This is a genomic window from Leifsonia sp. 22587, assembly GCF_052044215.1.
GTDB classification, from domain to species: Bacteria; Actinomycetota; Actinomycetes; order Actinomycetales; family Microbacteriaceae; genus Leifsonia; species Leifsonia shinshuensis_C.
The window spans coordinates 421,662-533,816 of sequence record NZ_JBQENB010000004.1; the positions used below are offsets into that span (position 1 = coordinate 421,662).

Genomic DNA, 112,155 nt, shown 5'->3' on the forward strand with positions numbered 1-112,155 from the left:
TACCGTGCAGTTTTCGTGTACTCGACGGGGAAGTAGTGCGGCGCTCCGGCGCGGCGGCGGCGTGAACGTCCGGTAAATTCGCCTGCGTGTACTTGAAGAGTCTGACGCTCAAAGGCTTCAAGTCGTTCGCGCAGCCGACGACTTTCGCCTTCGAGCCGGGCGTCACCTGCGTCGTCGGGCCCAACGGGTCCGGCAAGTCGAACGTGGTCGACGCGCTCGCCTGGGTGATGGGCGAGCAGGGCGCCAAGACGCTTCGCGGCGGCAAGATGGAGGACGTCATCTTCGCCGGCACGGCCACCCGGGGTCCGCTCGGGCGTGCCGAGGTGCAGCTCACCATCGACAACTCCGACGGCGCCCTGCCGATCGAGTACTCCGAGGTGACGATCTCGCGCACCCTGTTCCGCAACGGCGGCAGCGAGTATGCGATCAACGGGCAGTCCTGCCGGCTGCTCGACGTGCAGGAGCTGCTCAGCGACTCGGGCCTCGGCCGCGAGATGCACGTCATCGTCGGCCAAGGCCAGCTGGACGCGGTGCTGCACGCCAGCCCGGAGGACCGCCGCGGCTTCATCGAGGAGGCCGCCGGCATCCTGAAACACCGCCGCCGTAAGGAGAAGACGCTCCGCAAGCTGGAGGCCATGCAGGCCAACCTGACCCGGTTGAGCGACCTGGCCGGCGAGGTGCGCCGGCAGCTGAAGCCGCTCGGGCACCAGGCCGAGATCGCACGCGAGGCGCAGTCCATCGCCGCGGTGGTCCGGGATGCGCGGGCGCGGCTCCTCGCCGACGAGGTGGTCACCCTGCGCCGCACCCTCGACGACCACAGCCGCACGGAGTCGGAGCGGCACAGCGAGCAGATCGTGCTGCAGGAGCAGCTGGAGCAGAAGCAGCTGCGCCGCACCCGGCTGGAGCAGGCGCAGGTCGGCGACGCGGTCGACACCGCCCGGAGCACCGCCTTCGCCCTCGAGTCCGTGCAGGAGCGGCTCCGCAGCCTGTTCACCCTCGCCAACCAGCGGGTCGCCCTGCTCGGCAGCCAGGGGGATGCGCCGGACTCCGGCCCCAGCGTCACCCCGCAGAACGTGCAGGACGCCCGCGACGAGGTGGAGCGGCTGCGCGGGGTGGTCGCGGAGGCGGAGGCCGCCTGGACCGCGGCGCAGGCGGCGACCCGCGACGCGCGCGCCCGCCTCGATGCGGTCGACGAGGAGATCGCGGCGCAGAGCGCCCTCGTGTCCCGCCACGACCTGGAGATCTCGAAGCTCAACGGCCAGGCGGAGGCCGCCGTCCAGCGGCTCGCCGCCGTCCGCGGCGAGGTGCTGCGGCAGCAGAACGCACTGGATGCCGCGACCGAGCGCCGCGAGCGCGCCCGGGCGGAGTTCGCCGCCCGTGAAGCGGAGGCGGCGACGGCCGACGTGGGCGAGGGCGACCTCGACGAAGCGTACGAACTGGCCCAGGCGACCGTCTTCGAGGCGGAGGGCGAGATCGAGCGGCTCCGCGAGGAGCTTCACACGCTGGAGCGCGAACGCGACGCCCTCGCTGCCCGCACGAGCGCCCTCTCGCTCGCCCTCGACCAGAAGGACGGCTCCGCCGCGCTGGTCTCCGCCCGGCTGCCGGGAGTCCGCGGGCTCGTCGCCGAACACGTCCGCGTGCATCCCGGCTTCGAGGCGGCCATCGCAGCGGCCCTCGGCACCTTGGCCGACGCCGTGCTCGCCGACGACCGCGGAGCCGCCCGGTCCGCGGTCGCGCACGCGGCCGCCGACGACCTGGGACGCGTCGAGGTGGTCGTCGCGGACGCCCCCGCCGCCTCCGTCGACCTGTCGGGGATCAGCGGCGTCGTCCCCGCGACCAGCGTGGTGGACGCGCCCGAGGGCGTGCGCGGCATCCTGGCCTTCACCGCCGTGGCGGACGACCTCGAGGCGGCCCAGAACGCCTTCGAGTCGTTCCGCACCCGGTCGCTCGGCGGACCCGTGACCATCATCACGAAGAGCGGGGATGTGCTCACCGAGCATGTCCTCCGCGGCGGCTCCGGCGCGAAGCAGAGCCGCATCGAGCTGATCGCAGACCGGGATGCCGCCCAGGAGCGCCTGACCGAGGTCACCTCGCTCAGCGACCGCGCGAAGTTCGCCCTCGCCGAGCAGCGCGGAGTGCTGCAGGTCGCCAAGGAGCAGTCGCAGGCGGCTCTCGCGACTCTGCGGGAGTTCGACGCGAAGCTTGCGGCCCGCACCGAGCAGTTGAACCGGCTGAAGGTGCAGCTGGAGGCGTCGCAGGCCGAGTTCGACCGGCTCAGCCGGGCGCTGGAGCAGGCCGGCGAGCGGGTGGCGGAGGCGGAGCAGGCGGCAGACAAGGCGAAGGCCGAGCTGGAGGCGGCGCGCTCCCGTCCGCGCCCCATCCTCGACGTCAGCGCCCGGGACGCGCTCGCGACCGAGCTCGACGCCGCCCGCGAGGCGGAGGTGGAGGCGCGCCTGTCGGTCGAGACGGCCAAGGAGCGCGTGCGTGCCGAGCAGGCGCGCGGCGAGGCGCTGGCGCGTCGCCTGGAGGCGGAACGGGCCGCCGCCGAGGAGGCGGCACGGCGGGCCGTGATCCGCCGCCGGCAGCTGGACGCCGCGGAGAGCGTCATCTCCGCCCTCCCGGCCGTCCTGGCGTCGGTCGACCGCTCTGTGGCGCAGGCGCGCCTCGAACTCGCGCAGGCCGAGGCCGAGCGCGCCAGCCAGAACGAGGAGCTCGCGACGCTGCGCCGCGACGAGAACGCCGTGCGGCAGCGCCTGCAGGCGATCACCGAGTCGGTGCACGGCCTGGAGCTGCAGATCTACGAGAAGAAGCTGCTCCTCTCGAGCCTGCTCGAACGCGCGGGGAGCGAACTGGGGCTCGTGGAGGATGTGCTGGTCGCCGAGTACGGCCCGGCTGTCCCCGTGCCGGTCGACGTCGCGCCCGTCGCTGCCGTCGAGGAGGACGCCGACGAGGCCGGCGACACCGACGCCGACGCCGAGCCCGAGACCGTCCCGTTCTCTCGCGAGCAGCAGCAGAAGCGTCTCGCGGCCGCCGAGCGGAAGCTCGCCCAGCTCGGCCGCGTGAACCCGCTCGCGCTGGAGGAGTTCGCCGCGCTGGAGCAGCGGCACAAGTTCCTCACCGAGCAGCTGACCGACCTCACGAACACCCGCAAAGACCTGCTCACGATCATCGAGGACATCGACGAGCGGATGCAGACCATCTTCGAGTCCGCGTTCGCCGACACGGAGGCGGCCTTCACCCGCGTGTTCCCGATCCTGTTCCCGGGCGGCCAGGGCAGCATCAGCCTGACCAACCCGGACGACCTGCTGACGACCGGCATCGAGGTCTCGGTGAAGCCCGCGGGCAAGAAGATCGAGCGCCTGTCGCTGCTGTCCGGCGGCGAGCGGTCGCTCGCGGCGGTCGCGCTGCTCATCGCGATCTTCAAGGCCCGGCCGAGCCCGTTCTACATCATGGACGAGGTGGAGGCGGCCCTCGACGATGCGAACCTGGGCCGGCTGCTCACCATCTTCGAGGACCTGCGCGAGAGCAGCCAGCTCATCGTGATCACGCACCAGAAGCGCACGATGGAGATTGCCGACGCCCTGTACGGCGTGTCGATGCGCCAGGACGGCGTGTCGGCCGTGGTCGGCCAGCGTGTCGCCCAGGAGCGCGAGCAGGAGCAGGAGCGGGCCAGCTAGCCCAGCGGCCGGCCCGGCCGAGAGTACGAGCGCAGGCTCAGAATTCGGCCGCAGCCTCCACCGCGCCCAGCTTCTCGTCCAGCCCGGCCAGTTTCTCGGCTGCACGCCGTTCGCAGTCCTCCGCCAGCGCCTCGACGCCGCCCCTGACGGGCGCCGGCAGGCCGTCCACGTCCACGTGCTCGCGCAGGTGACGGCCCAGCAGCACCAGGTCGCGGTGGTCGCCCAGCGCATCCTGCAGCTCCTCCGCCGCCTCGGCGAGCCGGACGGCGTCGCCGCCCAGGTCGTCCGCCACCGCCTCCGCCGCGTACCGGAGCCGCCGGGCCGCCTTGCGCGCGGAGTGCCGCTCCTCGAGGCGCTCGCCCTCGACGCGCAGCACCCGGCGCGCGGCCTTGCGGAGACCCTTCCGCGCGACGCGGTGCGGATGCGCCGAGCCGTCCTCGCTCAGCGGGGGAGCGGCGGCGAACGACTGCAGGTCGGCGAGCAGCTCGCGGTGACCCCGGCTCCGGACATGCCGGAGCAGGTCGTCGAGCGCCCGCCCGTACTGGGCGCGGGCCCGGGCCGCCATCGCCTCCACCGCGTCGGCGACGGCCGGATCCGTCTGCTCGCTCAGGAGTCCTTCGAGGTCGCGGGCCCGCACATCCAGGTCGCGCACATCGCCCAGCCGGTGCCCCAGCCGCTTGAGCCGGGCGCGCATCCGGCGCTGCTCCTCCTCGTCGAACGCCTTCCGGAACACCGCGAGGATGCTGCGCAGCCGCCGGACGCGCGTGCGGGCCTGGTGCACCGCATCCTCGCCGCCGGTCTCGATCGCCACCAGCTGCTCCGCCAGCTCCGCCGAGACCTCCACGAGCGCGTACATGAGCACACCGTACATCCGCGCGGCTAGGCTGATCGTCATGGCTGACCGCACCCCCTGGTCTCTGTCGGGCGCCCTCCGCGGGCTGTTCGCGAAGAAGACCATCGACGACGACACCTGGGACGACCTCGAGACGGCGCTGATCACCGCCGACTTCGGTCCGGATGTCACCGAGGCCGTGGTCGACGACCTCCGCGCCAAGGTCGAGCGGTACCACACCACCGACCCGGCCGACCTGCAGCGGATGCTGCGGGAGACGCTCGAGGAGCGCCTGTCGAAGCTGGACACCACGCTCAAGCTGAGCGACCGTCCGGCCATCGTGCTGGTGGTCGGGGTGAACGGCGTCGGCAAGACGACGACCATCGGCAAGTTCGCCAAGTTCCTGCGCACCTACGACCGCTCCGTCGTGGTCGGCGCGGCCGACACGTTCCGCGCCGCCGCCGTCGAGCAGCTGGCGACGTGGGCGGAGCGCGCGGGCGCCGAGATCGTCCGGCCGCAGCAGCAGGGCCAGGACCCGGCGTCCGTGGCCTTCCAGACGGTCGAGAAGGCCAAGCGCGACGGCACCGAGATCGTCATCATCGACACGGCGGGACGGCTCCAGACCAAGGGCGGCCTGATGGACGAGCTCTCCAAGATCAAGCGCGTGGTCGAGAAGCAGTCCCCGATCGCCGAGGTGCTGCTCGTCCTCGACGCGACCACCGGCCAGAACGGACTCGCCCAGGCGGAGGCTTTCCTCGAGCACGCGGGCGTCACCGGCCTGGTGCTCACCAAGCTCGACGGCTCGGCCAAGGGCGGCTTCGTGCTCGCCGTTCAGGAGCGCACCGGGATCCCGATCAAGCTGGTCGGCCAGGGCGAGGGCATCAACGACCTCACCGGCTTCACCCCGCACGTCTTCGCGCAGCAGCTGGTCGGATAGGGGCGGCGACATGGCGATCGAGCACGACTTCTTCGGCATCATCGACGAGACCGCGAGCGGCGGCCTCGCCTGGGACGACACGGTGGAGCTGGGCGACCAGGCGGTCGAGGTCGAGCTGCTGGCCGACGACGAGAGCGCCGTGCCGGAGTTCGCGGTGGATGCTGCGGCCGCGCTCATCCAGGCCCTCGAGGGCTTCGACGCCCGCGCCCGGGACGCGCTGGTCGCCGAGCTCAGTTCGCGGCAGTCGGCGACGACCAGCTACATCGACGAGCACGTCGACAAGCTGGGGGAGAGCCTCCTCGACCTGCTGGTCTACAACTCGGGCGACATCGCCATCGATGTGCTGCGCTCGCTCCAGCTGTTGAGCGTCGTGATCCAGGTGGACCACTCCGACGAGGACGAGGTGTTCGCGACGTTCGACTACTCGATCGCCCCGGACGAGTCGGATGCGCTGCTCACCGTGTCGTTCGACGTGCGCGGCGACGTGGTCTCGGTCGAGACCCAGCCGTAACGCGGCGAGGCCGCATCCCGGCCCGGTAGAATGACAGGATCATGGCTACTTTCGGCTCGCTCTCCGACCGTCTTGCGGACACCTTCAAGAACCTGCGCACCAAGGGCAAGCTGTCGCCGGCCGACGTCGACGGCACCGTGCGCGAGATCCGCCGCGCACTGCTCGAGGCGGACGTCGCCCTGCCGGTGGTCAAGGACTTCACGGCGAAGGTGCGCGAGCGCGCCCTCAGCGACGAGGTCAACAAGGCCCTCAACCCGGCCCAGCAGGTCGTGCAGATCGTCAACGAGGAGCTCGTCGCCATCCTGGGCGGCCAGCAGCGCCGTCTGCAGTTCGCGAAGCGCCCGCCGACGGTGATCATGCTCGCGGGCCTCCAGGGTGCCGGTAAGACGACGCTCGCCGGAAAGCTGGGCAAGTGGCTGGTCAAGGACGGCCACACGCCGCTCCTGGTCGCCGCCGACCTCCAGCGCCCGAACGCCGTGACGCAGCTGCAGATCGTGGGCGAGCAGGCCGGTGTTCCGGTGTTCGCGCCGGAGCCCGGCAACGGGGTCGGCAACCCGGTCAAGGTGGCGAAGGACGCGCTGAAGTTCGCCGAGACCAAGCAGTACGACACGGTCGTCATCGACACCGCCGGCCGTCTGGGCGTCGACGCCGAGCTGATGAAGCAGGCGGCCGACATCCGCAAGGCGACCGACCCCGACGAGGTGCTGTTCGTCATCGACGCGATGATCGGTCAGGACGCCGTGGCGACCGCCAAGGCGTTCCAGGACGGCGTCGACTTCACCGGTGTCGTGCTCTCCAAGCTCGACGGCGACGCTCGCGGTGGTGCGGCCCTCTCGGTCGCCTCGGTGACCGGCCGCCCGATCATCTTCGCGTCGACCGGTGAGAACCTCGACGACTTCGAGCCGTTCCACCCGGACCGCATGGCGTCGCGCATCCTCGACCTCGGCGACATCCTGACCCTCATCGAGCAGGCCCAGGAGGCCTTCGACGAGGAGGAGGCGCGCAAGGTCGCCGAGAAGTTCGCGACCGACTCGTTCACGCTCGACGACTTCCTCAAGCAGATGCAGCAACTGCGCAACATGGGCTCCATCAAGAAGATGATGGGGATGCTGCCCGGCGCCGGCCAGATGAAGCAGCAGCTGGACAATTTCGACGAGCGGGAGATCGTCCGCACCGAGGCGATCATCCAGTCGATGACCAAGGCCGAGCGCACCAACCCCAAGCTGCTCAACGGTTCGCGCCGGCTGCGCATCGCGAAGGGCTCCGGCAGCACGGTCACCGAGGTGAACCAGCTGGTCACCCGGTTCGAGCAGGCGGCCAAGATGATGAAGACGGTCGCGAAGGGCGGCGTGCCGAACGTGCCCGGCATGGGCCCGATTCCCGGCGCGTCCTACGCCGGCCGCAAGCAGCAGAAGAACAAGAAGAAGAGCGGTTCGCGCTCGGGCAACCCGGCGAAGCGCGCGGCGGAGAACGCCGCCCTCGCGGCCGGCGTCAAGCCCGGCGCCGGAGCTCAGGCGGGCGGCAGCGGCTTCGGCCTCGGCGGGGGAGCGGCAGCTCCCCAGGGCGGACCCTCCGAGGAGGAGATGGCCGCGCTGCAGAAGTTCCTCGGCCGCTGACTCCCGGCGCCCGGGCCGCCTCGCGCGCGCCCGCCGGGGTGGTGCTCGTCGCCGTCAGAGGGCGAGGTTGAGCGGACGCAGCTTCGACTCGATCGTCTGCGCCACGATCTTCTGACCCGCCGCGTTGGGGTGGATGCCGTCCGCCTGGAGCAGCTGCGGGTGCCCGACGAGCGGGAAGCCGATGTCGAGCCAGGTGCCGTCGACGTCGCGCACGGCGTCGCCCACGATCTCGTCGACGTGCGTCATGGTGGCCGGCGGCTGGTCCGATCCCCAGACGCCCGTGATGCCGATGATGGTGGCGTGCGGGAAACGCCCTCGCAGCTCGCGCAGCATCCGGTCGGCGTTGGCCGTCACGGCTGCGGGATCCTGCTCGCGGTCGTTGCGGGTGGCGGCGAGGAGGATGACCTGCGGCTGCAGGCGCAGCGCCGCGTCGACCTGCTGCCGGTACGTGGTCCCGTTCCAGCCGGGCTTCACGAACCCGGAGCCCGAGACGGCGAGGTCGGTGAGCTTCCAGCCGTGCGCGGCGGACACGAGGGCGGGCCACGCCTGATCGGGCGCGACGCCCTTGCCGAAGGCGATCGAGTCGCCGATCGCGACCGCGTCGACGGTTCCCGTCGTCCCCTGGCGAGCGCCCGTCCCGGCCGCTGCGACGGCGGTGGGCCGAGTGCCCTGCGCCGGCTGCACCTGGCCCGCCACCGGCCGCACCGAGGGGAGTGCCGAGCATCCCGCGAGGGCCAGCAGCGCTGCGGTCACCGCAGCGGGCGCGACGAGGGCGAGGCGGGTGCGGAGGCGGCGTCGGGTATGGATGCGCACGGGTGCGAGGCTAGACGGTGGAAGCTGCGAACCAGCTGTGACTCGCTTCACGGCGTGTCGGCACGGTGGTAACTCTCTGCGGGATCGAGCGCCTCAGCGGCGATCACCGCGGGAAGGTCTGCGCGGCGATGCTGTTCGCGATCGTCGTGGCGAGCATGCGCTGACCGGCGACGGTGGGATGCACGTGGTCCGCGAGGACCAGCTCGTCGCGGCCGCTGAACGGCTGGCCCAGCGAGACCCAGGACCCGCCGACGTCGAGCACGGCGTCGCGGATGGTCGCCGAGATGACCGCCACCTGTGCGGGCGCGGGTTCCGAGCCCCACAGTGCGCTGACGCCGATGATCCGGGCGTCCGGAAGAGCGGTGCGCAGCCGGCGCAGGGCCGCCGTGGCATCCGCCTTGAGGGTGCTCGTGGGCGCGAAGAGGTCGTTCCGCGTCGCGCCCACCAGGACGACGTCGGGGTGGACGCGGATGGCGGCGCTGACCTGGTCGTCGAACGTGTGCGTGTTGAGCCCGGGCACGGTGAACCCCGCTGCGCTCTCGCCGAAGTCGCTCAGCGTCCAGCCGAACCGCTGCGCCACCAGCAGCGGCCACGCATCCTCGGCGGGGACGCCGTTGCCGATCGCGATCGAGTCGCCGATCGCCGCGGCGATCACCGGGCGCGGCGTGGACGTCGGGCTGGGTACGGGGACGGGCTCCGCCGTCGGCGCGGCCTGGGTCGCGGCCATGCAGCCGACGAGCGACACGCCCAGGAGGGCGGCGGCCAGGAGCGCGGCGACAGAGGCCAGGGGTGAGCGTCGGGTCGTCACGTGATCAACGATAGGAGAAGCTGCCTGGGCGGAAGCTCACGCCCCGAGCCTGGTCTCGACGACGGCCGCGATCGCCTGCTGCCCGGGAAGGGTCGGGTGCTCGCCGTCGTCCTGCACCAGCCCCGCACCGTCGCGGTACGGCTGGCCGAGATCGAGCCAGGTGCCGCCGACGCCCTCCACCGCCTTCTGGAGAGCGTCGTCGAAGGGGGCGAGCTCGTCGTCGCCGGCCTCGCCGGAGAGGGCGTTGAACCCGACGATGTGGGCATCCGGGAGAGACGAGTGGAGGCGCGCGACCTGCTTCTCCATCGCGGCCGCGACCTCGGAGACATCGGTTCCGAGGTCGTTGTCGGAGGCGCCGATCAGCACCAGTTCGGCGTCGGAGGCGATGGCCGTGTCGACCTGGGCGGAGAAGTCCGCACCGTTCGACCCCTGCGCCACGAATCCCGCTCCGGGCACGCTGAGGTTGTCGAGCCGCCAGCCCCGGTCCGCCGCGACGAGGGCGGGCCAGGCCTCCTCCGGCTCGAGCCCGAGACCGGACTCGATCGAGTCGCCGATCACCGCGACCCGCGTGGCCGACGCGGTGGTCGTGCGTCCGGTGACCAGGCCCGCACCGCTGTTCGCACTCGCGCAGCCGGAGAGCGCGCTGAGCGCCACCAGAGCGGCGGTCAGGGCCGTCGCGGCGGTCGCGAGGGGGCGTCGGGCGAGCATGCACAAACCGTACGCGCGCATCCTATGGATGGGCTCTGGCCGCCATGAGCGGGAGCCGTACGGTCAGCGGCCGAGCCCGCTGCGCAGCTCGTGCGTGAGCGAGCTCACCACGGCCTGCAGGCTGCCGCCGTTCGCCTCCGCGACGGCCAGCTGACGCTGGTAGCTGCCGCCGGTGTCGAGGATCGCGAGCACGGTCGCCAGCTCGTCCGTGCATGCCAGCCGCTCGGCCTCCGGCTGGAGTTCGTCGACCAGCTCGCGCAGGGAGTCGGACACGAGCCGCTCGCTGCCGTCCGGCGCCACGATGATCTCCGCATCCAGCCCGTACCGTGCCGCGCGCCACTTGTTCTCGCGCACGAACCACGGCTGCAGCGTCACCGGTTCGACGCCCTGCTCCAGCTGGCCGGACATCCGGTCGGTGAGGCAGTGGATCAGCGCCGAGACGGCGCCCACCTCGTCCGCCGTCGACAGTCCGTCGCAGGCGCGCATCTCCACGGTTCCCCACTTGGGCGAGGGACGGATGTCCCAGCGCACCTCCGAGTGGTCCTCCACCACCCCCGTGGTCACGAGGTCCTGCACGTACTCCTCGTAGTTCGCCCACGTGCCGAACTGCCAGGGCAGCCCCGCGGTCGGGAGCTGCTGGAACATCAGCGCACGGTTGGAGGCGTACCCGGTCCGTGCTCCCGCCCAGAACGGGCTGGAGGCGCTGAGGGCCTGCAGGTGCGGGTAATAGGTGAGCAGCCCGTTCACGATCGGCAGCGCCTTGTCGACCGAGTCGATGCCGACGTGGACGTGCACGCCCCAGATCATCATCTGCCGGCCCCACCACTGAGTACGGTCCAGCAGCCGGTCGTAGCGCTCGTTCGGCGTCACCTTCTGGTCGAACCACTGCGCGAAGGGATGCGTCCCCGCGCACATCAGCTCGACGCCGAGCGGGTCGGTCACCCCCCGGACCAGCCCGATCAGCTCCTGCAGGTCGGCGATCGCCGCGGGCACGGTGTTGTGGACGCGGCTGACCAGCTCGACGGTGTTCAGCAGCAGCTCGTGCGTGATCTGCGGATGCTCGCGGCCGTCCGGCGTCCCCAGCTCCCGGAGCACCTCGTCGGCGAGCTGGACCAGATCGCCGGTGGACGCATCCACGAGCGCGAGCTCCCACTCGATGCCGACAGTGGAGCGCTCGGACTCCGAGAATTCGATCTGCATGCGGTCGTCCCGTCCGTCCGATTGTTCAAAGCAGCGCAGTATCTGACAGAATAGCTAGTTGAGTTCGACGTGCCCGACCCTCTATCCGGCGCGTGGGACGAACATTAGACCTCCTGCCGAGTGTGCCCCCACGCCCACGGCAGTCAGTTCGACACAACTCATCCACTCACACAGGAGAATCGTGGCCGTCAAAATCCGTCTGAAGCGCCTGGGCAAGATCCGCGCTCCGTACTACCGCATCGTCGTCGCCGACTCGCGCACCAAGCGCGATGGTCGTGTGATCGAGGAGATCGGTCTGTACCACCCGACCGAGGAGCCGTCGCGCATCGAGGTCGACTCCGACCGCGCTCAGTACTGGCTCGGCGTCGGCGCCCAGCCGACCGAGCAGGTCCTCGCCCTGCTGAAGCTGACCGGCGACTGGGGTCGCTACAAGGGTGACAAGAACGCCGTGAGCACCGTCAAGGTCGCCGAGGGCAAGGCCGAGTTCGTCGCCGACGACAAGAAGAAGCCGGTCCTCAAGCCCAAGGCCGACAAGGCCGCCGACGTCACCGCCGAGGCGGAGGCCGTCGTCGAGGCCGAGGTCGAGCGCGAGGAGGCCGCCGAGGCCAACGTCGTCGCCGAGGCCGAGGCGATCGCCGACGACGCGTCCGACGAGAAGGCCTGACGTCTTGCTCGCACCCGCGCTCACGCACCTGGTCAAGGGGATCGTCGATCACCCTGACGACGTCCACGTCGTGGCCAAGAGCTCCCCGCGTGGCGAGGTCCTCGAGATTCGCGTGAATCCCGAGGACCTCGGCCGGGTGATCGGCCGCTCCGGCCGCACGGCGAAAGCCCTCCGCACGCTCGTGGCCGCGCTGGCCGATGGCCGGCGCGTCCGTGTCGACGTCGTCGACGACTGAGGTGGCCGACCACAAACTGCCCCGCAAGGAGGTCGCCCCCCGGCCCGGTCAGACCGAGCTGCGGGTCGGGCGCCTGACCAAGGCGCACGGCCTCAAGGGCGCGCTCAAGCTGGAACTGTTCACGGACGAGCCGGAGAAGCGGTTCGTCCCGGGCGCGGTGTTCACCCTGCAGGTGCCCACCGCCTCCAAGTGGCACGGCAAGACTCTGGAGCTCCGCGAGCTCCGCTGGTACAACGGCCACCCGGTCGGATTCTTCGAGGGGGTCGACGACCGCACCGAGGCCGAGACCCTCGTCAAGGCGATCCTGTGGGTCAGCCAGGACGTGAAGGAGCTGCCCGAGGAGGAGGACGCCTGGTACGACCACCAGCTGGTCGGGCTCGAGGCGGTCCGCGACGGCGTCACGGTGGGACGCGTCGCCCGCGTCGATCACCTGCCGGCGCAGGATCTGCTGGCCGTGGCCACCGCCGATGGCGAGGTCCTGGTGCCGTTCGTCAAGGCGATCGTGCCGGAGGTCGACCTCGCTGCGGGGACCGTCACGCTGACGCCTCCGGCGGGCCTGTTCGAGGATCTGCCGGACGACGAGCCGGAGCCGGACGCCGAGTCGGAGCCGGAGGCCGATGCGGAATCGGAGTCCGACGCCGAGACGACCGAGACGTCCTCCGACGAGGACTGACCGCGTCACCCGCATGCTGAAGAAGGGCGACCCGACCGGGTCGCCCTTCTTCGCGTCTGCTCGCTCGTCAGGACACGATCGCCAGCCCGCGGCCTCGCAGGCTGCGCGCCTGCGCATCCAGGGCGGTGACCAGGCCGTCGTGCGTCGCGACGATGTGGCGATGGATGAGTTCCGCGGCGTCGTCCGGACGGCGCGCGGCGAGCGCCCGCACGATCTCCCGGTGCTCCTGCCACGCTTCCTCGCTCCGGGCGACGAGCCAGCGGGCACGCGCCAGCCGGGTCATGGCCGCATCCACCGCATCCGCGAAGAAGTGGTTGCCCGACAGGGCGGCGAGCCGCACGTGGAAGTCGGTGCCGGCCCGGACCGCCTCGTCGGCGGGGAGGGCGGTGTCGTAGGCGTCCAGTTCGTCCGCGAGCGCGGCGATCTCGTCATCCGTCGCGCGGGAGCTGCTGAGCCGGACCGCACCCGTCTCCAGCGCATCCCGCAGTTCGCTGAGCCGGGCGATCTCCCGGAGGTCGATGGGGGAGACCTCCCAAGCCCGGCCGTCGCGCACGACGAGGCCTTCGGACTCCAGCCGCATGAGCGCAGCACGGAGCGGAGTCCGGGACGCGCTGAGCTCCGTCTCCAGGCCGCGCTCGGTCAGGCGTGAGCCGGGGATGCGGTCGAGGTCGAGGATCTGCGCGCGCAGCGTGGCGTACACCTGCGGTTGCTCGGGCATGGATCCTCCTCTTGGTATACCAAGTCGGTATACCGCTAGGGTATACCCATGGATCGCCGAATCGCCCGCCGTCCTCACCCGTGGTGGATGCTGAGCTTCGGGGTGCTCGCGCAGGCCAGCTCGACGGTGTTCGTCTCCACCCCGGCGTTCCTCATCCCGCTGCTGCACACGGAGCGCGGACTCAGCCTCGCCCAGGCCGGACTGCTCGCCTCTGCCCCGACCCTCGGCCTCGTGCTGACACTGATCGCGTGGGGCGCGCTGAGCGACCGGATCGGGGAGCGCTGGGTGATCGCGTCCGGCCTCGCCGTCACCGCGGTGGCCGCCGTCGCGGCGATGTTCGTCGACTCCTACCTGGCGCTCGGCGCGCTGTTCCTGGTGGGCGGCATGGCGTCGGCCAGCCCCAACGCAGCGAGCGGCCGGGTGGTGATCGGCTGGTTCCCGAAGGAGCGCCGCGGTCTGGCGATGGGCATCCGTCAGATGTGCCAGCCGCTCGGCGTCGCGATCGCGGCCGTGAGCGTCCCACTGCTGGCCGCGAACGGGGGAGTGGCTGCGGCGCTCGTCGTGCCCGCCGTGCTGTGCGGCGTGTCCGCCATCGTGTGCGCCGTCGGGATCGTCGATCCTCCGCGTCCGCCGCGCAGTGCGGCAGGCGGCGCCGACGCGCATCCCCAGGCCGTCTGGCGGCCGTACCGCGAGACGTCGCTGCTGTGGCGCATCCACGGCGTCTCGATGCTCCTGGTGGTGCCGCAGTTCACGGTGTCGACGTTCGGGCTGGTGTGGCTCGTCGCCGAGCTCCACTTCACGTCGCTCGCCGCCGGGATCGTCATCGGCGTCAGCCAGTTCGCCGGCGCCATCGGGCGGATCGGGATCGGCGTGCTCAGCGACCGCGTCGGCAGCCACCTGCGTCCGCTCCGCTGGGTGTCGCTCTGCGCGGTGGGCGTGATGCTGCTGATGGCGGCCGCGTCGGCCCTCGGCTCGGCCGCCGCCGCGGTCATCCTGGTCGTGGCCGCGATCGTCACGGTGGCCGACAACGGGCTCGCCTACACGTCCGTCGCCGAGATCGCCGGCCCGTTCTGGTCGGGACGCGCGCTCGGCGCCCAGAACACCGGGCAGTTCCTCGCCGCCTCGGTGGTCGGCCCGGCCGTGGGCGCGCTGATCGGCTGGGTCGGCTTCCCGGTCGCCTTCGCCGTCGTCGCCCTCTGCCCGGCCGTCGCGACGCCGCTCGTGCCCCGCGACCGGGAGCTCGCCGTCGTCCCCGCGTGAGGTCCACCTCCTAGAATTCAGGGATGCGCATCGACATCGTCACGATCTTCCCGACCTTCTTCGATGTGCTCGACATCTCGCTGCTCGGCAAGGCCCGGCAGTCCGGGCTCATCGAGCTGGGCGTGCACGACCTGCGCGACTTCACTCACGACCGGCACCGGACGGTCGACGACACGCCGTACGGTGGCGGGGCCGGCATGGTCATGAAGCCGGAGCCCTGGGGAGAAGCGCTGGACGCCATCCTCGACAGCGCCGACGATCCGGTCGTCGTGTTCCCCTCGCCCGCGGGTGAGGTGTTCACGCAGCGCACGGCCCGCGAGCTCGCGCAAGAACAGCACCTCGTGTTCGGCTGCGGCCGCTACGAGGGCATCGACCAGCGCGTCTTCGACCACGCGGCCAGCCGGGCGCGCGTGCGCCTCATCAGCATCGGCGACTACGTGCTGAACGGCGGCGAGGTCGCGACGATGGCGATGATCGAGGCGATCGGCCGGCTGATCCCCGGCGTGGTGGGCAATCCCGAGAGTCTGGTGCAGGAATCGCACGAGGACGGTCTGCTCGAGTACCCGAGCTACACCAAGCCGGCGGTGTGGCGGGGGCTGGAGGTGCCTCCCGTGCTGCTCTCGGGCAACCACGGCGCCGTGGACGCGTGGCGGCACGAGCAGCAGCTCGAGCGGACGCGCGCCGTCCGTCCCGACCTGCTGTCCTGATCGCGTCCGCTAGGGGGCGGTGAGGACGAGCGGGCCGTCCTCGGTGATGGCCACCGTGTGCTCGGAGTGCGCGCCGCGCGAGCCGTCCGCGCTCCGCAGCGTCCAGCCGTCGCGGTCGGTGTAGATCTCGTCCGTCGTCTCGAGGAACCACGGCTCGATCGCGATGACGAGTCCCGGGCGCAGGGGGTACCCGCGTCCGGCACGCCCGTCGTTCGAGATGTGCGGGTCGCCGTGCATCGTCCGCCCGACGCCGTGGCCGCCGAACTGCGTGTTGATCGAGTACCCCTCGGCGTGCGCGACCGCGGCGATGGCGGCCGAGATGTCGCCGATCCTGCCGCCCGGCTGAGCCGCCTGGATGCCCGCCGCCAGCGCCCTGCGGGTCGTGTCGATGAGGCGCAGGTCCTCGTCGCGCGGCGTGCCGACCACGAGGCTCACCGCGGAGTCGGCGACCCAGCCGTCCACCGCGGCGGCGAAGTCGAGGGTCAGCAGATCGCCGTCCTGCAGACGGTAGTCGTGGGGGAGACCGTGGAGGACGGCGTCGTTCACCGAGGTGCAGATCACTTTGCCGAACGGGCTGGCGCCGAACGACGGGTGGTAGTCGATGTAGCAGGACTCGGCGCCCCGGCGGCGGATGAGGTCGTGGGCGAGCGCGTCGAGCTCCAGCAGGTTGACGCCGACACGTGCGGCCGCCGCCGTCGCGGCCAGCACCTCCGCGACGAACGCGCCGGCCGGGCGCATCTGCTCGATCTCGGCGGGCGTCCTCAGCTCGATCACGGGATCTCCTTCCACGTCGTACCGCTCCAGTCTCGCAGGTGAGCGTGGGGTAAACCCGCAGCCGCGGCACAGGCACGCGCGAGTACGCTGATGCCGTGATCATCCGCAAGGCGTTCTACTGGTGGCTCTTCCCCTCCGCCGTGGTGCTTCCCGTGTGGGTGCTGATCGGCTGGGCCGCCTTCCACGAGGGGAGCGGCTGGTCGTTCCTCGGCCTGCTGGTGCTCTGCCCCATCCTCTTCATCGCGATGCTCGTCGTCGGCGGCATCGTCATGGCGCGTCGCAGCGTGCGCGAGCGGCGGGCGGTGTCCTGGTGGGATGCGGGGCTCTTCGCCCTCTGGCACCTCTCGATCATCGGCTTCGGCTTCTTCCCGCCCGGCGCCACCGGATGGCTCGCCGTGGTCGGCGTGCTGCTCTTCCTCGCGATCTTCTGGCTCACCGTCTGGGAGCTGCTCACCGAGACGCGTGCCCGCGTGCAGCAGACGTTCGCCGCGTACGAGCGGATCGCGCAGCCGCGGCCGACCGAGAACACGCCGCGCGACGTGGTCGACGACGGGGAGTACATCGTCATCGAGGAGCGCCGCGACCGGGAGTGAACCGGCTGCGGAACAGCCCGCTTTGGTAAAGCGGGCCGCCGCATGGCAGAATTGATCCTTGTGCCGCGGCCACGCTCTGCCACGGGGGAGCCAGCACTTCTCGCGACACCCACTTATCGAACCCAGACGGCCGACGCTCCGGATCGGAGCCGGCCCCGAGTCCGTTCCCGACCTGTGGCGGGTACAGAGAGCGAACAGCCATGCACATCCTCGACCAGGTCGACGCCGCGTCCCTCAAGCAGGACATCCCCGACTTCCGCGCCGGCGACACCGTCAAGGTGCACGTGAACATCATCGAGGGCAGCCGCTCTCGTATCCAGGTCTTCCAGGGCGTCGTGATCGGCCGCTCCGGCGAGGGCGTCCGCGAGACCTTCACGGTCCGCAAGGTCAGCTTCCAGGTCGGCGTCGAGCGCACGTTCCCGGTCCACTCGCCGGTCATCGACAAGATCGAGGTCGTCACCCGCGGTGACGTCCGTCGCGCCAAGCTCTACTACCTGCGCGAGCTGCGCGGCAAGAAGGCGAAGATCAAGGAGAAGCGCGAGAACTGAGCGTCTCCGCGCCCTACGGCTTCACGAGCTCCCGGTCCGTTCCTCGGACCGGGAGCTCTGTCGTTTCGTGGACGTCGCGGCGCGTGCGAGCGCTTATCCTGGGACGGTCGGAGAGTTCGGCGCGGAGGAGTGAAGAGCGGATGATGACCCCGGTGTCGCCGTCGCTGCGGTTCGAGAAGGCGCTCTACCGCCAGGGGGTCACCTCGATCGTCGCGGTGGACGAGGTCGGTCGCGGTGCGCTCGCCGGCCCGGTCGCGGTCGGGATGGTCGTGATCGACACCGCGGTGAAGCGCATCCCTCCGGGGCTGCGCGACTCGAAGCTGCTGCCGGAGCCGGTCCGTGAATCGCTCGACCCGCTGTGCCGCAAGTGGGCGATGCACCACGCCGTCGGTCTCGCCACCGCCGCAGAGGTCGACTCGCTGGGTATCATGCGCTGCCTGGGGCTCGCGGGTGCCCGTGCGCTCGCGCAGCTCGAGGAGCAGGGCGCGCTCGTCCACGAGAGCACCCTCATCCTGGACGGCAACTACGACTACCTGAATCCGGCGCTGATGCGGCCGGCGAAAGTCGTGACGCGCATCAAGGCCGACCGCGACTGCGCCTCGGTCGCGGCGGCGTCGGTCATCGCGAAGGTGCACCGCGACCGGATGATGATCGCGCACGACCTCGAGTACCCCGGCTACGGCTGGGCGAGCAATAAGGGCTACTCGTCTCCCGAGCACTTCGCGGCGATCGCGGAGCTCGGCCCGAGCGCCCTGCACCGGCTGACCTGGCTCAAGCAGCCGGCCCTCCTCGACCTCGCCGAGTAGGCCGACCGGCCGCGCGCATGTCCGGGTTCGGCCGCCCCGGAGCGCTCGCGTCCCATCCGGCATAGACTTGACGGACGATGGATGAAGACGAGTTCGACGACTACGACCGCGAGGTCGAGTTGGCTTTGTATCGCGAGTACCGGGACGTCGTCTCGCAGTTCAAGTACGTGATCGAGACGGAGCGCCGTTTCTACCTCGCGAATGAGGTGGAGTTCGTGCGCCGGGACACCGAGCACGACTTCTACTTCGAGCTGACGATGAACGACGTCTGGGTGTGGGACGTGTACCGCGCCGACCGGTTCGTGAAGTCGGTGCGCGTCCTGACGTTCAAGGACGTCAACATCGAGGAGCTCTCCTCCAAGGAGTTCGAGCTGCCCAAGGAGCTCGCCCTCGACGAGTAGTCGTCGTCGCGGCCGATTCGCTCACAGCGACGGTCCGCCGCCTCTTCTCCACAGATTCGCCGCCCGCCGTCCCTCCGCCGCGCCGCCCCACGAGGCTGGATGCGGAGGTACACATGGCACAGAAAGACGAATTGGGCAGGCGCGGCGAGCAGGTGGCCGCCGACTGGCTGCAGGAGCGCGGCTACATGCTGGTGGACCGCAACTGGCGATGTCCGTCTGGTGAACTCGACCTGATCCTGCGCGACGGATCGACGATGGTCTTCGCCGAGGTGAAGACGCGTTCGTCCCTGGAGTTCGGGCATCCCTTCGAGGCGATCACCGCCCGCAAGGCGGCCCGGCTCCGGCGGCTCGCCGCGGCCTGGTGCCGCGAGCGCGAACCCGGGTCCACCGGTGTGCGGATCGACGCGGTCGCGGTCACCGACGCGTGGAGCGAGCGCCCCGTGGTCGAGCACCTGACCGGGATCGCCTGATGGCTCTCGCACGCACCTTCGCGATCGCACTCGACGGCGTCCGGGGCCACGTCGTCGAGGTGGAGGCCGACATCTCGGCCGGCCTGCCGTCGTTCGTGCTGATCGGGCTGCCGGACACCGCGCTCGGCGAATCGCGCAAACGCGTGGGCGCCGCGGCCGTCAACGCCGGCTGCCCGCTGTCGCAGAAGAAGCTCACCGTGAACCTGTCGCCCGCGGCGCTGCCGAAGCAGGGCTCCGGCTTCGACCTGGCGATCGCCATCGCGGCCCTCGCCGCGGCGGGAGCGGTGCCCCGCCAGGCGGCCGCAAGCGCCGTGCACCTCGGAGAACTCGGGCTCGACGGCCGTGTGCGCCCGGTGCCCGGCATCCTGCCGGCCGTGCTGGCCGCGCGGGACGCCGGCTTCGCGACGGTGCTGGTGCCCGCGGGCAACCTCGATGAGGCGCGCCTGGTCGACGGCCTGGAGGTGGTGGGCGTCACGAGCCTGAGGGCGGCGGCGATCCGGCACGGAGCGGGCCTCGAGCCGGTGGACGAGGAGCCGGTGGCCGCGAAGGCGGCCGCCGTGTCGGAGGCGCCCGAACCCGACATGGCCGAGGTGGCCGGCAACGACGAGGCGGTTGAGGCGCTGGTCGCGGCCGCGGCCGGCGGCCATCACCTGTCGATGGTGGGGCCACCGGGCGCCGGCAAGACCATGCTCGCGCAACGTCTGCCCTCGCTGCTGCCCGACCTCTCGGACGATGCTGCGCTGGAGGCCACCTGCATCCGGTCCCTGGCCGGACCGGGTGCGGCGGGCCGCCTCGTCCGGCGTCCGCCGTTCGAAGCGCCCCACCATACGGCGTCGGCGGTGGCGCTGGTCGGTGGAGGGAGCGGCCGGATCACGCCCGGCGCGATCGTGCGGGCCACCCACGGGGTGCTGTTCCTCGACGAGGCGGCCGAATTCCCGCCCTCGGTGCTCGACGCGCTGCGTCAGCCGCTCGAGAACGGCAGGATCACCATCCACAGGGCGAGCGGAGCGGCGTCCTTCCCGGCGCGGTTCCAGCTGGTCCTCGCCTCGAACCCGTGCCCGTGCGGGCACTACGGATCGTCGGATGCCGAGTGCACGTGTTCGCCGATGGCCCGCCGGCGCTACCTGGCACGGCTCTCCGGTCCGCTGCTCGATCGCGTCGACATCCGGCTCACCGTCCGCACCATGGGGCTGGCAGTCCTCCGGTCGGCGTCCGATGAGGGAGCGACCCGGCGGACGAGTGCGCAGCTGCGACGGCGCGTCGAAGCCGCGCGGGCGCGCGCCGCGGAGCGTCTGCGCGGGACGGAGTGGGCGCGGAACGCCGAGGTGGCAGGCAGCTGGCTGCGTGGGAATCACCGCCTCGGCGCGTCCGCCATCGCGCCGCTCGACCGCGCGCTGGAACGGGGAGCGATCACGATGCGCGGATACGACCGGACCCTGCGGCTGGCGTGGACACTGGCCGACCTGGACGCAGCATCGTCGCCCGACGTCGACCACGTGGGACGGGCGCTCTTCCTGCGGCGGGGGATCGGCGCATGACCGGCGGATGCGAGGAGTGCGCGGTGGCGGAGCACGTGCGGGAGCTCGCGGTGGAGAAGCCGGTGACGCCGCCCGAGACTGACGCGCCGGCGGGGGCGGATGCCTCGACGCGAGAGGTGCGCCGCAGCCCCCGGTCCGGGATCCCCGGGATCGGCACGTCGGAGCTCGCGCGGTTGATGGGGTCCGTGCGAGGCGGACCCGACCACGAGGACGAGGCGCTCGGTTCCGACGCACTCGTCGAACGGTTCGCCCGTGCGGCGCTGAGCACCGCGATCGAGCCGGGCGACCTCGACGCGGGCCGGGCGATCGACGCCGTCGGAGCGCTCGGGCTGCTTCGGGCGATCGTCGACGGGGAGGGTGCGCGGACGCTGCTCGACCGGATGCACGGGTCGGGCGCCTCGGTCGGGCCGCGGGGCGAGCAGCTCCGGGTTGTTCCGTTCACAGACATCGACCGCCGGCTACAGGACCGCAGCCACGCGACCGGTGCGAGCGGGCTCGAGGCACGCGGAGAGAGGCGGATGGCGGAGTCGCTGGAACGGTGGCGTCCGCGGTTGTCGCTCGACGAAGCCCGGCGGGCCCTGGAGCGCGCCCAGAAGATCGGCGCTCGACTCGTGACGCCGGACTCGCCGCTCTGGCCGGACGGCTTCGACGCCCTCGACGACGGACCGCCCGTCGCCGTGTGGGTGAGAGGAGACCCGTGGCGACTGCGGACGCTCGATCGGTCGATCGCACTGGTCGGCGCGCGGGCCTCCACGCAGTACGGCGAGCACGTCGCGATGGAGAGCGCCGCCGGACTCGTCGACCGCGGGTTCGCCGTCGTCTCCGGCGGCGCCTACGGGATCGACGCCGCGGCGCACCGGGCGGCGCTGCTCAGTGGAGGGGTCACGGTCGCCTTCCTCGCCGGGGGAGCCGACCGGCTCTATCCGGCCGGCAACAGCGAGCTGCTGCGCCGGATCGCGGCCGACGGACTGCTGATCGCGGAGCTGCCGCCCGGCTCCGCCCCCACCCGCTGGCGGTTCCTGATGCGCAACCGGCTCATCGCCGCCGCAGCTGGCGCGACCGTGGTCGTCGAGGCGGGACACCGTTCGGGGTCGCTGAACACGGCCGGGCACGCGGCTCAGATGGGACGTCCGCTCGGAGCGGTGCCCGGCAGCATCCTCTCGCCCGCGTCGGCGGGATGCCACCGGCTGATCCGCGAGTACGCGGCGACCTGCGTGACCACGGTGGAGGAGATGGCCGAGCTCGCGGATCCTCTGGGCACGGGACCCCGTGACGACCCGGAGGGTGGGGCGCCAGCGGGAGAGGGCGCGGCTGAGGGGCCGGAGGGGGCGATCGTCGCGCACCTCTCCCGGACGCGCCGCGCCTCGGCCGACGAGATCGCGGCCCGGGCGGCCCTCCCGTTCACCACGGTCGCCGCTGTCCTCGGGCGGCTGGACCTCGCAGGGAGGGCGCGGGAGAGCGGAGGCGGCTGGGTCCTGGTGGGGGAGAGGAGCGGGTGAGGTGGCCCCGCGCGTCGTTACGCAGGGCGTCGCTGCCCAGCGCGTCGCTACCTCGTGCGGCGCGCGGGAGGGCGAAGCTTGAACGGTGCACCTCTCCGACGCGATCGCCGCCTACGAGCGCCACCTGCGGGTGGAGCGCGGCTACTCGCCGCAGACGGTCCGCGCCTACCGCGCCGACCTGACGGCGCTCGCCGCGTTCGCGGAGACGCGTGAGGTCTCGTCGCCCGACGGTCTCACGCTCGACCTCTATCGCGACTGGCTCTGGGAGGGGTCGCAGCGCGGGCTCGCCAAGGCGACGCTCGCCCGGCGGTCGGCCTCGGCGCGGGGCTTCAGCGCCTGGTGGGCACGGACCGGCGGCGACACCGGCACGGCCCAGGGCGCAGAAGGAGCGGACGCCGCGGCGCGGTTGCGGGCGCCGAAGGCCGACAAGACGCTTCCCCGGGTGATCACGCGCGAGCAGATGGACGGCATCCTCGAGCAGCTGGCGGCACGCGCGGACGACGGGGAGCCCGGCGCCCTGCGGGACGTCGCGGTGATCGAAGTGCTGTACGCGGCGGGGATCCGCGTTTCCGAGCTCACCGGACTCGACATCGACGACGTCGACCTCGAACGGCTGACGCTCCGTGTGGTCGGGAAGGGTTCCAAGGAGCGGGTGGTCCCGTTCGGGGTGCCGGCCCTGCGGGCCGTGCGGGCGTGGCTCGACGGCGGCCGGCCGCGCTTCGCGGTGCCGGGGTCGGGGCCGGCCCTGTTCCTCGGCAGCCGCGGGTCGCGGCTCGGCAGCCGTGCCGTGTACGAGCTCGTCGCCGGACTGCTGGCGGATGTGCCCGGCCGGGGCCCGTCCGGCCCGCACGCGCTCCGGCACACGGCGGCGACGCACCTGCTGGATGGGGGAGCCGACCTCCGTGCGGTCCAGGAGCTGCTCGGCCATGCCAGCCTCGGCACCACCCAGATCTACACGCACGTCTCCACCGAGCGCCTCAAGGAGGCCTACCGGATCGCGCACCCGCGCGCCTGACCGCCACACGCGGGCTCGATCGCCTACCGGTGAGCCTGATCGCCCACTCGCGCGCCTCATCGCCGACGGTGCGCCTGGACGCCCACCGCTGCGCGATCGCCCGCGGTTCAGGGGCCGCCGAGCGGGAGCAGCACGGCGGGCGGCACCCGGGCGAAGAACAGCAGCGGGGACACGTACTCCCCGTCCACGCGGACGCCGACGTGCAGGCACGCCTCGGCGCAGTGACCACCCGCCGCCACCGTGCCGACGATCGCACCGCGGGCGACCGAGGTGCCCGGAACCAGCTCGGAGGCGACAGGCTCGTAGCTGGACAGCACGCCGCCGTGGTCCAGGGTCAGTACGGGCCGGTCCACCACCACACCGGAGAACCGGACCACCGCGTCGGCGGGAGCCGACACCACGACACCGGAGGACGCCTCCAGGTCGATGCCCCGGTGGCCGGCCGCGTACCGCGTGGCAGGCGCGGCGTACGGGCCGCTCACCGCGTGCGGGTCGACCGGCCACGACCAGGAGCCGGCGGCTCGGACCGCGGAGCGTCCCGCGTGCACGAGGTCGCCCGCGTACGACGCGCTTGCGCCTGGTGCGCCCGCGTCCGACGCGGCCGCCGCCAGACCGAGGCTCCCGAGCAGGAGCGGCACCACCACGAAGACCAGGGCGCCCATCCACCGCCGACCCCTACCCGGCAGGCGACGGAGCCGATCGACCACCGCATCCCTCCGCTGCTCACCCTTCGACATCGTCCCTCCGCACCCGCGACGCACCCGCGACGCATCCGCGCCGGGCACCTCCCGGCTCACCGACTCTCCCGCTCGGCGGGTCGCCCGAGGGACGCGGGAACCGGATCTGTGGAGAACCCGCACATCCGTGCAGGTGTGGGCGCACGCGGGGCCGACGGTTCTGCGGGAGCGATTCGGGGCGTACCGTGAGTTCCGCCCTCGCGCCCTCCTCGGACGGCGCGGACAGCGAGGCGACGACAACCGAAAAGGGATGACATGTCTGAACAACGAAGGAACACAGGCACCACGAGCGACGAGAACGTGCCGCAGCCCACCGCGAAGATGCGGCGCAGGGTCACCGGCCTGGCGATCGCGGCCGCCGTCGGCGGGTTCCTCTTCGGCTTCGACTCCTCGGTGATCAACGGCGCCGTCGACTCGATCCAGCACAACTTCGCGCTCAACGCCTTCATCACCGGCTTCATCGTCGCCATCGCGCTGCTCGGTTGCGCGGTCGGTGCGTTCATCGCCGGCCGGCTCGCCGACCGCTGGGGTCGCCTCAAGGTCATGCTGCTCGGCGCGGTCCTCTTCCTGGTCAGCTCGATCGGGGCCGGCCTCGCCTTCTCCGCCTGGGACCTGGCCCTCTGGCGCGTGGTCGGCGGTCTCGGCATCGGCATCGCGTCCGTCGTGGCCCCGGCCTACATCGCCGAGATCTCGCCGCGACAGTCGCGCGGCCGCCTGGCGTCGCTCCAGCAGCTCGCCATCACCATCGGTATCTTCGTCGCGCTGCTCTCCGACGCGCTGCTCGCGGGAATCGCAGGTTCCGCGTCCAAGGAGCTGTGGCTCGGCCTCGAGGCGTGGCGGTGGATGTTCCTGGTGGGCGTCATCCCGTCGGTGGTCTACGGCATCCTCGCCCTGACGCTCCCCGAGTCGCCGCGCTACCTGCTGGCGAACGGCCGCCGCGACGATGCACGCGCGGTGTTCGCGACCCTCGTGCCGGAGGGCGACCTCGACCGTCAGATCGGCGACATCGAGAACGCGATCAAGGAGGACCGCGAAGGCGCGAAGGCGACGCTCGCGGGGAACCGGTTCGGCCTCAAACCGATCGTCTGGATCGGCATCATCCTGTCGGTGTTCCAGCAGTTCGTCGGCATCAACGTGATCTTCTACTACTCGACCACTCTGTGGCAGGCGGTCGGATTCACCGAGAAGAACTCGCTGCTCATCACGGTCATCACCTCGGTGACGAACGTCGTCGTGACCATCGTCGCGATCCTCCTCGTCGACCGGGTGGGCCGCCGCCCGATCCTGCTCACGGGATCCGTCGGCATGGCGCTGTCGCTCGGCGTGATGGCGCTGGCGTTCACCTTCGCGGTCAAGCACGACGGCGCCGTCAGCCTCCCGAACCCGTGGGGACCGATCGCTCTCATCGCGGCGAACATCTTCGTAGTGTGCTTCGGCGCCTCGTGGGGACCACTCGTCTGGGTGCTCCTCGGCGAGATCTTCCCGAGCCGGATCCGCGGGAAGGCCCTGGGCGTCGCAGCCGCGGCGCAGTGGATCGCGAACTTCCTGGTGACCATCTCGTTCCCGCCGATGGCCGACTTCTCGCTGCCGTTCACGTACGGCATGTACGCCCTCTTCGCCGCGCTCTCGTTCTTCTTCGTGTTCTTCAAGATCCCGGAGACGAACGGCATGGCGCTCGAGCAGGCCGAGACCCTCTTCAAGAACTCCGGAGGCCGTGGACGCGGCGTCCAGGTGCGCTCCAGCGGAGACTCCGCCTAGTCCCGGTTGCTGCTAGACTCTTCGGAGCACTCCGCTCGTCGGGGTGACTACGCGTGCCCGCAATCCTGAGCAGGAACCAACCCTGCACGGGGACGCCCTCGCTGAGGGCGGCACGCGCATCCATTGGTCTCCCATCTCCCTCAACGGCAGCGCCGCGCGAGCGGGACGGGTGCGGATGCGCGCGGGGCACCAGGAGTGGCGGCCGCCCGGCCGTCGCAGACAACCGCAACCAAAAGGAGAACGGCAATGGCCGTCGTCACCATGCGCCAGCTGCTCGACAGCGGCGTCCACTTCGGACACCAGACCCGCCGCTGGAACCCGAAGATGAAGCGCTTCATCCTCACCGAGCGCTCGGGCAGCTACATCATCGACCTGCAGCAGTCCCTCGCGTACATCGACAAGACGTACGACTTCGTGCGCGAGACCGTCGCCCACGGCGGCACCATCCTCTTCGTCGGCACCAAGAAGCAGGCCCAGCAGGCGATCGCCGAGCAGGCGACCCGCGTCGGCCAGCCCTACGTGAACCAGCGCTGGCTGGGTGGTCTGCTGACCAACTTCCAGACCGTGTCCAAGCGCCTCGCGCGCATGAAGGAGCTCGAGGAGCTCGACTTCGAGGGCACCACCAGCGGCTTCACCAAGAAGGAGCTGCTGATCAAGAAGCGCGAGCTGGACAAGCTCCACAAGTCGCTGGGCGGCATCCGCAACCTGTCGAAGACCCCGAGCGCGCTCTGGGTCGTCGACACCAAGAAGGAGCACCTCGCGATCGACGAGGCCAAGAAGCTGGGCATCCCGGTCATCGGCATCCTCGACACGAACTGCGACCCGGACGAGGTCCAGTACCCGATCCCGGGCAACGACGACGCGATCCGCTCCGTCACGCTGCTGACCCGCATCGTGGCCGACGCGGCCGCCGAGGGCCTCATCCAGCGTCACCAGAAGCCCGAGGAGGGCGCCGAGCCGGCCGAGCCGCTCGCCGAGTGGGAGCAGGAGCTGCTGCAGACCTCGTCCGACGAGGTGCAGTCCAGCGCCGAGACCACCAAGGCCGCTGACGCCGACCTGGCCGAGGCCAAGGCCGATTCGGCCGAGGTCGTCGCCGAGGGCGAGGCCGACGCGGAGGCCGCCGAGGCCGCCGCTGCGCCCGAGTCCGAGTAATCCTCCCCACCAGAAGTCTTCGAGAAGAAGAAGGTTCCAGTCAGAACATGGCAAACATCAGCATCGCCGACATCAAGGCTCTCCGTGAGCAGCTCGGCACCGGCATGGTCGACACCAAGAAGGCGCTCGAGGAGGCCGATGGCGACATCGAGAAGGCCACCGAGATCCTGCGCCTGAAGGGCGCGAAGGGCAACGCCAAGCGCGCCGACCGCTCCACCAGCGAGGGCCTCGTCGCCGCCAAGGACAACGGCAACGGCACCGCCACGATGATCGAGCTCGCCTGCGAGACCGACTTCGTCGCGAAGGGCGACAAGTTCATCGCCCTCGCCGACAAGGTGCTCGACGCAGCGGCCGCGGCCGGTGCGACCACCGTCGAGGAGGCCCTCGCGGCCCCCGCCGGCAGCCAGACCGTCGCCGAGCTCATCGGTGACGAGGCCGCCATCCTCGGCGAGAAGGTCGAGCTCCGCCGCATCGCCGTCGTGAACGGCGAGCACTTCGCGATCTACCTGCACAAGACCTCCAAGGACCTGCCCCCGCAGGTCGGTGTCGTGCTCGGCTACGCCGGCGACGACGCGGAGACCGCCCGCAGCATCGCGCAGCACATCTCGTTCGCGAACCCGACCTACCTCTCCCGTGAGGACGTCCCGGCCGACGAGGTCGAGAACGAGCGTCGCATCGTCGAGGAGATCTCGCGCAACGAGGGCAAGCCCGAGGCCGCGCTCCCGAAGATCATCGAGGGTCGCCTCGGCGCCTACTTCAAGCAGGTCGCCCTGCTCGAGCAGGAGTACGCCCGCGACAACAAGCTGACCATCAGCCAGGTGCTGAAGGACTCGGGTCTCACCGTGTCCGGCTTCGCCCGGTTCAAGGTCGGCGCGTAGCAGACCATGAAGGAGTCCGGATCGTGACAACGATCCGGACTCCTTTTCTGTGCGCGGCACCCACTAGCTTTAACCAGAACCACAGACGGAAGGACGTTGATCACGCATGTCGGCAGCCACTCAGAGACATCCTTCACAGCGGCGCAGAGTCCTTCTGAAGCTCTCCGGCGAGGCCTTCGGCGGAGGCCAGCTGGGGGTCAACCCGGACATCGTCAGCAGCATCGCGCGTGAGATCGCGCAGGCCGCGCAGGACGTCGAGATCGCCATCGTCGTCGGCGGCGGCAACTTCTTCCGCGGAGCCGAGCTGTCGCAGCGCGGCATGGACCGCGGCCGCGCGGACTACATGGGGATGCTCGGGACGGTGATGAACTCGCTGGCCCTCCAGGACTTCCTGGAGCAGGCGGGCGCCGAGACGCGCGTCCAGTCGGCGATCTCCATGACCCAGGTGGCCGAGCCGTACATCCCGCGGCGGGCCGAACGGCACCTCGAGAAGGGCCGGGTCGTCATCTTCGGCGCCGGCGCCGGACTGCCGTACTTCTCCACCGACACGGTGGCCGCCCAGCGGGCGCTCGAGATCAGCGCGGACGTCGTGCTGGTCGCCAAGAACGGTGTCGACGGGATGTACGACGACGACCCGCGCACGAACCCGGACGCGAGGAAGATCGACCAGATCAGCCACCAGGAGGCTCTGCAGCAGAACCTCAAGGCGGTCGACTCGACGGCGCTGAGCCTCTGCATGGACAACGGGATGCCGATGCGCATCTTCGGGATCGAGCCCGCCGGCAACGTGACCGCCGCCCTCCTCGGCGCGGAGATCGGGACACTGCTCGGCTGACGCCGGGTGGCCGCGCAATAGACTAGACACCGACCCACCTACGTATAAGGAGACACCGTGATCGCGGATGTGATTTCCGATGCCCGCCAGCGCATGAGCAAGACCGTGGATGCTGCGAGGGACGACTTCGGCACGGTGAGCGCGGGCCGCGCCAACCCGGCTCTGTTCCAGAAGGTGCTGGTCGACTACTACGGGTCGCCGACCCCGCTGGCCCAGCTGGCCGGCCTCCAGAACCCCGAGGCCCGCGTCCTGCTGGTCACGCCGTACGACAAGTCGGCGCTCAAGGACATCGAGAAGGCCATCGTCAACATGCCGAACCTCTCGGCCAACGTGGGCAACGACGGCGAGATCGTGCGCGTCACCCTCCCGGAGCTCACCGAGGACCGCCGCAAGGAGTTCGTGAAGATCGTCCGCAGCAAGGGCGAGGACGCCAAGGTCGCGCTCCGCAACATCCGCCGCAAGGCCAAGGACGACCTCGACGCGCTGAAGGGCGAGGTCGGGGACGACGAGGTGGCGCGCGGCGAGAAGGAGCTCGAGACGCTGACCCGCACCCACGTGGAGGCCGTCGACGAGGCTCTGAAGCGCAAGGAAGCCGAGCTGCTCGAGGTCTAGCCGATGAGCGACGACAGCAGTCCCGGCGCGCCGGACCCGGTACCGCGCGGAAAGGCGCGATCCCGGGAGGAGTTCCGGGCGCAGGTGCAGGCCACCCGCGCCGACTTCGAGCGTCAGGTGCAGGCGCGCAAGGCTCAGCTCGACGCGACCCAGGAGCGGATCGCGGAGCGCACGGGCCGCAACCTGATCCTGGCGATCGTCATCGGCCTGGGGGTCGGCGCGCTCGTCCTGGTCAGCCTGATCTTCATCAAGGAGCTCTTCCTGGTGTTCGGCGTGGCCATGGCCGGCTTCGCCACCTTCGAACTCGTTCAGGCGTTCCGCGTCTCCGGGCGGCGCGTGCCCCGCATCCCGTCGATCCTGGCGGCCGCCGGGATCGTCCCCGTCTCGTTCTTCCTGCACTCGGGCGGCCAGCTGGTCTCGCTGTCCGCGGGGATCGTCCTGGTCGTCGTGTGGCGGCTGATCGAGGAGGCGGTGGTCCCCGCCGCCCGGCGCGGGTCGGCCGCACTGGGGCGCGACCTGCTGTGGTCGGTGTTCGTGCAGCTGTACATCACGCTGCTCGCCAGCTTCGTCATCCTGCTGCTGGCGGAGCCCGGCGGCGAGTGGTGGGTGCTCGCGTTCCTGATCCTGGTCGTGTCGGTCGACACGGGCGCCTACGTGAGCGGACTCTCCTGGGGCAAGCACCCCATGGCGCCCACGATCAGTCCGAAGAAGACCTGGGAGGGCTTCGCCGGCGCGGCTGCGGCTGCGATCATCGCGGGCATCCTGCTCTCGGTGTTCATGCTCGGGGAGCCGTGGTGGTTCGGCGTGGTGTTCGGCGTCGTCCTGCTCCTGACGGCCACCGCCGGAGACCTCGCCGAGTCGCTGATCAAGCGGGACCTCGGCATCAAGGACATGAGCTCGTGGCTGCCGGGGCACGGGGGATTCCTCGACCGGCTGGACTCCATCCTCCCGTCGGCAGCGGCCACCTACGTCCTGTTCCTCATCTTCCGATGACAGAATGGGGGAGTGAGCACCTTCCCCCGCAGCCCCAAGTCGAAGCCGGGCTACGACGTCGAACAGGTGGACGAGTTCCTCGCGACGGCGCGCCGTGCCTACGACGGAGACGCGTCGGCGCCGGACCTGACCGCGGCCGACATCCGGCACACCGCGTTCGCGATGACGAAGGGCGGCTACTCCACGACCCATGTGGATGCGGCGCTCGAGCGGCTCGAGGACGCGTTCTCGGCCCGTGAGCGCGAGGCCGCGCGAGCGCGCCAGGGCGACGCCGCCTGGTTCGAGGAGGCGCGGACGACCGCGCAGGTCATCCTGAACCGGCTCGACCGGCCGCTCGGGCAGCGTTTCGACCGGGTGAGCCTGCTCACGCTCGGCTACAACCGCAACGACGTCGACCGGTTCGCCAACCGCTTGGTGCGCTACTTCCAGGACGGACGGCCGATGAGCGTCGAGGAGGTGCGCACCGTGACGTTCCGCGAGCAGCGGGGCGGATACCGCGAGGTGCAGGTCGATCTGCTGCTCGACAGCGTGACCGACGTGATGCTGGCGGTTCGCTGAGTGCGGGGGCGGAATCTTGGGTTTTCCGACGATCTCCGTTATCGTTCTGTGATCGTGGGTAGACGAGAAGCAGCAGCAGCAGAGATCGTGCCGCTGACTCCGGCCAACCCGGTCGGCGTCGCATTCAAGCGGTCCCGCCGTCCGCACATCCGGTCGCGAGCAGCGGTGTGGGGTTTCGCGTTCACCGCGGCCGTCGGTTTCGCGCTCGTGAACGTGGTGGATCCCTTCTCCGGCGCGACGACGACGCCGGCCTACGCGGAGTCGCTCCAGCAGATCCCCACGACGGAGCGCTACGACGGTGCACCCGCCCAGAACCTGACGGCGCCGGACTCGGCGGCCCTCACCATCACCCGCGACGCGGTGACGGTGAAGGAGAAGCCGAAGCCCACTCCGACGCCGACCCCGACGCCCACGGCGTCCAAGAAGTCGTCCAGCAGCGGCGGAGGCGGCGCGCCGTCGGCGCCCATCCCGTCGCCGGGCACCGCGCAGGCGATCGCCTACCAGATGGTGCACGACCGCGGCTGGGGCGACGATCAGTACGGCTGCCTGGTCCAGCTGTGGAACCACGAGTCCGGTTGGCGCGTCAACGCCTCCAACCCGAGCGGCGCGTACGGCATCCCACAGGCGCTCCCGGGCAGCAAGATGGGCCCCGGCTGGCAGACCGACGCTTCGGTGCAGATCTCGTGGGGCCTCGGCTACGTGTCCGGGCGCTACGGCACGCCGTGCGGCGCCTGGGGCGTCTGGCAGTCCCAGGGCTGGTACTGACCGCTCTCCGGGCGGACCCGCCTAGACTTGACGCATGCCGCGCTCGAACCGTCCCCGTAGCCGCTCCGGCGGCCGGCCGGCGGAGGAGCCGGACAGCCTGGAGCGTCTGCTCTCCGGCTGGCGACGGACCGAGACGCGCCGCGGCGTGACGTGGAACGTGCAGCCGGTGTCGGCCGCGCAGGCGCAGAAGACGTACGTCTGCCCGGGCTGCGGCCGTGACATCCCGCCGGGGACGTCGCATCTGGTCGCCTGGCGCGCAGACGGCGTGCTCGGCGACGCCGCCGACCTGGCCGCACGGCGGCACTGGCACGAGTCCTGCTGGAGGATCGCATGACGAGCGAGGGTACGACCATCGAGATCCGGGGCGGCGTGGAGCTCCCCGCCCGCCGCGAGGACGTCGAGTTCCGGACGCAGGACGGCCTCACCCTGGTGGGCGAGCTTGCCACTCCGCTCGACCGTGAGCCGGTCGCGACCCTGGTGACGCTGCACCCGCTGCCCACGGCGGGCGGCTTCATGGATTCGCACATCCTGCGCAAGGCGGCTGCCCGCCTTCCTGCCCTCGCCGGGATCGCCGTCCTGCGCTTCAATACGCGGGGCACCGCGTCGCCGCGCGGACGGAGCGAGGGGTCGTTCGGCGACGGCGTGGGGGAGCGCTACGACCTGGAGGCCGCGATGGCCTTCGTCGGCGACCGCGGCCTGCCGCATCCCTGGCTCGTCGGCTGGTCGTTCGGCACGGAGCTGGCCCTGATGTACGGCCGCGCCTGCCCGGTCGACGGCGTCATCCTGCTCTCCCCGCCGCTCCACCGCGCCAAGCCGGAGCACCTGGAGGCGTGGGCGGGAGACGAGCGACCGCTGGTGGCGCTCATCCCGGAGCATGACGACTTCCTCCGTCCGGCCGCCGCCGCGGAGAAGTTCGCCCCGCTGCCGCAGATCGAACTGGTGACCGTCGAGGGCGGCAAGCACCTCTGGGTGGGGGAGAACCAGACCCGTCGCGTGCTCACGGAGATCGTGGAGCGCGTGAACCCGTCGGCCCTCCCGCTGCCGACGGAGTGGCCCTCGGGCGCTTAGCGAGCCGCTGAGGGCGTCTCAGAGTTCGTTCTGGCGCGGGATGACGACCTGCTTGACGATGAGCAGGATGGCCGCGGCGAACGGGATGGCGACCAGCGCGCCCAGGATGCCGAGCAGCGTGCCGCCCGCGAGGGCCGCCACGACCACGAGCGCGCCCGGCACGGACACGGCGCGGTTCATGATGCGCGGGCTGAGCACGTACGCCTCCACCTGCATGTAGATCAGGTAGTAGATGGCGGCGGCGATGGCGGTCGGCGGTCCGGAGAGGAAGCAGACCGCGACGATGATCACCGAGCCGGTGATCGTGCCGACGAGCGGGATCAGCGAGAAGAAGAAGGCGATGGATGCGAGCAGGATCGGGAACTTCGCCCCGATCACCGTCAGGAAGATCGCGCTGAGCACGCCGTTCACGAGGGCGAGGGAGACCTGGCCCATGACGTACTTGCCGACGGAGTCGGTGATCTGGTCGCCCAGGTCGGCGAACCGGGCCCGGCGCGAGGCCGGGACGAGCTGGTAGGCGGAGCGCTTGATGCTGGGCAGAGATGCGGTGAAGTAGATCGTCAGGATGACGACGATGATCACGCCGAACGCACCCTGGATGATGCCGACGCCGGTCTGCAGGACCTTGGACGTGATGTCGGGGAGGTTCTTCTGCAGCCACTCGGTGACGGCGTCGATGTTCTGCTGGTTGATGATCGACGGGAACTGGTGCTGCAGACTGAGGAACCACTTCTCGGCGGCGCCGCTGTTGACCCAGGAGATCGTGTTCTGCACGAGCTGGGAGGCCTGGTCGACCGCGATCGGGACGATCGCCCAGATGAGGCCGATGAACGCGCCGATGATGACGACGAGCGCGACCACCAGGGCCAGCCAGCGCGGGAACCGCCGCCGCTCGAGGAACGAGATGAGCGGCTCGATGCCGAGAGCGAGGAAGAGCGCGGCGCCGATGTAGGTGATGATCGTCGCCAGGCTTGTGACGGCGCTGAGGATGAGGATCCCGAGTCCGACGCCCAGGGTGCCGATGAGACCGAGGCGGAACGGATTCTGGATCTTCACGTGTTCCCCCTGGGATCAGTCGCGGTCGGCGGTCACCTTCTCGGCCTGCTGGAGGACGCCTCGGAGGTTCTCGAAGTACCCGGCCACGGCCTCGCGCTCAATCCTAATCTGCGCCAGTCGCTCCTCCGCGTCCGCCACGAGGCGTTCCGTGCGCTCCTCGGTCTCGGCGAGCAGGGCGGCCGCGCGCTCCTCGGCGTCGCGGATGACGGCGGAGGCCGTCTCCTCGGCCTCCTTGCGCGCCTCGGTGACGGTCCGGCGGGCCTCCGTCTCGAAGGCCTCCGCCTCGGAGCGCGCCTGCGCGGTGCGCTTCACGGCGTCGGCGAGCTGGACGTTCGCCTCGTCCAGGTACTTCTGGGTCTGCGCCACCGCCTCCTGGTGCCGGGCGAGGTACTCCTTCTCCGCCTCGTCGCGGCGCGCGCGCAGCTCGACGTCGAGGTCGATGCGCGCCTGCTCCACCTCGCGGGTCCGGTTCTCGACCTCTTCGAGCGTGGCGTTGCGCAGTGCGGTGAGCTCCGCCTCCAGCGCCGCCCGGGAGGACGCCGCCTCCTGCTCGAATGCGGCCAGCTTCTCGGCCAGTTCGGCGTCCAGGGCCGTGCGCGCCTCGGCGACCTCGCGGGCGAGCTCCGCCCGCGCCTCCGCGGTCTCCTTCTCCAGCGCGGCGCGCGTCTGCTGCGCCTCGTCGGCCAGGGCGACGCGCGTCCGCTCGGCCTCCCGCTCCAGCTCGAGGCGCTGCTGCTCGCGCTGGTCGGTGAGCTCGTTGGCGGTCGACTCCCGCTGGTCCGCGAGCTCGGCCGTGGTGCTCCGGACGTCTTCGGCGAGCCGGCTGCGGGTCTGCTCCTTCTCCGCGGTCAGGGCGCTCGTGGTCTGCTCGACCTCCGCGGCGAGGGCCTTCTTGGTCTGCTCCACCTCCGCCGCCAGGGCCGACTTCGTGGTGGTGACCTCGGTCTCGAGGGCCGACTTCGTCTGCTCGACCTCGGCGGCCAGCTCGGTCGTGGTCTGCTCGACCTCGGCGGCGAGCTCGGCGCGCGTCCGCTCGACCTCGTCGGCCAGGGCGGCCTTCGTGGTGGCGACCTCGGTCTCCAGCTCCTTCTTGGTCTGCTCGACCTCGGCGGCGAGGGCGGCCTTCGTCGTGGTGACCTCGGTCTCGAGGGCCGACTTCGTCTGCTCGACCTCGGCGGCCAGCGCGGAGGTCGTCGTCTCGACCTCGGCGGCCAGCCGCGCACGCTCGGACGCGAGCTCGGCCTGCAGGGCGCTGCGCTCGCGGCTGAGCTCGTCGGCGAGCGCGGTCCGCGCGGCGTCGACCTCGGCGGCCAGCTCGGCGCGGAGCTCCGCCGCCTCGGCGTCGAGCTCACGGCGGCGGCGGTCGGCCTCGGCGGCCAGGCGTGCCCGGGTCTGCTCGACCTCGGCCGCGAGCTCGCTGGCGGTCTGCTCGCGGTCCGCCGCGAGGCGGGCGGCCGTCTCGGCGCGGTCGGCCTCGAGCGCGGCGCGGGTCTCGGTCGTCTCCTTCTCGAGGGTCGTCCGCGTCTGCAGCCGGTCGTCCTCCAGCTGCTTCGTCGTGCGCTCCACTTCCTCGGCGAGGGCGGACTTCGTGGTCGTGACCTCGTTCTCGAGCGCTGCGCGGGTCGAGGCGACCTCGTTCTCGAGCGCCGAGCGGGTGGTGGTGACCTGGGTCTCGAGCTCCGAACGGGTGCGCGTCACCTCCTCGTTCAGCGCGGAGCGGGTGCGGGTGACCTCGTCGGCCAGCTCGGCCTTGGTGCGCTCGACCTCGTCGGCGAGCGCGCTGCGGGTGGAGGTGACGTCGGCGTCCAGCGCCGAGCGGGCCTGCTCCACCTCCGCCGCCAGGGCGGCCTTGGTCTGCTCGACCTCCGCGGCGAGGGCCTTCGTCGTCTGCTCGACCTCGGTGGCGAGGGCGAGCCGGCGGGTCTTCTCCTCGTGCTCCAGGTCGGCGCGCGTCTGCGCGACGGATGCGGCCAGCTCGGCGCGCTGCTCCTCGACCTCGCCGGCCAGGTCCGCGCGCGCCTGAGCGGCCTCGGCGGCGAGCGCGTTCCGGGTCTCGGCCTCTTCGACGGCCAGGCGATCGGCCGTCTCGGCGACACGGCGGTCGAGCTCCAGGCGGGTCTGGGCCGCTTCGCGCTCGAAGGCGGCGCGGTCCTCGGCGAGAGCGGTCTCGAGCTCCGAGCGGCGTGCCGCGATGGTGCGGTCGAGTTCGGCGGCCTCGGCGCGGGCGCGCTCCGCCTCGCGGGACGCGACGGCCTTGAGCTCCGCGGCCTCCCGGTCGGCCTCGGCGCGCACGGCGGCGGCCTCGCGCTTGCTGGTGGCGCGCAGCTCGGCGGCCTCGGTCGCCACGGCGCCCCGGATCGCCGCGGCCTCGCGCATGGCGTCGTTGAGCAGCGTCTCCTTGTCGGCGCGGGTCTTGGTGAGAAGCTCGCCCGACTCGATCTGCGCATCCTCGAGCAGCGTGGTCGCACGGGCCTGGGCGTCGGCGAGGATGCGCTCGGCCTGCGCGGCCGCCGCCTTCTTCATCTTGTCGATCTCGGCGGCGACGCCGGCGCGCAGCTTCTCGGCGTCGATGTCGGCCTGGGCGATCAGCCGGGTCGACTGCTCCTCGGCGACCCGCAGCGTGTTCTCGAGCTTGGTGCCGAGTCCGGAGTACGTCGGGCTGCCGACCTCTTCGATCTCGGCGTTGAGGTCGTCGATGCGCGCCTGGAGCCGCTTGATCTCCTTCGCGGAGTCCGCCGCCTGGGTGTTCGACTTGATCAGCTCGCGCCGCAGCTCCTGGAGGGCCTTGTCGACCTCGTCCTTGTCGTAGCCTCGGAAGACCTGGGTGAAGGTGGAATCGTCGGTCGCCACTGTGATTGCTCCTGGGGATTTCGGGTGGACCCGCTGCGCGCGCGCCGGGTCGATCCTACAATTCAGCGGTCTGCGCCCGCACGGGGGGATGCGCGAGCGTCCAGACAAGGGTTAGCTGCCTTTCAGGCACGTCCGGTATCGTCAGGTCACTGTGCCTGCCCCCCGAATCGGCACATGAGGAGCTCTGCTTGCGTTTCGTACTCGCCATCGTCGCGTTCGTCGTCGCCGCGGTCATGATCGTAGCCGGCATCGCGCAGCGGACCGTCTTCGCCCCGCCGAGCCGCATCCAGGCCGCCGCCACCGTATCCGGCGACCCCCGTTACGTGGTGATCGACGGGTCGGTGCTGAACGCGCATCCCGGACAGCAGACGCTCACCGTGACCGGTGCCCCCGACGCCGCGAAGCAGGTCGTCGCTTACGGCCGTACAGCGGACGTCAAGGCCTGGCTCAGCGGCCAGAAGTACGTCGCGGTCGGCTATCAGAAGGCCACGGGGAAGCTCTCCACGAAGGCCGTGACGGCGAAGCCGGCGACCTCCGCCACCGACGGTTCGGATTCCGGCAGCGGTTCGACCGCCACGCCGGCCCCGACCCCGTCGCCTACCGCATCGGCGGCCGCCGGCTCCGGCTCCTCGGAGACCACGTCCTCGGCCGCCGGCCCCAACCCGGCCGGGAGCGATCTCTGGCTCGAGGAGTTCGACGGCGACGCCGCCCAGGTCACGCGGATGAACATCCCGGACGACGTGAGCGTCATCGTCGCGTCCGACGGCCAGAAGTCGGCGCCGTCCCGTGTCAGTGTCACCTGGCCGGTCGACTCGAGCACGCCGTGGGCGTTCCCGCTGATCATCGGCGGTCTCATCCTGCTGGTGATCGGGATCGCCCTCTATCTCTGGGGCCTGTATACCCACCGCCGCTCGCGCGGCCCCCGCCGGAAGAGCGGACCGAAGATGCCCAAGCTGCCCAAGGCTCCGAAGTACAAGCCCACCGCCATGGTCGAGGCCACGCCCCGCGGACGCCGCTCCACCCGCCGCGCGCGCGTGATGCTCCCCGTCGCCCTGGCCGGCGCCCTGGCCCTCACCGGCTGCACGGCCGGGACGGACGCCGCGACGACGCCGTCGAAGACCGCGACGCCGCTCGCGACGGAGGCGCCGAACGCGAAGGACCAGCTCCCGCCCGCCGTGACCGTGCCGCAGCTCGAGCGCATCGTGAAGCGCATCTCCGAGTCGGCGGCCCAGGCGGACGCGAAGGCCAGCGCGGATCTCGCCAAGGTCCGGTTCATGGGGCCGGCCCTCCAGCTCCGCGAGGCCAACTACGCCATCCGCGCACACAAGTCGGACGAGCCGGCGCTCCCGGCCATCCCGGCGAGCCCCATCGTGCTCTCGCTGCCGCAGGCGACGGACACCTGGCCGCGCACCGTCGCGGCGGTGATCCAGAGCCCGAAGGATGCGAAGGGCAACGCGCAGGCTCCGATCGCCCTCACCATGGTGCAGGAGACGCCGCGCGACAACTACCAGGTCGAGTACGCGGTCTCCCTGGAGCCGAAGGCGAAGGTGCCGAACCTCGCGCCCGCCAGCATCGGTTCCGCCGTCGTCCCGCCGGACTCGAAGCTGCTCGCGCTCCCTCCGGAGAAGGTTTCCGCCGCGTACGGCGACATCCTGATGAACGGCGACAAGAGCCAGTACGCCTCGCTCTTCAACGCCGAGGGCGACACGCTGCGCACCCAGGTGGGCGCGGACTGGAAGGCGAAGCAGAAGGCCGCCGTGCCGGCGACCGCTTCGCTGACGTTCACCACCGCTCCGGGGAGCGGCTCGGACGTCGCGATGGCGACCAACGACTCGGGCGCGATCGTCTGGACGGACCTCCAGGAGTCGCAGGTGCTCAAGGTCGTGGAGGCCGGCGCCGAGGTCAGCGCGGGCAACACGTCCGCGGCGCTGAGCGGCGTCGCGTCGTCGAAGACGGGCATCGAGTCGACCTTCGGGTACCAGCTCGCGTTCTACGTCCCGCCGGTGGGCTCCAAGGAGAAGATCACGCTCCTCGGGTTCGCCCAGGGCATGATCGCCGCCAAGCAGATCCCGTAGCCGCCGGACGCTTCGCGAGTATCCTTGATTCTCGTGCCGCAGCCCGCACGTCAGGAGGATCAATGAGCAACGTCCCGCCCCCGCCCACCAACCTGCGCGGGGCCGTCGACCTGAGTTCCCTCGTCAACCGGCCCGCGCCGTCGGCCGACGGCGGCGCGTCCGGCCAGCCGGCCGTGGGAGGCGAGCTGACGCTGCCGAGCCTCTACTTCGAGGGCACGGACGCGAACTTCAACGACTTCATCGACCTGTCGATGCGCGTCCCCGTCGTGGTCGATCTGGTCACCGCGCGCGCCGAGCAGTCGGCGCAGTTCTCCGCCGTGATCGACCGCGTCGTCGGCGGCTTCGGCGGCCGGCTCGTGGTCGTCCGCATCGACGTGGACGCGAACCCGCAGCTCACCCAGGCGTTCCAGGCGCAGGCGGTGCCGACCGTGGCCGCCCTCATCGCCGGCCGTCCGGTGCAGCTGTTCTCGGGCGTCGTCCCGGAGGAGCAGCTGCGCGACGTGTTCGAGCAGCTGCTGCAGCTGGCCGCGCAGAACGGCGTCACCGACACGGTGGCCGTGGAGGGCGGCGCGCACGCCGCCGAGCAGCCGGACGGAGCCGCAGAGGCCGCACCGGAGCCCCCGCTGCCGCCGCTGCACGCGGAGGCCTACGACGCGATCGAGCGCGGCGACTACGAGGGTGCGATCCGCGCCTACCGGACCGCTCTGGCGCAGGATCCCCGCGACACGATGGCGGCCGCAGGTCTCGCGCAGGTCAGCCTGCTCGCGCGCCTGGCCGGCCACACGGCCGACGAGCTCCGGAGCGCCGCCGCGGAGGCGCCGCGCGACGCGGACGCCCAGCTCGGCGTCGCCGACCTCGACATCTCCGGCGGGCACGTCGACGACGCGTTCGACCGCCTGCTCACCGTGTTCCCGTCGCTCGACGCCGCGGGCAAGGAGGCGGTGCGGACGCGGCTGCTCGAGTATTTCGAGATCGTGGGTGTGGACGACCCCCGCGTGGGCAAGGCGCGGGCTAGGCTGGCCTCGCTGCTGTACTGAGCCCGCTCTCCGGGCGGCGGTCGGCGGCTCCCCCCACTCGACTCTCGCTCAGGAGTGATCGCGCATGTCCCGTGTGCTCGTCGTCGGAGGCACCGGCCTGGCCGGGCGCGCCGTCACCGCTGAAGCGATCGACCGCGGGCACGAGGTCGTCGTGGCCGCCCGCCGCGTGCCCGACGACGACGCCGACGAGTACGTCGCCGGCGCCGCCTACGTCACGGCCGACCTGGTCACCGGCGACGGGCTGGAGGAGGCGGTCGACGGTGTCGACGTCGTCGTCGACACCAGCAACGCGGTCGGCAAGCAGGCCGCGCACGTCTTCGCGACGGGTGCGCAGAACCTCGTCCACACCGCCGCGCGCTTCGGCGTGCACCGGGCGGTGCTGCTCTCCGTCGTGGGCGTCGACCACTCCTCGTACGGCTACTACCGGGCGAAGGCGGCCCAGGAGCGGGCGTACCTGGACTCGGCGCTCGACACGCGGATCGTCCGCGCCACCCAGTTCCACGACTTCGTCACCGCCATCTTCGACCGCGGACGCCCGATGGGCGCCCTGCTCGCGCCGACCGGCACCCGCTTCCAGCCGATCGCGGTGACCGACGTCGCCCGGGTGCTGGTCGACGCCGCCGAGGGCACGGGGGAGCCCGACAGCGTCATCCACGTCGGCGGTCCGCAGGTCGAGACGGCCCGCTCGCTCGCCGAGCAGTGGAAGCAGGCCAGCGGGACCCGCCGCTACATCCTCCCCGTCCGGCTGGGCGGCGCGCTCGGGTCCACCTGGCGGGCGGGCCGCAACCTGGTTCCCGAGCACGCCGTCGACGGCCTCGGCTACGCGGCCTGGATCGACTCGCGCGGCTGAGGGCCGTCGACGGCGGAGCGGTCAGCGCCGGGGCTTGAGCCAGAGCGCCCCGAGCGGCGGCAGCGTCAGCACCGCCGATGCCGGGCGGCCCATCCACGGCTCGTCCACCGCGGTGACCGCACCGAGGTTGCCGACGCCGGAACCGCCGTACGCCTCGGCGTCCGTGTTGAGCAGCTCCTCCCACTCGCCCGCGAACGGCAGCCCCATCCGGTAGCCGCTGTGCGGGTTGCCGGAGAAGTTGAACAGCATCGCGATCGGCTCGCCGTCGCGGTCCTTGCGCAGGAACGCGAGCACGTTGCCCTGGGCGTCCGAGCCGTCCAGCCACTCGAAGCCGGCGGGGTCGTTGTCGAGGGCCCACAGCTGCGGGTTGTCGCGGTACACGGCGTTGAGCTGGGAGACCAGGTTCCAGAGGCCCTGGTGGGCCGGCTGGTCGAGGATCCACCAGTCGAGCCCGCGCTCCTCGCTCCACTCCGACGGCTGGCCGAACTCCTGCCCCATGAAGAGCAGCTGCTTGCCGGGATGCGCCCACATGAACGCGAGGAACGCCCGCACGTTGGCGAGCTGCTGCCAGTGGTCGCCGGGCATCTTGGTCAGCAGCGAGCCCTTGCCGTGCACGACCTCGTCGTGACTGATCGGCAGGAGGAAGTTCTCGCTCCACGCGTACACGAACGAGAAGGTGATCTCGCTGTGGTGGTAGCCGCGGTACATCGGGTCCTGGTGGATGTACTGCAGGGCGTCGTGCATCCAGCCCATGTTCCACTTCAGACCGAAGCCGAGGCCGCCGGACGAGGTGGGGGCGGTGACGCCGGGGTAGCTGGTGGACTCCTCGGCGATCATCACGGTGCCGGGGTTGCGCTTGTACGCGGTGGCCGTGACCTCCTGCAGGAACCCGATCGCCTCGAGGTTCTCGCGGCCGCCGTGGATGTTCGGCTCCCACTCTCCGTCGTTGCGCGAGTAGTCGAGGTAGAGCATCGAGGCCACGGCGTCGACCCGGAGGCCGTCGACGTGGAACTCCTCCAGCCAGTACAGCGCGTTGGCGACCAGGAAGTTCCGCACCTGCGAGTTGCCGTAGTCGAAGATGTACGTGCCCCAGTCCTTGTGCTCGCCACGCCGCGGGTCCGGGTGCTCGTAGAGCGGCTGCCCGTCGTAGCGGGCGAGCGCCCAGTCGTCCTTGGGGAAGTGACCGGGCACCCAGTCGAGGATGACGCCGATGCCGGCCTGGTGCAGCCGGTCGATCAGGTACTTGAGGTCGTCGGGGGAGCCGAACCGGCTGGTCGGGGCGTAGTAGCCGGTGACCTGGTAGCCCCACGACCCGCCGAAGGGATGCTCGGCGAGCGGCAGGAACTCGACGTGCGTATAGCCGAGGGCGCCGACGTAGTCGATCAGCTGGTCCGCCGCCTCGCGGTACCCGAGGCCGGGGCGCCAGGAGCCGAAGTGGAGCTCGTAGATGCTCATCGGGCCCGCGTGCGGGTCCGTCTGCGCGCGCTGCTGCATCCACTCGTCGTCCGCCCAGTCGTGGCGGCTCACCGTGATCTTGGAGGCAGTCGCGGGCGGCACCTCGGCGAACTGGGCGAGAGGGTCGATCTTGCGCACCCAGCGGCCGTCCTGCGCGAGCAGGTCGAACTTGTAGATCTCGCCCTCGCCGATGCCGGGGACGAACAGCTCCCAGACGCCGGAGGCGCCCATGTTGCGCATCCCGTGCAGCGTGCCGTCCCAGCCGTTGAAGTTCCCGACCACCCGGACAGCGCGGGCGTGCGGCGCCCAGACGGTGAAGGAGGTGCCGACAACGCCGCCGAGGTCGCGCACGTGGGCGCCGAGCGCCGTCCAGAGCGTCTCGTGGCGTCCCTCACCGATCAGGTGGAGGTCGAGCTGGCCGATGGTGGGCAGGAACCGGTACGGGTCGTCCGCGGTCCAGGTGCTGCCGTCCTCGTAGCGGGCCTCGATCTCGTAGGCGCCGGGGCCGGTGATGTCGACGCCCTGCCAGACGCCGTGGCCGAGGTGGCCGAGCTCGACGTGGGCGCCGTTGGCGAGCACCGCGAAGACCTCGGTGGCGAGCGGGCGGAGCGCCCGGATGACGGTCACCGGGTCGGCGACGCCGGGGGCCGCGACCTGGTGCTGGCCCAGCACGGAGTGCGGGTCGTGGTGGCTGCCTGCGGCGATGGTGGCGAGCAGGGTGTCGTCGAGCGTCGGCAGGTCGACGGCGGCCGCGCCTTCGGGAATGGGGGACATGGTGCTACTCCTCGGTTCTCGTGCGGGCGGTGGGTCTCGTTCGGGCGGTGGGTCTCGTTCGGGCGGTCAGAGCGGGCGGACGGACAGGATGTGGACGGGCTCCGTGAAGGCGTCGAGCCGGACGTAGTTGTCCGTGCCCCACGTCCAGCGCTGCCCCGTCACCCGGTCCTTCACCTCGAACTGCGCGCCGACGGGGATGCCGAAGGCGGTCGGGTCGAGGTGGACGATCGTCTCGCGCACCGAGTGCGGGTCGACGTTGGCCACGACGATCACAGCATCCGCCTTGCCGCTCCGGGTGAAGCGGCCGTCGAGGTACTTCGAGTACACGAGGATGCTGTCGTCGTCGCTCCAGTGGATGCTGAGGTTCCGCAGCTGCCGGAGGGCCGGGTGCTCGCTGCGCGCGCTGTTCAGCATGGTCAGGTAGCCGGCCAGCGAGCGGCCCTGCGACTGGGCGCGGGCGTAGTCGCGCGGGCGGTACTCGTACTTCTCGTTGTCGATGTACTCCTCCGCTCCCGGCCGGGCGACGTTCTCGAAGAGCTCGTAGCCCGAGTAGACGCCCCAGGTGGGCGCCGCGGTCGCCGCGATGGCCGCCCGGATCTTGAAGGCCGGCTGGCCGCCGAACTGCAGGTACTCGGTGAGGATGTCCGGGGTGTTCACGAACAGGTTCGGCCGCAGGTAGTCGGCGGTCTCGTGCGCGAGGGAGTCGAGGAACTCCTCCAGCTCCTCCTTCGTGTTCCGCCACGTGAAGTACGTGTACGACTGCTGGAACCCGGCCTTCGCCAGGGTGCGCAGGAGCGCCGGCCGCGTGAACGCCTCGGCGAGGAAGACCACATCCGGGTCGGTCGCGTTGACCGTGTGGATCAGCCACTCCCAGAAGTGCAGCGGCTTGGTGTGCGGGTTGTCGACGCGGAAGATGCGCACGCCGAGTGACATCCAGTGCCGCACGATGCGCAGCACCTCCTGCCGCAGCCCCTCGTAGTCGTTGTCGAAGTTGATCGGGTAGATGTCCTGGTACTTCTTCGGCGGATTCTCCGCGTAGGCGATCGTGCCGTCCGGGAGGGTGGTGAACCACTCCGGGTGCGTCGTCACCCACGGGTGGTCGGGCGACGCCTGCAGGGCGAGATCGAGGGCCACCTCGAGGCCGGCCTGCTTCGCCTTGCCGAGGAAGAACGTGAAGTCCTTCTCCGTGCCGAGGTCCGGGTGGATGGCGTCGTGGCCGCCCTCGGCGCTGCCGATGGCCCACGGCGAGCCGGGGTCGTTCTCGCCGGCGTCGAGCGTGTTGTTCGGACCCTTGCGGAAGGTGCGGCCGATCGGGTGGATCGGGGGGAGGTAGACGACGTCGAAGCCCATCGCCGCGACCTCGGGGAGGCGCTTGGCCGCAGTGCGGAACGTGCCGGACTGCCACGACCCGTCGGGCAGCTTCTTGGCGCCCTCGGACCGCGGGAAGAACTCGTACCAGCTGCCCACACCGGCGCGGGTGCGCTCGACCTGGATGGCCCGGGTGGGCGACAGCGACGGCAGGCTGACCACGGGGCGCTCGGTGAGCACCTGCTGGATGCGCGCATCCACCGACGCCTGGAACCGCTCGTCGACCGTCCGCTTCTCGTCCGCGACGACCTTGGCGGCCTCGGAGAGGTGACGCCGCTCGGCGGTGCTGCGGCGCTTGTCCTTGGAGGCGGTCACGAGCAGGTCGTGACCCATCCGCAGCATCAGGTCGACGTCGATCCCGGCGGGCACCTTGACCTCGGCGTTGTGCCGCCAGGTGGCGTACTCGTCGGCGTACGCCTGCACGCGGTAGCGCCAGAGCCCGGTCTGCTCGAGCTGGACCTCCACCTCCCAGCGGTCCGTGCCGGGGGTGAGCGGACGCATGTGGTGCTCGGTCTGCCGGCCGGAGGGGTCGAGCAGCAGGAGGTCCACGCCGATCTTGTCGTGCCCCTCGCGGAAGGCGGTCGCACGGAACGGGATCACCTCCCCGCTGAACGCCGTCGCCGCCCACAGCCCCTCGTCGACCTGGGGCGAGAGCTCCAGGATCGGGATGCGGGGGAGCAGGGGCTCGTACGGCTCGCTCTCGCTGGGCGCCGCGGCGGCAGGCGGCTGGGCCACCGGTGCCGGCGGGGTCGCCTGCTTGCCCCGTGACTTCGTGCCCGCCGCAGGCGTCACGGCCTGGGGGGATGTCGCCGTGGCCGCCTCGGGCGCTGCGGCTGCTGACCTGGTCGCTGCGTTCTTCACCACGCTCCCGAACGTACACTCATTAACCCGCGCGTCATGAGGCTCGTTTACAGTGGACCGAGTGAAGGCCATCCGTCGATTTACCGTCCGAGCCGTCCTCCCTGAAAACCTCTCCGCATTGGAGGAGATCGCCGGCAACCTCCGCTGGTCCTGGCATGAGCCCACCAAGGAGCTGTTCGCCCGCATCTCGCCCGAACTGTGGCAGCAGGTCAAGCACGATCCGATCGCGCTCCTGGGCGCCGTCGAGCCGTCGCGGCTCGCCGAGCTCGCCGCGGATCCCGGATACGTCGAATGGGCGAACCACATCCGCGACGACCTGCACTCGTACCTCAGCGAGCCGCGCTGGTACCAGTCGCTCGGCGACGGCGCGCCGCAGACCATCGCCTACTTCTCGCCCGAGTTCGGCATCGCGGCGACCCTGCCGCAGTACTCCGGCGGTCTCGGCATCCTCGCCGGCGACCACCTGAAGGCGGCGAGCGACCTCGGCGTCCCGCTGGTCGCCGCCGGCCTGTTCTACCGCTCCGGCTACTTCTCGCAGGCGATCACGCCCGACGGCTGGCAGCTGGAGAGCTACCCGGTCCTCGACCCGGACGGGCTGCCGCTGAGCGTCCTCCGGAACCCGGACGGCACGCCCGTGCAGGTCTCGCTCGCGCTCCCGGACGGCGTGCTGCACGCCCGCATCTGGCAGGCCGCTGTCGGCCGCGTCAAGCTGCTCCTGCTCGACACCGACATCCCGGACAACGAGGAGCGTCTGCGCTCGGTCACCGACCGGCTGTACGGCGGCGGCGGCGAGCACCGCCTCCTCCAGGAGCTGCTGCTCGGCATCGGCGGCGTCCGCGCGGTCAAGGCGTGGACCGACCTCACCGGCGCCCCCGAGGCGGAGGTGTTCCACACCAACGAGGGGCACGCCGGGTTCCTGGGACTCGAGCGCATCTCCGACCTGATCGGCGAGGGCCTGACCTTCGACCAGGCGCTGCAGGTGGTGCGGGCGGGAACCGTGTTCACGACGCACACGCCGGTGCCCGCGGGCATCGACCGGTTCGACCGGTCGCTGGTCCAGCGGTACTTCTCGACCTCGCTGCTGCCGGGCGTGACGCCCGACCAGGTGCTCCCGCTCGGCGCGGAGGACTACCCGGGCGGGTCGCCGGACGTCTTCAACATGGCCGTGATGGGACTGCGGCTGGGCCAGCACGCGAACGGCGTGTCGAAGCTCCACGGCGACGTCTCCCGGCACATGTTCAACGGGCTGTACCCGGGATTCGACCCGCAGGAGGTGCCGATCGACTCCGTCACCAACGGCGTCCACGCGCCCACCTGGACCGACCCGATGCTGCGTGCGCTCGCGCTCGAGCGGCTCGGCACCGAGGACACCACGCACGCCGACTGGGCGAACTCGTCGGCGGTGACCGACATCGACCTGTGGGGCGTCCGCAACCGGATGCGGGAGCAGCTGGTGCAGGATGCGCGGCGCCGTCTCGCGGCGGCGTGGGAGGAGCAGAACCCGGGCGGGATCGCGCCGGCGTGGATGAGCGACCTGCTCGACCCGAACGTCCTCACCATCGGCTTCGCTCGGCGCGTGCCCACGTACAAGCGGCTCACGCTGATGCTGCACGACCCGGAGCGGCTGCGGAGGATCCTCACCAACCCCGCGCGTCCCGTGCAGTTCGTGATCGCGGGCAAGTCGCATCCCGCCGACGACGAGGGCAAGCGCCTCATCCAGAAGCTGGTGCAGTTCGCCTCGGAGGCCGACATCCGCGAGCGGATGGTGTTCCTCCCGGACTACGACATCGGCATGGCGCAGCTGCTCTACCCGGGCACGGACGTCTGGCTGAACAACCCGCTGCGGCCGCTCGAAGCCTGCGGCACGTCGGGCATGAAGGCGGCGCTCAACGGGGCGCTCAACCTGTCGATCCTCGACGGCTGGTGGAACGAGTTCTACGACGGCGAGAACGGCTGGGCGATCCCGTCCGCCGACGCGGCCGGCGACGGCGCGGAGCGCGACGCGCTCGAGGCCGAGGCCATGTACGACCTGATCGAGCACCAGATCGCGCCGCGGTTCTACGACCGCGACGGCGACGGTGTGCCGACCGCCTGGGTGTCGCGCATCCGTCACACGCTGTCGACCCTGTCGTCGCCGCTGTCCGCCGAGCGGATGGTGCGCGAGTACGTCGAGCGGCTCTACCTGCCCGCGGCCGGCTACGAGAACCGGCTCACCGAGAACGACTTCGCCGACGCCCGGTCGCTGGCCGACTGGAAGCAGCGCGTGGAGGCGGCCTGGCCGGGTGTCGCCGTCGCCCACGTCGACGCGGGCGGGGTGGATGCGGTGCCGCAGGTGGGAGACGAGCTGCACGTCCGCGCCCTCGTCAACCTCAACGGGCTGGAGCCGGGCGACGTCGAGGTGCAGGTCGTCTACGGCCGCAGCCAGGACGGCGACGAGCTGGTCGACGTGCACCGCCGGGCCCTCACCGTCGATGACAGCGTGCCGGGCACCCACGACGCGTCCGTGCCGCACGAGTTCGTCGGCACGGTCCGTCTCGGCTGGGCCGGCTCGTTCGGCTACACGGTCCGCGTGGTCCCGGTCAACGACCTCCTGCTCACTCCCGCCGAACTCGGCCTCGTCGCCGCCGCCTCCTGACCCCCGCCCCCTCCGTCGAGTACACGAAAAGTGCACGCTGAACCGGCGTGTCGCGTGCACTTTTCGTGTACTCGACGGAGGGGCGCGGGCGTGGGCGTGGGGGAGCGGGGTCAGCGGGTCAGGCGGACCGTGGGGAGGGTGGCGGAGCCGGCGGGGTGGGAGGACGTCGCGCCGTCGCGGGTGAAGCCGTTGCGGCGGTAGAAGGCCTCGGCTCGGGGGTTGCCGTCGAGCACCCAGAGGTAGGCGGGCGCGTCGCCGATGGCGGCGTCCAGCAGCTGCTGACCGGCTCCCGAGCCGTAGGCCTTCGCCAGGATGTAGATGCCCTCGAGTTCGCGGGGGCGCGGCCGGTCGTCGTCGCGGCCGGAGCCGGCGGTCGCCCAGCCGATCACCTCGCCGTCGCGTTCGGCGACGAAGGCGTCCGTGTCGCCGCGCTCCAGGATGGCCGTCCAGTTCCGGGCACTCTGCTCCACGTCCATCCGGGCCAGAAACTCGGCGGGCATGTGACCGGCGTAGGCCTCCCGCCAGGCGCCGATGTGGACGACGGCGATGGCGTGCGCGTCGTCGACCGTCGCGGGCCGCACGGTCACGGCGCCCGGGACGGTCACTTGGCGATGGGCGCGTACGCGGCGCCCGTCGCGGCGAGGAGGTCGGCGGGCGCGAGCTCGATGTCGAAGCCCCGCTTTCCGCCCGAGACGAAGACGGTGTCGAAGAGCTGCGCCGTCTCGTCCACCACGGTGACGTGCCGGGTCTTCTGGCCGATCGGGCTGATGCCGCCGACGACGTAGCCGGTGCGGCGCTCCGCGACGGCCGGGTCCGCCATTGACGCACGCTTCGCGCCGACGGATGCCGCGAGCGCCTTGAGGTCGAGCATCCCGGTGACCGGCACGACGCCGACTACGAGCCCGAGGTCCGTGTCGGCGAGCAGTGTCTTGAAGACCCGGTCCGGCTCGACGCCCAGCGCCTCGGCGGCCTCCAGGCCGAACGACGGCGCCGCCGGGTCGTGTTCGTACGGATGCGCGGCGAACGGGATGCCCGCCGCGGTCAGCGCGACCGTCGCCGGGGTTCCCGCCGCCGCTTTCGGCCGCGCCATCAGACCGTCGCCTCCGGCTCCTCCACCCGCGGGCCGCTCGCCCGGTAGAGCTGCATCGACGTGCCGCCGACCAGCCGTGTGGTCCCGGGGGCGAACTCGGTCGGCTCCTCCGTGATCGGGACCTCGGTCGCCGAATCCCACAGCAGCTGGTACGAGGTGACGCCGGGCGCCACGGGCAGCGACACCTCCACGTCGTCCTCCACGCCGTGCACGATGAGCAGGATGCGGTTGAACTCCTCGGTGACCGGGGTCGACGCCGCCAGATACTGGAGGGTGCGGTTCTCGGGCGAGTTCCAGTCCTCGTCGTCCATCCGCTGACCGGTGGCGTCGTACCAGTCCATGTGGCTGGCGTTCGGCGTGGTCTGGCCGGAGACCGCGTAGCGGACGGGGCGCAGGGCCGGGTTCTCGCGGCGCAACTGCAGCAGCCGCTTGGTGGTCTCGTACAGCTCCCGCTGCTCCCGCGTGCGCAGCCAGCTCAGCCAGGTCAGCTCGCTGTCCTGGCAGTAGGCGTTGTTGTTGCCGCGCTGGCTGCGCCCGTACTCGTCGCCCGCGGTGATCATCGGCACACCGGCCGAGAGCAGCAGGGTGCCCATCAGGTTCCGGATAGCCTTGGCGCGCGCCAGCAGGATGCCCTCGTCGTGCGTCGGACCCTCCACCCCGTGGTTGAAGGACCGGTTGTTGTCGGTGCCGTCCCGGTTGCCTTCCCCGTTGCCGAGGTTGTGCTTGACGTCGTAGGCGGTGAGGTCGGCCATCGTGAAGCCGTCGTGCGCGGTCACGAAGTTGACGGAGGCGAGCGGGCCGCGGTCCGGCGAGAACGTGTTCGACGACCCGGCGAGCCGGGTCGCGAATCCGCCGATGCCGACCGGCGCCTGCCCGTTGCGGCGCGCCTCGGCGATGTCGGCCAGCCAGAAGTTGCGGACGCGGTCGCGGTAGCGGTCGTTCCATTCGGACCATCCGGCGTGGTCGCCGGTCGGGCCCGGGAAGTTGCCGGTCTGCCAGCCGCCGAGCCCCACATCCCACGGCTCGGCGATCAGCTTTACGCCCTGCAGCGCCGGGTCCGACTGCGCGGCGACGAGCAGGGGATGGTCGCGGTGGAACGAGGCGTCGGTCCCGCGGCCCAGCGTCGCGGCGAGGTCGAACCGGAACCCGTCGATCTGCATCTCGTTCGCCCAGTAGCGCAGCGAGTCGAGCACGAGCCGCTGGGGGACGGGGTTCCCGAAGTCGACGGTGTTGCCGCATCCGGTCACGTCGATGTACGCCCCGGTGTCGTCGTGCCGGTAGTAGGTCGCGTTGTCGATGCCGCGGAAGCTGGTGCGCGGACCCTCCATGCCCTCCTCGGCCGTGTGGTTGTAGACGACGTCGAGGATCACCTCGATCCCCGCGAGGTGCAGCAGCTTCACCATGCCCTTGAACTCGGCGAGCACCGCCTCGGGCCCGGCGGCCTGCGCGGCGCGCGAGGCGTAGGGGATGTGCGGGGTGAAGAAGTTGAGGGTGTTGTAGCCCCAGTAGTTGGTGAGCCCCTCCTGGATGAGGCGCTGCTCGGACACGAACGCGTGCACCGGGAGCAGCTCGACGGCGGTGACGCCCAGCTCCTTGAGGTAGCGGATAGTGGACTCGTGAGCCAGCCCGGCGTAACTGCCGCGCAGCTCCTCCGGGATGTCGGGGTTCAGCTTGCTGATGCCCTTGACGTGCGCCTCGTAGATCACGGTCCGGTCGAGCTCCGTGCCGGGCTTGCGCGCCTCGCCCCAGTCGAAGCCGTCGGCGACGACGACCGAGCGCCAGCCCTCCGAGCCGACGCGCACGAGACCGCGCGCGTACGGGTCGATGAGCAGAGCCTCCGGGTCGAACGAGTTCGCGGGCGCGTTCGGGCCCGACACACGCACGGCGTAGCGGGTGCCGACCGTCAGCGACCGCGAGCGGCCCACCCACACGCCGTTCGCATCCCGGGTCATCGGGACCGCCTTGACCATCCAGTTCGGGTCGGCCGCGTCGAAGAGGCACAGCTCCATCGCATCGGCATTGGCGGAGAAGACCCGGAGCTCACCCCCGTGCGGCCCGACACGGACGCCCAGGTTGCGCAGGGGATCGGTCGAGGTCATGCGATCTAGAGTAGTGACACACGCTCGGACTCAGCTTCGGAGGACCCCGTGCCGGTCTACCTGGACCACGCCGCCACCACGCCGATGCGCCCGGAGGCGATCGCCGCCTACACCGAGGCCATGGGCGTCGTCGGCAACCCCTCCAGCATCCACAGCCAGGGGCAGCAGGCGCGGCGGATGCTCGAGGAGGCGCGCGAGCGGGTCGCGGCGACGCTCGGGGCCGACCCGATCGAGGTCGTCTTCACCTCGGGCGGCACCGAGGCGATCAACCTCGCGATCAAGGGGATGTTCTGGGCGCGCAACGACGGCGTGTCGCGCCCCCGCATCCTCGTTCCCGGGGGCGAGCACCACGCCACGGTGGACACGGTGGAGTGGCTGGAGCGCGCGGAAGGGGCGCAGCCGTCCTGGCTGCCGCTCGACGCGGACGGGCGGATCGTCGTGCCGGGTCACGTGCCGGCGGACGCGGCGCTGCTGACGTTCCTCTCGGTCAACAACGAGGTCGGGACGGTTCAGCCCGTCGAGGCGCTCGCCGCGGTGGCGCGGGATGCGGGCGTCCCGGTGCACGTCGACGCGGTCGCCGCCTACGGGCACCTGCCGATCGATTTCGCGGCCCTCGGGGTGGATGCGCTGAGCGTCTCGGCCCACAAGATCGGCGGGCCGGTCGGTATCGGCGCCCTCGTGCTGAGCCGTACATCCACCGTTGTTCCGCTCATCCACGGCGGCGGCCAGCAGCGCCAGGTGCGCAGCGGGACGCAGGACGTGGCGGCGGCGGTGGCGTTCGCCGTCGCGGCGCAGGCCGCGGCCGCGGAACTGTCCGTGGAGACCGCGCGAGTGTCCGCGTTGCGCGACCGGCTGATCCGCGGCGTGCGCGCAGCGGTGCCGGAAGCGGTGCTGTCCGGGCCGGAGCCGGGGCCGGAACGTGTGGCGGGGAACGCGCACTTCGTGTTCCCCGGCGCGCAGGGCGATTCGCTGCTGTTCCTGCTCGACATGGCGGGCGTGTCCGTCTCGACGGGGTCGGCGTGCCAGGCGGGCATCCCGGAGCCGTCGCACGTGCTGCTCGCGATGGGCCGCGGCGAGGACGAGGCGCGCGGGGCACTGCGGTTCACGCTGGGCCGCACCTCCACCGAGGCCGACGTGGATGCGCTGCTCGCGGCGCTGCCCGCCGCCTACGAGCAGGCGTCGCGCGCCGGCCTCGCCGAGCGCGCGCCGCGCCTGGGGCGCTAGCGCCCGCGCATTCGGCACGAATGTCGCCTCTCGCGCCTCCTGAGCCGGCATTCGGCACGAATGTCGCAGGGACGGTGGGCGGGCATTCGGCACGAATGTCGCCTCTCCCGCGTCCTGAGCCTGCATTCGGCACGAATGTCGCCCCGCGGAGCGTGCGGCGAGCGCCGGGTAGAATCGCGGGGTGAAGGTTCTGGCGGCGATGAGCGGGGGGGTGGACTCCGCGGTGGCGGCGGCGCGCGCCGTCGAGGCGGGGCACGACGTCGTCGGAGTGCACCTGGCGCTCTCGCGCATGCCGGGGACGCTGCGCACCGGCAGCCGCGGCTGCTGCACGATCGAGGACTCGATGGATGCCCAGCGCGCGGCGAACATCATCGGCATCCCGTACTACGTGTGGGACTTCTCCGAGCGCTTCAAGCTCGACGTCGTCGACGACTTCATCGCCGAGTACTCCGCCGGACGCACCCCCAACCCGTGCATGCGCTGCAACGAGCGCATCAAGTTCGCGGCGCTGCTCGAGAAGGCGCTCGACCTCGGGTTCGACGCCGTCTGCACCGGGCACTACGCGGCGATCGTCACGGACGCCGAGGGCAATCGCGAGCTGCACCGGGCCAGCGCCTGGGCGAAGGACCAGTCGTACGTTCTGGGCGTGCTGACCTCCGAGCAGCTGGCTCACGCGATGTTCCCGCTGGGCGCGACGCCGTCCAAGGCGGAGGTGCGCGCCGAGGCGGCCGCGCGCGGCCTGAGTGTCGCGAACAAGCCCGACTCGCACGACATCTGCTTCATCCCGGACGGCGACACCCGCGGCTGGCTGGCCGAGCGGGTCGGCACGGCGACCGGCGACATCGTGGACCGCGAAGGCAACCGCCTCGGCACCCACGAGGGCGCGCACGCGTACACCGTGGGGCAGCGCAAGGGACTGAACGTGGGATACCCGTCGCCGGATGGACGCCCGCGGTTCGTGCTGGAGGTGCGGCCGAAGGAGAACGAGGTCGTGGTGGGTCCGCGGGAGGCGCTCGACATCGCCGAGATCGCCGGTTCGCGTTTCACCTGGGCCGGCCTTCCTCCCGCGCAGCCGGAGACTCCGTTCGCGTGCGAGGTGCAGATCCGCGCCCACGCGGATCCGGTGCCCGCGGTGGCGCAGGTGCGCGACGGCGAGCTGGTCGTTCGGCCGGATGTGCCGCTGAACGGGGTCGCGCCCGGTCAGACGGCGGTCGTCTACGTCGGCACCCGCGTGCTCGGCCAGACCACGATCGACCGCACGGTCTCCGCCGTCCCGGTCTGACCTCCCGAGGGCCGCTGCACCGCGCAACGCACCGCGCACTGCACCGCGCACTGCGCGCGAACTCCTGCCTGCCCACGAGCCGCTCCGGCCTCTAGGCTCCGAGCATGCCGGTTGAGAAGGCGATCCGACTGAGGCGCGAGGCATGGGGCTTCGCCATCGGCTCGCTGTTCTTCCTCGTCGGCGCCGTCCCGGCCTACCAGCTCGCCGTCGGCGCGGTCGCGACCGATCTCACCTTCTTCGTCGGTGCGCTCTTCTTCACGGCCGCTGCGTTCATTCAGCTCGCCCTGAGCGGCCGGCGACCGCCCCGCACCGGCGGCAGCAGGCCGGACCGGTACGACTGGTGGGCGGCCGCCGTGCAGTTCCTCGGCACCCTGTTCTTCAACGTCAGCACGACCGAGGCGCTGATCGTCGCGGCGAACAGTTCCGCGCGGGTCGGCGACGGCTGGCGGCCTGACGCGTTCGGGTCCATCTGCTTCCTCATCGCCAGCGGCCTCGCCGTCGCGGCGACCGTCGACCGGGAGCGGCTCTGGGACCCGCGGGCGCGCACCTGGCACGGCACCTGGCTGAACCTGTTCGGGTCGGTGCTCTTCGCCCTGTCCGCCGTCGGCGCGTACACGATCCCGGACAGCGGGGACCCGGTCAGCCTGCTCTGGGCGAACCTGGGCACGTTCCTCGGCGCCGCCTGCTTCCTCGTGGCGGCGGTGCTCAGCCGGAGGTCGATCCCGGTGCGGGTGCGGACGGCCTGACCTCCCGGCGTCGGGGGTCCCGAATAAGCTTGAGGATGTGGCGATCGAGACGACGACCGACGACCAGTCCGCCGACGCGCGGGCCGAGGCGCAGCAGCTGACGACGCGCATCCTGGAGTTGCGCGACGCGTACTACGAGCGCGACACGGTGCTCGTCAGCGACGAGGAGTACGACCGCATGATGCGGCGCCTCGAAGAGCTGGAGCGGCTGCATCCCGAAGTGCAGTCGCAGGACAGCCCCACCCAGACCGTCGGCGGCCGGGCGCAGACGACGCTGTTCGCGCCGGTGGAGCACGCCGAGCGGATGCTGAGCCTCGACAACGTCTTCTCGCTGGAGGAGTTCGAAGCGTGGGCGGCGCGCGTGGAGCGCGACGCCGGCCGTCGCGTCGACTACCTCTGCGAGCTGAAGATCGACGGCCTCGCCATCAACCTCCGCTACGAGAACGGCGTGCTGGTCTCGGCCGCGACCCGGGGCGACGGGGTCGTGGGGGAGGACGTGACGGAGAACATCCGCTGGATCCCCGCCATCCCGAACCGGCTGGCCACCGACGAGCCGCCCGCGCTCGTCGAGGTCCGCGGCGAGGTGTTCTTCCCGGTCGCGGAGTTCGAGGAGCTGAACGCGCACCAGCAGGAGGCGGGCGAGCGCGTGTTCGCGAACGCGCGCAACGCGGCCAGCGGTTCGCTCCGGCAGAAGGCCGAGGGCAAGAACCCGGCGCAGCTCGAGCTGATGCGCAACCGGCTGCGCCGCCTGCACATGCTGGTGCACGGAATCGGGGCATGGCAGAACCCGCCGGTCGACGCGCAGTCGAAGATCTACGAGCTGCTGAAGGGCTGGGGGCTCCCGACCTCCACGCACTACCGGGTTGTCGATGACGTCAAGAAGGTCGACGAGTTCATCGAGTACTACGGCGCGCACCGCGGGGCGGTCGAGCACGAGATCGACGGCATCGTCATCAAGGTGGACGAGCTGGCGCTGCACGACGAGCTCGGCGCCACCAGCCGTGCACCCCGCTGGGCCATCGCCTACAAGTACCCGCCGGAGCAGGTGAACACGAAGCTTCTCGACATCGTCGTCAGCGTGGGCCGCACCGGTCGCGCGACGCCGTTCGCGGTGATGGAGAAGGTGCGGGTCGCCGGTTCGGAGGTTCGCCAGGCCACCCTGCACAACCAGGAGGTCGTGAAGGCCAAGGGCGTGCTGATCGGCGACACCGTGGTGCTGCGCAAGGCCGGTGACGTGATCCCGGAGGTGCTGGGCCCGGTGGTCGAGCTCCGCGACGGTACTGAGCGCGAGTTCGTCATGCCCGAGAACTGCCCGGAGTGCGGCACCAAGCTCGCGCCGGCGAAAGAGGGCGACATCGACCTGCGCTGCCCGAACGCCGAGTTCTGCCCGGCCCAGGTGCGCGGGCGCGTCGAGCACATCGGCTCCCGCGGCGCCCTCGACATCGAGGCCCTCGGGGAGGTCGCGGCCGCCGCGCTGACGCAGCCGCGGTTCCCGGAGACGCCGCCGCTCCCGACCGAGGCGGGGCTGTTCGGGCTGACCCTGGCCGACCTGTTCCCGATCGAGGTCGTAGTGCGGGATTCGGAGACGGGCCTGCCGAAACTGACCGACTCGGGGGAGGAGAAGGTAGACACCCCGTTCCGCCGTCGGCGGCAGAAGAAGGACGGGCCGTTCGAGCCGGACGGCGAAGTCTTCGCCGGGAACGAGCTGTACGTCCCCTCGAAGAGCGCTGTCGAGCTGTTGAGCAATCTCTCGACGGCGCGGGAGAAGCCGCTGTGGCGCATCCTGGTCGCGCTGAACATCCGGCACGTGGGGCCGGTGGCGGCGCGTGCCCTCGCCAACCACTTCGGGTCGCTCGACGCGGTCCGGTCCGCGTCGCGCGATGAGCTGGCCGCGGTGGATGGTGTCGGCGGCATCATCGCGGACGCCGTGCTGGCCTGGTTCGAGGTGGACTGGCACCGCGAGATCGTGGAGAGATGGGCGGCGGACGGCGTGCAGTTCGCGACGCCCGGCCACCCGGGACCGGGTCATGCCGACGAGGCCGGGGGAGTGCTCGCCGGCCTGACCGTCGTGGCCACCGGCTCGCTCGACGGCTACACGCGCGAGGGTGCCCAGGAGGCGATCATCGCGGCCGGCGGCAAGGCGGCATCCAGCGTGTCCAAGAAGACGGACTTCGTCGCCGCCGGACCGGGCGCGGGCTCCAAGCTGGCCAAGGCGGAGGAGCTCGGCGTGCGGGTGATCGATGCGGCTCAGTTCCGCATCCTGGTCGAGCAGGGGCCCGCAGCGCTCGACGCATGAGTCTCTCGGTCCGTCATCCTGTGGACAGGATTCGAATTCTCCCCCTGAATCGGGGGTAGAACGGCCCGCCGTCCGCCACCCATTCATGGGTAGAGTCAAGACGTGCGCTCCCCCGGGCGCACGCGCCGCACATGCATAGGGCTTAGCTCGCTCGCTCTCGGAGGGACCCGGACGGAGTGCTGGTCGGCTTTGCAGCTGTACTCACTGTTACCTCGGTAGTCTCCGGACTGACCGGGGTCTTCGTGCTGCCTGCGGATGCCGCTCCCGCGCCCTCGATGTCGATCACGGCGGCGGTGTCCTCCGCTCCTGCCGCGGTCTCCGGCTCGGTGTCCGACGTGCCGACGGCCCCCACGGGCGGTGGCGCATCCGCCTCGGTGCTCTCCGCCGTCAGCGGAATCGAGGCGTCGGCGCTGCCGTCGTTCATCGACGCCAACCGGGCGAAGCTCGAGAACCTGTTGAAGCAGCATCCGGCCCCCGCCGACGTGAGCAGGCTGTGGAAGCTCATCGACCCGGCCAAGCAGAAGATGCTCATCCAGGCGGCGCCGCACGTCGTGGGCAACCTCGAGGGGGTTCCGTACGACGTCCGCGGCCGCGCCAACACCATCGACCTCACGCAGACCATCTCGCGGGTGACGTCGACGCTGAAGTCCGAGCACGGCCGCACCGAGCGCGTCGCGCTCCAGCGCCAGCTGAAGACGCTGGACAACGTCTCGAAGTCCCTCTCGAAGCACGACGGGGTGAAGCGGACGCTGGTCTCGCTCGACCCGTCGCCCGACGCCAAAGCGGCCATCGTCGTCGGCGACCTCAGCACGGCGCACTACGTCAGCGTGCTGGTGCCGGGCATGTACATGTCGGTCGGCGAGCAGATCGAGGCCTGGGCGAAGGTGGCACAGGAGCAGTACGACCTGCAGACCGGCTTCCTGCGCCGGGTGCTGGGCCCGCGCGGCAACGGCGGCGCTCCCGGCGTGGCCGTCGTCGCCTGGATCGGCTACCAGACGCCCGTCCTCACCAACATCGGCGGCACGGCGCTCGCCACCCAGGGCGCCGATAGCCTGGAGCGCACGCTGGAGGGCATCCGCGCCCTCCGTGGAGCCGATCAGCCGTACCTGAGCCTCTTCGCCCACTCCTACGGCTCCACCGCCGCCTTGATGGCTCTCGAACGGCATTCGGTGTCGGTGGATGCGCTCGCGCTGATGGGCTCGCCGGGAAGCGCCGCGCAGTCGGTCGCCGGGCTGTCGGTCACCGGCGGCAACGTCTTCGTCGGCGAGGCGCCGCTCGATCCGATCGTCGACAGCGCCTTCTTCGGGAGCGACCCCGGGTCGCCGGCCTACGGCGCCCAGCGGATGGGCGTGGACGGCGCCACGGACCCCCTCACCGGCGCCTCGCTCTCCGGATCGTCCGGTCACAACGAGTACTTCACCGCGGGCACGGAGTGCATGCGCAACCTCGCGATGATCGGCATCGACCGCGGCGATCTCGTCCTCACGGGCGGTGGATCGGGCGGCTCGACCGTTCAGACCGCTTCCGCCCGCTGAGCCTGGCCCCAGGGCGCCGGAGCCGGTGTCGGCGCCGCGTCCCATAATGGAGGGGATGCGACAGGACGACGACCGGAGCGCTCAGCAGGGTGCCGGGCACGACGACGTCGCCGACGACGCTGCGGCGCGTGGCGCTGCGACGGGTGACGCTGCGGCGGGTGGCGCTGCGGCGCGCGGCGCCAGCCGTAGAGCGTTCCTGAAGGGCGCGGGTCTCGTCGCGGCGGGCGCCGTCGCGGGCGGCGCGGCCGGGGGCGCTGCGGGCGCCTCGTTCGGCGCGGCCGCCGGCTCGTCGTCGCCGACGGCGGACGAGTCCGGCGAGGAGTACCCGCCGCTGCCCCCGCGCGGCGGCGGACCGGGCTTCGATCACCTCGTCGTGCTCATGTACGAGAACCGTTCCTTCGACAACCTGCTCGGCCGCCTCTACGACGAGGACACGCTGCCGAGGGGCGCCCGGTTCGAGGGTCTCGCCTTCGGCGACTACAGCAACCCGGACCCGGCCGGCGGCCCCGACATCCCGGCCCACGTGTACCAGGGGACGACGGACTTCGTGATGCGGCAGCCGTCGCCCGACCCGGGCGAGGTCTACCCTCGGGTCAATACGCAGCTCTACGAGGTCGTCGACCCGCCGTCGAACGCCGACGAGCGGCTGCGTGAGCTGCAGCCGCCCTACAACGCGCCGAAACCGGGCGCGCGCCCGACCATGCGCGGATTCGTCCGCGACTACGTCGGCGTGCTGCGCAAGGACACCGGCCGCGAGCCCGCGCTCGACGACTACCGCCGGGTGATGGGCGGGTTCAGCCCGGACATGCTGCCGGTCTTCTCCACGTTGGCCCGCCAGTTCGCCGTGTACGACGACTGGCACTGCGCCGTCCCGTCACAGACGTTCTGCAACCGCTCGTTCTTCAACGCGTCCACCTCGCACGGCTACGTCGACAACGGCGGGGCGGAGGGCCTGCGCAAGTGGTTCGACCCGAAGAACGACGCGCCCACGATCTTCAACCGCTTGGAGGAGGCGGGGCGCAGCTGGCGCGTCTACTACGACGACCGCCAGCTCATCTCGCTGACCGGCTTCATCCACGCTCCCGCCCTGCAGCCGTACTGGAAGTCGCACTTCCGCACGATGTCGCAGTTCTACGTGGATGTGGCGGAGGGCACCCTCCCGGACTACGCGTTCGTCGAGCCGCGGCTGCTCTACGACCACAACGACATGCACCCGCCGGGCGGCCCGATGACCGCCGCGGACGTCGACGGCGGCGAGGTCGTCGGCGGGGCGATCTCCGACGTCCGGGCCGGCGACCTGCTGCTGCACCGCGTGTACTCGGCCATCCGCTCCTCCCGCAGTGCGACCGGCTCGAACGCGCTCAACACGATGCTGCTGGTCACCTTCGACGAGCACGGCGGCACGTACGACCATGTGCCGCCGGGGCCGGCGACGCCGCCCGACGACAGCGGACCGGGGGAGAACGGCTTCGCGTTCGACCGGCTCGGCGTCCGCGTACCGGCGATCGCGATCTCGGCCTACACCGAGCGCAACACGATCATCCACGAGGAGATGCACCACGCCGCGGCGATCGCGACGCTGTGCCGGAAGTTCCGGATGAAGCACCTCACCGAGCGTGATCGGGGCGCACACACCATCGACAATGCGATCAACCGCACCACCCCGCGGCAGCCCGGCACGTGGCCGGACACGCATCCGCAGTACCTGCCCGCGAACCCGGAGGCGGACGCGCCCGCGCCCGAGGACGAGGACCGGCCGCTCAGCCCGCCCGGCGTGGGCCTCGTCGGCCTCCTCATGGCCCGCTACGGCGAGCCCGGCGCATCCGTGCCGCGCACCTACAAGGAGGCGTACCAGGCCGTGGCCCGGCTGGGACACGGACTGTTCGGCTCGTCCTAGAGTCCTCGCCCTAGAATCGATACGGCGGCCTCGCGATCGCGAGCGCGCCCCCATCTCACCGAATCCCACGGAGACGCACCTTGTCTGAAACCAGCGCAGGCGACATCAGCGCCGAACAGGTCGCGCACCTGGCGAACCTCGCCAGGATCGACCTCAGCCCGGAAGAGCTCGAGAGCCTCACGAAGGAGCTCGGCCAGATCGTCGAGTCCGTCGCCAAGGTCCAGGAGGTGGCAGGGCCCGACGTGCCCGCGACCAGCCACCCGCTGCCGCTCACGAACGTCTTCCGCAGCGACGAGGTGCGCCCGTCGCTGACCGTCGAGCAGGCGCTGTCCGGCGCCCCGGCCCGTGAGGGCGACCGCTTCAAGGTCGCGACCATCCTGGACGAGGAGTAACGCCCGATGACCGACCTCACCCGTCTCGCCGCCTCCGAGCTGGCGACCCGCCTCGCCGCCGGCGAGGTCTCCTCCGTGGAGGCCGTCCGCGCGCACCTCGACCGCATCGAGTCCGTCGACGCCGATGTGCACGCCTTCCTCCACGTCGCGGGCGACGCCGCGCTGCGCACCGCCGCCGACATCGACTCCCGCCGGGCGGCGGGCGAGCCGCTCGGCCCGCTCGCCGGCGTCCCGATCGCGATCAAGGACGTGCTCGCCACGCAGGACATGCCGTCCACCGCCGGGTCGAAGATCCTCGAGGGCTGGCTGCCGCCGTACGACGCGACCGTCGTCCGCAAGCTGCGCGAGGCCGACCTCGTGCCGCTCGGCAAGACCAACATGGACGAGTTCGCGATGGGCTCCTCCACCGAGCACTCCGCCTACGGCCCGACGCGCAACCCGTGGGACCTCGAGCGCATCCCGGGCGGCTCCGGCGGCGGCTCGGCCGCTGCGGTGTCCGCGTTCGAGGCGCCGCTGGCCCTCGGCTCCGACACCGGCGGCTCGATCCGCCAGCCCGCCGCCGTGACCGGATCGGTCGGCGTGAAGCCGACCTACGGCGGCGTCAGCCGGTACGGCGCGATCGCGCTGGCCAGCTCGCTCGACCAGGTCGGGCCGGTGTCCCGCTCGGTGCTGGACGCGGGCCTCCTGCACGACGTGATCGCCGGGCACGACCCGTTCGACTCGACGTCGCTCTCGGACACCTGGCCGTCGATGGCCGACGCCGCGCGCGCCGGCTTCCGCGACGGAGCCCTCTCCGGCGTCCGTGTCGGCGTCATCCGCGAGATCGCGGGCGACGGCTTCCAGGCCGGGGTGAAGCAGCGCTTCGACGAGGCGCTGGCCCTGCTGGAGTCCGCCGGCGCCGAGATCGTCGAGGTGAGCGCCCCCAGCTTCGAGTACGCCGTGTCGGCCTACTACCTGATCCTGCCGGCCGAGGCGTCCAGCAACCTGGCGCGCTTCGACTCGGTCCGCTTCGGCCTCCGCGTCGACCCCTCCGACCCGCCGGTCACGGTCGAGCGAGTCATGGCGGCCACGCGCGACGCGGGCTTCGGCCCCGAGGTCAAGCGCCGCATCATCCTCGGCACCTACGCGCTGAGCGCCGGCTACTACGACGCCTACTACGGCAGCGCCCAGAAGGTGCGCACGCTCATCCAGCGCGACTTCCAGGCCGCCTTCGAGAGGGTGGATGTGCTGGTCAGCCCGAGCGCGCCCACCACCGCGTTCAAGCTGGGCGAGAAGATCGACGACCCGATGGCGATGTACCTCAACGACATCACCACCATCCCGGCGAACCTCGCCGGGGTCCCGGGCATGGGCCTGCCGATCGGGCTCGCGCCCGAGGACGGCCTGCCCGTCGGCATGCAGCTGATGGCGCCCGCCCGCGCGGACGCCCGCCTCTACACCTACGGCGCGGCGCTGGAGCGCCTGCTGGAGGAGAAGTGGGGCGGCACGCTGCTCAGCCAGGCGCCCGATCTGAGCGCCACCGAGATGTTCGCGAGCGAAGAGGGAGCGGTCTGATGGCGAACGCCACCGCGCAGAAGCTGATGGACTACGACAAGGCTCTGGAGCTGTTCGAGCCGGTCCTCGGATTCGAGGTCCACGTCGAGCTGAACACGAAGACCAAGATGTTCTGCGGCTGCGCCAACGAGTTCGGCTCCGGCGCCAACACGAACACCTGCCCGACCTGCCTCGGCCTCCCGGGCGGCATGCCGCAGGTGAACGAGAAGGCGATCGAGTCGAGCATCCGCCTCGGTCTCGCCCTCGGCTGCGACATCGCCGAGTCGAGCCGGTTCGCGCGCAAGAACTACTTCTACCCGGATCTCGCGAAGGACTTCCAGACCTCGCAGTACGACGAGCCCATCGCCCACGACGGCGCGATCACGATCGAGCTGGAGAACGGACGCGAGCTCACCATCGAGATCGAGCGCGCGCACATGGAGGAGGACGCGGGCAAGCTGACGCACGTCGGCGGCGCCACCGGCCGCATCCAGGGCGCCGACTACTCGCTGGTCGACTTCAACCGCGGCGGCGTGCCGCTGGTCGAGATCGTCACCAAGATCATCGAGGGCGCCGAGGCGGACGCTCCGGAGGTGGGCCGCACCTACGTGCGCGCCATCCGCGACATCGTGAAGGCGCTCGGCGTCTCCAACGCGCGCATGGAGGAGGGCAACGTCCGCTGCGATGCGAACGTCTCGCTCCGCCGCCGCGGCTCGACGGAGCTCGGAACCCGCACCGAGACCAAGAACGTCAACTCGCTGCGTTCCATCGAGCGCGCCGTGCGGTACGAGATCCAGCGCCAGGCGGCGATCCTCGACGCCGGCGGCACGATCGTGCAGGAGACCAGGCACTGGCACGAGGACACCGGCACCACCAGCGCCGGCCGCCCGAAGTCGGACGCCGACGACTACCGGTACTTCCCGGAACCCGACCTCGTGCCGGTGGCCCCGAGCCGGGAGTGGGTCGAGGAGCTGCGTGGCACGCTGCCCGAGCAGCCGTCGCTGCGCCGCAAGCGGCTGACCGCCGAGTGGGGCTTCACCGCCCTCGAGTTCCAGGACGTCGCCAACGCCGACCTGCTCGACGAGGTGGAGGCGACCATCGCCGCCGGCGCGTCCCCTGCGGCCGCCCGCAAGTGGTGGACCGGCGAGATCGCCCGCCTGGCCAACGCGCAGAACGTCCCGGCCGGCACGCTCGTCAGCCCGCAGCACGTCGCCGAACTGGCCGCGCTGATCGACGCGGGCACGCTGACCGACCGTCTGGCCCGGCAGGTCCTGGAGGGTGTCATCGCCGGCGAGGGCAACCCGCAGCAGGTCGTCGACGCCCGCGGCCTCGCCGTGGTCTCCGACGACGGCGCCCTGATCGCGGCGATCGACAAGGCGCTGGCCTCCCAGCCGGACGTGCTCGCGAAGATCCGCGACGGCAAGGTCCAGGCCGCCGGTGCGGTCATCGGAGCCGTCATGAAGGCGATGCGCGGCCAGGCCGACGCGGCCCGCGTCCGCGAGCTGGTGCTGGAGCGCGCGAGCGCGACCCCCGCCGAGTAAAGAACAGCGGTCCGTCGTCGAACGGACGACGCGGGTGAGCGCGGCGCACGCCGTCGGGCTCACCCGCGCGTTCTTCGCCGACTCCCAGCCGGCGCGGGCAGAGTAGGCGCATGGGCGTCTTCACTCTCGGCGGGCTCACCACCGCCCCTGCATCCACCCGTCCCGACCTGCTCGCACCGTCCACGCTCGCGGCGCTCGACGCGCTGGGCCGGCTGGACGAGGTGGGCGTCGTGGAGATCGACCCCGACGTCTCGGACACGGCGGCGACGCGCGACCGGTTCGGCCTGCATCCCGCAGACCTCGCCAACTGCGTCGTCGTCGGCGGCAAGCGCGAGGGCGTCGAGCGGATCGCCGCCTGCGTCGTGCTCTCCACCACACGCGCCGACGTCAACAACACCGTGAAGCGGATGCTCGACGTGCGCAAGGCGTCCTTCCTCCCGATGGACCGCGCCGTGGAGCTGACCGGGATGGAGTACGGCGGCATCACCCCGATCGGGCTGCCCGACGGCTGGCCGGTGCTGGTGGACTCCCGCGTCGCCGAGCGTGACGTCCTCATCATCGGCTCGGGCGTCCGGCGCTCGAAGATCCTGCTGCCCGGGAGTCTCCTCGCCGACCTGCCCGGAGCGCAGCTGATCGACGGGCTCGGCCTGGAGGCGACCGTATGAGCGGGCCCGAGGAGCGTCCGCCGCGATGACCGGGACGGCCGCCGACCGGGTGCTCACCCCACTGCGCTCCCGGCTGATCGAGACGCTCGCCGGGCGCTCCGACGAGGTGCCCGCGTGGATCCTCCGGCTGGAGGAGGGCGAGGACGCGGGCTTCTTCGGACCGGGGAGCGCATCCTGGGCCGTCCACGGCGGCATGCCCACACTCGTGGCCGGTGTCCGGGCCCTGCTGCTGCAGGCGCTGCATCCCGGGGCTCTCGCCGGCGTCCGCGACTTCTCCCGCTACCGCGAGGACCCGCTGGGGCGCCTGGCCGGCACGATCCAGTGGATCCACACCGTCACCTTCGGCAGCCGCGACCAGGCCGTGGCGGGCTCGGAGATGGTGCGCTCCCTGCATCGCCGCGTCACCGGTACATTCGTCGACGGCCACGGCGTGACGCGTCCGTACTCCGCCAACGACCCGGAGCTGGCGCGGTGGGTGCACCTCGCCTTCACCGACGCCTTCCTCACCGCGCACGAGCAGTGGGGCGGCGAGCTGCCCGGCGGCGCCGACGGCTACGTCGACGAGTGGGCGACGGCGGCCGAGCTGATGGGCGTCGAGGATGCGCCGCGCACGGCCTCCGCGCTCCGTGGTGAGATCGACGCCATCACCGATGCGGGGGAGCTGCGAGGCGGTCCCGAGGTGGAGGAGATCGTTCGCTTCATCCGCCGGGCGCCGCTCCGCCGCATGCTGCGGCCGTCGTATCGCATCCTGTTCCGGGCGGCGGTGTCGACGCTGGAGCCGCGCCACCGCGCCCTGCTGGGGCTGCCATCCACGCCGGTCGAGCGGATGCTGCCGCTGCACTCGGCGACGGGCGCCGTGCTCAGCGGTGCGCGGGTGCTGCTCGGCCCGCAGACGCAGGCCGAGCTGGCGGCGCGCCGACGGCTCGCACGGCTCGCCGGAGCGTGACCGGGTGCGACAGGATGTCCTCATGCAGGAAGACCTGACCGAACGCACCCGCACCGTCGTCTGGGAGGACCCGGCGCCCGGCGTCGCCGTGATGCCCACCATGAGCGGCCTGGACTACCTCCGGGCGATGATCCGCGGGGAGCTGCCGCCGCCTCCCATCGCGGAACTCATGCGCATGACGCTCGTTGCGGCCGAACCCGGCACGGCGACGTTCGTGTGCGACCCCGACGAGTCGCACTACAACCCGATCGGCACGGTGCACGGGGGGCTGATGTGCACGCTGCTCGACTCCGCGCTCGGCTGCGCGGTGCAGACGACGCTGCCGCAGGGGCAGGGCTACACGTCCATCGAGATCAAGGTCAACTACCTCCGCCCGGTCTACGCCCACACCGGGCAGCTGACCTGCACGGCGACCGTCACGAAGCCGGGCAATCGGGTCGCCTTCGCGGACGGCGTCATCACCGACGGCTCCGGCAAGACGGTCGCGACCGCCACGGGTTCGCTGCTGGTGTTCCCGATCGGGGGCTGAGCGCCCGTCCGGTCGCGTGTCAGCTCGCCTGCATTGCTAGCAGCTGGTCGCGGACCTTGCGACGGATCACCTTGCCGACGATCGAGCGGGGGAGCTCGTCCACCTGCACGACGTGCTTCGGCACCTTGTACGGCGTGAGGCAGTCCCGGCCGTAGGCGCGGATGGCCTCCTCGTCGAACGAGGCGCCCTTCTCCATGACGACCGCGGCCACGACATCCTCGCCGCCGCGGCGGTGCGGGAGCCCGACCACGGCGACGTCCTCGACCCCGGGGAAGGAGCGCAGCGCGTCCTCCACCTCGGTGGGGGAGACGTTGAAGCCGCCGGTGACGATCAGCTCCTTGATGCGGTCGACGATGCGGACGAAGCCGTCCTCATCCATCGTCACGATGTCGCCCGTCCGGAACCAGCCGTCCGGGGTGAGCACGTGCGCCGTCTCGTCCGGCTTGCGCCAGTAGCCGCTGAACACCTGCGGTCCGCGCGCCAGCAGCTCGCCCTCCTCGCCGAAGGGGCGGTCCGACGACGGGTCGTCCGGGTCGGCCACGCGCAGCTCGGTGCTCGGCAGCGGCAGTCCGACCGTGCCCTCGCGCCGGGTGGCGCCGACGGGGTTCGCCATCAGGACCGGGGAGCACTCGGACAGGCCGTAGCCCTCGACGAGGTACCCGCCGGTCTTCTCCTCCCAGAGGTCGACGATGCCCTGCGGCAGGCTCATGGCCCCGGAGATCGCGATCTCGATGCCCGACAGCGAGACCTTCCGCTTGTCGGCCGCCTGCACCAGCCGCTCGTAGATCGGCGGGACCGCGGGCAGGAAGGTCGCCGGATGCTTCTTCACCACATCCAGCACCAGGTCCGGGTCGAACTTGGGGAAGAGCACGAGCCGCGCGCCCATGCTCATCGCGAAGGTGAGGCAGAGGGTCAGTCCGTAGGCGTGGAACAGCGGGAGGACGGCGTAGACCACCGAGGTGCCGCGCTCGATGGTGGGCACCCACGCGCGGGACTGCGCCGCGTTCACCGTGAGGTTGCCGTGGCTCAGCATCGCGCCCTTCGGGCGTCCCGTCGTGCCGGAGGTGTACTGGATGAGCGCGAGGTCGTCGCGCTCGGGCCGGGGCACCGACGCCTTGATGCGGCGGGAGGCGACCAGCGAGTCCCACGTGATCGTTCCGGACACCTTCGCGGTCAGCTGTTCGCGCGCCTTGCGCGCCGCCGGCACCGGCAGCCGCAGGGCGAACCGCTTCGAGGCGGGCATCGCACGGGTCAGATCGACGGAGACGATCGTGGTGACGCCGAGATCGGCGGGGAGCTCCTGCACGGTCGCGGCGACTTTGTCCCAGACGATCGCGACCGTCGCGCCGTGGTCCTCGAACTGGTGGCGCAGCTCCCGCGGCGTATACAGCGGGTTGTGCTCCACGACCACCGCACCGAGGCGCAGCACGGCGTAGAACGCGGCGACGTGCTGCGGGCAGTTCGGCAGCACGAGTGCGACCCGGTCGCCCTTCGACACGCCGAGCTTGCGGAGGCCCTCCGCCGCACGGGCGATCTGGTCGCCGAGCTCGGCGTAGGTGGTGGTCGCGCCGAAGAACTCCAGCGCGACATGGCGCCCGTAGGTGCTCACGGACTCCTCGATGAGGTGCGAGAGGGACCCCTCGGGCACCTCCACCTCGGCGGGGACGCCGGGCGCATAGCCCGACACCCACGGCTTCGCGCTGTACGGGGACGGATCGCTCGTCACGCTGTCGCTCGTCACGCCCGCAAGCCTACGCGGAGGCGACCAGCGCCCGCACGGCATCCTCGATGGGGGTGTCGCCGCCGACGACCTCCCACTGGTGTCCGATCGTGGCCGGCTCGTGGAGTGCGAGCGCGATCAGGCGCGCGACGTCCTCGCGGGCGATGCTGCCGCGGGGGACGCTGTCGCCGAGGGTCACGCGGCCCGTGCCCTCGTCGGTCGTGAGGCCGCCCGGGCGCAGGATGGTCCAGTCGAGGCCCGACTCGCGGAGCGCCGCATCCGCGTCGCGCTTGGCCTCGACGTAGGCCTTCCACACCGGGTCGGAGTCGTCGACGGGTGCGTCGACGCCCCAGGCGGAGACCTGCACGAAACGGCGGACGCCCGCCTGACGGGCGGCCTCCTGCGCGAGGACCGACCCGCCGTAGTCGACGGTGCGCTTGCGCTCGATGCCGGAGCCCGGACCGGCGCCCGCCGAGAACACGACGGCATCGCAGCCCTCGATCGCGCCGGCGAGGGCCGCCGCGTCGGAGTGCTCGATGTCGAGCAGGACGCCCTCCCCGCCGAGGCGGTAGACGTCGTCGGCGTGCTCGTCGTTCCGGACGACGCCGACGAAGTCGTCGCCGAGGTCGTAGAGCACCCGCATCAGCTGCTGGGCGACTTTTCCATGGGCACCGATGATCGCGACTCGAGTCATGCGTCCATCCTTCCACCGCCGTGCCTCGCCGTGGGCGCACTACCCCCGGGCCCGCTGGCGCCCAGTCGTGAGTGGATGCGCGAATCCGCGACGGATTCGGGCATGTGCTCACGACTCGCTGCTCCCGCGGGCGCATGGCGGCATGCGCGATCGTCGGAAAGTGGGGTCGGAATCTCCGACGCAACGCTCTGAAGCGGGAGATTCCGCGCCGGATCGGCCGGATCTCCCACGCACGCGCGCGAATCTCCGACGCACGCGCTCGGATCTCGTGGCGCGAGCGGGCAGGCGGCTCGCTGACGGCTGTGCGACACGCGTCCGCCGGGCGCGAACGCTCTGGGCCGCGAGCCCGCGCTCTGTTACGGTCGTCACCATGACAGCCCTGCTCGAACTCCTCGGACGCGCCTTCGCGTCCGGCGTGGGTTCGCTCGGCCTCGGGCACGTCGGCGGCAGCACCGCCGGCTTCGTCGCCCTGGCCGGTGTCGCGGGTGCGCTCGGTCTCGTCGCGGTGCTCGCCGCGGCCGCGGTGCGGTCCGTGGCGGCCCTCGCCGCCTCGCTGCGCGTGCGGCCGGTGTGGTCGCGGCCGGTCGAGCCGGCCGCGGGCTGGCTCGCCGAAGGGCCGTCGGATCCGGCGGCCGACGGACGGCCGCGTCCCCGAGCACCCGGCTTCTCTCTGCCGGTCGCGTAGCGCGCGCCGGGCCCAAACGGGTCTACGGCGCCCCCGTGACCAGACGCGTCCTCACTCCGACGACTCGCAGGGATCACTCACACCATGGACTTCTTCTCCTGGCCGCCGATTGCGGCCATCCTCGACGGCGCCTACGGCCTCGTCACCGGCCTCTCGGCCACCGTCGCCCCGTTCGCGGGCACGCTCTCCGGACTTCTCGCGGTCGCGATGCTGACCGTCCTCGTCCGCGTACTCCTCATCCCCGTCGGCGTCAGCCAGGTGCGCGCCGAGTATGCCCGGCGCCGGCTCGCCCCGCAGCTGGCCGAGCTGCAGCGGCGCCACTCGGGCGACCGCGAGACGCTCGCCCAGAAGACGATGGAGCTGTATCGGGCCGAGCAGGTCTCCCCGTTCGCCGGGATGCTGCCGCTGCTCGCGCAGATCCCGGTCGTCACGCTCGTCTACGCGATCTTCACGCACGCCACGATCGCGGGGCACGCCAACGCGCTGCTGGGCGAGCACGCGTTCGGGGCTCCGCTCGGTACGAGCTTCGTCGGGCTCACCGGCGCAGGCGCCGGAGTCTGGCCCGCGATGCTGGTGTACGTCGGCGTCCTCGCCCTGATCGCCGTCGTGACCACGGTGTCGCGCCGCGTGCTCACCCTGCCGCAGCCCGAAGGGTCGGCCGCGCCGGCCGGGATGGTGCGCGCGCTGTCCTTCCTGCCGTACGTGACGGTGCTGTTCGCGGCGTTCGTCCCGCTGGCGGCGGCGGTGTACATCCTCACCTCGACGGCGTGGACGGTCGCGGAGCGGTGGACGCTGCGCCGCCTCCTCGACCCCGCCCGCGGCGCGGGGGGAAGCGCGCGGCCGACGACGTCGCACTGACGCCCACCCGTCGTGCCGCGTGCTCTCGGAGCTTCCTCAGGCGCCGAAGTGCGAGCATGGAGCCATGCGGAAGCGTGGAGCGAAGGAGGGGCGGCCCGCCGGCGGGCCGTCGACGGACCGGATCCCGGGCCTCGGCGTGGGCGTGCAGGTGTACGTGCGCGAGCGGGAGCAGCCCGCGGCGGACGACTGGGTGGGGGAGCCCACCGGGGTCATCGTGGCACCCGGCGACCGCAACCTGCGCAACGTGTACGGTCCGGCGGACGGTTTCACGACCTGGACGGTCTCGTTCTTCGAGCCGCAGCGGCGGCGCGACGGCCGCGGTCCGTTCGAGCGGGCTGTGATCCCGGCGGCGCTGCTGGTCGCGGAGGAGCCGCTGAGCGACTGACGCGTCCGGGGACCCGCGCGACGGCTCCAGGACTTCTCCTGGGCCTCCCCAGGCGCCGCCTGGCATCCTCTGGCATCCTCTGGGACTGAACCGGTTCGGCTGCCACTACCTGCGCCGCCCGGGCGAACCTAGAATGTCGGCATGTTCGTCGAGGGCACCCTTCGATGGCAGGTCACGGAGGACTGCCCGTGGGACCTGCTGATGGCCCTCGCGGTGCGCGACCTCGCGGGACTGTCCGACCGGGTCCGCCCGACCCTCCCGGCGCTCGACCCGGCGGTCTCGCCGGCGCTCCGGCCGCAGCGCACCGGGGGGCCCGACCGCCGCATGCGGACGCGACCCGTGCCGCTGGGCGGCCCGGCCCGCTCGCAGCCGCACGGCGACGAGCCTGCGGATGGGACCGACGCGTCCGACCCGCTCGCGCGCCAGTGGCAGGCGTGGTTCGAGGTGGCGGCCGACCGGCACCGCCGGCTCACGGCGCCGCTGCTGCAGCCTCCCCACTTCGAGGCCTTCGACCGGGCGATCGACCTGCAGGACGCGATCATCACCCACTACGACGCGGCCGCCGGATGGGCGGCCGAGCGGCACGCCGAGTACGTCCGGTCGAGCGCGCAGAACCACGCGCAGCGGGCGGCCGACATCGTCGACGTGGTGCACGAGCGGGAGCACGAACTGCGGCGGCAGGCCGGCTACTTCCGCCTCGACATCGACGTGCTGCCGCTCGCGGAGGAGGGCGCCTGGATCGTCGGCCCCCACACGGTCGCCATCAGCGCCACGATGCGCGACGACTCGGTCGCCTTCCGCGACTGGCTGCGCCCCCTCGTCGCCGCCCTCGTCTGACCCGCCCAGACCGCGAGTGGTGAGTAAATGCTCGAATCCCGCACGGATTCGGGCATCCACTCACCACTCGATGCCAGAGCGCCCCGCGTTACGCGGGGCGCTTCGACGGCGACGTCGTGAGCGCCGGGTCCGTCTCCGCGACATCGCCGACCGCCTCGTCGATGCGCGCGAGCACGTCGCCGGACAGCCTGATGCCGGCGGCCTCCGCGTTCGACTTCACCTGCTCGGGGCGGGATGCGCCCACGATCGCGCCCGCGACGTTCGGGTTCTGCAGCACCCAGGCGACGGCGAGCTGCGCCATGGTGATGCCGAGCTCGTCCGCGATCGGCTGCAGCCCTTGGACGGCCGTGAGCACGTCCTCGCGCAGGAAGCTGCGGATCGCGTCCGCCCCGCCCTTGTCGTCGGCGGCGCGGCTGCCCTCCGGCGCCTCCTGTCCCGGCTTGTACTTGCCGGTGAGCACGCCCTGGGCGACCGGCGACCAGACGATCTGCGAGATCCCGAGCTCGGCCGATGCGGGCACGACCTGCTTCTCGATCACGCGCCACAGCATCGAGTACTGCGGCTGGTTCGAGATGAGCTGGATGCCGAGATCCTTCGCCAGTGCGTGTCCGGCGCGCAGCTGGTCGGCCGTCCACTCGCTGACGCCGATGTAGAGCGCCTTTCCCTGGCGGACGACGTCCGCGAAGGCCTGCATGGTCTCCTCCAGCGGCGTCTCCGAGTCGTAGCGGTGCGCCTGGTAGAGGTCGACGTAGTCGGTTCCGAGGCGCTGCAGCGAGCCGTCGATCGACTCCAGGATGTGTTTCCGCGAGAGCCCGACGTCGTTGTGACCCTTCGGGCCGGTCGGCCAGTAGACCTTGGTGAAGATCTCGAGGGACTGGCGGCGCTCGCCCTTCAGCGCATCCCCGAGCACCTGCTCGGCGACCGTGTTGGCGTACGCGTCGGCCGTGTCGAAGGTCGTGATGCCGGCGTCGAGGGCCGCGCGCACCGACTGCGTCGCGGTGTCGTTCTCCACCTGGGATCCGTGGGTGAGCCAGTTGCCGTAGATGATCTCGGAGATCTTGAGTCCGCTGTTGCCGAGGTACCTGAATTCCATTGCTCCAACGTATCCCCGTTCGCGCGCATGTCGGCGGCTGGTGAGAAGCTGGGGGTGTGGGACGAGCGGACGGCAGCCAGCGGCAGGTGAGCGCGGCCGACGTCGACGACTCGGAGGCCGCCATCCTGCACGTCGACATGGATGCGTTCTTCGCCTCGGTCGAACTGCTCGAGCGTCCGGACGCGCGCGGCAAGCCCGCGATCGTCGGGCACGCGGGCGGGCGCGGCGTGGTCACGAGCGCCACGTACGAGGCGCGGCGCTACGGCGTCCGCAGCGCGATGCCGATGTCGCAGGCGATTCGTCTCTGCCCGAACGCGATCATCCTGCCGCCGCACTACGAGCGGTACACCGAGTACTCCGCGAAGGTCATGGAGATCTTCCACGAGGTGACCCCGCTGGTGGAGCCGTTGAGCATCGACGAGGCGTTCCTCGACGTCTCGGGGGCGCGCCGCCTGCTCGGCTCGCCACGCCGGATCGCGGAGCTCATCCGCTCCCGCGTGCAGGAGGAGACGGGCCTCACCTGCTCGGTCGGCGTCGCCGCCACGAAGTTCATGGCCAAGCTGGCCTCGGGACGGGCCAAGCCGGACGGACTGCTGGTGATCCCGCGGTCCGAGACGCTGAGCTTCCTGCGTCCGCTCCCGGTCGGCGCGCTGTGGGGCGTGGGGGCGAGCACCCAGTCGTCGCTGGAGCGGATGGGGCTGCTCACCGTCGCCGACCTCGCCGACGCGCCGCTGCACGTGCTCCAGAAGGCCGTCGGGGACGCGAGTGGCCGTCGCCTGCACGAGCTCGCGAACGGACGTGACCCGCGGCGGGTCGTCACCGAGTCGCGCGAGAAGAGCATCGGGCATGAGAACACCTTCGGCACGGATGTCGGCGACCTGGATGTGCTGCGCCGCGAGTTCCTGCGGCTCTCCGGCCGCGTCGGCGAGCGGCTGCGAACGCACGGGATGGTGGCCCGGACGGTGTCGATCAAGGTGCGGTTCGCCGACTTCCGCACCATCACCCGCTCCCGCACGTTGGCGGAGCCGACGAACGTCGGCCGGCGGCTCTTCGAGGAGGCGTGGGACGTCTTCGACCTCCTCGGCCTGGACGTGCGGCAGACGCCGTTGCGGCTCATCGGCGTCCGGGCGGAGCAGCTGCTCGACGCCGGCGGCGACGCGATCGCCCTGTGGGATCCGGACGAGGAGTGGCGCGAGACCGAACGGACATTGGATGCGGTGAGCGCCCGGTTCGGCCGCGGCGCCATCGGCCCGGCGTCGCTGGTGCGGCGCTCACGCGACGCCGACGAGGAGGAGCGCGACGGCCGCAACCCGAAGTACGTGAGCGACTGAGCGCGCGCCCTGTTCACCCGGGCGGCGGAGCGCTACCGTGGCCTCATGACGAACTTCTCGCTGAAACTCGCCGAGACCGTGAGCGGCTCCGGCATCAAGTCGGTCTACGGCGAGCCCGTCGTCGTCGACGGCACCACGATCGTGCCCGTCGCCGCGGTCCAGTTCGGCTTCGGAGCGGGCGGCGCCGGGGATGAGGACGCTCCCGGCGGCGCGGGCGGCGGCGGTGTCGCGATCCCGTTCGGCGCCTACATCTCGGACGAGCTCGGCGTGCGCTTCCGCCCGAACCTGATCACGCTGCTCGCGGTCGGCATCCCCTTCGTGTGGGTGGCCGGTCACGCGTGGTCGCGCGTGATCCGCGCCCTCAAGAAGTAGCGAGCGGTTCCGCTGCCGGCCGGGGACGTGCGTCGTCCCGGCTGGGGCTACACTGAGTGCGAACACGGGAGTCCGGTGAGCCGGGCTGAGAGGAGACTTCTCCAAGTCTCGACCGTCGAACCTGATCTGGGTCATGCCAGCGCAGGGAGGCAATTTCTCACATCCCGTGCCCTGTTCCATTTCGACTGAAAGGGCACGAACAGTGCACGCAACCATCTCCACCGTGGGCGCACGCCCGCGCACCCTCCGCTGGCGCGTCGTCGACATCGTCGTCGCCAGTGTGGTCGCCGTCGCATCCGGCGTCGTCTTCTGGGTCTGGGGCGTCGTCCAGAACCCGATCTCGGGGCCGATCGGCGCCGTCCTGCCCGGTTTCCAGGGCATCCTGAACGGTCCGTGGCTGTTCGCCGGGGTGCTCGTCGCCCTCATCGTGCGGAAGCCCGGCGCCGCCCTGTACGGCGAGCTGGTCGCCGCGATCGTGTCGGCCCTGATCGGCACGCAGTGGGGTTTCGCCACGCTGCTCTCCGGCGTGGTGCAGGGCCTGGGCGCCGAGATCGTCTTCGCGGCGTTCCTCTACGCCAACTGGCGGCTGGTGCCCGCGCTGCTGGCGGGCGCTGGCGCCGGCCTCGCCGAGTCGATCCTCGACCTCCTCTACTGGTACCCCGGCTCCAAGCCCGAGTTCGCGATCGTCTACGCGATCACCACGATCGTCTCGGGAGTCGTGGTCGCGGGACTCGGCTCCTGGCTCGTCGTGCGCGCCCTGGCACGCACCGGCGCGCTGAGCCGGTTCGCGGCGGGCCGTGAGGCGCACAAGGCTGCACGGGTCTGACGATCGGATCTGACGATCGTGGGTGACGGACTGCCGGTCCCGGCCGCCGTTCGGGTCGACGGCTGGGGCTGGCGCTACGCGGGGCGCAGCGGCTGGGCCGCACGCGGCGTGGACCTGCGCATCGAGCCGGGCGAGCGCGTGCTCCTGCTCGGCGCGTCCGGCGCGGGCAAGAGCACGCTGCTCGCGGGCCTGGCCGGGGTGCTGGGCGGCGAGGACGACGGCGAGTCGGAGGGCGCACTGACCGTGGCCGGCCGTCCGCCCGCGGAGACGCGGGGGACCGCCGGGCTGCTGCTGCAGGATCCCGACTCGCAGGTCATCCTCGCCCGGGTCGGCGACGACGTCGCCTTCGCCGGCGAGAACCTCGGCGCGCCGCGCGACGAGCTCTGGGCGCGCGTGCGCGAGTCGCTCGTCCGGGTCGGGCTCGACCTCCCGCTCGACACGCCGACCGCGCACCTCTCCGGCGGCCAGAAGCAGCGGCTGGCCCTGGCCGGCCTGCTGGCGATGCGCCCCGGCCTGCTGCTGCTCGACGAGCCGACCGCGAACCTCGACCCCGAGGGTGTGCTCGAGGTCCGGGATGCGGTGCGCGCGGCGCTCGACGCGGGCGGCGCGACCCTCGTCGTCGTCGAGCATCGCGTCGCCGTCTGGCGCGACCTGGTCACGCGCGTCGTCGTGCTCGGCGCCGACGGCGGGGTGCTCGCCGACGGGTCGCCGGATGCGGTGCTCCGGGATACGGCGGGGGAGTTGCGGCGGGCCGGTGTCTGGTTGCCGGACACTCCGATCCCCGAAGCGCCCCACGTCCCCGAGGGGGATGCGCTGCTCACCGCGCGTTCGCTCGCGGTGGGCCGCGGCCCGGCCGTCACACGCGGGCGGCATCGGGGCCGGCGATCCGGACGCTCGGATGTCGCGACTCGGGCCACACGGGTGGGTCCGGCGATCGATCTCGCGCTGCGCGAGGGGTCCGCCGTCGCCCTGGTCGGCCGCAACGGCGCTGGCAAGTCGACGCTCGCCCTCACCCTCGGCGGACTGCTGCCCCCGGTGGCGGGCGAGCTGACGGCCGAGCCGGCTCTCGCTTCCGGCGCCTCGCCGCATCCGGCCGACTGGCGGTCGCGCGACCTGCTCACCCGCATCGGGAGCGTGTTCCAGAACCCGGAGCACCAGTTGATCGCCTCCACGGTGCGCGACGAGCTCGCTGCGGGACCCCGGGCGCTCGGGCTGGCGCCGGGCGAGGTCGACGCGCGGGTGGAGGAGCTGCTGGTCCGCCTGGCGCTGGACGACCTCGCCGACGCGAACCCGTTCACGCTCTCCGGCGGCCAGAAGCGGCGGCTCTCCGTCGGAACCGCCCTCGCGACCCGTCCCCGGCTCCTGGTGCTCGACGAGCCCACCTTCGGCCAGGATGCGCGCACCTGGAGCGAGCTCGTCGCCCTGATCGCGGACCTGCGCGCCGAGGGTCACGCCGTGGTCGCCGCGACGCACGATGCGGAGTTCGTGGACGCCATGGGAGCCGCCCGGGTGCGGATGGATGCCGCGGAGGTGCGCGCATGACGCTCGTGGAGCCGCTGCGCACCGGACCGCTCGCGACGCTCAACCCCGTCGCCAAGCTCGGCGCGGCCCTCGTCGTGACCGTCGCATTGCTGCTGTCCATCGACCCGGTGTCGGCCGGCGTCGCGCTCGTTCTCGAGCTCGTGCTGCTCGCCTTCGCCGGCATCCCGCTTCGCACCGTGCTGGCGCGCACGGCGCCGGTCTGGGTCGCGGCGCCGCTCGCCGGCCTCACGACGCTGCTGTACGGGCAGACCTCCGGCACGGTCTACGTGCAGTGGTGGGCGGTCGAGATCAGCGACGGCTCGATCGCGCTCGCGCTGGCGACGACGCTGCGGGTGCTGGCGATCGGCCTCCCCGCCGTGCTGCTGTTCGTCACGATCGACCCGACCGACCTGGCCGACGGCCTCGGCCAGCTGCTGCGCCTGCCCGCGCGCTTCGTCATCGGCGCCCTCGCCGGCCTCCGCCTCGTCGGCCTCTTCGCCGAGGACTGGCGCGCGCTCACCCTGGCCCGCCGGGCGCGGGGCGTGGCGGAGTCGGGCGCGCTGCGCCGCTTCCTCGGGCAGGCGTTCGCGCTGTTCGTGCTCTCGCTGCGCCGTGGCACGAAACTGGCGACCGCGATGGAGGCGCGCGGCTTCGGCGCGCCCGGGCGGCGCACGTGGGCGCGGCCGTCGGTGTTCCGGGCGCGCGACTGGGCGGCGCTGGCCGTCGCCGTGCTCGTCGCGGCCTGCGCCGTGGGTGCCGCCGTGGCGACGGGGAGCTGGAATGCCCCGCTCGGCTGAGCTGGCGGCGCTGGATGCCGCGGTGGCCGCCGCCGCCGACGCCGCAGCCGCGAAAGGACGGACCCCGGTCGTGCTCATCGACGGCCCGAGCGGCGCCGGCAAGAGCTCGCTCGCGGACGCGCTCCTGGCCGCATGGCCGGCGACCGGCACGCCGCGGCTGGTGCGGATGGACGACCTCTACCCGGGCTGGGACGGCCTCGATGCGGGGAGCGAAGCGGTCGGGCGCGATCTGCTGGAGCCGCTGCGCGCATCCGGCTCGGGATTCTGGACCCGCTGGGACTGGAGCCGAAGCCGCCCCTCCGGCCGGGTCGCGGTGGAGGGGGCGGAACCCCTCGTCGTCGAAGGCTGCGGCGCCCTGTCCCGCCGGAACGCCGCCTCGGCGGACCTGACCGTCTGGCTGCAGGCCGACGACACGCTGCGCAAAGAGCGGGCCCTCGCCCGCGACGGGGAGACGTTCGCGGTCGAGTGGGACCGCTGGCAGCGGCAGTTCGACCGCTTCGTCGCCCGCGAGCATCCCCTCGGGCAGGCTGCTCTGGTGCTGGATGTGACGGGCGCCGATCTCACGGAGGGCCGCGCGGGGACTACGGTGGAGTCATGAGCGACGCACGACAGGACCCCGAGTACATCGTCGAATACGCCGACGGACCCCTCGTCGGACAGACCGACCGCCGCTTCCTGGTGGACGGGAAGCCGGACGAGCGGATCGGCGTGATCGCCGCCGTCGAGGGCCTCGAGTCGACCTTCTGGTACGTCGCGGCCGACCGGCGCGAGGTCGAGGGCCAGATCCATGTGACCTACCGGTTCGACCAGCCGGACTCCGACCCGGTGGCGGCCGACAAGGAAGACGAGTCGATCTTCGGCTTCGGCGCCTGAAGCAGCGTCTCTGCCGCACGCGACGCCCGGTCCCGCCGGGCTAGGCCCAGCCGAGTTCGTGCAGGCGGTCGTCGTCGATGCCGTAGAAGTGCGCGATCTCGTGCACGAGGGTGATGTGCACCTCGTCGCGGAGTTCGTCCTCGTCGGCGCTGATCGCGAGCAGCGGCTCGCGGTACAGCACGATGCGGTCGGGCATCTCACCGAACCCGTAGTCGCCGCGCTCGGTGAGCGCGACGCCGTCGTAGAGGCCGAGCAGGTCGAGCGAGCCGTCCTCCGGGCGGTCCTCGACCACGAACACGACGTTGTCGAGCCCGTCGACCATCTCGTCGGGCAGGCGGTCGAGCTCGTCGGCGACCAGCGCCTCGAACGCCTCGACGTCCAGCTCCAGACTCATCGGACCTCCCGGCTCATCGGCACTACGGGCTCGCGGCTCACCACGCCGCAGCGACGGCGGCGTGCAGGTCGAGGAGGCCGTCGGTGCGCTCGCTCGGCCCGCGGCCGAAGCCGCACTCCGTGCCGACCCCGAACGCCGTGACCGCGGTCGCGGCGGCCTCGGCGCGGCGCCGCGCGCCCTCCACGCAGTCCTCGTGGTGCAGCAGGCCCAGGTAGAGCTCGGTCCCCTCGGGAACCGCGACCCCGGCGAGCGGCGCGAAGTACGCCTCGTCGTCCCGCTCGATCGGAACGGGCAGGTGCACCCAGGTGACCGGTCGCGGAGCACGGCTCAGGATGCCGCCCAGCACGTCCGCGAGCCGGCCGGCGTCGGCGGGCTGCACGAAGTGCTGCTCCTCGACGTCGCCATAGCAGAGGTGATAGCCCAGCTCCACGTCGACCGGAACGGCCGCGGCCTGGCGTTCGGCGCGCTCGAGCACCCCGGCGAGCACGTCGTCGCCGAACCACGACGGCATCCGGCCCTCGAGCAGGGCGAACTCGACCGCGGTGTCCCACTGGATGGCGAGTTCGTCGTGCGGGATGCCTGTCAGGATGCGGTCCAGCTCACCGAACAGCGCGCGCTCGTAGGCGGGTTCGATCGCCGCGCGGTCCTCCGGCACGATGAACGGGCCCACGACCCCCGCCGGCGTCGGCAACGAGACCTGGAAACGTGTGCCGGGCGGGATGACTCCCTCGGAGCGCAGCCGCTCGAACACGGCGTAGGAGTCGAGCGCCGCGTCGGCGTAACCCAGGTTCGGGAACTCGAGGTCGTCGGCGCTCACGCCCGGGTCGAGGCGGAAGGGGCGCCCGTCGAACCGACCGCGAAGCAGCGAGGGCGGCACGTCGATGCGCGAGATGCCCGCCATCGTGTCGAGGCGTGCGGTCTGGAACTGCACCCAATAGAACCGTTCGCCGACCTCGCCGTCCGGGATGCGGCGCATCCGGTCGCCGAGGTGCCCGCTCACCGTGCGGAACACGGTCTCGGCGTCGGGCAGGTTGACGCTGCCGACGAGGTGGGCTCCACGGATGACAGGGGAGACGGTCTGAGATTCGGGGCTGCTCGTGCTCACCCGCGGAGTCTATCGGCGGGCGCGGACAGCACGGCGACGGCAAGCAGAACGGCGGCCGGGGAGAGAACCCCGGCCGCCGTACACCGCTCGCTCAGCGGATCAATACCAGTTGAACGACTCCGAGTGGCCCCAGGCGCCGCAGGGCGTCCCGTAGCCGCGGGCGATGTAGTCGAGACCCCACTTGATCTGAGTGGTCGCGTTGGTCTCCCAGTCCGAGCCGGCCGAGGCCATCTTGCTCCCGGGGAGCGCCTGCGGGATGCCGGTGGCGCCGCTGCCGGGGTTGGAGGCCTGGTAGTTCCACTGCGACTCGCGCTGCCACAGCTTCTCGAGGCACCCGAACTGGTCGGCGCCCCAGCCGTACTGGCTCGCGGCGAGGCTCGCGGCCGTCGCCTTCGCGCCCGCCGGGGTGTTGGCGTTCGCCTGCGCGGCCGCGGCTGCAGCCGCCGCGGCCGCAGCAGCGGCAGCGGCCTTGCGGTCCGCCTCCGCGCCCGCGGCGGCGAGCGCGTCCGACGCCGCCTTGGTCTTGTCGATGGTGCTGCGGAGCTTCGTGTCGTCGAGCTTCGTGAAGCCGCTGAGGCCGGCGATCGCCGTCTTCGCGGCCGTCGGGTCGGCCTTCGCCTGGTTGGCGGCGAGGGTCGCCTGGGCGCCGGCGAGGGTGGTCTTCGCCTCGTCCTCGAGCCGCTCGCGGACGATCGAGCCGTAGACGCCGAGCTGCTCGTGGCGCATCCCGGTGGACTCGGAGAGCTCGCGGGTCTGGCGCTCGCTGGCCTGCTGCTGCGCCATGACGGGGGCGATCAGGCTGGCGCTCATGATCACGGCGGCTGCGCCGGTCACGATGCGGCCGAAGGGGATGGGACTGTTCTTGACGGTGGAACGGAGAGTACTGAGCATTGTCTTCCTGGATCGGGTTATCCCGGCTGCAGCGCGCGGACGCCGGAGCGTGCGCGGGGGGACCGTGGCTCATCGGGAGCGGTCCAGCGGGCGACCGCGGAGCACGCGCGGAAGCGCCTCGTGGACCCGTGGTCCGGAAGGCGCGGCGTGCGGCGCGGGTGTGCCGGGCGTTCGGAAGGCTCGAGCATCCAGGAGCGGGCGCGGGGGCGCCTCAGGGGTTGGGGGCTGGATGCCGCCTGCGCGGCACGGACGGCACTCACGGCCGTCGATAAACGACCCTAGGCCCCGATTCTGGACGGTTCGGGCATAGAGCCTGGCAAAGTCGTGTACGCGTCAACGACTTTGGGGGTCGACCGCCGCCGTCGCCTCCTCGGCCTCGACGGCCGCTTCGGCCGCATCCATGCGCCGGTCGGTGACCCACAGCATCGGGATGAGCTGCAGCACGATGAGGCCGCCCATGATCCAGAACACCGACTGCACGCCGAACGCCTGGCCGAGCAGTCCGCCCGCCGCCGCGCCGAGCGGCATGGTGCCCCAGGCGAGCAAGCGGTAGGCGCTGTTGAGCCGGCCGAGGAGCCGGGTGGGGGTGACGCGCTGGCGCAGCGAGACCGTGATGACGTTCCAGACGGAGATCGTGATGCCGCCGAGCAGCATCCCGGCGCCGATGACGAACGGATTCGCGGTGAAGCCGGGCGTCGCGACGGTCAGCAGCGACCCGGCGATCGTCAGGACCAGGGCGCGCGACCGCCCGAGCAGCCGTTCGGCCGGCTCGGCGAGGAAGGTCCCGAGCACGCTGCCGATCGCCGAGCAGGTGAGCAGCAGCCCGTACGCCGGGTCGCTCAGCTTCATCGTCGAGGAGGGACCGGCCGCGTACAGCACGAACACCGTGAAGGCGGCGGAGGCGGCGAAGTTGAAGATGCCGACCATGATGGCGAGTGTCCGGAGGAGGGTGTTGCCCGCGAGGAACCTCAGGCCCTCGGCGATGTCCGCACGGATCGTGGTCGGCTCGGTGCGCCCAGAGACGAAGCGGCCGCGGACCAGCAGCAGCACCCCGATCGCCGCCACCCAGAGCAGCACCGGGGTTCCGAACGCGACGCCGACGCCGACGGCGACGAGGAATCCGCCGAGCGGCGGACCCACGAACTCGTTCGCCGTGAGCTCGGCGGCGTAGAGGCGGCCGTTGGCCCGTGAGAGACGGTCGCGGGGGACCAGCTGCGGCAGGATCGACTGCGACGAGGTGTCGTAGATGGTCTCGGCGACGCCGATGCAGAGCGCGGCCGCGTAGAGCAGCCAGATCGACCCGGCGCCGGCGACGGTCGCGACGGTGAGGCACGCGAGGAACAGCGCGCGGGCGCCGTTGGCCACGAGCATCAGCCGGCGGCGGTCCCGGCGATCGGCCAGCGCGCCGGCGGTGAGCGCGAAGAACAGCCACGGCAGCGTGAACGCGAAGGTGAGCCCGGCGATGAGGGCGGGGGAGTCGGTGTAGCGGATCGCGACGAGCGGGAGCGCGACTTTCATCGCGCCGTCGGCCAGGTTGGAGAGCCCGGCCGATGTCCAGAGCCTCCAGTAGCGCGTGCCGAGCCCATCCGTCGTCATGAGCCCAGGTTCGCACACTGATTGAGAAAGTTCAATCGATAGGAGTTCACTCAATCGTTGATAGTCTGGACACGTGACCGACGACCTTCCGCGTGCGAGCGGTGCCGACCCGGACGCCAAGCGCAGGCCTGCGACCCCGGAGGAGCTCAAGGCGCTCTCGCACCCGCTGCGCGTGCGGATCGTGCGGTTGTGCGGCGACCGCGACTGGACCAACAAGCAGCTGGCCGACCGCCTGGGGATCGACCCCGGCACCGTCTACTACCATGTGCGGCAGCTCGTCCGGACCGGATTCCTCGAGCCCGCCGACGTGAGGACAGGGGAGTCCGGCGCGCTCGAGAAGCCCTACCGCTCGACGGGCAAGAGCTGGTGGCTCACCGTCTCCCTCGACGACCTGGACCTGAGCCAGGGTCTCGCCCCCGTCGAGGCGTTCCAGCAGGAGCTCGCGGAGGCGGGTCCGACATCCATCGCCACCTACGCCCGCTTCTCGCTGCACCTCTCGCCCGAGGATGTCGCCGAGCTCGACCGCCGCATCGTGGCGGTGCTCGACGAGTTCATCGAGCACGACGCCGAGCGCGCGCAGCATCCCGCGCACGGCGGCATCTTCCTGGTGCACCGGGCCCTCGACCCCGGCTCCGACGACGCCGCCGCCTCCGCCTAACCCCACTTCCGTCTGACGCCATCTCCGCCTGACGGGCGGCGACTGCCCCCGTTCGTTACGACTGCGCCGCGGCGAGCAGCCGCAGACGTTCCGAACCACCGCAGTCGCGGTCGGCGGATGCGGTCAGAGCGCCTTCGCGGCGGCCGCCAGCACCTGGGCGAGCGTGGGGACGCCCTCCGCGCGGAACACCTCGGCGCCGTCCTGGCCTTCGACGATGACGGTCGGCGTCGAGCGGATGCCGTCGCGCTCGGCCCGGTCGATGTTGCGGGCGACGTCCAGTTCCGTCACCGCGATGCGGGGAGCGAGGCGCGCGGCCTCCGCGAGCACGGCGCGCGTCTGCATGCACGGCTCGCAGAAGGCCGACGTGTACAGGGTCAGGCGGGCACGGGTGTGCTCGGCCCCGGTGACCTCCGGGACAACGGCCGGTGTCGAATCCACCCTGTCAGTGTACGTCCGGCGAAATCGCGGCGACGATCCTGCAGAACCGGGCGTCCCGGCGCGACCCGGCGGGTCTGTGCGACCCACAATCGTCCCGTGAGCCGAACGACCTATACGCGCTACGTCGCCCTCGGAGACTCGCTCACCGAGGGGCTCTGCGACAGCGCGCCCGGCGCCCCGGACGCGTTCCTCGGCTGGGCGGACCGCCTCGCCGGCATCCTCGACGGCGACGCCCGCCTGGCCGGCGACTCGGTCGAGTTCGCCAACCTGGCCGTGCGCGGACGCCGGATCTCCGACGTGGTGGAGGCGCAGATCCCTCACGCGCTGCAGCTGCGCCCCGACCTCGTCTCGGTCATGATCGGCGGCAACGACCTGATGAGCCCCTCCGCCGACCCGGATGCGCTGGCCGCGCGGCTCGAGACCGGCATCCGCACGCTGCGCGACTCGGGGGCGACGGTGCTGCTCGCCAACATCTTCGACCCGCAGTTCGCCTTCTTCCTGAAGCCGTTCCGCGGCCGCGCCGCCGTCTTCAACGCGAACATCTGGAGCATCGCGCGGGACCAGCGCGCCGTCGTGCTGGATGTGTGGGGGGTGCGCGAGTTCCGCGACCCGGCGATGTGGGCGTCCGACCGCGTGCACCTCAGCACGCGCGGGCATCGCCTGCTCGCCGCCCACGCGGCGCACGCCCTCGGCGTCCCGTACGCCGAGGTGAGCGGGCCCGAGGCGGCCGCCGTGCCCGAGCCGCCGGCGCCGCCCGACGAGCTGCCCCTGCGCACGTGGCTCCGGGTCTACGCGATCCCGTGGGTGGCCCGCCGGCTGCGGCACGTCTCCACCGGCGACGGGCGCGGGCCCAAGCTGCCGGTCCCGCAGCGCGTGGGGCTCAGCGGCCACTCGATTCCGGGCACCGTCGGAGGGCCGCACTAGACTCGGTGTTATGGCTACCTCCTCGGATCGACTGGTCTGGATCGACTGCGAGATGACCGGCCTCGACCTCGAGGTCGACGAGCTTGTCGAGATCGCGGTGGTGATCACCGACTTCGAGCTGAACGTGCTCGACCCGGGCCTCAGCATCGTCATCAAGCCCGACGACTCGGCCCTCGAGCACATGGGCGACTTCGTGCGGCAGATGCACACCACCTCGGGGCTCATCGACGAGATCCCGAACGGCAAGAGCCTCGCCGAGGCCGAGTACGAGGTGCTGGAGTACGTGCTCAAGTTCGCGCCGACCGCGCGCACCGCGCCGCTCGCCGGCAACACCATCGGCACCGACCGGATGTTCCTCGCGAAGTACATGCCGCGGCTCGACAACCACCTGCACTACCGGAACGTCGACGTGTCCTCCATCAAGGAGCTCGCGCGCCGCTGGTTCCCCCGCATCTACTTCAACGCTCCCGAGAAGAACGGCGGGCACCGCGCGCTGGCCGACATCCTCGAGTCCATCCGCGAGCTCGACTACTACCGCTCCGCCGCGTTCGTCGCGCCTCCCGGCCCGAGCACGGAGGACACCCAGGCGCTGAGGGACGGCGTCGTGGAAAAATGGGCTCCCCGCATGTACTAGAATCGATGAGTTGCTTGCGCCGCCCACTCGGTTCGGCGCGACACATGGTGGGTATAGCTCAGTTGGTAGAGCGCCTGGTTGTGGTCCAGGAGGTCGCGGGTTCAAGCCCCGTTACTCACCCCACCAAAGAAGGGCCGGACTCCCCGAGTCCGGCCCTTCTTCGCGTCTCCGCCCCCCAGCGTCCCCCCTCTGTCGAGTACACGAAAAGTGCACGCGACACGCCGGATTCGCGTGCACTTTTCGTGTACTCGACGGGGGATGGGATGCGTGCGCAAGAGGGTGCCCCCGGCAGGAATCGAACCTGCGACCAAGAGATGAGAAGCACCGCGAGAACTGCTCCGGTGCCCCCGGCAGGAATCGAACCTGCGACCAAGAGATGAGAAGCACCGCGAGAACTGCTCCAGTGCCCCCGGCAGGAATCGAACCTGCGACCAAGAGATTAGAAGGCTCCTGCTCTATCCGCTGAGCTACGGGGGCGACGCATCCACGATACCGGAGCGGCGCCGGGCTCAGAGCGTCGCGCCGGACTTGCCCGCGCGGTTCACGATCGCGATGACCGGGCGCCGTCCGCGCAGGCCGAACCGCAGCCGCAACTGCGCCTGGTGGGCGATCAGCACGGCGACGACCGCGGCCGCGGCGGCGGGGAGGAGCCCGGAGATCGCGATCGCGATGTGCGGGCCGACCTGCTCCACGATCCACCCCATCAGCGGCCCGCCGAGCGCCTGGCCGCCGAGCAGCACCAGGATGTACAGCGAGATCACACGGCCGCGGATCTGCAGGTTCGACGACATCTGCACCAGCGAGTTCGCCGCCGTGATGAACAGCAGGTTGCCGACGCCGACGCCGATCAGCAGCATCCCGAACGCCAGCTCGCCGGGGGCGAATCCCGCCAGCGCCTGCACGATCCCCAGGGCGGCCGCCGTTCCGACGACCATCGACAGCCGCACGCTGGTGCGCCGGGTGGATGCGAGCGCCCCGGTGAGCGCACCGGCGGCGACGAGCGCGTTGAACATCCCGTAGCCCTGGGCGCCCACGTGGTAGACGTCGTTCGCGTACGCGGCGAGGAACACCGGCATGTTGAACGCGAAGACCGCGACGACGGCGACCATGACGATGGTCCAGAAGATCACCGGCTTCCGGCGCACGTACCGCATCCCCTCGGCGAGCTGCCCCTTGGTGCGCGGGGCCGCCGGCGACGCGTGCAGTTCGGAGCGCTTCAGGGTCGCAACCGCGAACACGACCGCGAGGCACGCGACGGCGTTGATCGCGAACGACCACCCGCCGCCGACCGCCGTGATGAGGATGCCGCCCAGCGCCGGCCCGATCAGGCCGCCGAGCTGGAAGATCGAGGAGTTGAGGCTGATCGCGTTCCGGAGGTACTTCGGGCCGACCAGTTCGTTCACGAACACCTGGCGGGCCGGGTTGTCGACGACCGTGACGAGGCCGAGCACGAACGAGATCGCGTAGACGTGCCACACCTCGATGACACCGCTCAGGGTCAGCACGGCGAGGAGCGCGGCGAGCGCGGCCGCGCACGACTGGGTGACGACGAGCAGGCGCTGCTTGGAGTAGCGATCCGTGATCACTCCGCCCCACAGGCCGAACAACAGCATGGGGGTGAACTGCATGAAGACGGTCACCCCGACCGCGGCGACGCTGCCGGAGAGCTGCAGCACCAGCCAGTCCATCGCGATGCGCTGCATCCACACCGCCGTGTTGGCGACCAGGTTGCTCGCGGCAAAGCGCCGGTAGTTCGGCACGCGGAGGGAGGCGAAGGTCTCCTTCCACGGCGGGCGGGCGGAGAGGACCGGCATGGGTCCGGTGGGCGGGGCCGCTGCGGGGGAGTGCGCCACGTGCGTGTTACCTCGATGTCAGTGCTGGTTCCGTATGAAGTGTCCTCATTGACATTACGCAGAACCGACTATTCTTGTTCCCGATCCGAGCTATAACTCCTATTGGCTTTTCGAATGGATGCGCGCGATGTTCGATCCGGTCCTGCTGCAGACCTTCCTGGCCGTCGCCGACACGCGGAGCTTCACCCGTGCCGCCGCCCGGCTCGGCATCAGCCAGCCGACGGTGAGCCAGCACATCCGGAAGCTGGAGCAGTCCGCGAAACGGCAGCTGATCGCGCGCGACACCCGTGAGGTGCGGCTGACGGACAACGGGGATGCGATGGCCGGCTTCGCGCGGACGATCCTCGCCGCCCTCGCGGAGGCGGACAGCTACTTCAGCGGTTCCGCCATGCGCGGCCGGCTGCGCTTCGGCGCGGCGGACGACCTCGCGATCACGACGCTGCCGCGCATCCTGCGCCACTTCCGGCAGCAGAATCCGCAGATCAACCTGGAGCTGACGGTCGACCAGTCGGCTCCGCTGCACCGCAAGCTCAAAGCCGGTCAGCTCGACCTGATCTTCATCAAGCAGACGCCGGGGACGACGGAGGGCACGGTGGTCGCGACCGACGAGCTGGTGTGGATGGGGCAGGAGAAGACCATCCTCGATCCCGACGGCCCGGTGCCGCTGATCTCGTACCAGGGGCCGAGCCTCAGCCGGCAGGTGGCGATCGACGCGCTGGAGTCCGCGGGGCGCACCTGGCGCATCACCTGCAACACCCGCGAGGTGAACGGCGTGCTCGCCGCCGTGCGCGCGGGGATCGGGGTGGCGGTGTTCCCGCGGTCGCTCATCCCGACCGACCTGATCAAGGTCACGAACCGGTTCGGGCTGCCGGATCTCGGGCACGTCGACTTCACGCTGCTGTCGAACCCGTCCGCCGCACGGGAGCCGGTGGAGGCGCTGACCACGGCGATCCTGGCGCGTGCGGTCAGCAGGGTGGCCTGACCGCCAGCCGGCCGAGAACCTGGCGCTTCAGCCTTCGATCGGCACCGCATCCGGATCGGCGGGTCGCACACCGCCGTCCGCGGATCGCCGGCGCAGCAGCAGTGCGACCAGCGGGAAGATCAGCACCGACAGCATCCCCGCGCCGACCAGTGCCGTCGCCGTCCCGCTCTGCAGGTCGTGCTCGCGCACGCCGATGTCGGTCACCGCGACGATGATCGGCAGGCCGGTCGCGGTGAAGAGGGTCAGCGCGGCGCGGTCACGCCCCGTCGAGCCCGGCGGGGCGGCGAAGGAGCCCGGGAGGCCGCGCACCACGACGAGCAGCACCAGGAAGATCGGGAGCAGGAGCAGCGCGCGCGGATCGCCGAGAAGGGCCTTGAGGTCGAAGCCGATGCCCGTGTTGATGAAGAAGACCGGGACGAGCACGCCGAATGCGACCGCCTCGAGCTTGCTCTCGATGTGGTGGGCGTCCTCGGGCGCCGCCCCGCCGAGAAGGATGCGGCACAGCACGCCCGCGGCGAACGCGCCCAGCAGCATGTCGAGCCCGAGAGCGATGCTCAAGCCCACGAGCGCTGCAATCACGAGCACGACGAAGCGCACCGCGAACTGTCCGCTGGTGTGCAGCGTGGCGCGGACCAGGCTCTGGAAGCGCTCGTGCCCGCCGCGCGACGCGAACCAGATCGCCGCCCCCGCGATGATCGCGAAGCCGATCAGCACGAGTGCGGCGGCCAGCGGTTTGCGGCCGCTGAGGAAGAGCGAGATGGCGATGAGCGGCCCGAACTCGCCGACGGCGCCCACCGCGATGACGACGCGGCCGAACGGCGTCCGCAGCTCGCCCGCATCCCGCAGCACCGGCATCAGGGTGCCGAGCGCCGTGGAGGTCAGCGCGATCCCCAGGTAGACGCCGGTGATCAGCTGGCCGACGATGAGCGTCGCGAGCACGATCCCGACGATCAGGGAGATGAGCCAGGTCAGGGAGGCGCGGCGGATCGGGCGCCCCGCGATCGCGGCGAAGTCGATCTCGTTGCCGGCCATGAAGAAGAGGAAGGCGAGGCCGAAGTTCGACACCGCCTTGAGAGCGTCCGTCTCCGGAACCCAGCCGAGCACGCTCGGGCCCGCGATCAGACCGAGCACGATCTCGAACACCACCAGGGGGATCTTGACGAACCGGCCGACGACGGTGGTCAGCAGCGCCGCGGCGACGGCGATCAGCGGGACGAGGACGACGGTGGACACGGCGGGAGCCATGCGCGCATGCTAGCGACGACGACGGCGATCGCGGCAGACCGTTCCGGACGTTCACACGCACGAAATCCTGCGGGACTATCGTGGCGTCATGCGTGAACTCCAGGCGAAGATCATCGAGGACCTGCACGTCCGTCCCGAGGTGGACCCGGCCGAGGAGGTCGACCGTCGCGTCGGCTTCCTGGTGGACTACCTGCGCTCCACCGGCGCCAAGGGCTACGTGCTCGGCATCAGCGGCGGCCAGGACTCGTCCCTGGCCGGCCGGCTCACCCAGCTCGCGGTGGAGCGGCTCGCTGCCGAGGGCATCGAGGCCGACTTCGTGGCCGTCCGGCTGCCGTACGCCGTGCAGCGCGACGAGGACGACGCCCAGCTGGCGCTGTCGTTCATCCAGCCGAAGAGCTCGGTCGTGTTCAACATCCAGCGCGGCACCGACGGCGTGGAGGACGAGTACGCGGACGCTCTCGGCGAGCCTATGTCCGACTTCGTCAAGGGCAACGTGAAGGCGCGCATCCGCATGGTCGCCCAGTACGCCATCGCCGGACAGCGGGCGCTGCTCGTGGTGGGCACGGACCACGCGGCGGAGGCGGTGACGGGGTTCTTCACCAAGTACGGCGACGGCGGCACGGACATCCTGCCGCTCACCGGGCTCACCAAGCGTCAGGGCAAGCAGCTGCTGCAGTACCTGGATGCGCCCGCGCGCCTCTATGAGAAGGCGCCGACGGCCGATCTGCTCGACCTGAACCCGGGTCAGACGGACGAGGACAACCTCGGGCTGACCTACAGCGACATCGACGACTTCCTCGAGGGCAAGGATGTCAGCGACGAGGTCGCGGAGGCGCTCGAAGCCCGGTACCGGGCCACCGAGCACAAGCGCCAGCCTCCCGCGAGCATGTTCGACGCCTGGTGGGGCGAGGGGTCGTACAGCCGCTGAGCGGCGAGAACGACGAAGGGCGCCGGCTTCTCAGCCGGCGCCCTTTCGTTTCGGGTGGAGTGTGCCGCCGTCGTGTCGGCGGGGTCGGTCAGACGGGCTGGCCGAGCCGGGCGGTCGGAGACGTGTCGGCGGTCGCGTTCGCGTCGGCGGCCGCTCCCGCGAACGGGGCGGCGCCGGTGCGCTCGGGCTCGGTCGTCTGCGTTGTCGCGGGCGCCGGCGCCGCCGCGTCGCCGCCTGCCGTCGCTGCGGCGGGCGCCGCGTACTGCTCGTGGTGCTGCTGGGCGACCCACGCATCCTGCTGCGCGATCAGCGACCGCTCGCTGTCGGTGTTCTCGAAGCGCCACCGCTCGAGGTCGCTCTGGAAGATCTTGCGGGCGCGGCGCGGGTTGTTCTGCCACTCGATCAAGCGGTCGCGGAACTCGGCGATCGCCGGGTCCAGCTGGTAGCCGAACGTCGCGGACGCGCGCTTCATCTCGGCGAGCTGGTGGCCCGCCCAGGTGGCGGCCAGGCCGGAGTTGCGGATGGGGAGCAGGCGCACCATGATGTCGGCCTGGCCGACGGCCCGGTCGGAGAGCACCTGCTCGGCCGGGGTGAGGGAGTTCCAGACGGACGCCTCGGTCGCGGCGTCGACGAGCGCGGCGATCGCGGACGCCTTCTGCTGGCGGTCGGTGCGGGAGAGGAGGCCCTTGATGGCACCCCGGGCGATCCAGGCGGCGATGAGGCCGGAGAGGATCACGGCGACCGCGAGGACCACCGCGTAGAAGATCACCGGGCGCGCTGCCGGCGACGTGAGCCAATCGACGAAGTCATTCCACCACTGCATGCCGTGATGGTAACGGCGGTCCGGTCGGCGGGCCGGGAGCCCGCCCGTCGTGTCGCCAACACCGCATGCCGGCGCGCTCCGGCGACGTGGTCGCGGCGTCGGCACGGCAGAATGGGAGTGCGTGACGAAAGGGGAACCCCATGCAGACCTTCGTGGTGGCCGGCGGATGCTTCTGGTGCCTGGACGCGGTGTACCGCGTGCTGCGCGGTGTGAAGGATGTGGTGTCCGGGTACACCGGCGGAACCGTGGTCGATCCCACGTACGAGGAGGTGTGTACCGGGCGGACCGGCCATGCCGAGGCCGTCGCGGTGACCTTCGACCCGGAGATCATCCCGCCGAGCGTCATCCTCGACGTGTTCTTCACGCTTCACGACCCGCGCCAGCTGAACCGCCAGGGCAACGACATCGGCACCCAGTACCGCTCGGCGATGTTCTACGACGGCGAGCACCAGCGCGAGCTGTTCGAGGCCGCCCGCGACCGTGCGTCCGGGTACTGGGACGGCGGGATCGTCACCACCATCGAGCCGCTCGGCCCCTTCTACCGCGCCGAGGAGTACCACCAGGACTTCTTCGCCAAGAACCCGGGCCAGGGCTACTGCCTCGCGGTCGCGTTGCCGAAGGTGAACAAGATCCGCGCCTCCTACGCGGACTACGTCGCGGCCTGAGGGGCGCTCGCCTCGCGGATCTGTCCACAGGTCGGCCGCTTAGGCGGGTTCTCCACGGATGTCCCGTCCGCGATTCCTGCGCTCGGCCGCTCGACGAGAGTGGTCTCGGGGCCGCCGCCGGGCGGTCCGGATTGGAGAGATCAATGTCCGAGACTGTCGCCGTCCGCGGGTTCGTCGCCACCGAGCCCCGTCACCTCGTCACGGAGGGCGGGCTGCCGATCACGAGCTTCCGGCTCGTCACCACGCGGCGCCGCTACAACCGCCAGGCCGCCTCGTGGGAGGACGGTGGGAGCAACTGGTACACCGTCAGCGCGTTCCGCCGGCTCGCGCTGAGCGCGGCGGACTGCGTGGCGAAGGGCGACCCGGTGCTCGTCTCCGGGAGGCTGTGCCTGCGCGAGTGGACGGGCGAGAAGCAGGGGATGACCGTGGAGATCGAAGCAGACTCGATCGGGCACGACCTCGCCTGGGGCCGGTCGCGGTTCACCAAGTCGGCCGGGGGCGACTCCGCGAGCGGAGCGCCGGACGAGGCGCCGGAGCCTCCCGACGCGCTCCCAGCGGCCGCCCCCTAAGATGAGGCATATGACGCCTCCCGTGGTCCGCCGGACCGGTCCGTTCGCCGTGTCCGCGGTCGTGTTCGCGGCGTCCGCGGCGGTCGCTCTGGGCCTCGCCGGCTGCACGGGCGCACCCGCACCGAGTGCGTCCCCGGCGGCGTCGACCGCGGTCGCAGCGCCGAGCCCGGCCCCGAGCGCTTCCGCGCCGGCGGCCATCGCGCTCGTCCCCGGTGGGACGGCGGAGCAGAACCTTCCGTACTTCGACCAGGTGAACCACGCGACCCTCGCGGCGAACCCGAACGCGCAGGGGCGCGACTTCATCGACGCCCTCGTGGCGGCGGGGTTCCAGAAGAGCGACATGCAGGTGACCGTCGACACCACGACCATCGGCCTGAAGGCGAACAGCATCCAGTTCTCGGTGCGGATGGGCGACACCTGCCTGATCGGCCAGAACGGCGCCGACGCGGGCGGGTACTGGAGCGAGGTCGTCCCCGTGCTGTCGACGGGCACCTGCCTCGTCGGGCAGACGCGCGCGATCGACTGGTGAACCGAGCACGCCCGTGGTGATCTGAGCACGCCCGCCCGATGGGCGGTGCTATCCCGGTATCCTCGAATACGGCAAACAGCCGACGACAGGGAGTTTGAGAAGAAGAGTGGCCGAATACATTTACTCGATGGTGCGGGCCCGCAAGGCGGTCGGCGACAAGGTGATCCTCGACGACGTGACGATGGCGTTCCTCCCCGGAGCCAAGATCGGTGTCGTCGGTCCCAACGGCGCCGGTAAGTCCACCATCCTGAAGATCATGGCCGGCCTGGACACCCCCTCCAACGGCGAGGCCAAGCTCTCCCCGGGATACACCGTCGGCATCCTCATGCAGGAGCCGGAACTCGACGAGAACAAGACGGTCCTCGAGAACGTCCAGGAGGGCGTCGGCGAGATCAAGGACAAGGTCGACCGCTTCAACGAGATCTCGGGGCTGCTCGCCGACCCGGACGCCGACTTCGACACGCTGCTCGCCGAGATGGGCACGCTGCAGGAGCAGATCGACGCGGCCGACGCGTGGGACCTCGACTCCCAGCTGGAGCAGGCGATGGATGCGCTGCGCTGCCCGCCGGGGGACTGGCCGGTGAACACCCTCTCCGGTGGTGAGAAGCGCCGTGTCGCGCTGTGCCGCCTCCTGCTGCAGAAGCCCGACCTGCTCCTCCTCGACGAGCCGACCAACCACCTCGACGCCGAGAGCGTGCTCTGGCTCGAGCAGCACCTGGCCAAGTACCACGGCGCCGTGCTCGCCGTGACGCACGACCGGTACTTCCTCGACCACGTCGCCGAGTGGATCGCCGAGGTCGATCGCGGCCACCTCTACCCGTACGAGGGCAACTACTCGACCTACCTCGAGAAGAAGCGCGAGCGCCTCGAGATCCAGGGCAAGAAGGACGCGAAGCTCGCCAAGCGCCTCTCCGAGGAGCTCGACTGGGTGCGCAGCAACGCGAAGGGCCGCCAGGCGAAGTCCAAGGCGCGTCTCGCCCGCTACGAGGAGATGGCGGCGGAGGCCGAGCGCACCAGGAAGCTCGACTTCGAGGAGATCCAGATCCCGCCGGGGCCGCGCCTCGGCCAGGTCGTCATCGAGGCCAAGGGCCTGGAGAAGGGCTTCGGTGAGCGCATGCTCATCGACGGGCTCAGCTTCACCCTCCCGCGCAACGGCATCGTCGGCGTGATCGGCCCGAACGGCGTCGGAAAGACGACCCTGTTCAAGACCATCGTCGGGCTCGAGCCCCTTGACGGCGGAGACCTCAAGGTCGGCGAGACGGTCAAGATCTCGTACGTGGACCAGACCCGTGGCGGCATCGACCCCAACAAGAACGTGTGGGAGGTCGTCTCCGACGGTCTCGACTACATCCAGGTCGGCAAGACCGAGGTGCCGTCGCGCGCCTACGTCTCGACGTTCGGCTTCAAGGGACCGGACCAGCAGAAGAAGTCCGGCGTGCTGTCGGGCGGTGAGCGCAACCGCCTCAACCTCGCGCTCACGCTCAAGCAGGGCGGCAACCTGCTGCTCCTCGACGAGCCGACCAACGACCTCGACGTCGAGACGCTCTCCAGCCTCGAGAACGCGCTTCTCGAGTTCCCCGGCTGCGCCGTGGTCATCACCCACGACCGGTGGTTCCTCGACCGCATCGCGACGCACATCCTCGCCTACGAGGGCACGGAGGAGAACCCGTCCGACTGGTACTGGTTCGAGGGCAACTTCGAGGCCTACGAGGAGAACAAGGTCGAGCGTCTGGGGCCGGACGCGGCGAAGCCGCACCGCTCCGCGTACCGCAAGCTCACCCGCGACTGAGCCGGGCGACCCGATGCGACTGCACGTTCCGATCAAGCTCCGCTGGAGCGACCTCGACGCCTACGGGCACGTCAACAACGCCGAGATGCTGCGCCTCCTCGAGGAGGCGCGCATCGAGGCGTTCTGGGTGACCGACGACAGCGCCGAGGCCGGATCGGCGAACGGCGAGCCGGTGCGGGGGAGCGGCGAAGCGGTCGGAGCGTCGACGGCCGTCCTCGACGGACGCCCCGGCGCGGACACGCTCACCCTGATCGCGCGTCAGGAGATTGAGTACCTGGCGCCCATCCCGTACCTGCGTCAGCCGCTCGACGTGCAGCTGTGGCTCGGGCGGCTCGGCGGCGCCAGCCTCGAGGTCTGCTACGAGGTCTGGTCGCCCGAAGGCACCGAGCCGCCCACTCTGTTCTCGCGGGCCGCGACCACGATCGTGCTCGTCGACGCCACGACGCAGCGCCCGCGGCGCATCAACGACCGCGAGCGCGACGCCTGGACGCCGTACCTCGACGAGCCGGTCGCGTTCGCGAAACGCGCCTGACCGGCCGTCGCCCCGCCCGGCAGGCGAACTGACCGGCAACGCGGCGCCCCGCCCGGCAGCGCCGGTCAGGGCGTCGGCGACGGCGCGGTCGGCAGCGGCGTCGGGCTGAACGAGTTCTCCCAGATCGCCCGCGAGCCGGCCTCGCCGATCAGCACGACCTCCACGATGGTGCCGACGGCCAGCACCAGGGCGATCACGGTCAGCACGACGAGCACCACCCGGTGCACCACCGGCGACGGCTGGCGCCGGGAGCCGGGGCGATCGATGAAGAAGAACCACGCCCACTGCAGCACCGAGAACACGAACAAGGCGATCACCCACGGCAGCAGCGTGCGCCCGAGGGCGGCGTGCTGCAGGATGAGCGGCGTCGACGGCACGCGCGCCTGCAACCACTCGCCGGCCTCCGTCACCACCGGCACCAGCACCAAATCCGCCAGCGCCAGCAACGGCACCACGATCCCCAGACGCCGGCGCGCCGCGGGCCAGATCGGCACCAGCAGCGCGGCGACCGCCGTCAGCGGGATCAGCACCACCACGAAGTGGACGAGCAGGACGTGCAGCGGCAGCCCGTTGACCTCCACGACGGCCCCTACTCGGTCACGGTCACGGAGTCGCCCGAGACCTGCGCCTTCAGCTTCGGCAGCGGGTCGCGCGCGGGACCGTTCAGCACGTCGCCGGTCGCCCCGTCGAACCGGGAGCCGTGGCACGGGCAGTCGAACTCCTTGCCCTGCGGCGCCACCGTGCAGCCCTGGTGCGTGCACACCGCGCTGAACGCGACCACCTGGCCGGCGCTCGGCTGAGACACCACGATCGGCTTGCCGCCCAGCGTCGCCGACACCGCACCGCCCACCGGGATGGACGCCAGCGACACCTCGGCGGTACCCGAACCGCCGCCGGAGCCGCCGGAGCCGCCGGAGCCGCCCGAGCCGTCGCCGGAGCCGCCCGAGCCGTCCGCACCACCCGGTGTGCAGGCGGCGAGCAGCAGGGCGCCGGCGGAGACTCCGCCGATGGACACGAGCGTGCGGCGGGTGAGCGGTGCGTGGTCGTTCATGCGGGTTCCTCCCGTTCGGCGGATTCGTCTCTTACCGTATTCACGAGACGATGCAGCGGTCGGTTCAACCGTGGCGTGTGAACCTTTCCACCGGCTGCATCGTGTACAGGGTGGAGGTGAACATGCCGGAGGAGGACGCCCGCTTGCTGCGCGAACTGCACGACCAGCACGCGCAGGCGGTCTGGCGGTACGTGGTGCACCTCACCGGCGACCGGGCGATGGCCGACGACATCGTGCAGGAGACGCTGCTGCGCGCCTGGCGGAAGCCCACGGTGCTGGACCAGTCGCAGCAGTCCGCCCGGACGTGGCTGTTCACCGTTGCGCGCAACCTGGTGATCGACGGGCGCCGCAGCGCGCAGCACCGGCACGAGTTCGGCACCGACGAGGTGCCGGAACGTCCGGCCCCGGACAGCGAGGCGGATGCGGTCCTCGACGCCTGGCTGGTCTCCGACGCCCTGGCCGAGCTCTCCGTCGAGCACCGGGCCGTCATCGTCCACGCCTACTACGGCGGACGCTCGGTGGCCGAGATCGCCCGCGAGCTCGACATCCCCGAGGGCACCGTCAAATCGCGCCTCCACTACGGACTGCGGGCCCTGCGGCTCGCCCTTCAGGAGAGAGGGGTGACGGAACGATGACCACCCACGACGAGTTCGCCACCTGGGACGCCGCGTATGTGCTCGGCGCGCTCTCACCGGCCGAGCGGCGCGAGTTCGAGGCGCACCTGCGCGACTGCGAGCGGTGCTCGGAGGCCGTCTCGGAGCTGGCGGGTATGCCGGGCATCCTGAGCCGGGTGCCCCGCGAGCAGGCGTTCGCCCTGCTCGACGAGGAGGCGCCGGAGACGACGCCCGCCGATGACCGCGGGCCCTCCCCGGAGCTGCTCCCGTCGCTTCTGCACCGCGTCCGCCGCCGCCGGGTCCGGGCGCGCTGGCTGATCGCGGGGCTCTCCACGGTCGCCGCGGCGCTGCTCGTGGGCGTCGCCGCGCTCGTGCTGCCGACCGTCCTCAACCCGGTGTCTGCGCCGCAGACGGCCGTCGCCATGCAGCAGGTCGAGCCGAGCCCGCTCACCGCGGACGTGCGGCTGACCGCCGAGCCGTGGGGCACGCGCATCGACTCGACCTGCAAATACGCCCACGTCGGCGGTGAGGAGGGCTCGCACACCTGGACGTATGCGATGGTCGTCACCGACCGCGCGGGTCACCAGTACACGATCTCCACCTGGACGGCCGACGAGGGCACCACCGCGCGCCCGATCGCGACGACCAGCGTGCCGCTGAAGGACATCGCGAGCGTGGACATCCGTGCCGCCGGAGCCGGGACCGTCCTGCTCCGCAGCACCTTCGACTGACCGGCGGGCGACGCCTCGGGCCCCGGTTCAGTCGGCGCGGGGGAGGCGGATCGTCGCCTCCTGCGCGACGCTCGCCACCAGGCGTCCGTCGCGGGTGAAGATGCGTCCCTGCGAGAGGCCGCGGCCGCCGCCGGCGGTCGGCGACTCCTGCACGTACAGCAGCCACTCGTCGACGCGCGCCGGGCGGTGCCACCACATCGCGTGGTCGAGGCTCGCCGCCTTCAGCCCCGGCGTCGCCCAGGCGATGCCGTGGCGGCGCATGACAGACTCCATGATCGTGTAGTCGCTCGCGTACGCCAGCGCGGCGCGGTGCAGCGCCATGTCGTCCGGCATCTCGCCGATCGTCCGGAACCACACCGCCTGGTGGGCGACGCGGTCGCCCTCCACGGACAGGTAGATCGGGGAGGTGACGTGCCGCATGTCGAATGGCCGCTGGCTGGCCCAATACTGCGCGACCGGGTGCCGGACGTCCTCGAGCGTGGACGCGGTGGAGGGCAGCTCCTCCGGTCCAGGGATGCCGTCCGGCATCGCATCCTGGTGCTCGAAGCCCTCGTCCTCGGTCTGGTACGACGCGATCATCGACAGGATGGGCAGGCCGTTCTGGTACGCCTGCGTGCGCCGGGTGGAGAACGAACGGCCGTCGTGGATGCGATCGACCGAGAAGGTGATCGGGAAGTTCACGTCGCCCGGCCGCAGGAAGTACCCGTGCATCGAGTGGATGCTGCGGTCGTCCTCCACGGTCCGGGTCGCCGCGACGATGGACTGGGCGAGCACCTGGCCGCCGAAGACACGGCCCAGCGGCATCCACTGGGAGGGGCCCGTGAAGATGTCCTCGCTGGTGCGGGCACCGGTGTCGGTGAGATCGAGCGCGGTCAGTAGGGAAGCCAGGGGCTCGGTCACGGTGCCTCCAAGTCGATGGTCTGTTGGTAGTTTAGACACCCGATGAACCAGTCGTTTTCCCTGATGGATGCCCTTGCCGTCGCCGACCTGCAGACGTATCTGTCTCGGGCGGCCCGTGTCGAGGAAGGTTCCGTGCGCCTGATCGCCGGTTCGGGCGTGCTCGCCGTCTACACCGCGATCCTGTACCCGCGCGGGCTGCTCGACACCACGCCGACGGTGCTGGGCCTGCGGACCTTCGCCATCGGGAACGACGCCGAGTTCGACGCCGTCGTGCCGATCCGCTCGCTGCTCGACCGGGTGGCGCGCGTGCGCGAGAGCGCCGAGGCGGCCGCCGCCGAGGCGCAGGCGGAGGCGGGCGCCGCGCCCGACGGTCCGATCGAGATCCGGCTGCCGCTGGAGGTGTCGACGGTCACCTGGGCGGGCATCTCCCCGCCGCGCGGCGGCTGGCACAAGGTGGGCGAGACCGATCCCGGCCGCCTGCGGACGGTGGCGCGCGATGGCATCGCCGAAGTCGCGGACGCGGTCCCGACGGGGACCGGCGAGCAGCTCGTCCAGCGCGTCCGCGCCGAGGTGTGGGGCCGCGAGATCGAGGGCCTCGAGTACGTTCCGGCGGGCGCCGGCTTCGCCGCCGAGAGCCTCGGCTTCCTCGGCGACGACGAGCCCGTCACCATCCACGAGACCGGCACCTGGACCCGCCTCACCACCCGCCGCGGCCACACCCTGGTCCGCCGAGCCTCCTGGAGCCTCCGCCGCTAACCCCCCAGCCCCCATCGAGCCCCGCCCCTCCATCGAGTCCTCAAAAAGTGCACGCGACACGCCGCAAAGGCGTTCACTTTTCGAGGACTCGACGGAGGGGGGAGAGGGCGCAGGTCAGGCGAGGGCGGCGGCGCGGCCGGCCTGGCGGCCGGAGAACAGGCAGCCGCCGAGGAACGTTCCCTCCAGGGCGCGGTAGCCGTGCATCCCGCCGCCGCCGAAGCCGGCCGCCTCGCCGACCGCGTACAGCCCCGGCACCGGACGGCCGCCCGGGCCGATCACGCGCCCGTCGAGGTCGGTCTCGATCCCGCCCAGGCTCTTGCGGGTCAGGATGTGCAGCTTGACCGCGATGAGCGGTCCCGCCGACGGGTCGAGCAGCTTGTGCGGCGGCGCGACGCGGATGAGCCGGTCACCCCGGTACTTCCGCGCCCCGCGGATCGCGGCGAGCTGCAGGTCCTTGCCGAACTCGTTGTCGAGCTGCCGGTCGCGCTCGTGCACGTGCCGGGTGACCAGCTCGGTGTCGAGGGGGACGTCCGCGATGCGCTGCATGCCCGCGAGCAGCTCGTCCAGGGTGTCGGCCACCACGAAGTCCTCGCCGTGCTCCTTGAAGTCCTCCACGGGGCCGGGGGCGCCCGGTCCGACGCGGCTGGCGAGGAGGCGCAGGTCCTTGCCGGTCAGGTCGGGGTTCTGCTCGCTGCCGCTCAGCGCGAACTCCTTCTCGATGATCCGCTGCGTCAGCACGAACCAGCTGTAGTCCGAGCCGGTCCGGCGCAGGTGCTCCAGCGTCCCGAGCGTGTCGAAACCGGGGAACAGCGGCGACGGCAGCCGGTCGCCGTGCGCGTCGAGCCACAGCGACGACGGACCCGGGAGGATGCGGATGCCGTGCCGCTCCCACGCCGGGTCCCAGTTGGTGATGCCCTCGGTGTAGTGCCACATCCGGTCGCCGTTGATGAGGTGCGCGCCGGCGGTCTCCGCGATCCCGAGCATCCGCCCGTCGACATGCGCGGGCACGCCTGACAGCATGTGCGCGGGCGGCTCGCCGAGGCGCGCGGGCCACGCGGCCCGCACCAGCTCGTGGTTGCCGCCGATGCCGCCCGACGCGACGATCACCACGGGGGCGCGGAACTCGAAGTCGCCGGTCACCTCCCGGTTGCTCGGTGCGCCGCGCTCGGCCGGGTCGGGCGCCAGCACGGCCCCGCGCACTCCGACCACCCGGCCGTCTTCCACGATCAGCTCGTCGACGCGGTGACGGTTGCGGACGGATGCGTGCCCGCTGGCGGCGGCCGACTGCACCCGCCGGGCGAATGGTTCGACCACGCCCGGTCCGGTGCCCCAGGTGATGTGGAACCGCGGCACCGAGTTGCCGTGGCCTCCCGCCGAACCGCTGCCGCGCTCCGCCCAGCCCACGACGGGGAAGAACCGGAGGCCCTTCTCGTGCAGCCACGCGCGCTTCTCGCCGGCGGCGAACTGCAGGTACGCCTCGGCCCAGCGGCGCGGCCAGTGGTCCTCCGCCCGGTCGAAGCCGGCCGAGCCGAACCAGTCGTCACGGGCGAGGGCGAGCGAGTCGTGCACGCCCATCCGCCGCTGCTCGGGCGAGTCGATCAGGAACAGCCCGCCGAACGACCACCACGCCTGTCCGCCGAAGGAGGCCGAGGGCTCCTGCTCGACGATGGTGACGCGACGTCCCGCGTCCAGGAGCTCGGAGGCGGCGACCAGTCCGGAGAGGCCGGCTCCGACGACGATCGCGTCGGTTTCGTGTGTCATCCGTGTCTCCTTCGGCACCGGGATGGCGGGGGAGGGCTACTCCTCGAATGTGTTGACCATAGCGAACGCCGCCCGCTCGAGGTAGCTCCAGAGCGTCTCCTCCTGGAGGGGCGGCAGCTCGAGCCGCTCGACCGCGACGCGCATGTGGGCGAGCCAGCGGTCGCGGGCGTCCGGGTTGACCTTGAACGGGTTGTGCCGCATCCGCAGCCGGGGGTGACCGCGCTGCTGGCTGTAGGTCGTGGGACCGCCCCAGTACTGCTCCAGGAACAGGAGCAGCCGCTCCTTCGCCGGTCCGAGGTCCTCCTCCGGGTACATCGGACGGAGCACCGGGTCGTCGGCGACCCCGTCGTAGAACGCGTCGACGAGGCGCTGGAAGGTCGGACGGCCGCCGACCTCGTCGTAGAACGCCTTCTGCGGGCCGGTGGGGATGAGCGGCAGGCTCACGTCGGGTCTCCGTCCGTGCGCTTCTCGGGTGCGGACTTCGGGGCGGCGCCCGCCGGCTTGTTCTCGATCGCCGGGGTGACCCGGATCGCGCCCGGATCGGCCGGAGGCGTCGCCTGCGCCGTGCCGCGCTTGGCCGCGGCGCGGGCCTTCCGGCCCTTCAGCGGCGGCTCGGTCGTGACGGTCGGGCTGGGGCGGGTGCGCGGCGGCTTCGCGCCCATGACGCTGGCGGCGCTGTCGAAGCCCGTCAGCACGACGGCCGAGAGGGAGGGCAGCTTCACGTCCAGCTCGTCGAGCGCCTGCTTGATGCGGAGGCGCAGCTCGCGCGACACGTCGTCCTTGGCGGTCGTGCGGGTCTTCAGCACCAGGCGGATGACCATCGCGTCGGCCGAGATCGACTCCAGCCCCCACAGCTCCGGCTTCTCCAGGATGCGCGAGCGCCACTTGGTGCTCGACGCCAGCGCGTTCGCGGCCTCGAGCATCTTGGCCTGCACGGCGTCCATGTCGACGTCGTACGGCACGGCGACATCGATGATCACCCGCGCCCAGCCCTGCGACATGTTGCCGACGCGCAGGATCTCGCCGTTGCGCACGAACCAGAGCGTCCCGTTGACGTCGCGCACCTGGGTGACGCGGATGCCGACCGCCTCCACGACGCCGGTCGCCGACCCGAGGTCGACCACGTCGCCCACGCCGAGCTGGTCCTCCATCACCATGAACAGGCCGTTGAGCACATCCTTGACGATGTTCTGCGCGCCGAAACCGAGACCGGCGCCGATGGCTGCCGTGAGGAGCGCGAACGAGCCCAGCACATCCGGCACGAACACGTTCAGGATGAGGATGATCGCGATGATGCCGATCGTCACGTTGACGATGTTCGTGAGCACCGAGCCGAGGGTTCGCGTGCGCTGCACGAGGCGCACGGCCGCGAGCGGCGAGGCGACCAGCGCCTGCGTGTCGCTGACGTTCTGCCCCTTCTTCACGCCGCTGACGATGCGCTGCACGACCTTGCGGATGACCACCCGCAGGATCCAGCTCAGCAGGAAGGCGCCGCCGACGATGCACGCGGCGCTGAGGATGTTCCAGCCGGCCGCGACGGCCCACGACCCGAGTTCGGTCCAGAAGGTTGCTTTCAGGATCTCCATACCGCTCCGAGCCTAGCGAGCCGCGCCTTGGCGGTCGCTGGACCGGCCGGGCGGTTCACGGTTCCCGCAGGCCGTTCTCGTAGGCGAAGATCACCGCGTGCACGCGGTCGCGCAGGTGCAGCTTGGCGAGCACGCGCCCGACGTGCGTCTTGACCGTCGACTCCGTGAGGTAGAACCGGGCGCCGATCTCGCCGTTGCTGAGCCCCTCGCCGATGGCGGCGAGGATCTCGCGCTCCCGCGGCGTGAGGGCGGCCACCGGGTCGTGGCCCGGAGCGGGGGATGCGCCGCCGGCCGGCAGCCGGTCGGCGAAGAGCTCGAGCATCGCGCGCGTGACGCGTCCCGACACCGCCGCGTCCCCGGCGGCGACGCTGCGCACGGCGGAGACGAGTTCGTCGGGCCGAACGTCCTTCAGCAGGAAGCCGCTGGCGCCGGCGCGCAGACCGCCGAAGGCGTACTCGTCCAGGTCGAAGGTGGTCAGCACGATCACGCGGGCCGACGGCTGCGCCGCGATGATGCGCCGGGTGGCCTCGATCCCGTCGAGCACCGGCATCCGCACATCCATCAGCACCACATCGGGCCGGAGCTCCGCCGCCAGCCGCACCGCCTCGGCGCCGTCGGAGGCCTCGCCCACCACGACGAGTCCGGGCTCGGCCTCCAGCACCATGCGGAAGCCGAGGCGGACGAGCTGCTGGTCGTCGACGAGCAGGAGGCGGATGGGGCCGTCGCTCACGGCGTCTCCTTCCGGGTCGGGGTGGATGCGGGGGTCGGCGTGGATGCGGGGGTCCGGGTGGATGCGGGGGTCCGGGTGGATGCGGCGCCCGCCGCGCCTCGCAGCGCCGGGAATACCGCCCGCAGCCGCCAGCCGCCGCCCGGCCGCGGTCCGGCTTCGATCGTGCCGCCGTACAGCCCGACGCGCTCACGCAGCCCGAGCAGTCCGCGTCCCGACCCCTGATGCGGCGGGCCGTGCACGGTCGCGTCGTCGTCCACCGTCAGGATCACGCTTCCGGGCTGGAAGACCGTGACGACCCGCACCGCGGTCGCCGTCGCGGCATAGCGCAGCACGTTGGTCAGCCCCTCCTGCACCACGCGGTACACGGTCAGCTGCTGCCCGGCGTCCTCCGGCGGCACCCCCGACACGGTGATGCGCACCGGCAGGCCGGCCGCGCGGAACGTCTCGATCAGCGCGCCCAGGTCGGCGACGCCGGGCTGGGGTGCGCGAGCCGCGGGCTCGCCGTCGTCGTCGCCGAGCACGCCGAGCAGGCGCCGCATGTCGGCGAGGGCCCCGCGGCCCGTCTCGGCGACGAGCCGCATCGTCTCGGCGGAGCGTTCCGGCGCGGTCGCGGCGAGGCGCCCGGAACCGTCTGCGAGGGTGATCATCACCGTGAGGCTGTGCGACACGATGTCGTGCAGCTCGCCCGCGATGCGGCTGCGCTCCGCCGCCGTCGCGATCTCGGCCTGCTGGTCGCGCTCGCGCGCGAGCTGCCGGGCACGGTCGATGAGCGCATCCAGGTACCGCCGCCGGTTGCCGACGTTGCTGCCGATCAGCACCGCCACGGCCGAGAAGAGGAGCACGATGATGCCGGCGGGGAGCGCCGCCGTCCGCAGCTGGGTGAACACCTGGGCCTGCTGGAGCAGCACCTCGGTGGTCAGCGTCGCGACCGTGACGGCGGCGGTGACGGCGTACGCGATCCAGGCGGAGCGGATGGAGCGGTACACCGCCAGGGCGTAGAGCGCGAACAGCGTCGGCAGCAGGTCCACGTCGCGGCCCAGGAACACGCTGGCGCCGAGGACGAGCGTCGCCAAGGCGAACACGACCACCGGCCGGTGCCGGCGCGCCAGCAGCGCGACGCCCGCGGCCGCGGAGAGCACCAGGAGGACGGCCTCCTGCACGCTCGGCCGCATGGCGAAGCCGACGAGCGACACGATCACCGTCGGCACCAGGTAGAGGGCCGCGAGCAGCACATCCACGACGAGGGGATGCGCCGCGAAGTAGCGACGGATCGCCCCGGGCGGCCTCGGCAGTTCGAGGCCGTCCGGGGCGTCCGGTGCGGGGGAGGGAGCGGTCACGTCGGCGGTCAGGCGTCCCTGCGCTGCAGGAGGAGCGCGCCGCCGACGAAGGCGACGGCGGCCCAGACGAGCACGGTGAGCACGTTCGCCCACGGTTCGAGGTCGCCGTTGGCGAGACCCGCCATGCCGGAGCCCGCGTTGCTGATCAGGTAGTGCTGGGCGTCGGTCACCCACTGCGTCCGCGTCAGGCCGCCGACCAGGCTCGCGATGATCGGCAGGACGAGCAGCACTCCGAGGGCGCCCGCGATCCCGCCCGCGGTGGACTTCAGGATCGCGCCGACCCCGAGGGCGAAGACGGCCACCAGGCCGAGGTAGGCGCCGGCTCCGAGGATCGCCCAGAGGGTGTCGCTCGAGAACAGATCTCCCGTGTAGCCCTTCGCGGTCAGGATGGGCACGGCGACGGCCCACGACGCGGCCGAGCTGATCAGGCCGGCGAGGAACGCCACGACGAACAGCACCAGGGTCTTGGCGCCGAACACCGGGAACCGGCGCGGGACGGCCGTGAAGGACGAGCGGATCATGCCGGTCGAGAACTCGCCGCTGATGACGAGCACGCCGAGCACGGCGATGACCAGGGAGGCGAACGTGAGGCCCGCGGTCGCCGCGGTCTGCGCGAAGTCCGCCGCCTGCGCCTCGACGGCGGCGCGCTGCGCAGCGGAGACCCGGTCGACCAGGGTCGACTTGTCGGGGATCGCGACGGCCACCAGGGCGGCGATGCCGACGACGAGCACGACAGCGCTGATCAGCGTCCAGAACGTCGAGCGCAGCGTCCAGAGCTTGATCCACTCCGAGCGGACCACCCGCGCGAAGTTGAGGTGGCCGAGCGAGGTGTGCGGGTGGACCGTGCCCTGCTGGGTGGTGGTGGCGGTGCTCATCGGCTGACCTCCGTGCGGTATTCGACGTCGTCCTGGGTGAGTTCGAGGTAGGCCTCCTCGAGGGAGGCGCTGATCGGCGTCAGCTCGTGCAGCACGATACCGTCGCGGGCGGCGGTCTCTCCGATCTGCGCCGCGGTGAGGCCGGTGACCTCCAGCAGCTGCGCCTCGACGCCGGTGACGGCGACGTCGGCGCCCGCCACCGCCCGGGCGAGCTGTTCGGGCTGCGGGGTGCGCACGCGGACGGCATGCCGGGTGGCCTCGGCGAGGATGGTGTCGACCGGGGCGTCCGCGAGCACACGACCGCGTCCCAGCACGACGATGTGGTCGGCCGTCTGGGCCATCTCGCTCATCAGGTGCGACGACAGGAACACCGTGCGGCCCTGCGACGCCAGGTGACGGGCGAACTGACGCACCCAGAGCACGCCCTCGGGGTCGAGGCCGTTGACGGGCTCGTCGAGGATGAGCGTGGCGGGGTCGCCGAGCATGGCGGCGGCGATGCCCAGCCGCTGCCCCATCCCGAGCGAGAAGCCGCCGACGCGCTTGCTCGCGACCGTTTCGAGTCCCGTCATGCCGATGACCTCGTGCACGCGGGACTTCGGGATGCCGTGCGTCGCGGCGAGCGCGAGCAGGTGCGCGTAGGCGGTGCGCCCGGTGTGCACGGCCTTGGCGTCGAGCAGGGCGCCCACCTCGGTGAGCGGGGAGCGGAACTCGGCGTAGCGCTTGCCGTTGATGAGCGCGCGTCCGCGGGTGGGCCGGTCGAGTCCCATGATCATCCGCATGGTCGTGGACTTGCCGGCGCCGTTCGGGCCGAGGAAGCCGGTGACCTTGCCCGGCTGGATGGTCACGGTGATGTCGTCGACGGCGGTCTTCTCGCCGAAGCGCTTGGTCAGGTGATCGAGCTGGATCATACGTCCGAGACTAGGGGCGCGGCTCGCGTCGCGGCATCCTCCCGCGGTACCACCCCGGAGGGCCGCCTGGTACGACGGAGGGGCCGTGCAGACGCACGGCCCCTCCGGTGATCGCCGCGACGGGAGCGCTCGGCTCCGATCAGGCGGCGGCGTCCCGCTCCTGGGCCGCGAGCGCGCGCTCGACGCCTGCCAGGTTCTCGACCACCATGCGGCGCAGGGCGGCCGGCTCCGGGTTCGCGTCGAGCCAGGCGCGGGTCGCATCCCGCAGTTCCTCGTTCGCGAGCGGTGCCGGGTACATGCCCTCGACCAGGTACTCCGCGATCTTGTAGGTGCGCGAGGTCCAGATGTCCTGCAGGGCGGCGAAGTACGGCTCGACGAACTGCGCGAGCACGGACTTGTCCTTGGCGCGCTGGAACCCGATGCCGGTGTACCGGACGATCGTGTTCGGCAGGGCGTCCGAGGCGAACACCGAGTCCCAGGCCGCCTGCTTGCCCTCGAGCGTCGGGATGCTCGCGCGGGCCTGCGCGGCGAACTGGCCGCCGTTCGCGGTGTTGTCCGCGGCGAGTGCCGCGTCGATCTCGGCGGTGCCCGCGGCGCCGCCGGCGACCAGCGCGATCAGCAGCTCCCACGACAGGTCGGTGTCGACGGTCAGACCGTCGAGGGTGACCGAGCCGTCGCGGAGTGCGGCGATGGTCGACAGCTGCTCGTCGGTGGAGGCCAGCGCGGCGAAGAACTTCACGAACTGGAACTGCGCGTCACTGCCCGCCTCGGCGCCCTTCGCCAGCTCCCACAGAGCGTCGGCCGCGCCCTGGGCGGTCTCCTTCTGGCGCTCCGGCGCGACGTAGGCCGTCGCGGCGAGCACGAGCTGGTTCAGCGTGGTGCGGATGGTGGTCGACTCGGTCTCCGAGGCGATGTTCCCGAGCACCAGGCGCACGTAGTCGCTCGCGCTCGTCTCGGCGTCGCGGGTCGCATCCCACACCGCGCCCCAGACCAGGGAGCGGGCGAGCGGGCTCTCGATGTCGGACAGGTGCTCGATCGCGACCGCGAGCGACTGCTCGTCGAGACGGATCTTCGCGTAGGCGAGGTCGTCGTCGTTGATGAGCACGAGGTCGGGGCGGCGGGTGCCGACGAGGTCGGCGACCTCGGTGCGCTCACCGTCGACGTCGAGCTCGAAGCGCTCGTCGCGCGTCAACTTGCCGTCGCGGAGGTTGTAGAGGCCGATCGCGAGGCGGTGCGGGCGGATGGTCGGGTAGTCGGCCGCCGCCGACTGCAGCACGGCGAACGAGGTGATCGTGCCGTCCGCATCCACCGTCAGCTCGGGACGGAGGGTGTTGACGCCCGCGGTCTCCAGCCACTTCTCCGACCATCCGGTCAGGTCGCGGCCGCTGGTGGCCTCGAGCTCGACCAGCAGGTCCTTGAGCTCGGTGTTCGAGTGCGCGTGCTTCTTGAAGTACTGCGCGACGCCCGCGAGGAAGTCGTCCTGGCCGACCCACGCCACCAGCTGCTTGAGCACCGAGGCGCCCTTCGCGTAGGTGATGCCGTCGAAGTTGACCTGCACATCCTCGAGGTCGTTGATCGTCGCGACGATCGGGTGCGTCGAGGGCAGCTGGTCCTGGCGGTACGCCCAGCTCTTCTCCATCGCGGCGAACGTCGTCCATGCCTCGGTCCACTCGGTGGCCTCCGCGGTCGCGAGCGTCGACGCGTACTCGGCGAACGACTCGTTCAGCCAGAGGTCGTTCCACCACTTCATGGTGACCAGGTCGCCGAACCACATGTGCGCCAGCTCGTGCAGGATCGTGACGACGCGGCGCTCCTTGATCGCGTCCGTGACCTTCGACCGGAACACGTAGGTCTCGGTGAAGGTCACCGCGCCGGCGTTCTCCATCGCGCCCGCGTTGAACTCCGGCACGAAGAGCTGGTCGTACTTCTCGAACGGGTAGGCGTAGTCGAAGCGCTCCTCGTAGAACGCGAAGCCCTCGCGCGTCTTGTCGAAGATGTAGTCGGCGTCGAGGAACTCGGCCAGGCTCTTGCGGGTGTAGACGCCGAGCGGGATGGTGCGGCCGTCACGGCTGGTGAGCTCGCTGTGCACCGACTCGTAGGGGCCCGCGACGAGCGCGGTGATGTAGGAGGAGATGACCGGGGTCGGCGCGAACGACCAGACCTTCTTACCGTCGCCCGCCGCCTGCGGCTCCGGCGTGGGGGAGTTGCTGACGACCGCCCAGTGCTCCGGTGCGGTGACGGTGAAGCTGAACTCGGCCTTGAGGTCGGGCTGCTCGAACACGGCGAACATGCGCCGCGAGTCCGGCACCTCGAACTGGCTGTAGAGGTATACCTCGCCGTCGACCGGGTCGACGAAGCGGTGCAGGCCCTCGCCGGTGTTGGTGTAGATCGCGTCGGCGTCGACGGTCAGCTCGTTCTCGTCCTTGAGACCGTCGAGCTGGATGCGCACGCCGTCGCTCACCGTGGAGGGGTCGAGCTCGACGCCGTTCAGGGTGACGGCGTGCACCGTCCGCGTGATCGCGTCGATGAAGGTCGACGCGCCCTCCTTCGCCGAGAAGCGCACCGTCGTGGTGCTGCGGAACGTCTCCGGCCCGGTGGTCAGGTCGAGCCTGACGTCGTAGCTGTGGGTGCGGACGAGCGACGCACGCTCCTGCGCTTCGATGCGGGTGAGGTTTTCTCCGGGCAACGCTGGCTCCTTCGAGGGGATGACTAAAGAGGTCGAACGTGTGGATCGTGTCCACCGCACCCACCTTAGCCACCGAGCCGTCGAGGGTCGGCGGTCCTCCCTAAACTGTGGATATGCGCATCCACATCGCCACCGACCACGCCGGCCTCGACTTCAGCACGCATCTGCAGGAGCACCTGAGCGCGGCGGGTCACGAGGTGGTCGATCACGGTCCGACGGAGTACGACCCGATCGACGACTACCCGGCGTTCTGCATCAACGCGGCGGCCGCGGTGGTCCGCGACCAGCAGGCCGGCGTCGAGGCGCTCGGCATCGTCTTCGGCGGTTCGGGCAACGGCGAGCAGATCGCGGCGAACAAGGTGCGCGGGGTGCGCGCAGCGCTGGTGTGGAGCCAGTCGACCGCGCTGCTCGCCCGGCAGCACAACGACGCCAACGTCATCGCCATCGGCGCCCGGCAGCACACGGTCGAGGAGGCCACCGGCTTCATCGACGCGTTCATCGCCGAGCCGTTCTCGTTCGAGGAGAGGCACGTGCGCCGCATCGCCCAGCTGGCGGAGTACGAGGCCACCGGCGACATCGCGGGCAAGAACGTGGACCACTGATGCCCGAAGGCCACTCCGTCCACCGCATCGCGCGGCAGTTCGCCGTCAACTTCGTCGGCCACCGCGTGGCCGTGTCGTCCCCGCAGGGCCGGTTCGCGGCCGATGCGACGCGCATCGACGGCCACGTCATGACGGATGCGCGCGCGGTCGGCAAGCAGATGTTCCTCGAGTTCGACAACGACTTGTGGCTCCGCGTCCACCTCGGCCTCTACGGCGCGTGGGACTTCGCGGGCGACATCAGCATCGACCCGACGATCGCGAGCGCGAACGGACGGATGGGCCAGACCAACCAGCGCGGCACCGACCTCGGCGAGCCGATCCTCGACGCGGCGGGCGAGAACTCCCTCCACTCGATCGGCGCGCCCCGGCGCACACGCCTGCGCATGGCCGAGTCGGAGAAGGTGGAGGCCGAGATCACCTCGTTCCCGCCCGAGCCCATCGGCCAGGTGCGCGTGCGGCTCCTCACCGACAGCGCCGTCGCGGACCTGCGCGGACCGACCGCCTGCGAGGTGCTCGACCCGGCCCAGGTGGATGCGGTGATCGCGAAGCTCGGACCGGACCCGCAGGTCGACGCCAGCCGGGAGGCGGAGGACCGCTTCGTCTCGATCGTCCGGCGCAAGCCCACCTCCATCGCCCTGCTGCTGATGGATCAGAGTGTGGTCAGCGGCATCGGCAACGTCTACCGCGCCGAGCTGCTGTTCCGCGCCCGGCAGAACCCGCACACGCCCGGCAAGAAGGTGCCGGAGGAGACGGTGCGGGCGCTGTGGCGCGACTGGGTGCACCTGCTGCGCATCGGGGTCGAGACCGGCCAGATGATGACGATGGACGACCTCGACGAGGAGTCCTACCGCAAGGCGATGGCCAGCCGCGACGACCGGCACTGGGTCTACAAGCGCGAGGGCCTGCCGTGCCGGGTGTGCGGGACGAACATCCTCATGGAGGAGCTGGGCGGCCGCAAGCTGTACTGGTGCCCAGTGGACCAGGCCTAGGAGGGCGCGATGCGACAGAACCCGAGCTTCACCCTGGGCGACCCCGACGAGCTGAAACGGCTCGTGCGCGAGAACCCGTGGGCCACGTTCGTCAGCGCCCCCTCGACGGGACTCGTCGCCTCGCATTACCCGGTCCTCCTCGACGAGACGCGGGAGGAGCTGAGCCTGCTCGCCCACGTCGGACGGCCGGACGAGCAGTTGCACGAGCTCGGGCAGCACGAACTGCTCATCGTCGTGCAGGGTCCGCACGGGTACATCTCCTCCGGCTGGTACGACGAGAAGCCCGCCGTGCCGACCTGGAACTTCATCGCCGCGCACTTCTCCGGCGTCCCGGAGATCCTGAGCGACGAGGAGAACCTCGAGGTGCTGGAGCGCCTGGTCGACCACTTCGAGGATGAGCTCCCGTCGCCGCGGCGGATGCGCGGCACCCTCAAGGACTCGGAGTACGCCGACCGCATCGCCTCCGGCACGGTGGGTCTGCGCCTGACGCCCACCCGCGTGGTCGCGAAGCAGAAGATGAGCCAGAACCGCCCGGACCACATCGTCGAAACGATCATGTCCGAGCTCGGCGGCGACAGCGCGTACGCGAGCGAGGGGCTGCTCCGCGAGATGCGGATCGTGCACGAGCGGCGACGCGCGGCACGATGACGGTGGTGCTCGCCGGGGGCCGGATCGCCGCGGTCTCTGCGTTCGGTGTGTCCGGTGTGGACGGGCTGGTGGATGTCGTGCTCGACGAGGGCAGGATCAGCGCGGTGCAGCCCGCCGGGACGGCGACGGACGTCGGGCCCGTGGAGCGCATCCCGCTCGATGGGCGCTGGGTCGTGCCGGGGCTGTGGGACCAGCACGTCCACTTCACCCAGTGGGCGCAGACCGCGCGTCGGCTCGACGTGTCCCGGGCGGCGTCCGCGGCCGAGGCCGCGGCGCTGGTGCGGGAGCGGGCGGTGCAGGAGCGCGCGGCGGGCGCCTCCGGCGCCTCTGGCGACGACGTGCTGGTCGGCTTCGGCTTCCACGATGCGCTGTGGCCCGACGAGCCGACGCGTTCGCTGCTCGACGCGGCGACGGACCGCCCGGTCGTCCTGATCGCGGGGGACCTGCACTGCTCGTGGCTCAACAGCGCCGCGGCGCGACGTTTCGCTCCCGGCACCACGGACGCCGTGTTGCGCGAGGACGCCAGCTTCGCCGTCACCAGCGTCCTGACCGCGGCCGACGACGCCACGCTCGACCGCTGGGCGGCCGACGCCGCACGCGCTGCAGCGACGCGAGGGGTGGTCGGGATCGTCGACCTCGAGTACGGGTGGAACCTCGACGTTTGGATGCGGCGGATGGGCGCCGGCGGCGGGCGTGGCGGTGACGGCGTCGGCCGGAATGGCGGTGAGGGCGACGCTGCGGGTCTGCGCGTGGAGTTCGGCATCTACGGCGAGCACCTCGACCGGGCCGCCGGTCTGGGCTTGCGGACGGGCGCAGCCATCCCCGGCACCGGCGGCCTGCTGACCGTAGGGCCGTTCAAGGTCATCTCCGACGGTTCGCTCAACACCCGCACCGCCTTGTGCTCTCACGCCTATCCGGACGGCGGCCACGGCGTCGCCAACCTCGCGCCCGCGGAGCTCGTCGAGCGGATGCGGTTCGCCGTCGACCACGGCCTGGAGCCGGCCGTCCACGCGATCGGCGACGAGGCGAACCGCCGGGCGCTGGACGCCTTCGCTTCGATCGGCGCGGGCGGTCGCATCGAGCACGCGCAGCTGATCGACCCCGCCGACGTCCCGCGCTTCGCCCGCCTCGGCGTGACCGCGAGCGTGCAGCCCGAGCACGCCATGGACGACCGGGACGTCGCCGACCGCCTCTGGCAGGGACGCACCGACCGCGCCTTCCCCCTCGCCGACCTGCACGCCGCCGGCGCCCGCCTGGCTTTCGGCTCCGATGCCCCCGTCGCCCCTCTCGACCCCTGGGCCGCGATCGCCTCCGCCGTCGGCCGCACGCGCGACGGTCGCGAGCCGTGGCACCCCGAGCAGACGATCCCCGCGGACGTCGCGCTCCGCGCATCCACCCGCTCCACCCTGTCGCTCGGTCAGCCCGCCGACCTCGCCGTGCTCGACCGCGACCCGCTGGCGGCGTCGCCCGACGAACTCCGCACGATGCCGGTCGCCGCCACCCTCCTCGCGGGCCGCGTCACCCACGACGCGCTGCGCTGACCCCCGCGCCCGGCGTCCCTCGGGCGCCCACCGTCCGGGCACCATTCGTGCCGAATGTCGCGTCCCGCCCCGCCAATCCCGCCATTCGTGACGAATGTCGGCGCGGGACGCCGCGCCGCTCTCACGCTGACGCCTCGCGGGTTGGGCACGATTTGTGCCAAATCGTGGTTCTGACGTCGTCAAAACCGCGATTTGGCACAAATCTCGCGCTTGCCTCCGCCACGCGATCCCAGCGCACGCCACCTCGACGGTCCCCGTTCTTCACGATTTGTGCCAAATCGTGGTTTTCGCGGCGCTATAACCGCGATTTGGCACAAATCTCCGCCCTCGCGCGACGCCGCCAGCCGCCGCCTCAGTGCCCGCGCAGCAGCAGCCGGTCCGCGCCCGGCGTCGTCGCCACGGCCGTGTTGCGCAGCGACTCCGTGTAGGCGTCCAGGTAGCCGTAGTGGGCGAGGTGCTCGGCGTACTTCTTCTCGAACAGGACCGTGTCGGTGATGCCCGACCACGCCGACGACAGCGGGTCGTCGTTCCACGGCGAGTGCAGCACCGGCGCGTGACCGGTGACCGGCAGCAGGTCGGCCTCCTCGTCTCCGTCGACGCTGATGACCGTCGCGCCGAACGAGGGCGAGCGCGGGTCGCGGCGGGTGATGCGCCCGAAGCGCGCCTCGCCGTCCGCGTCGGCCTCGCCGGCGTAGCTGTGCCGCGTGTGCAGCGCGGCGGCGTTCGGGATGCGGCTCTCGATGCCCGCGGACCCGAGCATCACGAAAGCGTACACGCCGAGGTCCGACGCGTCGGCGA

At 71.4% G+C, this 112,155-nt stretch carries 109 protein-coding genes, 2 tRNA genes and 1 riboswitch (1 of these 112 cut by a window edge); of the genes, 72 read left to right on the forward strand and 39 right to left on the reverse strand.

From position 1 onward, the window contains the following. Window positions 1-86: 86 nt before the first annotated feature. A complete protein-coding gene (gene smc / locus ACTJI1_RS17800) occupies window positions 87-3,677 on the forward strand; it encodes a chromosome segregation protein SMC (protein WP_440743663.1) in 3,591 nt (1,196 codons plus the stop codon). Window positions 3,678-3,714: 37 nt separating this feature from the next. Here the strand turns inward: smc and ACTJI1_RS17805 are convergent, their stop codons facing one another. Beyond that, the gene (locus ACTJI1_RS17805) at window positions 3,715-4,572 is read right to left on the reverse strand and encodes a CHAD domain-containing protein (protein WP_440743664.1); all 858 of its coding nucleotides are present in this window, start codon (window positions 4,570-4,572) and stop codon (window positions 3,715-3,717) included. Between ACTJI1_RS17805 and ftsY the strand changes: the two genes are divergently transcribed. Genes ftsY through ffh form a run of 3 tightly spaced genes read left to right on the forward strand, consistent with a single transcriptional unit; the run spans window position 4,571 to window position 7,573 of the window. Next, the gene (ftsY, locus tag ACTJI1_RS17810; RefSeq protein ID WP_310128818.1) at window positions 4,571-5,446 is read left to right on the forward strand and encodes a signal recognition particle-docking protein FtsY; all 876 of its coding nucleotides are present in this window, start codon (window positions 4,571-4,573) and stop codon (window positions 5,444-5,446) included. The genes ACTJI1_RS17805 and ftsY overlap by 2 nt on opposite strands. A 10-nt stretch (window positions 5,447-5,456) precedes the next feature. Then, the gene (locus ACTJI1_RS17815; protein WP_440743665.1) at window positions 5,457-5,957 is read left to right on the forward strand and encodes a DUF2004 domain-containing protein; all 501 of its coding nucleotides are present in this window, start codon (window positions 5,457-5,459) and stop codon (window positions 5,955-5,957) included. Between the two features lie 41 nt (window positions 5,958-5,998). Further along, window positions 5,999-7,573, forward strand: a complete 1,575-nt coding sequence (gene ffh, locus ACTJI1_RS17820) for a signal recognition particle protein (RefSeq protein WP_440743666.1) — start codon at window positions 5,999-6,001, stop codon at window positions 7,571-7,573. Window positions 7,574-7,627: 54 nt separating this feature from the next. Here ffh and ACTJI1_RS17825 read toward each other — a convergent pair whose 3' ends face one another. The 4 genes from ACTJI1_RS17825 to ACTJI1_RS17840 form a co-directional block, all read right to left on the reverse strand. Beyond that, window positions 7,628-8,386 (reverse strand): SGNH/GDSL hydrolase family protein, encoded by a 759-nt coding sequence (locus tag ACTJI1_RS17825; RefSeq protein ID WP_440743667.1) that lies wholly within the window; start codon window positions 8,384-8,386, stop codon window positions 7,628-7,630. Between the two features lie 103 nt (window positions 8,387-8,489). Continuing rightward, window positions 8,490-9,194, reverse strand: coding sequence for an SGNH/GDSL hydrolase family protein (locus ACTJI1_RS17830; RefSeq protein WP_440743668.1), 705 nt, complete (start codon window positions 9,192-9,194; stop codon window positions 8,490-8,492). Window positions 9,195-9,230: 36 nt separating this feature from the next. Continuing rightward, window positions 9,231-9,902, reverse strand: coding sequence for an SGNH/GDSL hydrolase family protein (locus tag ACTJI1_RS17835; RefSeq protein WP_440743669.1), 672 nt, complete (start codon window positions 9,900-9,902; stop codon window positions 9,231-9,233). Between the two features lie 63 nt (window positions 9,903-9,965). Further along, a complete protein-coding gene (locus tag ACTJI1_RS17840) occupies window positions 9,966-11,102 on the reverse strand; it encodes a glutamate--cysteine ligase (protein WP_440743670.1) in 1,137 nt (378 codons plus the stop codon). 181 nt (window positions 11,103-11,283) lie between these two features. Here ACTJI1_RS17840 and rpsP point away from each other — a divergent pair, with 181 nt between their 5' ends. The 3 genes from rpsP to rimM are packed head-to-tail and all read left to right on the forward strand — an operon-like array spanning window position 11,284 to window position 12,674. Then, the gene (gene rpsP, locus ACTJI1_RS17845; RefSeq protein WP_310128832.1) at window positions 11,284-11,766 is read left to right on the forward strand and encodes a 30S ribosomal protein S16; all 483 of its coding nucleotides are present in this window, start codon (window positions 11,284-11,286) and stop codon (window positions 11,764-11,766) included. Window positions 11,767-11,770: 4 nt separating this feature from the next. Further along, on the forward strand, window positions 11,771-12,001 hold the full coding sequence (locus ACTJI1_RS17850) for an RNA-binding protein (RefSeq protein ID WP_090042196.1): 231 nt from the start codon (window positions 11,771-11,773) through the stop codon (window positions 11,999-12,001). Next, complete coding sequence (gene rimM, locus ACTJI1_RS17855; protein WP_440743671.1) at window positions 11,964-12,674, forward strand: ribosome maturation factor RimM; 711 nt, start codon at window positions 11,964-11,966, stop codon at window positions 12,672-12,674. The genes ACTJI1_RS17850 and rimM overlap by 38 nt, the downstream gene beginning before the upstream one ends. Before the next feature lie 67 nt (window positions 12,675-12,741). Here the strand turns inward: rimM and ACTJI1_RS17860 are convergent, their stop codons facing one another. Then, complete coding sequence (locus tag ACTJI1_RS17860) at window positions 12,742-13,392, reverse strand: GntR family transcriptional regulator (RefSeq protein WP_440743672.1); 651 nt, start codon at window positions 13,390-13,392, stop codon at window positions 12,742-12,744. 48 nt (window positions 13,393-13,440) lie between these two features. Here ACTJI1_RS17860 and ACTJI1_RS17865 point away from each other — a divergent pair, with 48 nt between their 5' ends. Together ACTJI1_RS17865 and trmD are read left to right on the forward strand one after the other, a co-directional pair. Continuing rightward, window positions 13,441-14,652, forward strand: coding sequence for an MFS transporter (locus ACTJI1_RS17865; RefSeq protein WP_310128840.1), 1,212 nt, complete (start codon window positions 13,441-13,443; stop codon window positions 14,650-14,652). Window positions 14,653-14,675: 23 nt separating this feature from the next. Further along, the gene (trmD, locus tag ACTJI1_RS17870; RefSeq protein WP_440743673.1) at window positions 14,676-15,359 is read left to right on the forward strand and encodes a tRNA (guanosine(37)-N1)-methyltransferase TrmD; all 684 of its coding nucleotides are present in this window, start codon (window positions 14,676-14,678) and stop codon (window positions 15,357-15,359) included. Between the two features lie 9 nt (window positions 15,360-15,368). Here the strand turns inward: trmD and map are convergent, their stop codons facing one another. Beyond that, entirely contained in the window at window positions 15,369-16,133 is a 765-nt protein-coding gene (gene map, locus ACTJI1_RS17875; protein ID WP_440743674.1) for a type I methionyl aminopeptidase, read from the reverse strand. A gap of 95 nt (window positions 16,134-16,228) precedes the next feature. On the opposite strand from map, the gene ACTJI1_RS17880 reads away from it, so the two are divergent. The 8 genes from ACTJI1_RS17880 (at window position 16,229) to ACTJI1_RS17915 (ending at window position 23,003) form a co-directional block, all read left to right on the forward strand. Continuing rightward, complete coding sequence (locus tag ACTJI1_RS17880; RefSeq protein ID WP_310128845.1) at window positions 16,229-16,726, forward strand: hypothetical protein; 498 nt, start codon at window positions 16,229-16,231, stop codon at window positions 16,724-16,726. A gap of 200 nt (window positions 16,727-16,926) precedes the next feature. Beyond that, complete coding sequence (rplS, locus tag ACTJI1_RS17885; RefSeq protein WP_440743675.1) at window positions 16,927-17,274, forward strand: 50S ribosomal protein L19; 348 nt, start codon at window positions 16,927-16,929, stop codon at window positions 17,272-17,274. Window positions 17,275-17,417: 143 nt separating this feature from the next. Then, window positions 17,418-18,080, forward strand: coding sequence for a ribonuclease HII (locus ACTJI1_RS17890; protein WP_440743806.1), 663 nt, complete (start codon window positions 17,418-17,420; stop codon window positions 18,078-18,080). Window positions 18,081-18,157: 77 nt separating this feature from the next. Continuing rightward, the gene (locus ACTJI1_RS17895; protein ID WP_018190696.1) at window positions 18,158-18,481 is read left to right on the forward strand and encodes a DUF2469 family protein; all 324 of its coding nucleotides are present in this window, start codon (window positions 18,158-18,160) and stop codon (window positions 18,479-18,481) included. 113 nt (window positions 18,482-18,594) lie between these two features. Then, entirely contained in the window at window positions 18,595-18,951 is a 357-nt protein-coding gene (locus ACTJI1_RS17900) for a YraN family protein (RefSeq protein ID WP_440743676.1), read from the forward strand. After that, window positions 18,951-20,489, forward strand: coding sequence for a YifB family Mg chelatase-like AAA ATPase (locus ACTJI1_RS17905; RefSeq protein WP_440743677.1), 1,539 nt, complete (start codon window positions 18,951-18,953; stop codon window positions 20,487-20,489). Before ACTJI1_RS17900 ends, ACTJI1_RS17905 begins: the two co-directional genes overlap by 1 nt. Before the next feature lie 23 nt (window positions 20,490-20,512). Beyond that, window positions 20,513-21,988 (forward strand): DNA-processing protein DprA, encoded by a 1,476-nt coding sequence (gene dprA / locus ACTJI1_RS17910; RefSeq protein ID WP_440743678.1) that lies wholly within the window; start codon window positions 20,513-20,515, stop codon window positions 21,986-21,988. An 85-nt stretch (window positions 21,989-22,073) separates the two neighbouring features. Then, window positions 22,074-23,003 (forward strand): tyrosine recombinase XerC, encoded by a 930-nt coding sequence (locus ACTJI1_RS17915; protein ID WP_440743679.1) that lies wholly within the window; start codon window positions 22,074-22,076, stop codon window positions 23,001-23,003. Window positions 23,004-23,110: 107 nt separating this feature from the next. On the opposite strand, the gene ACTJI1_RS17920 is transcribed toward ACTJI1_RS17915, so the two are convergent. After that, window positions 23,111-23,740 carry a murein hydrolase activator EnvC family protein gene (locus ACTJI1_RS17920; RefSeq protein WP_440743680.1) on the reverse strand — a complete coding sequence of 210 codons (630 nt, stop codon included), beginning with the start codon at window positions 23,738-23,740 and terminating at the stop codon, window positions 23,111-23,113. Window positions 23,741-23,995: 255 nt separating this feature from the next. Between ACTJI1_RS17920 and ACTJI1_RS17925 the strand changes: the two genes are divergently transcribed. The 10 genes from ACTJI1_RS17925 to ACTJI1_RS17970 all read left to right on the forward strand — a co-directional run bounded on the left by ACTJI1_RS17925 (window position 23,996) and on the right by ACTJI1_RS17970 (window position 32,359). Next, a complete protein-coding gene (locus tag ACTJI1_RS17925; protein WP_310128860.1) occupies window positions 23,996-25,498 on the forward strand; it encodes a sugar porter family MFS transporter in 1,503 nt (500 codons plus the stop codon). Window positions 25,499-25,744: 246 nt separating this feature from the next. Continuing rightward, a complete protein-coding gene (rpsB, locus tag ACTJI1_RS17930) occupies window positions 25,745-26,650 on the forward strand; it encodes a 30S ribosomal protein S2 (protein WP_310128862.1) in 906 nt (301 codons plus the stop codon). A 47-nt stretch (window positions 26,651-26,697) separates the two neighbouring features. Then, window positions 26,698-27,528, forward strand: coding sequence for a translation elongation factor Ts (gene tsf, locus ACTJI1_RS17935; RefSeq protein ID WP_310128864.1), 831 nt, complete (start codon window positions 26,698-26,700; stop codon window positions 27,526-27,528). 106 nt (window positions 27,529-27,634) lie between these two features. Then, window positions 27,635-28,363 (forward strand): UMP kinase, encoded by a 729-nt coding sequence (gene pyrH / locus ACTJI1_RS17940; RefSeq protein WP_018190705.1) that lies wholly within the window; start codon window positions 27,635-27,637, stop codon window positions 28,361-28,363. A 57-nt stretch (window positions 28,364-28,420) separates the two neighbouring features. After that, window positions 28,421-28,975: a ribosome recycling factor gene (frr, locus tag ACTJI1_RS17945; RefSeq protein ID WP_310128865.1), complete on the forward strand. Its 555-nt coding sequence runs from the start codon at window positions 28,421-28,423 to the stop codon at window positions 28,973-28,975. A gap of 3 nt (window positions 28,976-28,978) precedes the next feature. Then, complete coding sequence (locus tag ACTJI1_RS17950) at window positions 28,979-29,968, forward strand: phosphatidate cytidylyltransferase (RefSeq protein ID WP_310128867.1); 990 nt, start codon at window positions 28,979-28,981, stop codon at window positions 29,966-29,968. 12 nt (window positions 29,969-29,980) lie between these two features. After that, window positions 29,981-30,526 carry a DivIVA domain-containing protein gene (locus ACTJI1_RS17955; RefSeq protein ID WP_310128869.1) on the forward strand — a complete coding sequence of 182 codons (546 nt, stop codon included), beginning with the start codon at window positions 29,981-29,983 and terminating at the stop codon, window positions 30,524-30,526. Between the two features lie 54 nt (window positions 30,527-30,580). After that, window positions 30,581-31,291, forward strand: coding sequence for a lytic transglycosylase domain-containing protein (locus tag ACTJI1_RS17960; protein WP_440743681.1), 711 nt, complete (start codon window positions 30,581-30,583; stop codon window positions 31,289-31,291). A 34-nt stretch (window positions 31,292-31,325) separates the two neighbouring features. Beyond that, window positions 31,326-31,625 carry a hypothetical protein gene (locus tag ACTJI1_RS17965; RefSeq protein ID WP_440743682.1) on the forward strand — a complete coding sequence of 100 codons (300 nt, stop codon included), beginning with the start codon at window positions 31,326-31,328 and terminating at the stop codon, window positions 31,623-31,625. After that, on the forward strand, window positions 31,622-32,359 hold the full coding sequence (locus ACTJI1_RS17970; RefSeq protein WP_440743683.1) for an alpha/beta hydrolase: 738 nt from the start codon (window positions 31,622-31,624) through the stop codon (window positions 32,357-32,359). Before ACTJI1_RS17965 ends, ACTJI1_RS17970 begins: the two co-directional genes overlap by 4 nt. 18 nt (window positions 32,360-32,377) lie before the next feature. Here ACTJI1_RS17970 and ACTJI1_RS17975 read toward each other — a convergent pair whose 3' ends face one another. After that, on the reverse strand, window positions 32,378-33,415 hold the full coding sequence (locus ACTJI1_RS17975) for an AI-2E family transporter (RefSeq protein ID WP_310128874.1): 1,038 nt from the start codon (window positions 33,413-33,415) through the stop codon (window positions 32,378-32,380). A 15-nt stretch (window positions 33,416-33,430) separates the two neighbouring features. Then, entirely contained in the window at window positions 33,431-36,265 is a 2,835-nt protein-coding gene (locus ACTJI1_RS17980) for a DivIVA domain-containing protein (RefSeq protein WP_440743684.1), read from the reverse strand. A 188-nt stretch (window positions 36,266-36,453) separates the two neighbouring features. Here ACTJI1_RS17980 and ACTJI1_RS17985 point away from each other — a divergent pair, with 188 nt between their 5' ends. The 3 genes from ACTJI1_RS17985 to ACTJI1_RS17995 all read left to right on the forward strand — a co-directional run bounded on the left by ACTJI1_RS17985 (window position 36,454) and on the right by ACTJI1_RS17995 (window position 40,227). Further along, window positions 36,454-38,340: a hypothetical protein gene (locus tag ACTJI1_RS17985; protein WP_440743685.1), complete on the forward strand. Its 1,887-nt coding sequence runs from the start codon at window positions 36,454-36,456 to the stop codon at window positions 38,338-38,340. Between the two features lie 62 nt (window positions 38,341-38,402). Continuing rightward, the gene (locus ACTJI1_RS17990) at window positions 38,403-39,377 is read left to right on the forward strand and encodes a tetratricopeptide repeat protein (protein WP_440743686.1); all 975 of its coding nucleotides are present in this window, start codon (window positions 38,403-38,405) and stop codon (window positions 39,375-39,377) included. Between the two features lie 64 nt (window positions 39,378-39,441). Continuing rightward, a complete protein-coding gene (locus tag ACTJI1_RS17995) occupies window positions 39,442-40,227 on the forward strand; it encodes an SDR family oxidoreductase (RefSeq protein WP_440743687.1) in 786 nt (261 codons plus the stop codon). Between the two features lie 21 nt (window positions 40,228-40,248). Here ACTJI1_RS17995 and glgB read toward each other — a convergent pair whose 3' ends face one another. After that, a complete protein-coding gene (gene glgB, locus ACTJI1_RS18000) occupies window positions 40,249-42,456 on the reverse strand; it encodes a 1,4-alpha-glucan branching protein GlgB (RefSeq protein WP_440743688.1) in 2,208 nt (735 codons plus the stop codon). Between the two features lie 66 nt (window positions 42,457-42,522). Continuing rightward, complete coding sequence (locus tag ACTJI1_RS18005) at window positions 42,523-44,484, reverse strand: alpha-1,4-glucan--maltose-1-phosphate maltosyltransferase (RefSeq protein WP_440743807.1); 1,962 nt, start codon at window positions 44,482-44,484, stop codon at window positions 42,523-42,525. A 262-nt stretch (window positions 44,485-44,746) separates the two neighbouring features. Between ACTJI1_RS18005 and glgP the strand changes: the two genes are divergently transcribed. Beyond that, window positions 44,747-47,320, forward strand: coding sequence for an alpha-glucan family phosphorylase (gene glgP, locus ACTJI1_RS18010; protein ID WP_440743689.1), 2,574 nt, complete (start codon window positions 44,747-44,749; stop codon window positions 47,318-47,320). A 110-nt stretch (window positions 47,321-47,430) separates the two neighbouring features. Here glgP and ACTJI1_RS18015 read toward each other — a convergent pair whose 3' ends face one another. Genes ACTJI1_RS18015 through glgX form a run of 3 tightly spaced genes read right to left on the reverse strand, consistent with a single transcriptional unit; the run spans window position 47,431 to window position 50,509 of the window. Beyond that, entirely contained in the window at window positions 47,431-47,925 is a 495-nt protein-coding gene (locus ACTJI1_RS18015; RefSeq protein ID WP_440743690.1) for an N-acetyltransferase family protein, read from the reverse strand. Further along, entirely contained in the window at window positions 47,922-48,410 is a 489-nt protein-coding gene (gene ybaK, locus ACTJI1_RS18020) for a Cys-tRNA(Pro) deacylase (RefSeq protein ID WP_440743691.1), read from the reverse strand. The genes ACTJI1_RS18015 and ybaK overlap by 4 nt, the downstream gene beginning before the upstream one ends. Continuing rightward, window positions 48,410-50,509, reverse strand: coding sequence for a glycogen debranching protein GlgX (glgX, locus tag ACTJI1_RS18025; RefSeq protein ID WP_440743692.1), 2,100 nt, complete (start codon window positions 50,507-50,509; stop codon window positions 48,410-48,412). Before glgX ends, ybaK begins: the two co-directional genes overlap by 1 nt. Window positions 50,510-50,557: 48 nt before the next feature. Here glgX and ACTJI1_RS18030 point away from each other — a divergent pair, with 48 nt between their 5' ends. The 12 genes from ACTJI1_RS18030 (at window position 50,558) to ACTJI1_RS18085 (ending at window position 65,095) form a co-directional block, all read left to right on the forward strand. Beyond that, window positions 50,558-51,733 carry a cysteine desulfurase family protein gene (locus ACTJI1_RS18030; protein ID WP_440743693.1) on the forward strand — a complete coding sequence of 392 codons (1,176 nt, stop codon included), beginning with the start codon at window positions 50,558-50,560 and terminating at the stop codon, window positions 51,731-51,733. A gap of 181 nt (window positions 51,734-51,914) precedes the next feature. Next, window positions 51,915-53,015, forward strand: coding sequence for a tRNA 2-thiouridine(34) synthase MnmA (gene mnmA, locus ACTJI1_RS18035; RefSeq protein ID WP_440743694.1), 1,101 nt, complete (start codon window positions 51,915-51,917; stop codon window positions 53,013-53,015). Between the two features lie 104 nt (window positions 53,016-53,119). Further along, the gene (locus tag ACTJI1_RS18040) at window positions 53,120-53,761 is read left to right on the forward strand and encodes a YrhK family protein (RefSeq protein WP_310128893.1); all 642 of its coding nucleotides are present in this window, start codon (window positions 53,120-53,122) and stop codon (window positions 53,759-53,761) included. Between the two features lie 37 nt (window positions 53,762-53,798). Next, window positions 53,799-56,057, forward strand: coding sequence for an NAD-dependent DNA ligase LigA (gene ligA / locus ACTJI1_RS18045; RefSeq protein WP_440743695.1), 2,259 nt, complete (start codon window positions 53,799-53,801; stop codon window positions 56,055-56,057). Window positions 56,058-56,332: 275 nt separating this feature from the next. Beyond that, complete coding sequence (locus ACTJI1_RS18050) at window positions 56,333-57,592, forward strand: alpha/beta hydrolase (protein ID WP_440743696.1); 1,260 nt, start codon at window positions 56,333-56,335, stop codon at window positions 57,590-57,592. A 55-nt stretch (window positions 57,593-57,647) separates the two neighbouring features. Continuing rightward, the gene (locus ACTJI1_RS18055) at window positions 57,648-59,489 is read left to right on the forward strand and encodes an alkaline phosphatase family protein (protein ID WP_440743697.1); all 1,842 of its coding nucleotides are present in this window, start codon (window positions 57,648-57,650) and stop codon (window positions 59,487-59,489) included. Window positions 59,490-59,569: 80 nt separating this feature from the next. Further along, window positions 59,570-59,881: an Asp-tRNA(Asn)/Glu-tRNA(Gln) amidotransferase subunit GatC gene (gene gatC / locus ACTJI1_RS18060; RefSeq protein WP_440743698.1), complete on the forward strand. Its 312-nt coding sequence runs from the start codon at window positions 59,570-59,572 to the stop codon at window positions 59,879-59,881. 6 nt (window positions 59,882-59,887) lie between these two features. Then, complete coding sequence (gatA, locus tag ACTJI1_RS18065; protein ID WP_310128901.1) at window positions 59,888-61,435, forward strand: Asp-tRNA(Asn)/Glu-tRNA(Gln) amidotransferase subunit GatA; 1,548 nt, start codon at window positions 59,888-59,890, stop codon at window positions 61,433-61,435. Then, window positions 61,435-62,955, forward strand: a complete 1,521-nt coding sequence (gene gatB / locus ACTJI1_RS18070) for an Asp-tRNA(Asn)/Glu-tRNA(Gln) amidotransferase subunit GatB (RefSeq protein ID WP_440743699.1) — start codon at window positions 61,435-61,437, stop codon at window positions 62,953-62,955. The genes gatA and gatB overlap by 1 nt, the downstream gene beginning before the upstream one ends. Before the next feature lie 110 nt (window positions 62,956-63,065). Then, window positions 63,066-63,620: a YbaK/EbsC family protein gene (locus tag ACTJI1_RS18075; RefSeq protein ID WP_440743700.1), complete on the forward strand. Its 555-nt coding sequence runs from the start codon at window positions 63,066-63,068 to the stop codon at window positions 63,618-63,620. Between the two features lie 25 nt (window positions 63,621-63,645). Continuing rightward, window positions 63,646-64,566 carry an oxygenase MpaB family protein gene (locus tag ACTJI1_RS18080; RefSeq protein ID WP_440743701.1) on the forward strand — a complete coding sequence of 307 codons (921 nt, stop codon included), beginning with the start codon at window positions 63,646-63,648 and terminating at the stop codon, window positions 64,564-64,566. A 22-nt stretch (window positions 64,567-64,588) separates the two neighbouring features. After that, window positions 64,589-65,095: a PaaI family thioesterase gene (locus ACTJI1_RS18085; RefSeq protein ID WP_440743702.1), complete on the forward strand. Its 507-nt coding sequence runs from the start codon at window positions 64,589-64,591 to the stop codon at window positions 65,093-65,095. 19 nt (window positions 65,096-65,114) lie between these two features. Here the strand turns inward: ACTJI1_RS18085 and ACTJI1_RS18090 are convergent, their stop codons facing one another. After that, window positions 65,115-66,836, reverse strand: a complete 1,722-nt coding sequence (locus tag ACTJI1_RS18090) for a long-chain-fatty-acid--CoA ligase (protein WP_440743703.1) — start codon at window positions 66,834-66,836, stop codon at window positions 65,115-65,117. Between the two features lie 10 nt (window positions 66,837-66,846). Next, window positions 66,847-67,509, reverse strand: coding sequence for an SDR family oxidoreductase (locus ACTJI1_RS18095; RefSeq protein WP_440743704.1), 663 nt, complete (start codon window positions 67,507-67,509; stop codon window positions 66,847-66,849). A 370-nt stretch (window positions 67,510-67,879) separates the two neighbouring features. Here ACTJI1_RS18095 and ACTJI1_RS18100 point away from each other — a divergent pair, with 370 nt between their 5' ends. The 4 genes from ACTJI1_RS18100 (at window position 67,880) to ACTJI1_RS18115 (ending at window position 70,274) form a co-directional block, all read left to right on the forward strand. Next, window positions 67,880-68,194: a DUF6412 domain-containing protein gene (locus ACTJI1_RS18100; RefSeq protein WP_440743705.1), complete on the forward strand. Its 315-nt coding sequence runs from the start codon at window positions 67,880-67,882 to the stop codon at window positions 68,192-68,194. An 84-nt stretch (window positions 68,195-68,278) separates the two neighbouring features. Continuing rightward, window positions 68,279-69,052: a YidC/Oxa1 family membrane protein insertase gene (locus ACTJI1_RS18105; RefSeq protein WP_310128912.1), complete on the forward strand. Its 774-nt coding sequence runs from the start codon at window positions 68,279-68,281 to the stop codon at window positions 69,050-69,052. Between the two features lie 64 nt (window positions 69,053-69,116). Next, complete coding sequence (locus tag ACTJI1_RS18110) at window positions 69,117-69,437, forward strand: hypothetical protein (protein WP_440743706.1); 321 nt, start codon at window positions 69,117-69,119, stop codon at window positions 69,435-69,437. Between the two features lie 141 nt (window positions 69,438-69,578). Beyond that, window positions 69,579-70,274 (forward strand): hypothetical protein, encoded by a 696-nt coding sequence (locus ACTJI1_RS18115; protein ID WP_440743707.1) that lies wholly within the window; start codon window positions 69,579-69,581, stop codon window positions 70,272-70,274. Window positions 70,275-70,362: 88 nt separating this feature from the next. Here the strand turns inward: ACTJI1_RS18115 and ACTJI1_RS18120 are convergent, their stop codons facing one another. Continuing rightward, on the reverse strand, window positions 70,363-71,367 hold the full coding sequence (locus tag ACTJI1_RS18120; RefSeq protein WP_440743708.1) for an aldo/keto reductase family protein: 1,005 nt from the start codon (window positions 71,365-71,367) through the stop codon (window positions 70,363-70,365). Between the two features lie 56 nt (window positions 71,368-71,423). Between ACTJI1_RS18120 and ACTJI1_RS18125 the strand changes: the two genes are divergently transcribed. The 7 genes from ACTJI1_RS18125 to ACTJI1_RS18155 all read left to right on the forward strand — a co-directional run bounded on the left by ACTJI1_RS18125 (window position 71,424) and on the right by ACTJI1_RS18155 (window position 77,087). Next, a complete protein-coding gene (locus ACTJI1_RS18125) occupies window positions 71,424-72,698 on the forward strand; it encodes a DNA polymerase IV (protein ID WP_310128917.1) in 1,275 nt (424 codons plus the stop codon). 45 nt (window positions 72,699-72,743) lie between these two features. Next, window positions 72,744-73,070, forward strand: coding sequence for a spore germination protein GerW family protein (locus ACTJI1_RS18130; RefSeq protein ID WP_310128918.1), 327 nt, complete (start codon window positions 72,744-72,746; stop codon window positions 73,068-73,070). A gap of 54 nt (window positions 73,071-73,124) precedes the next feature. After that, window positions 73,125-73,232: riboswitch (TPP riboswitch) on the forward strand. A gap of 40 nt (window positions 73,233-73,272) precedes the next feature. Beyond that, the gene (locus ACTJI1_RS18135; protein ID WP_440743709.1) at window positions 73,273-73,896 is read left to right on the forward strand and encodes an ECF transporter S component; all 624 of its coding nucleotides are present in this window, start codon (window positions 73,273-73,275) and stop codon (window positions 73,894-73,896) included. 18 nt (window positions 73,897-73,914) lie between these two features. After that, a complete protein-coding gene (locus ACTJI1_RS18140; protein WP_440743710.1) occupies window positions 73,915-75,438 on the forward strand; it encodes an ABC transporter ATP-binding protein in 1,524 nt (507 codons plus the stop codon). Beyond that, entirely contained in the window at window positions 75,435-76,214 is a 780-nt protein-coding gene (locus ACTJI1_RS18145) for an energy-coupling factor transporter transmembrane component T family protein (RefSeq protein WP_440743711.1), read from the forward strand. The genes ACTJI1_RS18140 and ACTJI1_RS18145 overlap by 4 nt, the downstream gene beginning before the upstream one ends. Continuing rightward, complete coding sequence (locus tag ACTJI1_RS18150) at window positions 76,198-76,812, forward strand: ATP-binding protein (protein WP_440743712.1); 615 nt, start codon at window positions 76,198-76,200, stop codon at window positions 76,810-76,812. The genes ACTJI1_RS18145 and ACTJI1_RS18150 overlap by 17 nt, the downstream gene beginning before the upstream one ends. Next, complete coding sequence (locus ACTJI1_RS18155) at window positions 76,809-77,087, forward strand: hypothetical protein (RefSeq protein WP_310128927.1); 279 nt, start codon at window positions 76,809-76,811, stop codon at window positions 77,085-77,087. The genes ACTJI1_RS18150 and ACTJI1_RS18155 overlap by 4 nt, the downstream gene beginning before the upstream one ends. Before the next feature lie 40 nt (window positions 77,088-77,127). On the opposite strand, the gene ACTJI1_RS18160 is transcribed toward ACTJI1_RS18155, so the two are convergent. From ACTJI1_RS18160 to ACTJI1_RS18175, 4 genes are all read right to left on the reverse strand, one after another. Further along, complete coding sequence (locus tag ACTJI1_RS18160) at window positions 77,128-77,481, reverse strand: metallopeptidase family protein (RefSeq protein WP_310128930.1); 354 nt, start codon at window positions 77,479-77,481, stop codon at window positions 77,128-77,130. A 37-nt stretch (window positions 77,482-77,518) separates the two neighbouring features. Beyond that, entirely contained in the window at window positions 77,519-78,586 is a 1,068-nt protein-coding gene (locus ACTJI1_RS18165) for a hypothetical protein (protein WP_440743713.1), read from the reverse strand. A gap of 99 nt (window positions 78,587-78,685) precedes the next feature. Beyond that, window positions 78,686-79,477, reverse strand: coding sequence for a hypothetical protein (locus ACTJI1_RS18170; RefSeq protein ID WP_310128933.1), 792 nt, complete (start codon window positions 79,475-79,477; stop codon window positions 78,686-78,688). A gap of 333 nt (window positions 79,478-79,810) precedes the next feature. After that, a complete protein-coding gene (locus ACTJI1_RS18175; protein ID WP_440743714.1) occupies window positions 79,811-81,073 on the reverse strand; it encodes an MFS transporter in 1,263 nt (420 codons plus the stop codon). Window positions 81,074-81,146: 73 nt separating this feature from the next. On the opposite strand from ACTJI1_RS18175, the gene ACTJI1_RS18180 reads away from it, so the two are divergent. Further along, a complete protein-coding gene (locus ACTJI1_RS18180; RefSeq protein ID WP_440743715.1) occupies window positions 81,147-81,731 on the forward strand; it encodes an ArsR/SmtB family transcription factor in 585 nt (194 codons plus the stop codon). A 123-nt stretch (window positions 81,732-81,854) separates the two neighbouring features. On the opposite strand, the gene ACTJI1_RS18185 is transcribed toward ACTJI1_RS18180, so the two are convergent. After that, window positions 81,855-82,169: a thioredoxin family protein gene (locus ACTJI1_RS18185; RefSeq protein ID WP_310128937.1), complete on the reverse strand. Its 315-nt coding sequence runs from the start codon at window positions 82,167-82,169 to the stop codon at window positions 81,855-81,857. Window positions 82,170-82,265: 96 nt separating this feature from the next. Here ACTJI1_RS18185 and ACTJI1_RS18190 point away from each other — a divergent pair, with 96 nt between their 5' ends. The 3 genes from ACTJI1_RS18190 to ACTJI1_RS18200 all read left to right on the forward strand — a co-directional run bounded on the left by ACTJI1_RS18190 (window position 82,266) and on the right by ACTJI1_RS18200 (window position 83,850). Next, a complete protein-coding gene (locus ACTJI1_RS18190) occupies window positions 82,266-83,093 on the forward strand; it encodes an SGNH/GDSL hydrolase family protein (RefSeq protein WP_440743716.1) in 828 nt (275 codons plus the stop codon). Window positions 83,094-83,103: 10 nt separating this feature from the next. Further along, window positions 83,104-83,727: an oligoribonuclease gene (gene orn / locus ACTJI1_RS18195; RefSeq protein WP_310128940.1), complete on the forward strand. Its 624-nt coding sequence runs from the start codon at window positions 83,104-83,106 to the stop codon at window positions 83,725-83,727. A gap of 47 nt (window positions 83,728-83,774) precedes the next feature. After that, window positions 83,775-83,850 (forward strand) — tRNA-His (locus ACTJI1_RS18200). A gap of 281 nt (window positions 83,851-84,131) precedes the next feature. On the opposite strand, the gene ACTJI1_RS18205 is transcribed toward ACTJI1_RS18200, so the two are convergent. Both ACTJI1_RS18205 and ACTJI1_RS18210 read right to left on the reverse strand, forming a co-directional pair. Further along, a tRNA-Arg gene (locus tag ACTJI1_RS18205) sits at window positions 84,132-84,204 on the reverse strand. A 32-nt stretch (window positions 84,205-84,236) separates the two neighbouring features. Beyond that, window positions 84,237-85,541, reverse strand: a complete 1,305-nt coding sequence (locus tag ACTJI1_RS18210) for an MFS transporter (protein WP_440743717.1) — start codon at window positions 85,539-85,541, stop codon at window positions 84,237-84,239. Window positions 85,542-85,707: 166 nt separating this feature from the next. Here ACTJI1_RS18210 and ACTJI1_RS18215 point away from each other — a divergent pair, with 166 nt between their 5' ends. Beyond that, window positions 85,708-86,562, forward strand: coding sequence for a LysR substrate-binding domain-containing protein (locus ACTJI1_RS18215; RefSeq protein WP_310128943.1), 855 nt, complete (start codon window positions 85,708-85,710; stop codon window positions 86,560-86,562). Between the two features lie 27 nt (window positions 86,563-86,589). Here the strand turns inward: ACTJI1_RS18215 and ACTJI1_RS18220 are convergent, their stop codons facing one another. Further along, window positions 86,590-87,807 carry a cation:proton antiporter gene (locus ACTJI1_RS18220; RefSeq protein ID WP_440743718.1) on the reverse strand — a complete coding sequence of 406 codons (1,218 nt, stop codon included), beginning with the start codon at window positions 87,805-87,807 and terminating at the stop codon, window positions 86,590-86,592. Window positions 87,808-87,895: 88 nt separating this feature from the next. On the opposite strand from ACTJI1_RS18220, the gene nadE reads away from it, so the two are divergent. Then, window positions 87,896-88,735 (forward strand): ammonia-dependent NAD(+) synthetase, encoded by an 840-nt coding sequence (gene nadE, locus ACTJI1_RS18225; RefSeq protein WP_440743719.1) that lies wholly within the window; start codon window positions 87,896-87,898, stop codon window positions 88,733-88,735. An 88-nt stretch (window positions 88,736-88,823) separates the two neighbouring features. On the opposite strand, the gene ACTJI1_RS18230 is transcribed toward nadE, so the two are convergent. Then, a complete protein-coding gene (locus ACTJI1_RS18230) occupies window positions 88,824-89,558 on the reverse strand; it encodes a hypothetical protein (protein WP_310128949.1) in 735 nt (244 codons plus the stop codon). A 140-nt stretch (window positions 89,559-89,698) separates the two neighbouring features. On the opposite strand from ACTJI1_RS18230, the gene msrA reads away from it, so the two are divergent. The 5 genes from msrA (at window position 89,699) to ACTJI1_RS18255 (ending at window position 93,642) form a co-directional block, all read left to right on the forward strand. Next, on the forward strand, window positions 89,699-90,223 hold the full coding sequence (gene msrA / locus ACTJI1_RS18235; RefSeq protein WP_310128951.1) for a peptide-methionine (S)-S-oxide reductase MsrA: 525 nt from the start codon (window positions 89,699-89,701) through the stop codon (window positions 90,221-90,223). Between the two features lie 143 nt (window positions 90,224-90,366). Further along, window positions 90,367-90,792, forward strand: a complete 426-nt coding sequence (locus ACTJI1_RS18240) for a single-stranded DNA-binding protein (RefSeq protein ID WP_440743720.1) — start codon at window positions 90,367-90,369, stop codon at window positions 90,790-90,792. A 1-nt stretch (window position 90,793) separates the two neighbouring features. After that, window positions 90,794-91,321: a DUF6993 domain-containing protein gene (locus ACTJI1_RS18245; RefSeq protein ID WP_440743721.1), complete on the forward strand. Its 528-nt coding sequence runs from the start codon at window positions 90,794-90,796 to the stop codon at window positions 91,319-91,321. Window positions 91,322-91,427: 106 nt separating this feature from the next. Further along, window positions 91,428-93,110, forward strand: coding sequence for an energy-dependent translational throttle protein EttA (ettA, locus tag ACTJI1_RS18250; RefSeq protein ID WP_440743722.1), 1,683 nt, complete (start codon window positions 91,428-91,430; stop codon window positions 93,108-93,110). Window positions 93,111-93,123: 13 nt separating this feature from the next. Beyond that, window positions 93,124-93,642 (forward strand): acyl-CoA thioesterase, encoded by a 519-nt coding sequence (locus tag ACTJI1_RS18255; RefSeq protein WP_440743723.1) that lies wholly within the window; start codon window positions 93,124-93,126, stop codon window positions 93,640-93,642. 65 nt (window positions 93,643-93,707) lie between these two features. Here the strand turns inward: ACTJI1_RS18255 and ACTJI1_RS18260 are convergent, their stop codons facing one another. Continuing rightward, window positions 93,708-94,223 carry a hypothetical protein gene (locus tag ACTJI1_RS18260; protein WP_310128957.1) on the reverse strand — a complete coding sequence of 172 codons (516 nt, stop codon included), beginning with the start codon at window positions 94,221-94,223 and terminating at the stop codon, window positions 93,708-93,710. A gap of 8 nt (window positions 94,224-94,231) precedes the next feature. Next, entirely contained in the window at window positions 94,232-94,693 is a 462-nt protein-coding gene (locus ACTJI1_RS18265; protein WP_440743724.1) for a ubiquinol-cytochrome c reductase iron-sulfur subunit, read from the reverse strand. Between the two features lie 122 nt (window positions 94,694-94,815). On the opposite strand from ACTJI1_RS18265, the gene ACTJI1_RS18270 reads away from it, so the two are divergent. Continuing rightward, window positions 94,816-95,328 (forward strand): sigma-70 family RNA polymerase sigma factor, encoded by a 513-nt coding sequence (locus ACTJI1_RS18270; RefSeq protein WP_310128961.1) that lies wholly within the window; start codon window positions 94,816-94,818, stop codon window positions 95,326-95,328. Beyond that, entirely contained in the window at window positions 95,325-96,038 is a 714-nt protein-coding gene (locus ACTJI1_RS18275; RefSeq protein ID WP_440743725.1) for a zf-HC2 domain-containing protein, read from the forward strand. Before ACTJI1_RS18270 ends, ACTJI1_RS18275 begins: the two co-directional genes overlap by 4 nt. Window positions 96,039-96,065: 27 nt before the next feature. Here the strand turns inward: ACTJI1_RS18275 and ACTJI1_RS18280 are convergent, their stop codons facing one another. Next, on the reverse strand, window positions 96,066-96,938 hold the full coding sequence (locus tag ACTJI1_RS18280; protein ID WP_310128964.1) for an acyl-CoA thioesterase: 873 nt from the start codon (window positions 96,936-96,938) through the stop codon (window positions 96,066-96,068). Window positions 96,939-96,980: 42 nt separating this feature from the next. Here ACTJI1_RS18280 and ACTJI1_RS18285 point away from each other — a divergent pair, with 42 nt between their 5' ends. Then, a complete protein-coding gene (locus ACTJI1_RS18285) occupies window positions 96,981-97,694 on the forward strand; it encodes a hypothetical protein (protein ID WP_440743726.1) in 714 nt (237 codons plus the stop codon). A 114-nt stretch (window positions 97,695-97,808) separates the two neighbouring features. Here the strand turns inward: ACTJI1_RS18285 and ACTJI1_RS18290 are convergent, their stop codons facing one another. The 8 genes from ACTJI1_RS18290 to pepN form a co-directional block, all read right to left on the reverse strand. Beyond that, window positions 97,809-99,455: an FAD-binding dehydrogenase gene (locus ACTJI1_RS18290; protein ID WP_440743727.1), complete on the reverse strand. Its 1,647-nt coding sequence runs from the start codon at window positions 99,453-99,455 to the stop codon at window positions 97,809-97,811. A 36-nt stretch (window positions 99,456-99,491) separates the two neighbouring features. Beyond that, window positions 99,492-99,893 (reverse strand): globin, encoded by a 402-nt coding sequence (locus ACTJI1_RS18295; protein ID WP_440743808.1) that lies wholly within the window; start codon window positions 99,891-99,893, stop codon window positions 99,492-99,494. A gap of 2 nt (window positions 99,894-99,895) precedes the next feature. Then, window positions 99,896-101,041 carry a mechanosensitive ion channel domain-containing protein gene (locus tag ACTJI1_RS18300; RefSeq protein ID WP_440743728.1) on the reverse strand — a complete coding sequence of 382 codons (1,146 nt, stop codon included), beginning with the start codon at window positions 101,039-101,041 and terminating at the stop codon, window positions 99,896-99,898. Between the two features lie 55 nt (window positions 101,042-101,096). Continuing rightward, a complete protein-coding gene (locus tag ACTJI1_RS18305) occupies window positions 101,097-101,771 on the reverse strand; it encodes a response regulator transcription factor (RefSeq protein WP_310128972.1) in 675 nt (224 codons plus the stop codon). Then, the gene (locus ACTJI1_RS18310; RefSeq protein ID WP_440743729.1) at window positions 101,768-103,108 is read right to left on the reverse strand and encodes a sensor histidine kinase; all 1,341 of its coding nucleotides are present in this window, start codon (window positions 103,106-103,108) and stop codon (window positions 101,768-101,770) included. The genes ACTJI1_RS18305 and ACTJI1_RS18310 overlap by 4 nt, the downstream gene beginning before the upstream one ends. An 8-nt stretch (window positions 103,109-103,116) precedes the next feature. Continuing rightward, window positions 103,117-103,983 (reverse strand): ABC transporter permease subunit, encoded by an 867-nt coding sequence (locus tag ACTJI1_RS18315; RefSeq protein WP_310128975.1) that lies wholly within the window; start codon window positions 103,981-103,983, stop codon window positions 103,117-103,119. Continuing rightward, window positions 103,980-104,891 carry an ATP-binding cassette domain-containing protein gene (locus ACTJI1_RS18320; RefSeq protein ID WP_440743730.1) on the reverse strand — a complete coding sequence of 304 codons (912 nt, stop codon included), beginning with the start codon at window positions 104,889-104,891 and terminating at the stop codon, window positions 103,980-103,982. The genes ACTJI1_RS18315 and ACTJI1_RS18320 overlap by 4 nt, the downstream gene beginning before the upstream one ends. 139 nt (window positions 104,892-105,030) lie before the next feature. Next, window positions 105,031-107,577, reverse strand: coding sequence for an aminopeptidase N (gene pepN, locus ACTJI1_RS18325; RefSeq protein WP_440743731.1), 2,547 nt, complete (start codon window positions 107,575-107,577; stop codon window positions 105,031-105,033). 113 nt (window positions 107,578-107,690) lie between these two features. Between pepN and ACTJI1_RS18330 the strand changes: the two genes are divergently transcribed. The 4 genes from ACTJI1_RS18330 to ACTJI1_RS18345 are packed head-to-tail and all read left to right on the forward strand — an operon-like array spanning window position 107,691 to window position 111,357. Then, window positions 107,691-108,179 (forward strand): ribose-5-phosphate isomerase, encoded by a 489-nt coding sequence (locus ACTJI1_RS18330; protein ID WP_440743732.1) that lies wholly within the window; start codon window positions 107,691-107,693, stop codon window positions 108,177-108,179. After that, entirely contained in the window at window positions 108,179-109,168 is a 990-nt protein-coding gene (locus ACTJI1_RS18335) for an Fpg/Nei family DNA glycosylase (RefSeq protein ID WP_440743733.1), read from the forward strand. The genes ACTJI1_RS18330 and ACTJI1_RS18335 overlap by 1 nt, the downstream gene beginning before the upstream one ends. A 9-nt stretch (window positions 109,169-109,177) precedes the next feature. After that, the gene (locus ACTJI1_RS18340) at window positions 109,178-109,816 is read left to right on the forward strand and encodes an FMN-binding negative transcriptional regulator (RefSeq protein ID WP_440743734.1); all 639 of its coding nucleotides are present in this window, start codon (window positions 109,178-109,180) and stop codon (window positions 109,814-109,816) included. Beyond that, entirely contained in the window at window positions 109,813-111,357 is a 1,545-nt protein-coding gene (locus ACTJI1_RS18345; RefSeq protein WP_440743735.1) for an amidohydrolase, read from the forward strand. Before ACTJI1_RS18340 ends, ACTJI1_RS18345 begins: the two co-directional genes overlap by 4 nt. 352 nt (window positions 111,358-111,709) lie before the next feature. Here ACTJI1_RS18345 and ACTJI1_RS18350 read toward each other — a convergent pair whose 3' ends face one another. After that, window positions 111,710-112,155, reverse strand: the 3' portion of a protein-coding gene (locus tag ACTJI1_RS18350; RefSeq protein WP_440743736.1) for an alpha/beta hydrolase. The gene runs 832 nt beyond the window's last position; only the last 446 of its 1,278 coding nucleotides appear in the window; the start codon falls outside the window, past its right edge; it ends in the stop codon at window positions 111,710-111,712.

Bases quoted from the DNA above. Each gene is read 5' to 3' on its own strand.
- ftsY (WP_310128818.1), top strand. From the start codon at position 4,571: ATGGCTGACCGCACCCCCTGGTCTCTGTCGGGCGCCCTCCGCGGGCTG.
- ACTJI1_RS17805 (WP_440743664.1), bottom strand. From the start codon at position 4,572: ATGACGATCAGCCTAGCCGCGCGGATGTACGGTGTGCTCATGTACGCG.
- ACTJI1_RS17815 (WP_440743665.1), top strand. From the start codon at position 5,457: ATGGCGATCGAGCACGACTTCTTCGGCATCATCGACGAGACCGCGAGC.
- ffh (WP_440743666.1), top strand. From the start codon at position 5,999: ATGGCTACTTTCGGCTCGCTCTCCGACCGTCTTGCGGACACCTTCAAG.
- ACTJI1_RS17835 (WP_440743669.1), bottom strand. From the start codon at position 9,902: ATGCTCGCCCGACGCCCCCTCGCGACCGCCGCGACGGCCCTGACCGCC.
- ACTJI1_RS17840 (WP_440743670.1), bottom strand. From the start codon at position 11,102: ATGCAGATCGAATTCTCGGAGTCCGAGCGCTCCACTGTCGGCATCGAG.
- rimM (WP_440743671.1), top strand. From the start codon at position 11,964: ATGGCCGGCGCGTCCGTGTCGACGTCGTCGACGACTGAGGTGGCCGAC.
- ACTJI1_RS17860 (WP_440743672.1), bottom strand. From the start codon at position 13,392: ATGCCCGAGCAACCGCAGGTGTACGCCACGCTGCGCGCGCAGATCCTC.
- ACTJI1_RS17865 (WP_310128840.1), top strand. From the start codon at position 13,441: ATGGATCGCCGAATCGCCCGCCGTCCTCACCCGTGGTGGATGCTGAGC.
- trmD (WP_440743673.1), top strand. From the start codon at position 14,676: ATGCGCATCGACATCGTCACGATCTTCCCGACCTTCTTCGATGTGCTC.
- rplS (WP_440743675.1), top strand. From the start codon at position 16,927: ATGCACATCCTCGACCAGGTCGACGCCGCGTCCCTCAAGCAGGACATC.
- ACTJI1_RS17890 (WP_440743806.1), top strand. From the start codon at position 17,418: ATGACCCCGGTGTCGCCGTCGCTGCGGTTCGAGAAGGCGCTCTACCGC.
- ACTJI1_RS17895 (WP_018190696.1), top strand. From the start codon at position 18,158: ATGGATGAAGACGAGTTCGACGACTACGACCGCGAGGTCGAGTTGGCT.
- ACTJI1_RS17900 (WP_440743676.1), top strand. From the start codon at position 18,595: ATGGCACAGAAAGACGAATTGGGCAGGCGCGGCGAGCAGGTGGCCGCC.
- ACTJI1_RS17905 (WP_440743677.1), top strand. From the start codon at position 18,951: ATGGCTCTCGCACGCACCTTCGCGATCGCACTCGACGGCGTCCGGGGC.
- ACTJI1_RS17920 (WP_440743680.1), bottom strand. From the start codon at position 23,740: ATGTCGAAGGGTGAGCAGCGGAGGGATGCGGTGGTCGATCGGCTCCGT.
- ACTJI1_RS17925 (WP_310128860.1), top strand. From the start codon at position 23,996: ATGTCTGAACAACGAAGGAACACAGGCACCACGAGCGACGAGAACGTG.
- rpsB (WP_310128862.1), top strand. From the start codon at position 25,745: ATGGCCGTCGTCACCATGCGCCAGCTGCTCGACAGCGGCGTCCACTTC.
- tsf (WP_310128864.1), top strand. From the start codon at position 26,698: ATGGCAAACATCAGCATCGCCGACATCAAGGCTCTCCGTGAGCAGCTC.
- pyrH (WP_018190705.1), top strand. From the start codon at position 27,635: ATGTCGGCAGCCACTCAGAGACATCCTTCACAGCGGCGCAGAGTCCTT.
- ACTJI1_RS17950 (WP_310128867.1), top strand. From the start codon at position 28,979: ATGAGCGACGACAGCAGTCCCGGCGCGCCGGACCCGGTACCGCGCGGA.
- ACTJI1_RS17965 (WP_440743682.1), top strand. From the start codon at position 31,326: ATGCCGCGCTCGAACCGTCCCCGTAGCCGCTCCGGCGGCCGGCCGGCG.
- ACTJI1_RS17970 (WP_440743683.1), top strand. From the start codon at position 31,622: ATGACGAGCGAGGGTACGACCATCGAGATCCGGGGCGGCGTGGAGCTC.
- ACTJI1_RS17990 (WP_440743686.1), top strand. From the start codon at position 38,403: ATGAGCAACGTCCCGCCCCCGCCCACCAACCTGCGCGGGGCCGTCGAC.
- ACTJI1_RS17995 (WP_440743687.1), top strand. From the start codon at position 39,442: ATGTCCCGTGTGCTCGTCGTCGGAGGCACCGGCCTGGCCGGGCGCGCC.
- glgB (WP_440743688.1), bottom strand. From the start codon at position 42,456: ATGTCCCCCATTCCCGAAGGCGCGGCCGCCGTCGACCTGCCGACGCTC.
- ybaK (WP_440743691.1), bottom strand. From the start codon at position 48,410: ATGGCGCGGCCGAAAGCGGCGGCGGGAACCCCGGCGACGGTCGCGCTG.
- glgX (WP_440743692.1), bottom strand. From the start codon at position 50,509: ATGACCTCGACCGATCCCCTGCGCAACCTGGGCGTCCGTGTCGGGCCG.
- ACTJI1_RS18040 (WP_310128893.1), top strand. From the start codon at position 53,120: ATGCCGGTTGAGAAGGCGATCCGACTGAGGCGCGAGGCATGGGGCTTC.
- ACTJI1_RS18050 (WP_440743696.1), top strand. From the start codon at position 56,333: ATGTCGATCACGGCGGCGGTGTCCTCCGCTCCTGCCGCGGTCTCCGGC.
- ACTJI1_RS18055 (WP_440743697.1), top strand. From the start codon at position 57,648: ATGCGACAGGACGACGACCGGAGCGCTCAGCAGGGTGCCGGGCACGAC.
- gatA (WP_310128901.1), top strand. From the start codon at position 59,888: ATGACCGACCTCACCCGTCTCGCCGCCTCCGAGCTGGCGACCCGCCTC.
- gatB (WP_440743699.1), top strand. From the start codon at position 61,435: ATGGCGAACGCCACCGCGCAGAAGCTGATGGACTACGACAAGGCTCTG.
- ACTJI1_RS18075 (WP_440743700.1), top strand. From the start codon at position 63,066: ATGGGCGTCTTCACTCTCGGCGGGCTCACCACCGCCCCTGCATCCACC.
- ACTJI1_RS18080 (WP_440743701.1), top strand. From the start codon at position 63,646: ATGACCGGGACGGCCGCCGACCGGGTGCTCACCCCACTGCGCTCCCGG.
- ACTJI1_RS18085 (WP_440743702.1), top strand. From the start codon at position 64,589: ATGCAGGAAGACCTGACCGAACGCACCCGCACCGTCGTCTGGGAGGAC.
- ACTJI1_RS18095 (WP_440743704.1), bottom strand. From the start codon at position 67,509: ATGACTCGAGTCGCGATCATCGGTGCCCATGGAAAAGTCGCCCAGCAG.
- ACTJI1_RS18100 (WP_440743705.1), top strand. From the start codon at position 67,880: ATGACAGCCCTGCTCGAACTCCTCGGACGCGCCTTCGCGTCCGGCGTG.
- ACTJI1_RS18105 (WP_310128912.1), top strand. From the start codon at position 68,279: ATGGACTTCTTCTCCTGGCCGCCGATTGCGGCCATCCTCGACGGCGCC.
- ACTJI1_RS18110 (WP_440743706.1), top strand. From the start codon at position 69,117: ATGCGGAAGCGTGGAGCGAAGGAGGGGCGGCCCGCCGGCGGGCCGTCG.
- ACTJI1_RS18115 (WP_440743707.1), top strand. From the start codon at position 69,579: ATGTTCGTCGAGGGCACCCTTCGATGGCAGGTCACGGAGGACTGCCCG.
- ACTJI1_RS18120 (WP_440743708.1), bottom strand. From the start codon at position 71,367: ATGGAATTCAGGTACCTCGGCAACAGCGGACTCAAGATCTCCGAGATC.
- ACTJI1_RS18130 (WP_310128918.1), top strand. From the start codon at position 72,744: ATGACGAACTTCTCGCTGAAACTCGCCGAGACCGTGAGCGGCTCCGGC.
- ACTJI1_RS18145 (WP_440743711.1), top strand. From the start codon at position 75,435: ATGACGCTCGTGGAGCCGCTGCGCACCGGACCGCTCGCGACGCTCAAC.
- ACTJI1_RS18150 (WP_440743712.1), top strand. From the start codon at position 76,198: ATGCCCCGCTCGGCTGAGCTGGCGGCGCTGGATGCCGCGGTGGCCGCC.
- ACTJI1_RS18155 (WP_310128927.1), top strand. From the start codon at position 76,809: ATGAGCGACGCACGACAGGACCCCGAGTACATCGTCGAATACGCCGAC.
- ACTJI1_RS18160 (WP_310128930.1), bottom strand. From the start codon at position 77,481: ATGAGTCTGGAGCTGGACGTCGAGGCGTTCGAGGCGCTGGTCGCCGAC.
- ACTJI1_RS18170 (WP_310128933.1), bottom strand. From the start codon at position 79,477: ATGCTCAGTACTCTCCGTTCCACCGTCAAGAACAGTCCCATCCCCTTC.
- ACTJI1_RS18175 (WP_440743714.1), bottom strand. From the start codon at position 81,073: ATGACGACGGATGGGCTCGGCACGCGCTACTGGAGGCTCTGGACATCG.
- orn (WP_310128940.1), top strand. From the start codon at position 83,104: ATGGCTACCTCCTCGGATCGACTGGTCTGGATCGACTGCGAGATGACC.
- ACTJI1_RS18210 (WP_440743717.1), bottom strand. From the start codon at position 85,541: ATGCCGGTCCTCTCCGCCCGCCCGCCGTGGAAGGAGACCTTCGCCTCC.
- ACTJI1_RS18215 (WP_310128943.1), top strand. From the start codon at position 85,708: ATGTTCGATCCGGTCCTGCTGCAGACCTTCCTGGCCGTCGCCGACACG.
- ACTJI1_RS18220 (WP_440743718.1), bottom strand. From the start codon at position 87,807: ATGGCTCCCGCCGTGTCCACCGTCGTCCTCGTCCCGCTGATCGCCGTC.
- nadE (WP_440743719.1), top strand. From the start codon at position 87,896: ATGCGTGAACTCCAGGCGAAGATCATCGAGGACCTGCACGTCCGTCCC.
- ACTJI1_RS18230 (WP_310128949.1), bottom strand. From the start codon at position 89,558: ATGCAGTGGTGGAATGACTTCGTCGATTGGCTCACGTCGCCGGCAGCG.
- msrA (WP_310128951.1), top strand. From the start codon at position 89,699: ATGCAGACCTTCGTGGTGGCCGGCGGATGCTTCTGGTGCCTGGACGCG.
- ACTJI1_RS18240 (WP_440743720.1), top strand. From the start codon at position 90,367: ATGTCCGAGACTGTCGCCGTCCGCGGGTTCGTCGCCACCGAGCCCCGT.
- ACTJI1_RS18245 (WP_440743721.1), top strand. From the start codon at position 90,794: ATGAGGCATATGACGCCTCCCGTGGTCCGCCGGACCGGTCCGTTCGCC.
- ACTJI1_RS18255 (WP_440743723.1), top strand. From the start codon at position 93,124: ATGCGACTGCACGTTCCGATCAAGCTCCGCTGGAGCGACCTCGACGCC.
- ACTJI1_RS18265 (WP_440743724.1), bottom strand. From the start codon at position 94,693: ATGAACGACCACGCACCGCTCACCCGCCGCACGCTCGTGTCCATCGGC.
- ACTJI1_RS18270 (WP_310128961.1), top strand. From the start codon at position 94,816: ATGCCGGAGGAGGACGCCCGCTTGCTGCGCGAACTGCACGACCAGCAC.
- ACTJI1_RS18275 (WP_440743725.1), top strand. From the start codon at position 95,325: ATGACCACCCACGACGAGTTCGCCACCTGGGACGCCGCGTATGTGCTC.
- ACTJI1_RS18285 (WP_440743726.1), top strand. From the start codon at position 96,981: ATGAACCAGTCGTTTTCCCTGATGGATGCCCTTGCCGTCGCCGACCTG.
- ACTJI1_RS18290 (WP_440743727.1), bottom strand. From the start codon at position 99,455: ATGACACACGAAACCGACGCGATCGTCGTCGGAGCCGGCCTCTCCGGA.
- ACTJI1_RS18300 (WP_440743728.1), bottom strand. From the start codon at position 101,041: ATGGAGATCCTGAAAGCAACCTTCTGGACCGAACTCGGGTCGTGGGCC.
- ACTJI1_RS18315 (WP_310128975.1), bottom strand. From the start codon at position 103,983: ATGAGCACCGCCACCACCACCCAGCAGGGCACGGTCCACCCGCACACC.
- ACTJI1_RS18320 (WP_440743730.1), bottom strand. From the start codon at position 104,891: ATGATCCAGCTCGATCACCTGACCAAGCGCTTCGGCGAGAAGACCGCC.
- ACTJI1_RS18330 (WP_440743732.1), top strand. From the start codon at position 107,691: ATGCGCATCCACATCGCCACCGACCACGCCGGCCTCGACTTCAGCACG.
- ACTJI1_RS18335 (WP_440743733.1), top strand. From the start codon at position 108,179: ATGCCCGAAGGCCACTCCGTCCACCGCATCGCGCGGCAGTTCGCCGTC.
- ACTJI1_RS18340 (WP_440743734.1), top strand. From the start codon at position 109,178: ATGCGACAGAACCCGAGCTTCACCCTGGGCGACCCCGACGAGCTGAAA.
- ACTJI1_RS18345 (WP_440743735.1), top strand. From the start codon at position 109,813: ATGACGGTGGTGCTCGCCGGGGGCCGGATCGCCGCGGTCTCTGCGTTC.